The sequence below is a fragment of the Pseudoxanthomonas sp. genome (assembly GCF_051953815.1).
Taxonomy (GTDB): domain Bacteria; phylum Pseudomonadota; class Gammaproteobacteria; order Xanthomonadales; family Xanthomonadaceae; genus Pseudoxanthomonas_A.
This window is the reverse complement of record NZ_JBQCIJ010000028.1, coordinates 52,801-139,403: the sequence shown is the minus strand read 5'-3', so window position 1 is coordinate 139,403 and position 86,603 is coordinate 52,801. Positions and strand designations below refer to the sequence as shown.

General features: G+C 68.6%; 83 protein-coding genes and 1 tRNA gene (1 of these 84 running past the window's edge). 56 read left to right on the top strand and 28 right to left on the bottom strand.

Annotated elements, in window-relative coordinates; all coding sequences use genetic code 11:
* Positions 1 to 229 precede the first annotated feature (229 nt).
* From ACTHN1_RS07475 to ACTHN1_RS07405, 15 genes are all read left to right on the top strand, one after another.
* The gene (locus tag ACTHN1_RS07475) at positions 230 to 961 is read left to right on the top strand and encodes a YebC/PmpR family DNA-binding transcriptional regulator (RefSeq protein WP_440470319.1); all 732 of its coding nucleotides are present in this window, start codon (positions 230 to 232) and stop codon (positions 959 to 961) included.
* A 108-nt stretch (positions 962 to 1,069) separates the two neighbouring features.
* Complete coding sequence (gene ruvC / locus ACTHN1_RS07470; protein WP_440470318.1) at positions 1,070 to 1,591, top strand: crossover junction endodeoxyribonuclease RuvC; 522 nt, start codon at positions 1,070 to 1,072, stop codon at positions 1,589 to 1,591.
* 112 nt (positions 1,592 to 1,703) lie between these two features.
* Complete coding sequence (ruvA, locus tag ACTHN1_RS07465) at positions 1,704 to 2,288, top strand: Holliday junction branch migration protein RuvA (RefSeq protein WP_440470317.1); 585 nt, start codon at positions 1,704 to 1,706, stop codon at positions 2,286 to 2,288.
* A 48-nt stretch (positions 2,289 to 2,336) separates the two neighbouring features.
* Positions 2,337 to 4,268: a potassium transporter Kup gene (locus ACTHN1_RS07460; RefSeq protein ID WP_440470316.1), complete on the top strand. Its 1,932-nt coding sequence runs from the start codon at positions 2,337 to 2,339 to the stop codon at positions 4,266 to 4,268.
* 90 nt (positions 4,269 to 4,358) lie between these two features.
* Complete coding sequence (ruvB, locus tag ACTHN1_RS07455) at positions 4,359 to 5,399, top strand: Holliday junction branch migration DNA helicase RuvB (protein WP_440470315.1); 1,041 nt, start codon at positions 4,359 to 4,361, stop codon at positions 5,397 to 5,399.
* A 41-nt stretch (positions 5,400 to 5,440) separates the two neighbouring features.
* A complete protein-coding gene (gene ybgC, locus ACTHN1_RS07450) occupies positions 5,441 to 5,887 on the top strand; it encodes a tol-pal system-associated acyl-CoA thioesterase (RefSeq protein WP_440470314.1) in 447 nt (148 codons plus the stop codon).
* 27 nt (positions 5,888 to 5,914) lie between these two features.
* On the top strand, positions 5,915 to 6,682 hold the full coding sequence (gene tolQ / locus ACTHN1_RS07445; RefSeq protein ID WP_440470313.1) for a protein TolQ: 768 nt from the start codon (positions 5,915 to 5,917) through the stop codon (positions 6,680 to 6,682).
* Between the two features lie 12 nt (positions 6,683 to 6,694).
* Positions 6,695 to 7,135, top strand: coding sequence for a protein TolR (tolR, locus tag ACTHN1_RS07440; protein WP_440470312.1), 441 nt, complete (start codon positions 6,695 to 6,697; stop codon positions 7,133 to 7,135).
* Positions 7,125 to 8,141 (top strand): cell envelope integrity protein TolA, encoded by a 1,017-nt coding sequence (gene tolA / locus ACTHN1_RS07435; protein ID WP_440470327.1) that lies wholly within the window; start codon positions 7,125 to 7,127, stop codon positions 8,139 to 8,141. Before tolR ends, tolA begins: the two co-directional genes overlap by 11 nt.
* Before the next feature lie 103 nt (positions 8,142 to 8,244).
* A complete protein-coding gene (gene tolB / locus ACTHN1_RS07430; protein WP_440470311.1) occupies positions 8,245 to 9,564 on the top strand; it encodes a Tol-Pal system beta propeller repeat protein TolB in 1,320 nt (439 codons plus the stop codon).
* A 52-nt stretch (positions 9,565 to 9,616) separates the two neighbouring features.
* The gene (gene pal, locus ACTHN1_RS07425; protein WP_440470310.1) at positions 9,617 to 10,132 is read left to right on the top strand and encodes a peptidoglycan-associated lipoprotein Pal; all 516 of its coding nucleotides are present in this window, start codon (positions 9,617 to 9,619) and stop codon (positions 10,130 to 10,132) included.
* Positions 10,133 to 10,144: 12 nt separating this feature from the next.
* A complete protein-coding gene (gene ybgF / locus ACTHN1_RS07420) occupies positions 10,145 to 10,960 on the top strand; it encodes a tol-pal system protein YbgF (RefSeq protein WP_440470326.1) in 816 nt (271 codons plus the stop codon).
* Between the two features lie 130 nt (positions 10,961 to 11,090).
* The gene (gene queE, locus ACTHN1_RS07415; protein WP_440470309.1) at positions 11,091 to 11,765 is read left to right on the top strand and encodes a 7-carboxy-7-deazaguanine synthase QueE; all 675 of its coding nucleotides are present in this window, start codon (positions 11,091 to 11,093) and stop codon (positions 11,763 to 11,765) included.
* A 149-nt stretch (positions 11,766 to 11,914) separates the two neighbouring features.
* Positions 11,915 to 12,580: a 7-cyano-7-deazaguanine synthase QueC gene (gene queC / locus ACTHN1_RS07410; protein WP_440470308.1), complete on the top strand. Its 666-nt coding sequence runs from the start codon at positions 11,915 to 11,917 to the stop codon at positions 12,578 to 12,580.
* Between the two features lie 68 nt (positions 12,581 to 12,648).
* Positions 12,649 to 12,724 (top strand) — tRNA-Lys (locus ACTHN1_RS07405).
* A gap of 133 nt (positions 12,725 to 12,857) precedes the next feature.
* On the opposite strand, the gene ACTHN1_RS07400 is transcribed toward ACTHN1_RS07405, so the two are convergent.
* Positions 12,858 to 13,403: a DUF4303 domain-containing protein gene (locus tag ACTHN1_RS07400; RefSeq protein WP_440470307.1), complete on the bottom strand. Its 546-nt coding sequence runs from the start codon at positions 13,401 to 13,403 to the stop codon at positions 12,858 to 12,860.
* Positions 13,404 to 13,625: 222 nt separating this feature from the next.
* On the opposite strand from ACTHN1_RS07400, the gene ACTHN1_RS07395 reads away from it, so the two are divergent.
* Positions 13,626 to 13,964, top strand: coding sequence for a hypothetical protein (locus ACTHN1_RS07395; RefSeq protein WP_440470306.1), 339 nt, complete (start codon positions 13,626 to 13,628; stop codon positions 13,962 to 13,964).
* 39 nt (positions 13,965 to 14,003) lie between these two features.
* Here ACTHN1_RS07395 and ACTHN1_RS07390 read toward each other — a convergent pair whose 3' ends face one another.
* On the bottom strand, positions 14,004 to 15,080 hold the full coding sequence (locus ACTHN1_RS07390; RefSeq protein WP_440470305.1) for a hypothetical protein: 1,077 nt from the start codon (positions 15,078 to 15,080) through the stop codon (positions 14,004 to 14,006).
* A 389-nt stretch (positions 15,081 to 15,469) separates the two neighbouring features.
* On the opposite strand from ACTHN1_RS07390, the gene ACTHN1_RS07385 reads away from it, so the two are divergent.
* A complete protein-coding gene (locus tag ACTHN1_RS07385) occupies positions 15,470 to 15,856 on the top strand; it encodes a hypothetical protein (protein ID WP_440470304.1) in 387 nt (128 codons plus the stop codon).
* 104 nt (positions 15,857 to 15,960) lie between these two features.
* Here ACTHN1_RS07385 and ACTHN1_RS07380 read toward each other — a convergent pair whose 3' ends face one another.
* Positions 15,961 to 16,656 carry a class I SAM-dependent methyltransferase gene (locus ACTHN1_RS07380; RefSeq protein ID WP_440470303.1) on the bottom strand — a complete coding sequence of 232 codons (696 nt, stop codon included), beginning with the start codon at positions 16,654 to 16,656 and terminating at the stop codon, positions 15,961 to 15,963.
* 165 nt (positions 16,657 to 16,821) lie between these two features.
* Between ACTHN1_RS07380 and ACTHN1_RS07375 the strand changes: the two genes are divergently transcribed.
* The gene (locus ACTHN1_RS07375; RefSeq protein WP_440470302.1) at positions 16,822 to 17,445 is read left to right on the top strand and encodes a glutathione S-transferase family protein; all 624 of its coding nucleotides are present in this window, start codon (positions 16,822 to 16,824) and stop codon (positions 17,443 to 17,445) included.
* A gap of 72 nt (positions 17,446 to 17,517) precedes the next feature.
* Here the strand turns inward: ACTHN1_RS07375 and ACTHN1_RS07370 are convergent, their stop codons facing one another.
* The 3 genes from ACTHN1_RS07370 to ACTHN1_RS07360 all read right to left on the bottom strand — a co-directional run bounded on the left by ACTHN1_RS07370 (position 17,518) and on the right by ACTHN1_RS07360 (position 20,815).
* The gene (locus ACTHN1_RS07370; RefSeq protein ID WP_440470301.1) at positions 17,518 to 17,991 is read right to left on the bottom strand and encodes a hypothetical protein; all 474 of its coding nucleotides are present in this window, start codon (positions 17,989 to 17,991) and stop codon (positions 17,518 to 17,520) included.
* 307 nt (positions 17,992 to 18,298) lie between these two features.
* Complete coding sequence (recQ, locus tag ACTHN1_RS07365; RefSeq protein ID WP_440470300.1) at positions 18,299 to 20,092, bottom strand: DNA helicase RecQ; 1,794 nt, start codon at positions 20,090 to 20,092, stop codon at positions 18,299 to 18,301.
* A 186-nt stretch (positions 20,093 to 20,278) separates the two neighbouring features.
* Positions 20,279 to 20,815 (bottom strand): Dps family protein, encoded by a 537-nt coding sequence (locus ACTHN1_RS07360; protein WP_440470299.1) that lies wholly within the window; start codon positions 20,813 to 20,815, stop codon positions 20,279 to 20,281.
* A gap of 85 nt (positions 20,816 to 20,900) precedes the next feature.
* On the opposite strand from ACTHN1_RS07360, the gene hrpA reads away from it, so the two are divergent.
* From hrpA to ACTHN1_RS07345, 3 genes are all read left to right on the top strand, one after another.
* Positions 20,901 to 24,929 (top strand): ATP-dependent RNA helicase HrpA, encoded by a 4,029-nt coding sequence (gene hrpA, locus ACTHN1_RS07355; RefSeq protein ID WP_440470298.1) that lies wholly within the window; start codon positions 20,901 to 20,903, stop codon positions 24,927 to 24,929.
* 99 nt (positions 24,930 to 25,028) lie between these two features.
* Positions 25,029 to 27,191 carry a RelA/SpoT family protein gene (locus ACTHN1_RS07350; RefSeq protein ID WP_440470297.1) on the top strand — a complete coding sequence of 721 codons (2,163 nt, stop codon included), beginning with the start codon at positions 25,029 to 25,031 and terminating at the stop codon, positions 27,189 to 27,191.
* A gap of 20 nt (positions 27,192 to 27,211) precedes the next feature.
* A complete protein-coding gene (locus tag ACTHN1_RS07345; protein ID WP_440470296.1) occupies positions 27,212 to 28,798 on the top strand; it encodes a hypothetical protein in 1,587 nt (528 codons plus the stop codon).
* Here the strand turns inward: ACTHN1_RS07345 and ACTHN1_RS07340 are convergent.
* The gene (locus ACTHN1_RS07340; protein ID WP_440470295.1) at positions 28,795 to 30,900 is read right to left on the bottom strand and encodes a glycosyltransferase; all 2,106 of its coding nucleotides are present in this window, start codon (positions 30,898 to 30,900) and stop codon (positions 28,795 to 28,797) included. The two genes, ACTHN1_RS07345 and ACTHN1_RS07340, sit on opposite strands and share 4 nt — an antisense overlap.
* Positions 30,901 to 30,989: 89 nt before the next feature.
* Here ACTHN1_RS07340 and mrcB point away from each other — a divergent pair, with 89 nt between their 5' ends.
* The 4 genes from mrcB to tsaB are packed head-to-tail and all read left to right on the top strand — an operon-like array spanning position 30,990 to position 36,737.
* Positions 30,990 to 33,410 carry a penicillin-binding protein 1B gene (mrcB, locus tag ACTHN1_RS07335; protein ID WP_440470325.1) on the top strand — a complete coding sequence of 807 codons (2,421 nt, stop codon included), beginning with the start codon at positions 30,990 to 30,992 and terminating at the stop codon, positions 33,408 to 33,410.
* A gap of 2 nt (positions 33,411 to 33,412) precedes the next feature.
* A complete protein-coding gene (locus ACTHN1_RS07330) occupies positions 33,413 to 34,012 on the top strand; it encodes a tetratricopeptide repeat protein (protein WP_440470324.1) in 600 nt (199 codons plus the stop codon).
* 2 nt (positions 34,013 to 34,014) lie between these two features.
* A complete protein-coding gene (locus ACTHN1_RS07325) occupies positions 34,015 to 36,015 on the top strand; it encodes an ATP-dependent DNA helicase (RefSeq protein ID WP_440470294.1) in 2,001 nt (666 codons plus the stop codon).
* On the top strand, positions 36,012 to 36,737 hold the full coding sequence (tsaB, locus tag ACTHN1_RS07320; protein ID WP_440470293.1) for a tRNA (adenosine(37)-N6)-threonylcarbamoyltransferase complex dimerization subunit type 1 TsaB: 726 nt from the start codon (positions 36,012 to 36,014) through the stop codon (positions 36,735 to 36,737). The genes ACTHN1_RS07325 and tsaB overlap by 4 nt, the downstream gene beginning before the upstream one ends.
* A gap of 55 nt (positions 36,738 to 36,792) precedes the next feature.
* On the opposite strand, the gene ACTHN1_RS07315 is transcribed toward tsaB, so the two are convergent.
* From ACTHN1_RS07315 to gshB, 3 genes are all read right to left on the bottom strand, one after another.
* Positions 36,793 to 37,014: a hypothetical protein gene (locus ACTHN1_RS07315; protein WP_440470292.1), complete on the bottom strand. Its 222-nt coding sequence runs from the start codon at positions 37,012 to 37,014 to the stop codon at positions 36,793 to 36,795.
* Positions 37,015 to 37,181: 167 nt separating this feature from the next.
* Complete coding sequence (locus ACTHN1_RS07310; protein ID WP_440470291.1) at positions 37,182 to 38,057, bottom strand: energy transducer TonB; 876 nt, start codon at positions 38,055 to 38,057, stop codon at positions 37,182 to 37,184.
* 1 nt (position 38,058) lies between these two features.
* Positions 38,059 to 39,006 (bottom strand): glutathione synthase, encoded by a 948-nt coding sequence (gshB, locus tag ACTHN1_RS07305; protein WP_440470290.1) that lies wholly within the window; start codon positions 39,004 to 39,006, stop codon positions 38,059 to 38,061.
* 241 nt (positions 39,007 to 39,247) lie between these two features.
* Here gshB and pilG point away from each other — a divergent pair, with 241 nt between their 5' ends.
* From pilG to ACTHN1_RS07270, 7 genes are all read left to right on the top strand, one after another.
* Positions 39,248 to 39,649 (top strand): twitching motility response regulator PilG, encoded by a 402-nt coding sequence (pilG, locus tag ACTHN1_RS07300; RefSeq protein WP_141455768.1) that lies wholly within the window; start codon positions 39,248 to 39,250, stop codon positions 39,647 to 39,649.
* A gap of 43 nt (positions 39,650 to 39,692) precedes the next feature.
* Complete coding sequence (locus ACTHN1_RS07295; protein WP_440470289.1) at positions 39,693 to 40,226, top strand: chemotaxis protein CheW; 534 nt, start codon at positions 39,693 to 39,695, stop codon at positions 40,224 to 40,226.
* Between the two features lie 37 nt (positions 40,227 to 40,263).
* Positions 40,264 to 42,300 (top strand): methyl-accepting chemotaxis protein, encoded by a 2,037-nt coding sequence (locus tag ACTHN1_RS07290; RefSeq protein ID WP_440470288.1) that lies wholly within the window; start codon positions 40,264 to 40,266, stop codon positions 42,298 to 42,300.
* A gap of 89 nt (positions 42,301 to 42,389) precedes the next feature.
* Positions 42,390 to 48,587, top strand: a complete 6,198-nt coding sequence (locus ACTHN1_RS07285; RefSeq protein ID WP_440470287.1) for an Hpt domain-containing protein — start codon at positions 42,390 to 42,392, stop codon at positions 48,585 to 48,587.
* On the top strand, positions 48,574 to 49,875 hold the full coding sequence (locus ACTHN1_RS07280) for a chemotaxis protein CheB (RefSeq protein ID WP_440470286.1): 1,302 nt from the start codon (positions 48,574 to 48,576) through the stop codon (positions 49,873 to 49,875). The genes ACTHN1_RS07285 and ACTHN1_RS07280 overlap by 14 nt, the downstream gene beginning before the upstream one ends.
* Positions 49,876 to 49,888: 13 nt before the next feature.
* A complete protein-coding gene (locus tag ACTHN1_RS07275; RefSeq protein ID WP_440470285.1) occupies positions 49,889 to 50,356 on the top strand; it encodes a chemotaxis protein CheW in 468 nt (155 codons plus the stop codon).
* Positions 50,357 to 50,491: 135 nt separating this feature from the next.
* On the top strand, positions 50,492 to 50,842 hold the full coding sequence (locus tag ACTHN1_RS07270; RefSeq protein ID WP_440470284.1) for a hypothetical protein: 351 nt from the start codon (positions 50,492 to 50,494) through the stop codon (positions 50,840 to 50,842).
* Positions 50,843 to 50,881: 39 nt separating this feature from the next.
* Here the strand turns inward: ACTHN1_RS07270 and ACTHN1_RS07265 are convergent, their stop codons facing one another.
* Both ACTHN1_RS07265 and bioA read right to left on the bottom strand, forming a co-directional pair.
* Positions 50,882 to 51,622: a 16S rRNA (uracil(1498)-N(3))-methyltransferase gene (locus ACTHN1_RS07265; protein ID WP_440470283.1), complete on the bottom strand. Its 741-nt coding sequence runs from the start codon at positions 51,620 to 51,622 to the stop codon at positions 50,882 to 50,884.
* Positions 51,613 to 53,013 (bottom strand): adenosylmethionine--8-amino-7-oxononanoate transaminase, encoded by a 1,401-nt coding sequence (gene bioA / locus ACTHN1_RS07260; protein ID WP_440470282.1) that lies wholly within the window; start codon positions 53,011 to 53,013, stop codon positions 51,613 to 51,615. Before bioA ends, ACTHN1_RS07265 begins: the two co-directional genes overlap by 10 nt.
* A 62-nt stretch (positions 53,014 to 53,075) precedes the next feature.
* Here bioA and nudE point away from each other — a divergent pair, with 62 nt between their 5' ends.
* The 5 genes from nudE to ACTHN1_RS07235 all read left to right on the top strand — a co-directional run bounded on the left by nudE (position 53,076) and on the right by ACTHN1_RS07235 (position 56,005).
* Entirely contained in the window at positions 53,076 to 53,630 is a 555-nt protein-coding gene (nudE, locus tag ACTHN1_RS07255; RefSeq protein WP_440470281.1) for an ADP compounds hydrolase NudE, read from the top strand.
* Positions 53,627 to 54,448 carry a 3'(2'),5'-bisphosphate nucleotidase CysQ gene (gene cysQ, locus ACTHN1_RS07250; RefSeq protein WP_440470280.1) on the top strand — a complete coding sequence of 274 codons (822 nt, stop codon included), beginning with the start codon at positions 53,627 to 53,629 and terminating at the stop codon, positions 54,446 to 54,448. The genes nudE and cysQ overlap by 4 nt, the downstream gene beginning before the upstream one ends.
* On the top strand, positions 54,432 to 55,259 hold the full coding sequence (mazG, locus tag ACTHN1_RS07245; RefSeq protein ID WP_440470279.1) for a nucleoside triphosphate pyrophosphohydrolase: 828 nt from the start codon (positions 54,432 to 54,434) through the stop codon (positions 55,257 to 55,259). Before cysQ ends, mazG begins: the two co-directional genes overlap by 17 nt.
* Positions 55,260 to 55,293: 34 nt before the next feature.
* Positions 55,294 to 55,617: a YnfA family protein gene (locus ACTHN1_RS07240; RefSeq protein ID WP_440470278.1), complete on the top strand. Its 324-nt coding sequence runs from the start codon at positions 55,294 to 55,296 to the stop codon at positions 55,615 to 55,617.
* 85 nt (positions 55,618 to 55,702) lie between these two features.
* Positions 55,703 to 56,005, top strand: coding sequence for an Mpo1-like protein (locus tag ACTHN1_RS07235; RefSeq protein WP_440470277.1), 303 nt, complete (start codon positions 55,703 to 55,705; stop codon positions 56,003 to 56,005).
* Between the two features lie 4 nt (positions 56,006 to 56,009).
* On the opposite strand, the gene ACTHN1_RS07230 is transcribed toward ACTHN1_RS07235, so the two are convergent.
* Positions 56,010 to 56,621: an NAD(P)H-dependent oxidoreductase gene (locus ACTHN1_RS07230; protein WP_440470276.1), complete on the bottom strand. Its 612-nt coding sequence runs from the start codon at positions 56,619 to 56,621 to the stop codon at positions 56,010 to 56,012.
* Between the two features lie 81 nt (positions 56,622 to 56,702).
* Here ACTHN1_RS07230 and ACTHN1_RS07225 point away from each other — a divergent pair, with 81 nt between their 5' ends.
* The gene (locus ACTHN1_RS07225; protein ID WP_440470275.1) at positions 56,703 to 57,332 is read left to right on the top strand and encodes a TetR/AcrR family transcriptional regulator; all 630 of its coding nucleotides are present in this window, start codon (positions 56,703 to 56,705) and stop codon (positions 57,330 to 57,332) included.
* A gap of 13 nt (positions 57,333 to 57,345) precedes the next feature.
* Here ACTHN1_RS07225 and ACTHN1_RS07220 read toward each other — a convergent pair whose 3' ends face one another.
* Complete coding sequence (locus ACTHN1_RS07220) at positions 57,346 to 57,684, bottom strand: DMT family protein (protein WP_440470274.1); 339 nt, start codon at positions 57,682 to 57,684, stop codon at positions 57,346 to 57,348.
* Between the two features lie 126 nt (positions 57,685 to 57,810).
* Here ACTHN1_RS07220 and ACTHN1_RS07215 point away from each other — a divergent pair, with 126 nt between their 5' ends.
* From ACTHN1_RS07215 to ACTHN1_RS07185, 7 genes are all read left to right on the top strand, one after another.
* Positions 57,811 to 58,512, top strand: a complete 702-nt coding sequence (locus ACTHN1_RS07215) for a response regulator transcription factor (RefSeq protein WP_079724910.1) — start codon at positions 57,811 to 57,813, stop codon at positions 58,510 to 58,512.
* Between the two features lie 37 nt (positions 58,513 to 58,549).
* Positions 58,550 to 59,818, top strand: coding sequence for a sensor histidine kinase (locus ACTHN1_RS07210; protein ID WP_440470273.1), 1,269 nt, complete (start codon positions 58,550 to 58,552; stop codon positions 59,816 to 59,818).
* Positions 59,819 to 59,945: 127 nt separating this feature from the next.
* Positions 59,946 to 61,466, top strand: a complete 1,521-nt coding sequence (locus tag ACTHN1_RS07205; protein ID WP_440470272.1) for an efflux RND transporter periplasmic adaptor subunit — start codon at positions 59,946 to 59,948, stop codon at positions 61,464 to 61,466.
* A gap of 5 nt (positions 61,467 to 61,471) precedes the next feature.
* Entirely contained in the window at positions 61,472 to 62,212 is a 741-nt protein-coding gene (locus ACTHN1_RS07200; protein WP_440470271.1) for an ABC transporter ATP-binding protein, read from the top strand.
* Entirely contained in the window at positions 62,209 to 63,444 is a 1,236-nt protein-coding gene (locus ACTHN1_RS07195) for an ABC transporter permease (protein WP_440470270.1), read from the top strand. The genes ACTHN1_RS07200 and ACTHN1_RS07195 overlap by 4 nt, the downstream gene beginning before the upstream one ends.
* Before the next feature lie 43 nt (positions 63,445 to 63,487).
* Positions 63,488 to 64,114, top strand: coding sequence for an RNA polymerase sigma factor (locus ACTHN1_RS07190; RefSeq protein WP_440470269.1), 627 nt, complete (start codon positions 63,488 to 63,490; stop codon positions 64,112 to 64,114).
* Between the two features lie 30 nt (positions 64,115 to 64,144).
* Positions 64,145 to 64,522: a VOC family protein gene (locus ACTHN1_RS07185; RefSeq protein ID WP_440470268.1), complete on the top strand. Its 378-nt coding sequence runs from the start codon at positions 64,145 to 64,147 to the stop codon at positions 64,520 to 64,522.
* 55 nt (positions 64,523 to 64,577) lie between these two features.
* On the opposite strand, the gene ACTHN1_RS07180 is transcribed toward ACTHN1_RS07185, so the two are convergent.
* Together ACTHN1_RS07180 and ACTHN1_RS07175 are read right to left on the bottom strand one after the other, a co-directional pair.
* Positions 64,578 to 65,057, bottom strand: a complete 480-nt coding sequence (locus ACTHN1_RS07180) for a VOC family protein (protein ID WP_440470267.1) — start codon at positions 65,055 to 65,057, stop codon at positions 64,578 to 64,580.
* A 134-nt stretch (positions 65,058 to 65,191) separates the two neighbouring features.
* A complete protein-coding gene (locus ACTHN1_RS07175; RefSeq protein WP_440470323.1) occupies positions 65,192 to 65,896 on the bottom strand; it encodes an SGNH/GDSL hydrolase family protein in 705 nt (234 codons plus the stop codon).
* Between the two features lie 216 nt (positions 65,897 to 66,112).
* On the opposite strand from ACTHN1_RS07175, the gene ACTHN1_RS07170 reads away from it, so the two are divergent.
* The 8 genes from ACTHN1_RS07170 (at position 66,113) to ACTHN1_RS07135 (ending at position 71,813) form a co-directional block, all read left to right on the top strand.
* Positions 66,113 to 66,505 carry a diacylglycerol kinase gene (locus tag ACTHN1_RS07170; protein WP_440470266.1) on the top strand — a complete coding sequence of 131 codons (393 nt, stop codon included), beginning with the start codon at positions 66,113 to 66,115 and terminating at the stop codon, positions 66,503 to 66,505.
* 21 nt (positions 66,506 to 66,526) lie between these two features.
* The gene (locus ACTHN1_RS07165; RefSeq protein ID WP_440470265.1) at positions 66,527 to 67,276 is read left to right on the top strand and encodes a TerC family protein; all 750 of its coding nucleotides are present in this window, start codon (positions 66,527 to 66,529) and stop codon (positions 67,274 to 67,276) included.
* A 165-nt stretch (positions 67,277 to 67,441) separates the two neighbouring features.
* Entirely contained in the window at positions 67,442 to 68,092 is a 651-nt protein-coding gene (locus ACTHN1_RS07160; RefSeq protein ID WP_440470264.1) for a LemA family protein, read from the top strand.
* 21 nt (positions 68,093 to 68,113) lie between these two features.
* Positions 68,114 to 69,016, top strand: coding sequence for a TPM domain-containing protein (locus ACTHN1_RS07155; RefSeq protein WP_440470263.1), 903 nt, complete (start codon positions 68,114 to 68,116; stop codon positions 69,014 to 69,016).
* Positions 69,016 to 69,504 carry a TPM domain-containing protein gene (locus ACTHN1_RS07150; RefSeq protein ID WP_440470262.1) on the top strand — a complete coding sequence of 163 codons (489 nt, stop codon included), beginning with the start codon at positions 69,016 to 69,018 and terminating at the stop codon, positions 69,502 to 69,504. The genes ACTHN1_RS07155 and ACTHN1_RS07150 overlap by 1 nt, the downstream gene beginning before the upstream one ends.
* 124 nt (positions 69,505 to 69,628) lie before the next feature.
* Entirely contained in the window at positions 69,629 to 70,507 is an 879-nt protein-coding gene (gene lgt / locus ACTHN1_RS07145; RefSeq protein ID WP_440470261.1) for a prolipoprotein diacylglyceryl transferase, read from the top strand.
* On the top strand, positions 70,504 to 71,298 hold the full coding sequence (locus ACTHN1_RS07140) for a thymidylate synthase (RefSeq protein WP_440470260.1): 795 nt from the start codon (positions 70,504 to 70,506) through the stop codon (positions 71,296 to 71,298). Before lgt ends, ACTHN1_RS07140 begins: the two co-directional genes overlap by 4 nt.
* Positions 71,295 to 71,813, top strand: a complete 519-nt coding sequence (locus tag ACTHN1_RS07135) for a hypothetical protein (RefSeq protein ID WP_440470259.1) — start codon at positions 71,295 to 71,297, stop codon at positions 71,811 to 71,813. The genes ACTHN1_RS07140 and ACTHN1_RS07135 overlap by 4 nt, the downstream gene beginning before the upstream one ends.
* On the opposite strand, the gene ACTHN1_RS07130 is transcribed toward ACTHN1_RS07135, so the two are convergent.
* Complete coding sequence (locus ACTHN1_RS07130; RefSeq protein WP_440470258.1) at positions 71,810 to 72,790, bottom strand: hypothetical protein; 981 nt, start codon at positions 72,788 to 72,790, stop codon at positions 71,810 to 71,812. The genes ACTHN1_RS07135 and ACTHN1_RS07130 overlap by 4 nt on opposite strands.
* Before the next feature lie 99 nt (positions 72,791 to 72,889).
* On the opposite strand from ACTHN1_RS07130, the gene ACTHN1_RS07125 reads away from it, so the two are divergent.
* The gene (locus tag ACTHN1_RS07125; protein WP_440470257.1) at positions 72,890 to 73,405 is read left to right on the top strand and encodes a dihydrofolate reductase; all 516 of its coding nucleotides are present in this window, start codon (positions 72,890 to 72,892) and stop codon (positions 73,403 to 73,405) included.
* A 19-nt stretch (positions 73,406 to 73,424) separates the two neighbouring features.
* On the opposite strand, the gene ACTHN1_RS07120 is transcribed toward ACTHN1_RS07125, so the two are convergent.
* The 10 genes from ACTHN1_RS07120 to ACTHN1_RS07075 all read right to left on the bottom strand — a co-directional run bounded on the left by ACTHN1_RS07120 (position 73,425) and on the right by ACTHN1_RS07075 (position 83,634).
* The gene (locus ACTHN1_RS07120) at positions 73,425 to 74,036 is read right to left on the bottom strand and encodes a DUF1287 domain-containing protein (protein ID WP_440470322.1); all 612 of its coding nucleotides are present in this window, start codon (positions 74,034 to 74,036) and stop codon (positions 73,425 to 73,427) included.
* Positions 74,037 to 74,448: 412 nt separating this feature from the next.
* Entirely contained in the window at positions 74,449 to 75,297 is an 849-nt protein-coding gene (locus ACTHN1_RS07115; protein ID WP_440470256.1) for a symmetrical bis(5'-nucleosyl)-tetraphosphatase, read from the bottom strand.
* Positions 75,297 to 75,674 carry a Co2+/Mg2+ efflux protein ApaG gene (apaG, locus tag ACTHN1_RS07110; RefSeq protein WP_440470255.1) on the bottom strand — a complete coding sequence of 126 codons (378 nt, stop codon included), beginning with the start codon at positions 75,672 to 75,674 and terminating at the stop codon, positions 75,297 to 75,299. Before apaG ends, ACTHN1_RS07115 begins: the two co-directional genes overlap by 1 nt.
* A gap of 59 nt (positions 75,675 to 75,733) precedes the next feature.
* Positions 75,734 to 76,531 (bottom strand): 16S rRNA (adenine(1518)-N(6)/adenine(1519)-N(6))-dimethyltransferase RsmA, encoded by a 798-nt coding sequence (gene rsmA, locus ACTHN1_RS07105; RefSeq protein WP_440470254.1) that lies wholly within the window; start codon positions 76,529 to 76,531, stop codon positions 75,734 to 75,736.
* A gap of 70 nt (positions 76,532 to 76,601) precedes the next feature.
* Positions 76,602 to 77,579 (bottom strand): 4-hydroxythreonine-4-phosphate dehydrogenase PdxA, encoded by a 978-nt coding sequence (gene pdxA / locus ACTHN1_RS07100; protein ID WP_440470253.1) that lies wholly within the window; start codon positions 77,577 to 77,579, stop codon positions 76,602 to 76,604.
* A 2-nt stretch (positions 77,580 to 77,581) separates the two neighbouring features.
* Positions 77,582 to 78,961: a peptidylprolyl isomerase gene (locus tag ACTHN1_RS07095; protein WP_440470252.1), complete on the bottom strand. Its 1,380-nt coding sequence runs from the start codon at positions 78,959 to 78,961 to the stop codon at positions 77,582 to 77,584.
* Positions 78,958 to 81,402 carry an LPS assembly protein LptD gene (lptD, locus tag ACTHN1_RS07090; protein ID WP_440470251.1) on the bottom strand — a complete coding sequence of 815 codons (2,445 nt, stop codon included), beginning with the start codon at positions 81,400 to 81,402 and terminating at the stop codon, positions 78,958 to 78,960. The genes ACTHN1_RS07095 and lptD overlap by 4 nt, the downstream gene beginning before the upstream one ends.
* Before the next feature lie 136 nt (positions 81,403 to 81,538).
* The gene (locus ACTHN1_RS07085) at positions 81,539 to 82,447 is read right to left on the bottom strand and encodes a histone deacetylase family protein (protein ID WP_440470250.1); all 909 of its coding nucleotides are present in this window, start codon (positions 82,445 to 82,447) and stop codon (positions 81,539 to 81,541) included.
* Between the two features lie 4 nt (positions 82,448 to 82,451).
* The gene (locus ACTHN1_RS07080) at positions 82,452 to 83,012 is read right to left on the bottom strand and encodes a cob(I)yrinic acid a,c-diamide adenosyltransferase (protein ID WP_141455809.1); all 561 of its coding nucleotides are present in this window, start codon (positions 83,010 to 83,012) and stop codon (positions 82,452 to 82,454) included.
* Between the two features lie 13 nt (positions 83,013 to 83,025).
* Positions 83,026 to 83,634, bottom strand: coding sequence for a hypothetical protein (locus ACTHN1_RS07075; protein ID WP_440470249.1), 609 nt, complete (start codon positions 83,632 to 83,634; stop codon positions 83,026 to 83,028).
* Positions 83,635 to 83,743: 109 nt separating this feature from the next.
* Here ACTHN1_RS07075 and ubiH point away from each other — a divergent pair, with 109 nt between their 5' ends.
* Complete coding sequence (gene ubiH / locus ACTHN1_RS07070; RefSeq protein ID WP_440470248.1) at positions 83,744 to 84,955, top strand: 2-octaprenyl-6-methoxyphenyl hydroxylase; 1,212 nt, start codon at positions 83,744 to 83,746, stop codon at positions 84,953 to 84,955.
* The gene (locus tag ACTHN1_RS07065; RefSeq protein WP_440470247.1) at positions 84,952 to 86,130 is read left to right on the top strand and encodes a UbiH/UbiF family hydroxylase; all 1,179 of its coding nucleotides are present in this window, start codon (positions 84,952 to 84,954) and stop codon (positions 86,128 to 86,130) included. Before ubiH ends, ACTHN1_RS07065 begins: the two co-directional genes overlap by 4 nt.
* A gap of 42 nt (positions 86,131 to 86,172) precedes the next feature.
* Here ACTHN1_RS07065 and ACTHN1_RS07060 read toward each other — a convergent pair whose 3' ends face one another.
* Positions 86,173 to 86,603, bottom strand: partial view of a hypothetical protein gene (locus tag ACTHN1_RS07060; RefSeq protein WP_440470246.1) — the 3' portion only. Its footprint extends 289 nt past the window's final position; only the last 431 of its 720 coding nucleotides appear in the window; the start codon falls outside the window, past its right edge; it ends in the stop codon at positions 86,173 to 86,175.

Sequence of the window (86,603 nt, the reverse complement as noted above, 5' to 3'; positions counted from 1 at the left end):
TCGGTGCGGTCTGGGCGCAGGCGCCGGCGACAGCAGCAAGGCAGCCCAGCAGCAGGCTGCGGCCGAGGGACGCGAACATGGATCGGGGCACGACGGTCATCGGGTATCCGGTGGAAATGCGGTCGGTACGGTACGCCGGCCCGCGTTAAGCGCCGCCTGAGATTGGAGCGCGCAGTCGAACCGGCCGCCGTATAATCCGCGGCTTCGCATTTTTCGGCCGGATACTGTCATGGGACGTGGCCCCTCCATCGAAGCCCGCAAGAACGCGCAGGACGCGCAGCGCGGCAAGATCTTCACCAAGGTGATCCGCGAGATCTCGGTGGCGGCGCGCGCCGGCGGGGGCGATCCGCACAGCAATCCGCGCCTGCGCGTGGCCATCGACAAGGGCCTGTCGGCGAACATGACCAAGGACGTCATCGAGCGTGCCATCAAGAAGGCCACCGGTGAACTGGAAGGCGTCACCTACGAGGAAATCCGCTACGAGGGCTACGGCGCCGGCGGCGTGGCGGTGATCGTCGATTGCCTGACCGACAACCGCGTGCGCACCGTGGCCGATGTCCGCCACGCGTTCAGTAAATGCGGCGGCAACATGGGCACCGAAGGCTCGGTGGCTTTCATGTTCAAGCGCCTGGGCGTGCTCAGCTACGCGCCCGGCGCCGACGAGGAGAAGATCACCGAGGCAGCCATCGAGGCCGGCGCGGACGACGTGGTGGTCTATGCCGACGACGGTTCCATCGACGTCATCACCGCTCCCGACGGTTTCCAGGCGGTCAAGGACGCCATGGACGCCGCCGGTCTGTCGGCCGATCAGGCCGAGGTGACCTTCCGCGCCGACAACGACATCGCCGTGCAGGGCGACACCGCCAAGCAGGTCGTCAAGCTGCTGGACATGCTGGAAGACCTGGACGACGTGCAGAACGTCTATTCCAACGCCGAGCTTGGCGCGGACGCGTATGCGTGAGGACGGGATCGGGGATTCGGGATTGGGGATGACGCACGCCCCGATGCCGGCCCCCTGCTGCGCGCCATGCAGCCAACGCCCATTTCCCAATCCCGAATCCCGTCCGCGATGACCCGCATCCTCGGCATCGACCCGGGTTCGCAGCGCACCGGCGTCGGCATCATCGACGTGGATGGCGCCGGGCGGACCACCCACGTGCACCATGCGCCGCTGGTGCTGCTGGGCGCCGAGGATTTTCCGCAGCGGCTCAAATGCCTGCTGACCGGGCTGGCCGGGATCATCGAGACCTGGCGGCCCGACGAGGTTGCGATCGAGAAGGTGTTCATGGCGCGCAACCCCGATTCGGCGCTGAAACTGGGACAGGCGCGCGGCGCGGCGATCTGCGCGGTGGTGCTGCGCGATCTGCCGGTGCACGAGTACGCGGCCAAGGAAGTGAAGCTGGCCGTGGTCGGCAAGGGCAGCGCCGAGAAGCACCAGGTCCAGCACATGGTCGGCATCATGCTGGGCCTGCAGGGCAAGTTGCAGGCCGACGCCGCCGACGCGCTGGCGGTGGCCATCACCCACGCGCACGTGCGCGCCACCGCCAACCGCCTGGGCGTCAACGCGCGCCAGGCGTGGAGCCGCAAGTGATGTCCGGGATCCGGGATTGGGGATTGGGGATTCGCAACGGCGCGACGCGGCGGAAGGCCGCATGTCGCCAGTCCCCAATCCCGAATCTCCAATCCCGTGCCCGGAGGGCCAAATGATCGGACGACTGCGCGGCATTCTTTCGCACAAGCAGCCCCCGTGGCTGATCATCGACGTGGGCGGTGTGGGCTACGAACTGGAGGCGCCGATGAGCACCTTCTACGACCTGCCCGACGTCGGCCGCGAGGTCACCCTGTTCACCCATTACGCGCAGAAGGAGGACAGCGTGTCGCTGTACGGCTTCCTGCGCGAGAGCGAGCGCCGCCTGTTCCGCGACGTGCAGAAGGTCAGCGGGATCGGCGCCAAGATCGCGCTGGCGGTGCTGTCGGGCGTGAGCGTGGACGAGTTCGCGCGACTGGTGCAGGCCAGCGACGTGACCGCGCTGACCCGCATTCCCGGCATCGGCAAGAAGACCGCCGAGCGCATCGTGGTGGAACTGCGCGATCGCGCCGCCGATCTGGGCGGCGGCGGCGGGGTGAGCGCCAGCCTGCCGGCGGATCCGCAATCCGAAGCCACCATCGCCCTGCAGCAGCTGGGTTACAAGCCGGCCGAGGCCGCCCGCATGGCCCGCGACGCTACCGGCAACGGCGACGATGCGGCCACCATCATCCGCAAGGCGCTGCAGTCGGCCCTGCGCTGAACTGTTTAGAGCCTTTCCTCACTTCCCGCGCGCTAGCCTTTCCCCGCCATGTCCGCATCCGCTTCCTCCCACCCGACCGCCTCGTCCCCCGGCGGCCACGGCCACTCGCATGGCGCCCCGCAGGGCCTGCCCGGGCTGGTGATCGCCGCCGCCGGCGTGGTGTTCGGCGACATCGGCACCAGCCCGCTGTACACGCTGAAGGAGGCGTTCTCCGAACACTTCCACCTGCAGGCCAACCACGACACCGTGCTGGGCATCCTGTCGCTGGTGTTCTGGGCCATGATGATCGTGGTGACGGTGAAGTACGTCTCCATCATCATGCGCGCCGACAACGAGGGCGAAGGCGGCATCATGGCGCTGATGGCGCTGACCCAGCGCACCCTCAAGAAGGGCTCGCGCACCGCCTACGTGGTCGGCATCCTCGGCATCTTCGGCGCCTCGCTGTTCTTCGGCGACGGCGTGATCACCCCGGCCATCTCCGTGCTGGGCGCGGTCGAGGGCCTGGAGGTCGCCGCGCCGGCGCTGGATCGCTTCATCGTGCCGATCACCATCGTGATCCTGCTGGCGGTGTTCATGGCCCAGCGGTTCGGCACCCAGAAGGTGGGCCGGGTGTTCGGGCCCATCATGGTCGTGTGGTTCCTGTCGCTGGCCGCGATTGGCATCGGCAACATCATCGACGCGCCGGAAGTGCTCAAAGCGCTCAACCCGCTGTGGGGCGCGCGCTTCTTCGCCCAGCACGGCTGGCAGTCGGTCCTGATCCTGGGCGTGGTGGTGCTGGCGGTGACCGGCGGCGAGGCGCTGTACGCGGACATGGGCCATTTCGGCATCAAGCCGATCCGCTATGCCTGGTACATCCTGGTGCTGCCGTGCCTGTTCCTGAACTACCTGGGGCAGGGCGCGTTCGTGCTGGAACACCCGGCGGCGGTGGTGAACCCCTTCTACGAGGCCGTGCCGCGCTGGGCGCTGTACCCGATGATCGTGATGGCGACCCTGGCGGCGGTGATCGCCTCGCAGGCGGTCATCACCGGTGCCTTCTCGGTCGCGCGCCAGGCCATGCAGCTGGGTTACATCCCGCGCATGCAGATCAAGCACACCTCGCACGACACCATCGGCCAGATCTACATCCCCGGGATCAACTGGATCCTGATGGTGGCGGTGCTGACGGTGGTGCTGATGTTCCAGGATTCCACCCGCCTGGCCGCGGCATACGGCATTTCGGTGTCGGCGACCATGCTGATCGACACCCTGCTGCTGGCGCTGGTCGCGCGCGCGCTGTGGCCGAAGGGCAGCGGTGTGGTCATCGCGCTGTGCGTGGTGTTCTTCGTGGTCGACGTGGGTTTCGTGTTCGCCAACGGCGCCAAGTTCTTCCAGGGCGCGTGGTTCCCGGTGGTGCTCGGCATCGTCGTGTTCACCCTGCTGCGCACCTGGCGCCGCGGCCGCGAACTGCTCAGCGCCGAGATCCGCAAGGAAGGCATCCAACTGGATACCTTCCTGCCCGGGCTGATGCTGGCGCCGCCGGTGCGGGTGCCGGGCACGGCGGTGTTCCTGACCGCGCAGACCGGCATGGTCCCGCACGCGCTGCTGCACAACCTCAAGCACAACAAGGTGCTGCACGAACGCAACGTGTTCCTCACCGTGGAAACCCTGCCGGTGCCGTTCGCGCCGATGGAGAAGCGGCTGAAGATCGATTCCATCGGCGACGAGTTCTACCGGGTGATCGTCAAGTTCGGCTTCATGGAGACGCCGGACGTGCCGCAGGCGCTGATGCGCTCCTGCGACCGCGGCGGCATCTATTTCGATCCGATGGAAACGACCTATTTCGCCAGCCGCGAGAGCATCGTCGCCACCGCCCATCGCGGCATGCCGGTCTGGCGCGACAAGCTGTTCGCGGTCATGCACCGCAACGCCGCGCCGGCCACCGGCTTCTTCCGGATTCCCGGCAATCGGCTGGTCGAACTGGGCGCGCAGGTCGAAATCTGAGCCGCGGCCCCGTTCCGGGGCGCGCGCGAAGGGCCGGACCGCATCGGGGTCCGGCCCTTTTTCGATGGCGGTTTGCCCCATAATGGCGGCATGACCGAAGACCGCATCATCGCCTCCGGCGCGACCCGCGAAGACGAGGCCATCGAGGCCAGCATCCGGCCCAAGCGGCTGGACGAATACCTCGGCCAGAAGCCGGTGCGGGAGCAACTGGACATCTACATCCAGGCGGCCAAGGGCCGGGGCGAGGCGCTGGATCACGTGCTCATCTTCGGTCCGCCCGGACTGGGCAAGACCACCCTGAGCCACGTGATCGCCAACGAGCTGGGCGTGAACATGCGGGTCACTTCCGGCCCGGTCATCGAAAAGGCCGGCGACCTGGCGGCGCTGCTGACCAATCTGCAGCCGCATGACGTGCTGTTCGTGGACGAAATCCATCGCCTGTCGCCGGTGGTCGAGGAAGTGCTGTACCCGGCGATGGAGGACTTCCAGATCGACATCATGATCGGCGAAGGCCCGGCGGCGCGCTCGATCAAGCTCGATCTGCCGCCGTTCACCCTGGTCGGTGCCACCACCCGGGCCGGCCTGCTGACCGCGCCGCTGCGGGATCGTTTCGGCATCGTGCAACGGCTGGAGTTCTACAGCGCCGAGGAACTGACCAGCATCGTGCGCCGTTCCGCCCGCATCCTCGGCATCGACTGCGAACCGCAGGGCGCCGCCGAAATCGCGCGGCGCTCACGCGGCACCCCGCGCATCGCCAACCGCCTGCTGCGGCGGGTCCGCGACTATGCCCAGGTGCGCGCCACCGGCCATATCGATCTCGCCGTCGCCGATGCCGCCATGCAGATGCTGAAGGTGGACCCGGAGGGCTTCGACGAGCTCGACCGGCGCATGCTGCGGACCATCATCGACAGTTTCGACGGCGGTCCGGTCGGCGTCGAATCGCTGGCCGCCGCGCTGTCCGAGGAGCGGGGCACACTGGAGGACGTGATCGAGCCCTACCTGATCCAGCAGGGCTTCCTGATCCGCACGGCCCGCGGCCGCATGGCCACGTCCAAGGCCTACCGCCACCTGGGCCTGAAGCCGCGCCGTGAACTGGAACTGGGCGGCGCGGGCAATGAAGAGATGTTCTGATCCATGGCCCGGTTTTCCGTCCTAGTCCAGGCAGGCCGTCCTTGAGCGTCCAATCGCAGACCAGTGAAGCCGTTTCCCGGCTATTCAGTTGGCCGACACGCGTCTATTGGGAAGATACCGACGCTGGCGGCGTGGTCTACCACGCGCAGTACGTGGCGTTCCTGGAACGCGCGCGGACGGAATGGCTGCGCGCGCGCGGCCACAGCCAGGAACGGCTGCGCGGGGACCACGATCTGGTCTTCGCGGTCCGCGCGATGACGCTGGATTTCCTGAAACCGGCGCGCCTGGACGACCTGCTGCGGGTGGAACTGACACTGCGCCAGTGCAAGCGGGCCAGCGTCGTCTTCGCCCAGCGCATCCTGCGCGGCGAGGAAGTCCTGCTGACGGCCGAGGTGAAGGTCGCGGCGCTGGCCGCCGCGGGTTTCAGACCCAAACCGCTGCCCGAACCGTTGTACGAAGAATTCAAGCTGTTCGAAACGCCGAACTGACCAATCCGAAACATCGAGGAATACCGGATGATCGCACCGCTCCTGGCCGCCGTGGTCGAAGCCCTGCCCGAGGACACCGCCGCCGCCGCCGCCCAGGCGACCGCCGCCACCGCCCACAGCGGCATCAACTACCTGGAGCTGATGCTCAAGGCCAGCCTGCCGGTCAAGCTGATCGTGGTGCTGCTGCTGGCCGGCTCGCTGATCAGCTGGATCATCATTTTCCGCAAGGCGCGGGTGTTCAAGGCCGCCAACCGCGACGCCGACGACTTCGAGGGCCGCTTCTGGTCCGGCGCCGAGCTGAGCAAGCTGTACGCCAGCGCCGCCGACCGCAACCGGGTGGTGAGTGGCCTGGAAGCCATCTTCGAGGCCGGTTTCCGCGAGTACGCCCGCCTGCGCGACAAGCGCAAGCTGGACCCGCGCGCGCAGCTGGAAGGCGCCCAGCGCGCCATGCGCGCGACCTATGCGCGCGAGGTCGACCAGCTGGAGCGCAACCTGGAACTGCTGGCCAACATCGGTTCCACAGCCCCCTACGTTGGCCTGGTCGGCACCGTGTTCGGCATCATGGTCACCATGCACGACATGCTCAACAGCGGCGAGCAGGCGGGCATCGCCTCGGTCGCGCCGGGCATCTCCGAAGCCCTGTTCGCCACCGCCATCGGCCTGTTCGTGGCGATTCCGGCGGTGTGGGCCTACAACCGCTTCACCACCCGGGTCGAGCGCATCTCGGTGCGCTATGAAACCTTCGCCGAGGAGTTCAGCTCGATCCTGCAGCGCCAGTCCTCCGGCGACGAATAAGCGGAGTCCGCCATGACCGCCGCCATCTCCCGCGTGCGCAAGCGCCGCAAGCTCAAGTCCGAAATCAACGTCGTGCCGTACATCGACGTGATGCTGGTGTTGCTGATCATCTTCATGGTGACCGCGCCGCTGCTGACCCTCAGCGTGGACGTGGACCTGCCGAAATCGAACGCCCGCTCGGTGGAGAGCAAGAAGGACCCGATCATCGTCAGCGTCGGCGCCGACGGCGCCTACACGCTGACCCTGGAAAGCGGCAAGCCGGAACGGCTGGACGGCCCGACCCTGGCCGCCAAGCTGGAGGCGTTCGTCAGCCAGAACCCGGACGTGCCGGTGTTCGTCGCCGCGCCGGGCGCTTCGGATTACCAGCGCGTCATGGACACGATGGTGATGCTGCAGCAGGCCGGGGTGAAGAAAGTCGGCCTGATGAGCCAGCCGGGTGGCAATGCACGCTGACGCGCTCCCGCCCCGGCACCGTCCCGAACAGGACGATCTCGCGGTCCCGGTCGCCCTGGCGATCGGGGTCCACGCGCTGATCGCGCTGCTGTTCCTGGCCGCCTATCTGTGGTCGCCTTCGCACAGCTTCGACGCGGCCGCCGGTTCGCCGGTGATCGAGGCCTCGCTGGAGATTTCCAGCGCCGACATCCGGGCCGCGCAGCGGGCGATGGAAAACGCGCCCAAGCCGGAGCCGATGCCGACGCCGATCGAGGAAACCGCCGAGGAGGAGACGGTCCCGCCGCCCCAACCGCTGCCCGAGCCGCGCCCGCAGGATTCACCGGTCGCGCCGCAGCAGCAGGCGCAGGAACGCATCCCGGTGCCGGATACCGAGGACCAGGACGCCGCCAGCCGGCTGGCCATTTCGCAGGAAAAGGCGCTGAAGGAGCAGGAGGAAAAGCGCCGCCAGGAGCAGATCGACCTGACCGAGCGCGAGCGCCAGCAGGAAGCCGAACGCAAGCAGCGGCTCGCCAAGCAGCAGGAAGAAGCCGAACGCGACAAGAAGCTGGCAGACCTGCGCCGCCGACGCGAACTGGCCGCGCGTGAGGCCCAGTTGGCCGAACAGAAGCTGCGGCAGCTGCAGAACGTCCAGTCCCAGCGCGCCACCACCACCACCGCCAGCGCGGCCACTCCGACCGCCAGCCGGCCCAGCGGCGGCCAGCCGGGGCAGGGCGGCACCAGCACCGATCTGACGGCCCAGTACGCGGCCGCCATCCAGCGGGCCGTGCTCAACCAGTGGATTCGCCCGGACAGCGTCCCGGTGGGCCAGCGTTGCCGCATCACCATCCGCCAGTTGCCCGGCGGCGAGGTCATCGACGCCAAGGTCGACCCGAGCTGCCCCTATGACGAGGCCGGACGGCGGTCGGTGGAGGCGGCCGTCCTGCGCGCGCAGCCGCTGCCGTACCGCGGATTCGAGAATGTTTTCCAGCGCACCCTGAATTTCACGTTCGAAGCGCAGGATCGCTGACAGAATCACGACCCTGAACAGGCGCTGTTCACGATTGCGAAAACGTTCACACCAAAGCTGGTATCCCTTTCCGTTCAGACAGACCGAGAATCCCCGACCTGCCATGAAAATGCTGCCGCGCTGGCTTTCCGCCCTGACCCTCCTGCTGCTGTCGTTCGCCGCCACCGCCCAGGAGCGGGGCCTGGACATCGACATCATCGGCGGCAATGCCTCGGCCCTGCCGATCACCGTCGTCCCCATGCCCTACCAGGGCTCCGCCGGCGCGCCGCAGACCGACGTGGCGGGCGTGGTGCGGGCGGATCTGGAACGTTCCGGCTCCTTCCGCACCCTGAAGGAAGCCAGCATCGTCGAACGCCCGACCCGCGGCAGCGAGATCCAGTACCCGACCTGGCGAGCGCTCAAGCAGGACTACCTCGTGGTCGGCCGCGTGGTCGACGCCGGCGATGGCGGCTACCGGGTGGAATACGAGCTGTTCGACGTGGCCAAGCAGGAGCGTCTGCTTGGCCTGGCGATGACCGCCCGCGCCAATGCCATGCGGGACGTCGCCCACCAGATGGCCGACGCCATCTACGAGAAGATCCTGGGCATTCCGGGCGCGTTCTGGACCCGCATCGCGTACGTCACCGCCAGCGGCGCCGGCAAGGGCGCCCGCTACGCGCTGATGATCGCCGACTCTGACGGCTTCAACCCGCAGACCGTGGTGCGCTCCTCCGAGCCGCTGCTGTCGCCGTCGTGGAGCCCGGATGGCCGCCGCCTGGCCTACGTGAGCTACGAAGGCGGCAACTCGGCGGTCTTCATCCAGGACATCACCACCGGCGCCCGCCAGAAAGTCTCGGGCTTCCGCGGCATCAACGGTTCGCCGTCGTTCTCGCCGGATGGCGGCCGCCTGGCGCTGACCCTGTCGCGCAGCGGCAATCCGGAAATCTACGTGATGGACATCGCCAGCCGGCAACTGCGCCAGCTGACCAACCAGTCCAGCATCGACACCGAGCCGGTCTGGAGTCCGGACGGCGCCACCATCTACTTCACCTCCGACCGCGGCGGCCGCCCGCAGATCTACCAGGTGCCGGCCAGCGGCGGATCCGCAAGCCGGGTTACCTTCGAGGGCAGCTACAACGCCTCGCCCAAGGTCTCCTACGACGGCAAGAAGATCGCGGTCGCGCAGGGCAGCGGCAATACCTACCGCATCGCGCTGATGGACCGCAGCCTCGGTTCGGCGCGCTGGTCGACCCTGTCGCCGGGCTCGCTCGACGAGTCGCCGAGTTTCGCACCCAACGCCAGCATGGTCCTCTACGCCGCCCGCGAAGGGGGAAGAGGCGTACTGTATGCCGTCTCCGCCGACGGCCGGGTCCGCCAGCGGCTGGTGCTGGCCGATGGCGATGTACGCGAGCCGGCATGGTCGCCGTACCGCGCAAAGCGTTAAGATGACGTCTACGGTTCAACCCCCATCCCTGCGAGAAGCCGAAGGAATCACGATGAACAACACTGCCCGTGTTTTGATGCTGTCCCTGATGTCCGTGGCCGTGCTGGCCGGTTGTAAGAAGGCGGTCAAGGAAACTCAGCCGACCGACACCACCACCACCACTCCGACCACCCCGACCGAGCCCACCACTTCCGGCGTCTATGGTCCGAACGACCTGGATACCGACGCCTGCCTGCGCCAGCGCGTGGTGTACTTCGACCTGGATCAGGACTCGCTGAAGCCGGAGTTCCAGGCAATCATGGGCTGCCACGCCAAGTACCTGCGCGACCGTCCGTCCTCGCGCATCACCCTGGAAGGCCATGCCGACGAGCGCGGCAGCCGCGCCTACAACCAGGGCCTGGGCGAGCGCCGCGGCAACGCCGTGTCGTCCGCGCTGCAGGCCAACGGTGGTTCCGGCAGCCAGCTGAGCGTGGTGAGCTACGGTGAAGAGCGTCCGATCTGCACCGAATCCAACGAGTCTTGCTGGGCGCAGAACCGCCGCGTCGAGATCGTCTACACCGCGAAGTAAGCGATGAGCGCGATGTCGATCGGCAAGCGTTTCCTGCTGGTCACGGCGGCGGCCCTGGTGGCCGCCGCTCCAGCCTGGGCGCAGCGCCAGAGCCTGGCGGACCGCGTCACCGCCCTGGAAGCGAAGGCCAACAATTCGCAGGCCAACATGGACCTGCTGAACCGGCTCAGCCAGCAGGAAGGTGAAATCCGCGAACTGCGCGCACAGCTCGAGAAAGTCCAGCACGACCTGCAGGAATTCCAGCAGCGCAACCGCGATCAGTACCTGGATCTGGATGGCCGGTTGAACCGCATCGAAGGCGGCGCCACGCCTCCCGTGGCCGCGCCCGCGACCAGCGGCGGCCCCGCAGCCGCGCCGGTGGCTCCGCCGACCGCCGCCACCAGGGTGGTCGAGCCGGCGCCCTCCGTGCATGGCGATGCCGGTTCCCTGGCCCAGGCCGGGGACGAACGCACCGCGTACAACCAGGCGTTCGACAAACTGAAGTCCGGTGACTACGTAGGCTCGGCCCAACTGTTCACCGCCTTCCTGCAGGCGTACCCCAGCGGGGTGTATGCGCCGAACGCGCTGTACTGGCTGGGCGAAAGCTATTACGTCACCCAGAACTACGCCCTGGCCGCGGAACAGTTCCGCGCGCTGATGGAGCGCTATCCCACCCACGACAAGGCCCCCGGTTCGCTGCTCAAGCTGGGCCTTTGCGAGTACGGCCTGGGCAAGGTCGATGCCGCCGAGCGTACCCTGGCCGACGTGGTCAGCCGGTATCCGGGCAGCGATGTCGCCCGCACCGCCGACGATCGGCTGAAAGCCATCCAGCTCGGTCGCCTGCGCTGAGCCCGGTCTGTCCGGTCCCAGGCGACCGGCGTGAGTCTCGCCGGGGGTGATCTCTGCCTGCCCCCGTGGCTGAATCCCGTTTCCGTAACCGCCCGACGGCCGCCCCGCCGACAGGCGATAATGTGCCGTCATGAACGCTGTCCCCACCTCCGAGCCCGTCGCCCAGGAACGCCTGAAGCTGACGGAAATCTTCCTGTCCCTGCAGGGCGAGGCCAATGCGGCGGGCTGGCCCACGGTGTTCGTGCGCCTCACCGGTTGCCCGCTGCGCTGCCAGTACTGCGACACCGAGTACGCGTTCTATGGCGGGCAGTGGTGGGATATCGACGCCATCCTGGCCGAGGTCGCCCGTCATGGCGTCCGTCATGTCTGCGTGACCGGCGGCGAGCCGTTGTCGCAGAAGCGTTGCCTGATCCTGCTGCGCCGCCTGTGCGATGCCGGCTATGACGTGTCGTTGGAGACCTCCGGCGCGCTGGACATCGCCGAGGTGGATCCGCGGGTGTCGCGCGTGGTCGATCTGAAAACGCCGGGATCCCGCGAGATGGCGCGCAACCGGCTGGAGAATCTGCCGCTGCTGACCCCGCGGGATCAGGTGAAGTTCGTCCTGTGCGGTCGCGCGGACTACGAGTGGGCGCGCGGAATGGTGGCCGAGCACGGCTTGGCCGGGCGTTGCGACGTGCTGTTCTCGCCATCCAAATCCGAACTCGAACCGCGCCAGTTGGCCGACTGGATCGTCGAGGACCGGTTGCCGGTGCGTTTCCAGATGCAGCTGCACAAACTGCTCTGGAATGACGAGCCGGGGCGCTAGCGGCGGAGATTGGATTCCCGCCGGCCCGGGCGCCGCATGCGCATTCCTCGCGTCCCTTTCACGAAGGGTGCAAAAGCCGGAAGCTCTTTCCCGATTCCCGATTCCCGATTCCCGATTCCCGATTCCCGATTCCCGATTCCCGATTCCCCATGAAAAAAGCCGTCGTCCTTCTCTCTGGTGGCATGGATTCCGCCGTCGTCGTCGCCATCGCCCGCGAGCAGGGTTACGCCGTGCACGCCCTGAGCGTGCGCTACGGACAGCGACATACCTCGGAACTGGAAGCCGCCGATCGCGTCGCCCGTTCGCTGGGCGCCGTCGCGCACAAGACCGTGCATGTGGATCTGCGCAGCATCGGCGGCTCCGCCCTGACCGACGACATCGACGTGCCCGAAGCCGGCGGCGGTGGCATCCCGGTCACCTACGTGCCGGCCCGCAACACCATCATGCTGTCGGTGGCGCTGGGCTGGGCCGAGGTGCTGGGCGCGGCCGATATCTTCTGTGGCGTCAACGCCGTCGATTACTCCGGCTATCCCGACTGCCGGCCCGAGTTCATCGACGCGTTCGAAAAACTCGCCAACCTGGCCACCAAGGCCGGCGTGGAAGGGGCCGGCCTGCGCATCCACGCCCCCCTGATGTCGATGGGCAAGGACGCCATCGTCCGCGAAGGCATCCGTCTGGGCGTGGACTTCGCCGAGACCGTCTCGTGCTACCAGGCCGACGAACAGGGCCGCGCCTGCGGCCATTGCGACGCCTGCCGCCTGCGCGCGCAGGGCTTCGCCGACGCCGGTGTGGCGGACCCGACCCGCTATGCCTGAACCCCGGGATTTTTCAGCCGCCCCCAAGCTGGGGTAGAATTCGCACCCCGGCGCAATGCCGGGTGCATGGGCCGTTAGCTCAGTCGGTAGAGCAGAAGACTTTTAATCTTTTGGTCGAAGGTTCGAATCCTTCACGGCCCACCATTTGCATCCATCACCTGCGCCATGACGCGGCGCGGAGAACAGCGGTTCGGGAAAAATGTGTGGCTCCCGCCACTTCCCGGTCTTGTGCGGGAAAAACGCGCTCGCGGGCAGGCTCCTCGTCAGGCGCGGTCGTTCAGGCGATTGTTTCGTAACGCTTGTGGAATGCGGCAACGATCTCCGGTGAATTCAGCGCGTTGGCCGAACGGTTCTCCATGGCCTCGGCCTCGTCATAGTCGGATGAGGTGATGAACAGCACCGACGCGTTTCGCCGCTCTCCAAAGAAGCCCTCTTCGTCGAGGTACCTCAAGGCGTCCGTCATCGCCCGGTGGACATCGGCCTTGAACGCGGCAAAGGCGACCGCATCGCCGGATGCCGAACCGCAGGATTCTCTGAGCTGTTTGCAGATCGCGTTGAACGGATTGGCGGCAAAACTCTCGTAAGCCCATTCGGCGCTCGCCCACTGGTAGTAGGCAAGCTCCGCCGGGTCGGTCTCGTTCGCCTCTCCCACCTTTTTCCGATATTGCTCCCACGAGTTGGCGGCTGGCACGACGGTGTAGCAATCCTCGTCGGTGTATAGCGCGAACGCATAAAAGGTTTCATCGCCATGCTGGGCCAGCAGCGCCGAAAAGGACGCGCGAGCCGCCGCTGCAATATCTTTCGTGAGTGCTTCCCGGTTCAAGATAATCCTTTTAAGTATGCGAACTGTCGCGGCAATCCCGGCCCCGGATCGGCTTTGCGGCGGAATTCTACTTCGGCGGGGCAAGAGGGATCTGTGCAGCGTCTGTCTTACCGCACAAGCCGGCGCTGATCTCCGTGCGGCTTCTCTTGCCTATGGAAAAGGAACCCTTGGATCACAACGGGTTTGGCGTTACAACGTCGACTGTCTCCACAAGGTGCCGGCATGCGAATTTTTGAAGTCATCCGCTGGGGGAATGATTCCGGAGATCCCCTGACAGGGGGCGCGAACGGGCCCGATACCTGTTTTCTCGTGCGTGCGGACACCGTCGAGGAGGCGGCCCGCCTCGCGGATGTCCGGTTGGCCGCGCTTCCGCACCAGCGCGTTTCACCCTGGTCACACGCCGTCTATCTGTTGGGGGACGATCTCGCTTCGCGGGAGGCCCCGCTGATCCTGCGCGGTCCGTACATCCAGTCGGCGTACTGTCACGGATGGCGCCAGTGGCATCGCAACGAAAGGAATGATCCTTGGGTCGAGAAGCCATCTCCCGACGCCGCCGCCTGACCAGGGGCGTGATACGCGTCCAGCGCGCCTGACGTCCGTCTACAGCACCACCCGGTACAGGCCGCCACCAAAGTGGACATACCAGGCGCCCTGCAGCCAGGCGCTGCCGGTGCCCTCGGCGAAAGGCACAATCAGGACGGGCGCGGCGCCGGGGCGGCCCAGATAGAGATAGCCCTTGCTGACGAACATCACCTGGCCAGCCGCGATGGCGTTGATGGAGGCGTCCTCGCCGGCGGGGGAGACGGCGGCCAGTTGGCCTTGGGGCGAGCGCAGCCACACCTGTCGGACGGTCTGGCCCTGCACGGTGCTCAGACGGGTGAAGCCGACCCATCCGCCACTCGGAAAATAGTCGACCCGCGGGGTGAGGAATTCGCCACTGGCATCGCGCAGGGTGACTTCGCCGAGGTTGTCGTTGTACATGACGATCCGGGAAGCGGTCTCCGAGACCTGTTTCCGGTAGACGATGTTGATGCCGTCGGTCAGCGGATTGAAATTGGAATACGTGGCATCGTGGGTCAACTGCACGGTCTGCCCGGCACGGTAGCGGAACACGTTGTAGGGCGCCGGCCCTTCGGTGTACACGACGTCGCCGTCGTCACCGACATCGGCCAGATCGGCGACGCGGCCGCTGCCCACCAGGGTGTCCTTGTAGAGCATCACGTCGCGCAGGTTCAGGTAGCGTCCCGGGCGCCAGGTCGGCCAGATGACGTAGCGCTTGTTGTTCGGACTGACGCGCATGCCGCGTGGCGTCCCGTCATTCCACAACGGCGTGGCGCCGCCGTTCCATTCGTACACGGACGTCTCATCGTCTTCGGTGATGCCAAACACCACGCCGCGCGCGGTCAGTTTCTCGTAGCCGGGTGTATGGCCCGTCGGATCCGGCACCACGCGCAGGCTTCCGGTCGCGCGGTTGTAGACCTTCAACAACGGTCGTCCGTCTTCGATGGTGAAGAACAGGATGCGCTGCGGGGTAAGGTCGGTGATGGTGCCGTCGACTTCCGTCACGTACTCGAGATGCGCCGAAAAGGCCGAGAGAGGGAGTGTGGCGACCAGCAGCGCGGAAGCCGCGCGCAGGAGAAACGAATGCAACTGCCGTTCGATGAAGTTAGTTTTCATGGCGGACTCAGCAGCATCGCCTGATGGAATCCGAGCGTGCGAGCGCGCTTGTGAAACGGACGTCAAACGGAATTCAGGAATCTGATCCCGGACGGAAGTCCCGGCGAACGCCGGTCCACATCTCAATGCGAGCCGAGAAACATCGGAGTCCGGCCGGGATGATCCGCACGGACAATATGGCAAGATCCGCCGCCCTCCCGCGTACCGGCGGACTCAAGCTCGCGGCAAGGCGGCCGATAACGGCTGCGCGGTCATGCGTTCTCCCGGGGCGGGCCGTGAGCGGAAAGCTGTCGAACATCCTCCCGGATGGAGAGGGAGGCGACAGGAGCGGAGACGCGGGACATCGCGACATCCGTATCGGGCCAATTCCAACTTTCAAGAGGAACGCAATGCACGCCGACGTACAAGCCAACAAGCCCGCACCGGTCAAGGCGACCTGGATCTGCCTCGCGATCGCCTGGCTGTTGTTCATCATTCCGATTCCGGGCGTGGGCCTGTTCGTTGGCTGGCCGCTCAACCTGGTCGCCTTCATCCTGGCCATCGTGGTCATGGCGCGCGGACGGACCGCAGGCGGCCTGATTCCGCTAATCGCCAGCATCGTGGTGTCGCCGATCGTGTACTTCATCGGGCTGGCGGTGTTCGGTGCGGCCCTGGGGGGAACCGGCGCCTACCAGGACTATGTGGAGCGAGCCGCCGCCGCGCAGGAGGCCCAGCAGCAGGTCGAAAGCGACAGCGCGGAGCGCGCGAACCAGGCGGCCGAGGAAGGCGAGCGGTAAGCGTCATCATCCTGACACCGCGCGTGCCTGGCAGCGCGCGCCAACAGAAAAGCCCGGCGTAATGCCGGGCTTTTCCGTTTGAAACATCGGCCACGCCGCCGTGATCAGGTGTCGTAACCCACCTGGCCCTGGGTGAAGCCATGGGTCTTGCGTATCGCCAGCTGGTTGGTCACGCCCAGCAGCTCGTAGTGCCCGGCCAGGGTCGCCAGCAGGCCGTCGACGCCGAGCTTCGGCGTTTCCGTGGGAACGCTGGCGATCTGGCGCTCCAGCGCTTCGCGGCGCCAGTCGCGTCCGCGCAGCTTGGCCCAGTTGCGCACCAGCGCATTCGGCTTGCGCGGCGCCTGCTTCGGCGGTACCCACAGGTAGTCGTCGAAGATCATCACGCCGCCGACCTTCAGCAAGGGCCAGGTCATCACGCCATCGGCCAATGCGCCAAACGCCGAGTGCCAGCCATCGATGTAGATGAAGTCGAATTCGCCTTCGATGCGGCGCAGCGAGTCGAAGCTGTAGCCCGCATGCTCGGTGATGCGGTCGGCGAATGCGGCCGTGTTGTGGCGAAAACGCGCGTGGTAGTCGCCATACACGGGGTCCGGCGCGAACAGGTCGACACAGTCGATGCGTGCGTTCGCACCGGTGAGGATGTTCTGGCACAGCCAGAGCGTGGATCTGCCCTCGAAGCTGCCGATCTCCAGCGCGCGGACACCGGCCCGATCCCGGAACCCTCCCAGCCACTGCTGCCAGTGCGGGATGTTGTGATCGAACCAGTTCTCGCTATAGGGATTCTGTATCTGTTCGGACATCGTTTCCTTCAACACGACGATGAGCTGTCCCCTGGCCTGTCGAAGGCAGGCTGGAGCGGAATTCTAAGTGGATTCAATGGCCCCCGCGAAGTGCCCGCGTGCGGAGCCGGTCCCCAGTCGCTAAGGTAGGGGACCCGCATCCGGTGGACCCGGCCCACAAGTCACATGTTGAAGATTCTCGGCAAGCCCACTTCCATCAATGTCCGCAAGGTGCTCTGGCTGTGCGATGAGCTCGGGCTGCCTTTCGAACTGGAGGAATGGGGAAGCGGCTACCGCTCGACCGAGGATCCCGGCTTCCTGGCCTTGAACCCGAATGGGCTGGTGCCGGTGATCCGGGACGGCGATCTGGTGCTGTGGGAATCGAACACCATCTGCCGCTATCTGGCCGGCCGCGAAGGGCGTGTTGACCTGCTGCCGATGGAACCGGCCGCGCGCGCCCGGGTGGAGCAGTGGATGGACTGGCAGGCGACGGAACTCAACAACGCCTGGCGCTATGTGTTCATGGCACGGGTCAGGCGGAGTCCCGCCCATGCCGAGCCGTCATTGATCGAAGCCAGCGAGCGGGAATGGAACCAGCGGATGCTCCTGCTCGACCAGCAACTGGCGCGGACCGGGGCGTACGTGGCCGGCGCGGCCTTCAGTCTGGCGGATGTCGTGATTGGCCTGTCCGTGAACCGCTGGCGGATGACGCCGATGCCACATCCCGAACTGCCGGCGGTGATGGCGTATGTGCAGCGGCTGGAGGAGCGGCCGGGCTACCGGCGTCATGGCGGCAATGGCGTGCCCTGATGGAATCCGGGGTTGGCCAGACGAAAGAGGCGCCATGCAGGCGCCTCTTTTCTTATTGCCTGTCGGCGCGGCTCAGGGGCGCATCGGGTAGCCGCCGAATCCGCGAGGCGGTGGAGGCCCCACGTCGCCGGGCAGGCGGCGATAGCCGTGGAAGCCCGGACCGTCATACCGGCTCACGCCGATATTGAGGTTGAACGCGCGCGATTCGCCCTCGTCGTTGTTGTAGGACTTGCACAGGTTGATGTTGGCGGCGTTCCAGTGGCTGCTGCCGTATCCCTTGGTGTAACCGATGCCGGTGGCGACGCTTCCGGACACATCGACCTTGCCATCATCCTCGTCGACCGGTTTGCCGCAGGCGTTGCGGGCCACCGGCGCCGGACGCAGCGAGCGGGCCGGGCGCCCGCTGGTGTCGCCGTAGTAGGTGCCTGGCGGATCGGAGCCATAGAGGGCCGGACGGGGCAGGGTCAGGTCCAGGGACTCGGCCGACTGGGCAAAGGCGCCTCCGGAGACCAGCAGACTCAGCAGCAGCGGTGCGATTGCCTTCATGTGGGCCTCGGTCGGGAATGCGGGATTCTCGCGCGATCCGTGCGCCAGCCGCCAGACGCTAGCAGCCGCTGCTTGAACCCAGGCTGGCTTGCGCCGAGAACTTTCCGGCTAGGACAAAGGTCACGATGACTTGATGGCGTCGCCGGTCTCCCTGCCGCCGGGGATGATGGTGGCGCCGGACCGCGCCGGCGGATTTCCGTCGTTATCCGCCGGCCGGTTCCCCTCATAACAACTACAACATCGCTGTGCTCTCTCATCGCGGTCGCAGGGCTCCCTGCGGCCGCATTTTGTAGGGAGTTCCCGCGAATCAACCTGCCGCGCGGATCGCTTCCAGCACCTGTTCGCCGTAGCGCGCCAGCTTGGTGCCGCCGATTCCGCCGACCTGGGCCAGCTCGTCCAGCGTGCCGGGGCGGTGTTCGGCGATGTTGCGCAGGGTGCTGTCGTGGAAGATGACGTAGGCAGGCACGTTCTGCTGCTTGGCCAACTGTGCGCGCAGGTCGCGCAGCGCGCCGAACAAGGGCTGGTCGGAGGGCGATACCACCACGCCGCTGCGCGGGGAACGTTCGCGCTCGCGGGCCGGGGCTTCCTTGCGCAGCAGCAGGCGACGCTCGCCCCGCAGCACCGCCCGGCTGGCTTCGGTCAGGCGCAGGCTGCCGTAGCCTTCCGCGTCGACTTCCAGCAGGCCGGAGGACACCAGTTGGCGGAACACGCTGCGCCAGCCACCGGCATCCAGGTCGCGGCCGATGCCGTAGGTGGTGAGCTGGTCATGCCCGCACTGGCGGATTTTTTCGCTCTCGCTGCCGCGCAGGACATCGATGATGTGGTTGACACCGAAGCGCTGGCCGCTGCGGTAGACGCAGCTCAAGGCCTTCTGCGCGGCCTCGGTGGCATCCCAGGTGGCGGCCGGGTGCAGGCAGTTGTCGCAGTTGCCGCATTCCTGGGGATAGGTCTCGCCGAAGCTGGCGAGCAGCACCTGCCGGCGGCACTGCATGGATTCGCAGTAGCCCAGCAGCTGATCCAGCTTCCGCCGTTCCAACCGCTTGCGTTCCTCGCCGGCCTCGGACTGTTCGATCATCTGCTTCAGCAGCACGACATCGCCCAGGCCGTAGGATAGCCATGCGTCGGCGGCCTCGCCGTCACGACCGGCGCGGCCGGTTTCCTGGTAGTAGCCTTCCAGCGACTTGGGTAGATCCACATGGGCGACGAAGCGGACGTCGGGTTTGTCGATGCCCATCCCGAAGGCAATCGTCGCCACCATCACGATGCCTTCCTCGCGCAGGAAACGACGCTGGTGGTGCGCGCGCACCTCGGCGTCCAGGCCGGCGTGGTAGGGCAGCGCGTTGAAGCCCTGTTCCAGCAGGTAGTCGGCGAACTGCTCCACTCGCTTGCGCGAGAGGCAATAGACGATGCCGGCCTCGCCCTTGTGGGCCTGGAGGAAATCGCGCAGCTGCCGCTTGGCGTTGTCCTTCTGGGTGACCGTGTAGCGGATGTTGGGGCGGTCGAAGGAACTGACGAAGCGTTGCGCCTCGGTCAGCCCGAGGCGCTCGGCGATTTCGCGCTGGGTCGGCGGATCGGCGGTGGCGGTCAGGGCGATGCGCGGCACCTCCGGCCAGCGCTCGTGCAGGATCGTCAGTTCCAGGTACTCGCGGCGGAAATCGTGGCCCCAGGCCGAGACGCAGTGCGCCTCGTCGATGGCGAACAGGGCGATCCGGCTGCGCTCCAGCAGGGACAGGAAACGCGGGGTGAGCAGTCGTTCCGGCGCGACGTAGAGCAGGTCCAGTTCACCCTTCAGCAGCGCCCGCTCCACGTCCGCCGCGGTGGCGGCGTCCAGGGTCGAGTTGAGGAAGGCGGCACGGACGCCGAGCTGGCGCAGCGCCTCCACCTGGTCCTGCATCAGGGCGATCAGCGGCGACACCACGATGCCCACGCCTTCGCGCAGCAGGGAGGGAATCTGGTAGCACAGCGACTTGCCGCCGCCGGTCGGCATCAGGACCAGGGCGTCCTGGCCGGAGACGAGCTGTTCGACGATGGCCTGCTGGTGGCCGCGGAAGCGGGAGTAGCCGAAGACCCGCTGCAGCAGGTCCGTGGGACGTTCTGACATGGGCGATAGGGTAGCAGGCCGGCGGGACCGGGCGTTCGGACCTGGGCCCGGATCGATGTCCGGGGAAAGGGGGACGGGGTGTGGGTTATTGTCCGCCCGCCGGCGGGGAGGACGCGGATGCGGCGGTATAAAAAAAGCGCCCGGACGGACCGGGCGCTTGGGTCGGTCAAACCGCCGGTCGCGGGCTCATTCCAGCAGCGAGCGCAGCATCCAGGCATACTTCTCGTGGGTCTGCAGGCGCTGGGTGAGCAGATCCACGGACGGATCGTCGCCGGCGTCGTCGGCGGTCTTCAGGACCTTGCGGGCCGTCCGGCACACCGCCTCGTTGCCGGTCACCAGCTGCTTCACCATGCCCTGCCAGCCAGGCACGCCGTCGGCGCCGGATTCCTCCTGGATGGAGGACAGGCGCACGAATTCGCCGTAGGAACCCGGCGCGTTGTAGCCCAGCGCGCGGATGCGCTCGGCGATCTCGTCCAGCGCGGTCCACTGCTCGGTGTACTGGGTCTCGAACATGGTGTGGAGCGAGTTGAACATCGGCCCGGTGACATTCCAGTGGAAGTTGTGGGTCTTCAGGTACAGCGTGTAGCTGTCGGCGAGGAACCGCGACAGGCCCTCGGCGATTTTCTTGCGGTCGCCGGTGCTGATCCCGATGTCGATGTTCGGGGAGGTGGCCGCGGGCGCGGAAGCGGCGGCCTGCTTGGTCTTTGCCTTGGTCTTGGACATCTGCACTCTCCTTATGGGGGTCAATGGCCCACAATAACTACCCTAAACCCGTTTGGGTAATAAAACGTTTCACCCGATTGTATTGATGAACGCTATCGAATCTTCTCCGGACAACGACCTTCAGGCCGCCCTCCGCGCCATCGACGGCGCGCTCAGCCGGGACCGCGGGCGCCTGCACGGATTGTGGTCGCGCTGGCAGGCGCGCCCGCGCGATGCCGCCGCGCGCGACGCGTTCGCCCAGGCCTTGGCCGCTTCGGTGTCGCGGCGCGAAGCGCGGGCGGCCTCGGTGCCGGAGGTGAGTCTGGATGAAGCGCTGCCGATCGCCCGTGAAGGGGAGCGGATCGTCGAACTGATCCGCCGCCATCCGGTGGTCGTCATCGCCGGCGAGACCGGTTCGGGCAAGACCACCCAGCTGCCCAAGCTGTGCCTGGCCGCCGGACGCGGCGTGGCCGGCATGATCGGTTGCACCCAGCCGCGCCGGATTGCGGCGCGCGCGGTGGCGCGGCGGGTGGCGGAAGAGCTCAAGACCGGCATCGGCGACGCGGTCGGCTACCAGGTGCGCTTCACCGACCAGGTCGGCGACGACACCCGCGTCAAGTTCATGACCGACGGCATCCTGCTGGCCGAGATCGCCAGTGATCGCTGGCTGTCGGCGTACGACACCATCATCGTCGACGAAGCACACGAGCGCAGCCTCAACATCGACTTCCTGCTCGGCTACCTCAAGCAGCTGCTGCGCAAGCGGCGCGATCTGAAGGTCATCGTCACCTCGGCCACCATCGACACCGAGCGCTTCGCCCGTCATTTCGATGATGCGCCGGTGATCAGCGTGGAGGGGCGGACCTATCCGGTGGAGGTGCGCTACCGGCCGCTGGAAGGCGAGGGCGAACAGCAGGGCGAGCGCACCGTCAACGACGCCATCGTGGCGGCGGTGGACGAGATCACCCGCCAGGATCCGCGCGGCGACGTGCTGATGTTCCTGCCCGGCGAGCGCGAGATCCGCGACGCCCACCAGGCCCTGGAACGCCGCAAGTACCGCGAGACCGAAGTGCTGCCGCTGTACGCGCGGCTGTCCGCGCGGGACCAGGACCGGGTGTTCAATCCCGGCCCGAAGCGCCGGCTGGTGCTGGCGACCAACGTGGCCGAAACCTCGCTGACCGTGCCGCGCATCCGTTACGTGGTCGACCCGGGTTATGCACGGGTCAAGCGTTACAGTCCGCGGCAGAAGCTGGATCGCCTGCATATCGAACCGGTTTCGCAGGCCAGCGCCAACCAGCGCAAGGGCCGCTGCGGGCGCATCGCCGAAGGCATCTGCTATCGCCTGTATGGCGAGGCCGACTTCCAGGCCCGCGCCGAGTTCACCGATCCGGAAATCCGGCGCTCCAGCCTGGCCGGGGTGATCCTGCGCATGCTGCAGCTGGGACTGGGCCGGATCGAGGATTTCCCGTTCCTGGAGCCTCCGGACGAGCGCGCCATCGCCGACGGCTGGCAGCAGCTGACCGAACTGGGCGCGGTGGACAAGGACCGCAAGCTGACCAGCATCGGCCGGCAGATGGCGCGGCTGCCGGTGGACGTGAAGCTGGCGCGCATGCTGGTGGCGGCGCAGCAGCACCGCTGCCTGCGCGAGATGATCGTCATCGCCGCGTTCCTCGGCATCCAGGATCCGCGCGAGCGGCCACCGGAGGCGCGCGAGGCGGCGGACAACGCGCATGCGATCTTCGCCGACACGCGCTCGGAATTCATCGGCATCGTCAAACTCTGGGATGCCTACCGGCAGGCGCACGAAGACCTTACCCAGTCGAAGCTGCGTGACTGGTGCGAGCGCCACTTCCTCGGTTTCCTGCGCATGCGCGAGTGGCGCGAACTGCATCGCCAGTTGCTGCTGCTCTGCGAGGAACTGGGATGGACGCTGGAACCCGCGCCGGCGACGGCTGCGGACACTCCGCCACGCCCGGCGCCGGCGCGGGCGGGCAAACGCTCCGGCGCGGAGGCGGCCATCGCGGCCGGCGCAGGCGAAAGCCCGACCGAAAAGCAGCGCCAGGCCGCCTACGTCGCCCTGCATCGCGCGCTGATCGCCGGCCTGCCGACCCAGGTCGGGCATCGCGGCGAGAAAGGCGATTTCCAGGCGCCGCGCCAACGCCGGTTCCAGATCTTCCCGGGCTCGGCGCTGGCGAAGAAACCGCCGCCGTGGGTGCTCAGCGCCACCCTGCTGGACACCCAGCGCGTATGGGGCCTGACCAACGCGGCGATCGAACCGGATTGGGTCATCGCCGAAGTGCCGCACCTGCTGATGCGAAAGCACTTCGACCCGCACTGGTCGCGCGCGCAGGGCCACGTGCTGGCGTCGGAGCAGATCAGCCTGTTCGGGTTGGTGCTGGCGCCGAAGAAACCGGTTCACTACGGCCGCATCGCGCCGGTGGAGGCGCACGACATCTTCGTGCGCCAGGCGCTGGTGACCGGCGAGATCAACACCCGCGCCGGTTTCGTCGCCTACAACCTGAAAACGCTGGAGCAGGCGCGCGAGGAAGAAGCCAAGCTGCGCCGTGCCGGCATCGTCGCCGACGAGGACTGGCAGGCACGCTGGTATCTGGATCGGATCCCGCCGGACATCCATTCCGCGGCGGGCCTGGATGCGTGGTGGAAAGGACAATCGCCGGAAGCGCGCCGCCGGCTGGCGTGGACGCTGGCCGACCTGCTGCCGGGCGAGGGCAGCGAGGAAGATCGTTTCCCGAAGTATTTCGCCCTGGGCGATGCCCGGCTGCCGCTGCATTACCGGTTCGAACCGGGCGCGGCCGACGACGGCGTGACCCTGGAGGTGCCGCTGCACCTGCTCAACGCGCTGGATCCCGCGCGGTTGTCGTGGCTCGCGCCGGGCTTCATCGGCGACAAGGCGTCGGGACTGATCCGCAGCCTGCCCAAGGCGATGCGGCGCAACTACGTGCCGGCGCCGGACTTCGGGCGCGCCTTCTTCGAGGCACACCCGCGGCCGACCGCGGACGACATCCGCGGCGAACTGGCGCGCTTCCTGTCGCGCGCCACCGGTGCGGCGGTGACCGCGCTGGATTTCGACGAATCCGCGCTGGAGCCGCACCTGCGCATGAACCTGCGCCTGCGCGAGGACCCGCGCAAGGGGGGCGAGGGGCGGGTGCTGGCCGAGTCGCGGGACCTGGATGAACTGCGCGCGCGCTTCGGCGAGCGCGCCGGCCAGGCGTTCGCCGCGCGCGCCGGACGGGCGATGGCCGCGAGCGGGCTGCGCGAATTCCCGGCGCAGCCGATTCCGTTGCAGGTCCCCGGTGAAGCCGGTGTACCCGCGTACCCGGCCCTGCGCGACGACGGCGACAGCGTCGCATTGCAGGTGTTCGCCGATCGCGCCGAGGCCGAGGCCGCCCATCCGCGCGGCGTGCGCCGGCTGCTTGAGTTCGCCCTGGCCGATCGCGTCCGCCAGGCGCGCAAGCAACTGCCGGTACCGCCGAAAGTGGGCCTTCTCTACGCCGCCATCGAGCGCTTCGGCGAGGGCGACAAGGCGGGCGAGAAGGAGCGCCTGCGCGCGGATGTCGTCGACGCCGCGCTCAACGCGGTGCTGGCCGATGGACTGGACGGCATCCGTGATCGCGCCGCCTTCGAACAGCGCCGCGATGAAGCCGGCCGGAGCCTGTTCGGCGAGGCGATGGAGCGGCTGAAACTGGCCGAGGCCATCCTGTCAGCGGTCGCCGAACTCAAGCCGCAACTGGAATCGCCGTTGATGGGTTGGGCGCGCGGCAACCTGGATGACCTGCGCGCGCAGCTGGACGGCCTGGTGCATCCTGGGTTCCTGCGCGACACCCCGGCCGCCGCGCTGGCCGAGCTGCCGCGCTACCTGAAGGGCATGCGCCTGCGCGCGGAGCGCGCCCTGCGCGATCCGACCCGCGACCAGGCGCGCATGCTGGAGGTCAAGCCGTTCGCCGACGCGTTGGAGGACGCCGCGCGGCTGGGCATATCGCGGCAGCCTGGCTGGCAGGCGTTGCGCTGGGAACTGGAGGAGCTGCGTGTCTCCGTGTTCGCCCAGGAACTGGGCGCGCGGGGTGGCGTGTCGCCGAAGAAACTGGCCCAGCGCCTGCAGGCGCTGCGTGGTTAGCAGCACACAACCGGCGGGCATGAACGGAATGCGCGGCAACACTGTTCGCCGGGCGCGCGTGCGGGTAACGTACTGAACGTCTCCCGGTCAGGATCGATCGTGTTCCCCGTCCCGCGCGAAGCTCTGCTGGAACTGCTGCAACGGCCTTCGGCCGCGGTGCTTCCGGCGGCGTCGCGCGAGATGGTCAGGGCGCGCATCGAAGGCGGGTCCGGTCCGGAACTGCCGTTGCAGGATCCGCTCGCGGTGCTGGTCGACACGCTGGATACGTTGACCGCCCTGTCCGCCGATGGCGAGGTGATCGCCGCCGCCTGGCTGTTCGCGCTGCCGTCACCGGAACCGGTCGCCGGCGCCAGGCCCGCCGTCCTGCCCGCCGGCATCGTCGATCTGCTGGAAGGGCAACAGGCCGCCGCCCAGGTGTGGGCGCTGCACGCCGAACAGCATCGCAGCGCCAACAACGAAGGATTGCGTCGCCTGCTGCTGGCGATCGTGCGTGATCTGCGCGTGGTCCCGATCCTGCTGGCGCGGCAACTGGCGCGGATGCGCAACGCGGGCCTGCTGGAGGATGCGCAGCGACGAGCGCTCGCGCGCCTGACCCGCGACATCCATGCCCCGCTGGCCAACCGCCTGGGCATCTGGCAGTTGAAATGGGAACTGGAGGATCTGGCCTTCCGCTACCTGGAGCCGGAAACCTACCGCCAGATCGCCGCGCAGCTGGACGAGAAGCGGGTCGGGCGCGAACGCTACATCGAAGCGGTCAAGGCAACCCTGCGCCAGGCATTGGCCGAACACGGCATCGACGCCGAGATCAGCGGCCGCCCGAAGCACATCTACAGCATCTGGCGGAAGATGCAGCGCAAGCAGGTGTCCTTCGACGAACTCTATGACCTGCGCGCGGTGCGGGTGACCGTCGACGACGTCGGCGCCTGCTACGCGGCGCTGGGCGTGGTGCACGCGCTGTGGACGCCGGTGCCCAGCGAGTTCGACGACTACATCGCGCGGCCGAAGGCCAATGACTACCGCTCCCTGCACACCGCCGTGGTCGGTCCGGAAGGGCGCACACTGGAAGTGCAGATCCGCACCCACGAGATGCACGCCCAGGCCGAACTGGGCGTCGCCGCGCACTGGCGCTACAAGGAAGGCGGCGGCGATCGCGCCTTCGACCGCAAGATCGCCTGGATGCGGCGCCTGCTGGATCAGTCGCAGGAAGGCGGCGAGGGCGCGGGCCTGGCCGGCGATCTGGACTCGGAACTGGTCGAAGATCGGGTGTACGTTCTCACGCCGAAGGGCGAGGTGATCGATCTGCCGCAGGGCGGCACCGTGCTGGATTTCGCCTACCACGTGCACACCATGGTGGGTCACCGCACCCGCGGCGCCAAGGTCAATGGCCGCATCGTGCCGCTGAACCATGCGCTGCGCAGCGGTGACCGGGTCGAGATCATGACCTCCAAGACCGGCGAGCCGCGCCGCGACTGGCTGCTGCCGGCCAACGGCTTCCTCGCCTCGGGCCGTTCGCGCGACAAGGTGCGCGCGTGGTTCCACAAACTCGATCGCGCGCGCAATCTCCAGGCCGGCCGCGAGCTGCTGGAAAAGGAACTCAAGCGCCTCGGCCTGCATCATGCGGATCTCTCCGGCGTGGCGAAGAAGTTCCATGCCGAGAATGTCGAGGAACTCCACATCCAGATCGCGCTGGGCGATGTCGGGCCCAACCAGGTCGTGCGCGCGCTGCATGAAGAGCAGCGCGCCGCCAGCCAGCCGGCCACGCCGTCGTCGTTGCCGCTGCGCAAGCCAGGCGGGCGCAAGCCGGCGCCACCCTCCAAATCCCGCTTCACCGTCGAAGGCGTCGGCAACCTGCTGGTCCAGCTGGCGCGCTGCTGCCAGCCGGTGCCCGGCGAGGCGATCAGCGGCTATCTGACCCGCGGCAGGGGCGTGAGCGTGCATCGCACCGACTGCACCGCGTTCCAGCGCCTGGCCGGGGCCAACCCGCAGCGCGTGCTGCCGGTGGAATGGGGCCAGACCGGCGGCGGCTACGAGGTGGACGTGCAGGTGCGGGCGCTGGATCGCAAATGGCTGCTCAAGGACATCACCACCCTGATCGCGCAGGAGGACGCCCATGTGCTGGGCATCAACAGCGATCAGGCCGGCGCCAGCGGCCGGGTGCAGCTGCGCCTGCGACTCAAGGTCGCCGACTTCGGCCAACTGTCGACCCTGCTGGGCAAGCTCGACGGATTGCCGGGGGTCGAGGAAGCGCGACGTTCAGCCTGAGTGGTTATGCTGGGCCGGTGATGCCCGAGCACCGCCACGAGTCCCCCCGCCAGGACGGCCGGATCGAGCCGATCGCCGACTGGGAACATCTGCGTTTCCGCAACGACGACGCGCCGCCGCGCCAGGGGCCGCCGTTGTGGCGCGCCCGGCGCACCTGGCGCTGGGGCGCGCTGATCGTGCTGGCGTTGCTGATCCTGCTGACGGTGTTCCGGCAACCGCTGGCGAACCTGTTCTGGCCCGATACCCGCATCCAGCAACTGCTGGATCAGGGGAACGCCGCGCTGCGCGCCGATCGACTGACCGCGCCCGACGGCACCGGCGCGCGCCAGTACTTCGAGGCCGCCCAGGCGCTGGACGGCGATCGGGCGGAAGCACGCGACGGTCTGGCGCGGGTGGCCAGGGCGGCGCTGGAACAGGCCGGTCGCGCCACCGATCGCGATGATTTCGCCGCCGCGCACGCGGCGCTGGCGCTGGCCAACGAACTGCAGGTTCCGCGTGCCGAAGCCGCAGCGCTGAGCGAACGCCTGCGCAAACGCGAAGCCGCCGATGCCGGCATCGAATCGCTGCTGCGCCAGGCGCAGGCCGCCCAGGCAGCGGGCCGCCTCGATGGCGATCCCGCCGCGGCGCTGCCGCTGTTCCAACGCGTGCTGGCGCTGCAGCCGAACCGCATCGAAGCGCTGGAGGCCCGTGAGGACATCCTCAGCGATCTGCTGCAGCAGGCGGGTACGGTGATGGCGCGGGGCGATCTGGTCGCCGGTGGACGCCTGATCGCCCGGGTGCGCGACTACGACGGCGGCCACGTGGATCTGCCGGCGGCGCAGGCCGGGCTGGCGCGCGCGGTCGACGAACGACTCAGGCGCGCCGATACCGATCTGCGCCGACGCCGACTGGACCGGGCGGCGGAGGGCTACCGGCAGGTGCAGACCGTCTCGGGTGAAGACGCGCGCGCGCGCCAGGGGATCGAGCGGGTGGCGGCCGCCCTGGCCGAATCGGCGCGGCGCCAGGCCGGCGACTACCATTTCGAGCAGGCGGAAACCGACCTCGCGCAGGCGCGTGAACTGTCACCGCAGTCGCCGGTCGTGCGCGAGGCGTCGCAATACCTGGAGCGGGTGCGTGCCTCGCACGCCAATCTGCCGTCGTCGGTGCCGCCGCGCGAACGCCAGCGACGGATGACGATTCTGCTGGCCGAAATGGCCCAGGCCGAGGCGCGCGGCGACTGGATGACGCCGCCGGGTGAAAGCGCCTACGACAAGCTGCGTGCGGTGCAGGCGCTGGCGCCGGATGACCCGCGGGTGCGGCGCGCGGCCTCCCGCGTGCTGGTGGCGGCGCAGGCGTGCTTCGAAGAGGAATGGCGTGGCAATCGGGTCCGCCGCGCGCAATCCTGCCTGTCGGCCTGGCAGACCATCCGGCCCGGTGATCCCGCCCTGGTGGAAGCCCGCCGGCGCATGGCGCAGAAGTGGATCGCGGTGGGCGACGAGCGCCTGGGCGCGGGCGACGTCGCATTCGCCGCGCAGGCATTGGATGAGGCGCGCGGAATCGACGCCCGCGCGCCCGGCCTTTCCGATTTCGCCGAGCGGGTGCGCCTGGCGCGCCAGGCGCAGCGCTAGCCGCGCAGCCGGAAAATCCCGCGCACGCCCGCGCGGGCGGCATCCAGCGAGAAATGCCGGCGTACATTCTCCAGGCCGTTGGCCGACAGCCGTTGCCACAGCGCGGAATCCTGGTACAGGCGCACCACGGCGTTGGCGAAACCGGCCGCATCATCGGCCACCAGCACGTCATGCCCATTCCGCAGATGCATGCCTTCCGCCGCGCAACTGGTGGCGACGACCGGCTGTCCGTGGGCCATGCTCAGGTTGATCTTGCCCTTCACGCCCGCGCCGAAACGCAGCGGCGCGACCGCCACCCGCCCGCCGTCCATGTACGGATCCAGGTCTTCCACATAGCCATGGATGTGCACGCCGTCGCGGCCATCGCACGCCAGGATTTCCCGGGTCGGATCGCTGCCGATGCAGTGGAACCGCAGATCCGGGATGCGCGCGCGGATCAGCGGAAACACATCCTTGATGAACCAGCGCACCGCGTCGATGTTCGGCGGATGACGGAAGCCGCCGACAAACACCAGGTCCTGACGCTGCGCATCCGATGGCGGCGACGCCACCGGTTCGTGCAGATTGGAAAGCAACCCTACCGGCACGTCCGGCGCCAGATCCCTGAGCAGTTGCTGCTCCATCGCGCTGACGACGAGGGTGAGATCGCTGCGCGCCATCAGATCCAGTTCGCGCTGGCGGGTATTGGCCGCTGCGCGCACCAACGCGCCGTCTCCGGCCAACTCGGCCGCGCGGGACTCGCGCAGGAAATGCAGATCCACGGTGTCGAACAGGAAGCGCGCGCGACCGGCGTGCCGGCGTACCAGCGGCAGCGCGGCCGCGGCGATGTGGTGACGCGAGGCCATGACGGTGTCGAATCGATCGCCATGTCGTTTGAACCAGGCGGGCAGGCCGCCGATGAAAGGCTCCACCCAGACCTCCACACCCAACGCCCGCAGCCGCTGCAGGCCGCGCCCGGTCTCGCCGCCCTCGGCCGGCACGAACACGACGTGGGCGCCCTCGGCCACCAGCAGGCGCATCAGGTTAACCAGCCGCAGCGAACCCGAATCGCGATCGGGCTGGGGAATGGCGGCGTCCAGCAACAGGATCTGCGGCCTGCCATGCGCGAGCAGCGCGGGGCCGGGAATCCGGTCCGGCGCCAGGTGCCCCGTGGACAGGACTGCACGCCATTTCTCCGCGAATACCTGTTGATTGCGGACCTGGTAGGCCTTGGGACCGGTACGGGTGTCGGTGCCGGAGCTGACACCCTCCAGGTGCACTACGCGCGAGCGCGGTTGATAGAGCACGCGGTGGCCGGCGGCCCGCACCGCGAATGCCAGATCGGTGTCCTCGTAGTACGCGGGGGCATAGCGGGTATCGAAGCCGCCAAGCTGGCGGAACAGTCCGGCGGGGATCGCCAGCGCGGCGCCGGAGCAGTAGTCCGCGTCGCGCAGGCTGGCGTAACGCGGATCCTCCGGCGCATCGAAACGTCCGTAGTTCCATGCCGAGCCATCGGAGAACACCACGCCACCGGCCTCCTGCAGGCGGCCGTCCGGATAGATCAGTTGCGCGCCGACCAGGCCCGCGTCCGGATGTTCCTCGAAGGTGCGCACCAGTTCGTCCAGCCAGCCTGGCTGGGGCAGGGTGTCGTTATTGAGGAAGACCAGCAGGTGCCCGCGCGCCAGCGCGGCGCCGTCGTTGCAGGCCGCGATGAAGCCGCCGTTGCTCGCCCTGCGGTGATACCGCAGGCCCTGGATCTGTTCCATCCAGCCCCGCGTCTCGTCACTGGAACCGTCGTCCACCACCAGTATTTCCACCGGGCTGGCGGGCGGATGCTCCGCCAGCGCGCGCAGGCAGGCGAGAGTGTGGTGGGCCTGGTTGTAGACCGGGATGATGATACTGGCGGCCGGGGCGTCGGCGCGGGGAACGGCGAAGGGGGCGAACGGCGCCTCGGCGGGCCGGTAAAGCGGCCGGGACGGCGGTGGCGGCGTGCGCGTCCAGTGCCGCTGGACGCGTTGCCAGGTGGCCCGCCATCCGCGGGTCCGCAGACTGGTCACACCCCGGTGGAGCAGGCCGCGCATGCGTTCGAACAGGAAGCGCATATCGGCCAGTGACATCGACATTCCGTTTGCAACTCCAGCTGAGCAGGGGCGGTTCCGGGGCGCCGAACCCGCAGACCCTGCGTTAGACTGCCCGGAATTCCCATTGTCGCATCCCCGTGGCCCATACCGACTACGACGACGAAGACGATTACGAGTACGACGAGGACGACACCGAGGGCCGCCCGGCCTGGCGCCAGCGGCTGATCACCTGGGGCCTGGCAGCCCTGGGCCTGGGGCTGGGATTCCTGATTCCGTATACGTTGTACCTGAACCACCAGGTCACCCAGCGATTCGGGGAGCTGCGCTGGCAGGTGCCCACGCGCGTCTACGCGCGCCCGCTCGCGCTGGCGCCGGGCGTGGCGATGGACGCCCAGACCCTGAAGACCGAGCTGGCCGCCGCGTCCTACCGCGAGGACGGCACCGGCAAGCTGCCCGGCACCTACGCCCGCGAGGGCGGCCGCTTCACCATCTCCAGCCGCGGCTACGTCGACGTCGACGGGCAGGTGGCGCCGCGCCGGATCCAGGTCAGCCTGTCCGGCGGCCGGGTCGCCGGGGTGCGCGACGTCGATCGCCGCCAGAACCTGAAGGCCGCGCGGCTGGATCCGGCGCGCATCGCCACCCTGTACGGGCAGAAGCAGGAGGAGCGCCGGCTGGTCCGGTTGAAGGAAGTCCCGCTGCTGCTGGTGACCGGCCTGCAGGCGGTCGAGGATCGCGACTTCAAGGATCACCACGGCATCGATCTCAGCGGCATCGCGCGCGCGGTGTGGGTCACCCTGCGCTCCGGCGGCGAGACCCGCCAGGGCGCCAGCACGCTGACCCAGCAGCTGGCCCGCAGCGGCCTGCTGGGCATCGGCAAGGAAGTCACGCCCTCGCGCAAGTTCAATGAAATCCTGTTCGCCCTGATCCTGGAAGCGCGCTACGACAAGAGCACGATCCTGGAGGCGTACTTCAACCAGGTGTACCTCGGCCAGCGCGGCAGCCAGGCCATCCACGGCGTCGCGGCCGGCGCGGAGTTCTGGTTCGGCCGGGATCTGAATTCGCTGACCACCGAACAGGTCGCGCTGCTGATCGGCATGGTGAAGGGGCCGTCCTACTACGACCCGCGCCGCAATCCCGAGCGGGCGAAGGAGCGTCGCGATTTCGTCCTGGGCAAGCTGCTGGAAACGCGGCTGATCGACGAGAAGGAATACAAGCGCGCGCTGGCCGCGCCGCTGGGCGTCACCCAGACCCCGGGCATGGCCGCGGCCAACCGCTTCCCGGCCTATGTGGATCTGGTCCGCCGGCAACTGGCGCGCGACTATCCGGAAAGCGCGCTGCAGGGCGCCGGCCTGAGCGTGTTGACCGGCATGTCGCCGTCCGCGCAGGCCTACGCCGAAGGCGCGGTCACCCGCACCATCAAGGCGCTGGAAAACAAGCGCCGGCCGCCGTTGCAGGCGGGCGTGGTGGTGACCGACGTGCACGACGGTGACGTGCTGGCGGTGGTCGGCAGCCGCGACGTGTCGCAGCCGGGCTTCAACCGCGCGGTGGAAGCGCAGCGCCCGGTCGGTTCGCTGCTCAAGCCGTTCGTGTACCTGCTGGCGCTGGCGCAGCCGGACACCTATTCACTGGCCAGCTGGGTCGATGATTCACCGGTGACCGTGCAGCTGGGCCGCAACCGGCGCTGGACGCCGGGCAATGCGGACAACCGCAGCCATGGCACCGTGCGCCTGATCGACGCGCTCGCGCGCTCGTACAACCAGGCCACCGTGCGCGTGGGCATGAAAGTCGATCCGGAGCGGCTGGCCGAACTGCTGCGCGTCCTGGCCGGCGTCAAGGCCGACGCCAACCCCGCGCTGATCCTGGGTTCGACCGACCAGAGCCCGTACGCGATGGCGCAGCTGTACCAGTTCCTCGCCTCCGGTGGCGAAATCCAGCCGCTGCACGCGGTACGCGGTGTGCTGGATCCCAACGGCAAGCTACTCAAGCGCTACGACAAGACGCCCGCGCCGGCGCAGGAAGGCGATTCCATCGCCGCCAACCTGATCAGCGTCGCCCTGCAACAGGTGGTCAGCAACGGCACCGGCCGGCAATTGCTCGGCGACGGGCTGGGCCGGCTGCAGTCCGCCGGCAAGACCGGCACCAGCAACGACGGCCGCGACAGCTGGTACGCCGGCTACACCGGGGATCACCTGGCGGTTGTCTGGATGGGCAACGACAAGAACGAACAGACCGGCCTGCAAGGTGCGACCGGCGGCATGCGGGTGTGGTCCAACTTGTTCGCGCGACTGCCCAGCGCGCCGCTCAACGTGTCCGGCAAGGGCCTGGACTGGCAGTGGGTGGTGGGTAGCAACACCACCGATCCCGGCTGTCCGGGCGCCCGCCAGTTGCCGTTCGTGGCCGGCTTCGCACCCGCCTACAGCGCCTGCGTCATCGAGGCGCCGGTGACGCCGGAAGAAGAGAGCGGTGGCTGGCGCAGCTGGTTCGGCCTGGATCGGAAACCCGAGGAAGCCCCGCCCGCCGAAGACACTCCCCCGCCCGCATCACCGCCATGAAGATGAAGTTGTTCCCCCGCGCCGCCGTCCTCGCCATCACCACGATCCTGCTGGCTTCCTGCGCCATCGCGCCGCCGGAACCTGAGCCGCCCGCGGTCGCCGCGCGCACCCCGGCGCAGATGCTGGCGGCGGTCCACAAGGCCGCGCAGGGCGGCGACGATCGCGAGTTGAACGTGCAGCCGCTGCGTGATCCGGAAGTGGAGGATCTGCGCGCGACCGCCGGCAAGGCGATGAGCGGCGGGAACCCCGCCGCCGCCGCCGCCGCGCTGGACCAGGCGCTGGGCATCGTCGCCGACGATCCGGCGGTGTTGCAGGAGCGCGCCGAAGTGGCGCTGGCACAGGGTGAATTCGATCGGGCCGAACAGTTCGCCACGCGCGCGACCGGCCTGGGTTCCGCGGTTGGCCCGCTGTGCCGGCGGCATTGGGAAACCGTCCGCCAGGTCCGCGAGCGTCGCCGCGAACTGGCGGCGGCGCCCTTGAAGCGGCCCAACCAGGCGCAACTGGACGAACAGGCGGCGAAGCTGGCCGCGCTGGATCGCGCCATCGCCGAAGCCGGGCAGCAGTTCGACACCTGCACGGTGCCCGGCATCAATAGAATGTAGGCATGTCCCAGCTTGCCCAAGCCAGTTGCGAAGCCCTCAGCGAGGGCGGCGCGCTGGCCAGCCGTCTCGATGCTTTCGTTCCGCGCGAGGCGCAGCAGCGCCTGACGCGCGCGATCGCCGATGCCTTCGACCAGCGCGACGTGCTGATCGCCGAGGCCGGCACCGGCACCGGCAAGACCTTCGCCTATCTGGTCCCGGCGCTGCTTTCCGGCCTGAAGACGATCGTCTCCACCGGCACCCGCGCGTTGCAGGATCAGCTCTATCACCGCGATCTGCCGCGCGTTCGCGACGCGCTCGGGGTCGGCCTGAAGTCGGCGTTGCTGAAAGGGCGCGCCAACTACCTGTGCCGTTACCGGTTGGAACAGGCCAAGGGCGAGCCGCGCTTCACCTCGCGCGAGCAGGTCGATCAGTTCCAGCGCATCGTGGCCTGGGCCGGCCGCACCCACTTCGGCGACATGGCCGAACTGGCGACGCTGCCGGATGATTCGCCGCTGTTGCCGATGGTCACTTCCACGGTGGACAACTGCCTGGGTTCGGATTGCCCGTTCTGGGAGGACTGTTTCGTGGTGCAGGCGCGCCAGCGCGCGCAGGCGGCGGATCTGGTGGTGGTCAATCATCACCTGCTGCTGGCGGATCTGGCGCTGAAGCAGGAAGGTTTCGGCGAAATCCTGCCGGGCGCGCAGGCCTTCGTGATCGACGAGGCGCACCAGCTGCCCGAACTGGCGGCCAATTTCTTCGGCGAAGGCTTCGGCATGCGGCCATTGCAGGAACTGGCGCGCGACTGCCTGAGCGAATGCAAGGACGTGCCCGGCGCGCTGGCGACGATGCAGGCGCCGGTGCAGCAGCTGGAACAAACGCTGCGTGATCTGCGCCTGGCGATGGACGGCCTGCCGGTGCGTGGCACCCGCGAACGCGCGCTGGGCAAGATCGAGGTCAGCGAGGGATTCGACAACGTGGTCGACGCGCTGGCGGCGTTGTTCCAGTGCGTGGTCGGCATGGCCGAGGCCTCGATTGGCCTGGATGCCTGCGCTGCGCGCGCGCGCGAACTGTCCACCCGGCTGTCGCGCTGGCTGGGAGAGGACGAGGGCGAGGCGATTCCCGGATTCGAGGACGACGAGGCCGCGGCGCACGACAGCGTGGGCGATGTCTTCTGGTATGAACTGACCCAACGCGGTTTCCGCTGCCAGCGCACCCCGCTGGATGTATCGGCGCCGTTGCGCCAGCATCGCGAACAGTCGCGCGCCGCCTGGGTGTTCACCTCCGCCACGCTCGCCGTGGGCGGACATTTCGATCACTACGCCGAGCGGCTGGGCCTGGAGGATCCGCCAACCTTGCTGCAACCCAGTCCGTTCGACTGGCCGCAGCAGGCGCTGTGCTACCTGCCCGGCAACCTGCCGGATCCGGCTTCGCGCGATTTCGGCCGCGCCGTCATCGAGGCGGTGAAACCGGTGCTGCAGGCCTCGCAGGGGCGTGCCTTCCTGCTGTTCGCGTCGCACCGCGCGCTGCGCGAGGCCGCCGAACTGCTGCGCGGCGGCCCCTGGCCGCTGTTCGTTCAGGGCGAGGCGCCGCGCGCGCTGTTGCTGCAGAAATTCCGCGAATCGGGCAATGGCGTGCTGCTGGGCGCAGCCAGTTTCCGCGAAGGCGTGGACGTGGCCGGCGACGCCTTGTCGGTGGTGGTGGTGGACAAGCTTCCGTTCGCCGCGCCCGACGATCCGGTGTTCGAGGCAAGGCTGGATGCGATTCGCCGGCACGGCGGCAATCCGTTCCGCGACGAACAACTGCCGCAGGCGGTGATCGCGCTCAAGCAGGGCGTGGGTCGGCTGATCCGCAGCGAGACTGATCGCGGCGTGCTGGTGCTGTGCGATCCGCGCCTGCTCGGCAAGTCGTATGGCCGGGTGTTCCTGGAGTCGCTGCCGCCGTTCGCGCGCACCCGACGGGTGGAAGACGTGCGGGCCTTCTTTGCGCCAGAATCGGTGGGCCAGAGGGAGATGGACCTGTCATGAAGCTGCTTGCATTCGAGACCGCCACCGAAGCTTGCTCGGTGGCGCTGTACCTGGACGGCGAGGTGCGCGAGCGCTTCGAGATCGCGCCGCGCCGCCATGCCGAGCTGGCGCTGCCCTGGGCCGAGGCGCTGCTGGCCGATGCCGGCGTGGCCCGCACGGATCTGGACGCCATCGCCATCAGCCGTGGTCCCGGCGCGTTCACCGGCGTGCGCCTGGCCATCGCGCTGGCGCAGGGCATCGCGATGGCGCTGGACCGGCCGATCGTGCCGATTTCCACCCTCAAGGTGGTGGCCGCGTCGCTGGTGCTTCCCTACGCGACCGAGCCCGCGGGATCGAAGCAGCGCATCCTGGCGGCGATCGATGCCCGCATGGGCGAAGTCTATGCGGGGGCGTTCATGCGCGATGGCGCGGATCTGGTCGCGCTGTCGGATGAAACCGTCGGCACGCCCGACGCGGTGATCCTGCCGGACGAGGACGGGCGCTGGCATGGCGCCGGCACCGGCTTCGCCGCGCTCGACGGCGCGTTGCAGGCACGCCTGCAACCGCACCTGGCCAGCGTGGATGCGCAGGTCCTGCCGCATGCCTCGGATCTCGCGCAGCTGGCGTCACTGGCGTATGCACGCGGCGAGACCGTCGCGCCCGAGCGCGTGGAGCCGGCCTACCTGCGCGACAACGTCGCCCTGACGCTGGCCGAACAGGAAGCGCTGCGCGCGTCGAAGTAGGCGCCGCCGGATCCACACGTGCGCCCGCACCCAGGACGCGGACGCACGATGGCATTCACGCCTGCCGCTTGCGCGCATGCACCTCGATCACATCCAGCAGCAGCGGACGCTGTCGCTTCGGCACTTCGCGGAACAACTGCAGCAGCCAGCGCTCGTCGCCATCGCGGACGACGTCCTCGGCCGCCAGCCGTTCAAAGTCGACGCCGGTCAGGCGGGCGAGTTTCAGCCTGTGGCCGACGGTGGGCGCGATGTCGCCGTGGGCTTCCCAGTTGGCCACCGCGCCACGCGTGACGCCGAGCGCATGGGCGTGGAAACATCGATGTGCTCGACATGAGCATGGCGCACGGGAGATCGCGCTGGTGTTCGCCTGACCACGCGGGCACCCCTGATTATTGCGATCAGTCTGCGCGCTTTCGCGTCGACGCGCTGGAAACGCCGTCCGCTTCACTCATCCCGCACTTCGCCGCCCGGCAGGAAATTCCAGGTGCGGGTGACGTGCAGGATGTCGATGTGCTCTTCGGTGTCCGGCAGCGGCGGAAAGGGTTCGGCCATGCGGACGATGCGCAGCGCGGTGGAGTCGAGCAGGGGAATGCCGCTGGACTGGATGATGCGGGTCTGCTCGACCGAACCATCGCGGCGCACCGCCACGCTGATGACGAGTTGCCCGGCCAGGCGCTTGCGGCGCGCTTCGTCCGGGTAATTCAGGTTGCCCACGCGCTCGGCGCGATCCACCCAGGCGCGCAGGTAGTTGGCATAGGCGTATTCGCGGGTGCTCGCGGAAACGAACTTGCGCTTGGGCCGCTTGGCATACAGCTCCGAGCGCAGGTGGATCTCCGCCGCGAGGCGCGCCATCTCGGCGTCATGCTCGATCTTGCGATCGCCTCGCGGCAGGTCGGGACGCTCGAGCGGCGGCGTCGATTGCGCGGGCGGCACCCGCAGGTCGCTGTCGCGGGTCGCGATCACGCGGGCTTCCGGCGGTGGCGCGGGCGAGGGAGCCTGCGCGCGCAGCGGCTGCGGCGCGAGACCGGTCTCCTGCTGGGGAACCCAGCCGGCCTGGCTGTCGCGTGGCCGGCGCGCCTTGTCGTGATCACCACCCCCCTGCTGGTTGGCGGCGGCCAGGAAGTCGGCTTCCTTCGGGGTCAGCGGTGTCTGGGTCTGGCTGAGCACCACGTCCAGGGTCGGCACCACCGGCGCCGCCTCGTCCAGGGTGAAACCCACGCCCAGCACCAGCATCCCATGCAGGATCAGCGACAGCGCCAGGGTCGCGCCCAGGCGTTCGTTCTCGCCGACGCGGGGCGGGGAGACGGCGACCGCGTTCATTTCAGCCGGCCAGCTTGCGCTCGATGACGTCGAACAGCTGGCTGGCGATGTTCAGGCCGAACTGGGCGTCCAGTTCGCGCACGCAGGTCGGGCTGGTGACGTTGACCTCGGTCAGGTAGTCGCCGATCACGTCCAGGCCGACGAACAGCATGCCGCGACGCTGCATTTCCGGACCGACCTGGCTGGCGATCCAGCGGTCGCGTTCGCTCAGCGGGCGGCCCTCGCCGCGGCCGCCGGCGGCCAGGTTGCCGCGGAACTCGTCGCCCTGCGGGATCCGGGCCAGCGCGTAGTCCACCGGCTCGCCGTCCACCAGCAGGACCCGCTTGTCGCCATCCTTGATGCCCGGAATGAAGCGCTGCGCCAGCGTCTGCCGGCCCGAACCGATCAGGGTTTCCAGGATGACGTTGGTGTTGGGGTCGCCGGCGCGGACGCGGAAGATCGAGCGGCCGCCCATGCCGTCGAGCGGCTTGAGCACGGCTTCACCGTGTTCGTGGACGAAGGCTTTGAGCGCGGCGGCGTCGCGGCTGACCAGGGTCGGCGGACAGCATTGCGGGAACAGCAGCGCGGCCAGCTTCTCGTTGAAATCGCGCAGGCCCTGCGGATCGTTGACCAGCAGGGCGCCGGCGGCCTGGGCCACGGACAGGATGTGGGTGTCGTACAGGTACTCCGAATCCACCGGCGGATCCTTGCGCATCAGCACCGCCTGGCCGGGGCCGAAGCGCTGGTCGACCGGTTCGCCCAGGGTGAACCAGCCGGCCTTGTCGTCCTTCACCGCCAGCGGCGCCGTCCGCGCCCAGGCCTCGCCACCCCGCAGGGACAGGCCGCCCGGCAGCACGTAGTGGAGCCGATGGCCGCGGCGCTGGGCCTCCAGCAGCATGGCAAAGGTGGTGTCCTTGGCGATCTTGATGGACCCGATGGGGTCCATGACGACGATGACATCGAACGGCATGGCGGGAGCTGGCGAACCGGTGCGGGAGTGGCGAGATGTTAGCAGGCCCCCGCCGACGGACCCGCCCGCCGGGCTCGCCGGAAACCGGGGAAGGTCAAATGAGACGGGGTTCGCATCGCCGTGTTCAGCTGGCCCCTTTCCGGAGCCTCAACTTGACAGTCCGCGCCCGGGCTGGAATATAGGGGACATCGCAGCGACGCCGGTTGGTCAATGAAGCGTCGCGCGCACGGGGATTCCAGTAATGACGCAGAACGCTGACCGGGCCGGGGAACTCAATGGCCTCCGGGTCATGGTTATCGATGATTCGAAAACCATCCGCCGCACCGCGGAGACCCTATTAAAACGTGAAGGTTGCGAAGTGGTGACCGCGACGGACGGCTTCGAGGCGCTCGCCAAGATCGCCGACCAGCAGCCGCAGATCATCTTCGTCGACATCATGATGCCGCGGCTGGACGGCTACCAGACCTGTGCGCTGATCAAGAACAACCAGGTGTTCAAGAGCACCCCGGTGATCATGCTGTCCTCCAAGGATGGCCTGTTCGACAAGGCGCGCGGCCGCATCGTCGGATCCGAGCAGTACCTGACCAAGCCGTTCACGCGCGAGGAACTCCTCGGCGCGATCCGCGCGCACGTCAGCACCTGAGCGCCGTGACGCCGACCGCAACACCGCGCACTGGGAGCGGACCATGAGCCGTACACCGTTCGACATTCTTGCCGAGTACGAGCGCCGCAGCCTGGCGCACGCGGTCGTGCTGCCCGCCGTCGAGCAGGCGCCGGACCAATGGCGTGGCGTCGGCTACCGGGTTGGCCAGCGCCGGCTGGTGTCCAATTTCGCCGAAGTGGTGGAAATCGTGCCGCTGCCGCCGATGACGCAGGTGCCCGGGGCGCAGCCCTGGCTGCTGGGCATCGGCAACCTGCGCGGCAACCTGTTCCCGGTGGTCGACCTCAAGCAGTTCCTGGAGGGCGAGCGCACGGTGCTGCACGAGGGACAGCGGGTGCTGGTGATGCGCCAGCCCGGCGGGGACGTCGCCCTGACCATCGACGAACTGTATGGACAGCGCAGCTTCAACGAAACCCAGCGGACCGAGCCGGGGAGCCTGGCCGAGGGGCGTTACGCACACTTCGTCGACCGTGCCTATCACGGCGACGAGCACGATTGGGGGGTGTTCGCGCTGTCGTTGCTGGCGCGCACGCCGGAGTTCCGACAAGCCGCGCTCTGACGCGGACGACAACTAGAAACAGCCAGGGGTTTGGAACATGAGCACTGCGGCGGATTCCCCCAACACCAGCAAGCTGGGCGGCCTGGGCAGCACGTCCTGGCTGGTCCTGCTGGTGATTGCGGTATTGCTGTTCGGCGCCAACACGGGCGTCGCCACGTGGCAGGGCAGTCGCCTGTCCGGCGCCAGCACCGGCGCATCGGACATGCGCGTGCTGTCGCAGCAGCTGGCCAACTATGGCCGCGAGGCCGTGGCCGGCAACGCCGAGGCATTCAAATCGTTCCGTTCGACCAAGGAACGCATCGACACCACGGTCAGTGAGCTGGAAGGCCGGTTCGGCAAGGAAGGCGCGATCGTCGGTCCGCTGACCCAGCTGAAGGCGACCTGGGCGCCGCTGGACAAGAGCGCCGACCAGATCATCGCCAGCGAAGCCGCCGTGCTCGCGCTGTCGGGCAACGCCGACCGCTTCGCCGGGCAGATCCCGCAGTTGCAGGCGCAGTTGAACGAGGTGGTGCGCGCGATGTCCGCCAGCGGCGCGCCGTCCTCGCAGATCTACAGTGCCCTGCAGCAGGTCGTGCTGGCCGGCACCATGGCCCGTCGCGTGACCGAAATCCGCGCCGGCGGCGCGGGCGCCGCGATGGCCGGCGACGCGCTGGGCCGCGACGCGGTGCTGTTCGGCCAGGTGCTGGACGGCCTGCGCAACGGCAACGCCGACCTGGGCATCGCCGCGGTCCGCGGCCCCGGCGCGCTGGCGGCGCTGGAGCAGTCGCAGGCGCTGTGGACCAACATGAAGAAGGATCTGGACGCCATTCTCGGCAGTTCCAGGAACCTGTTCGGCGCGCAATCCTCGGCGGCCTCGCTGACCAACGGTGCCGGCAAGATGCTGGAGGACAGCACCCGCCTGTTCGAGGCGTTCACCGCCTTCGGCTCGGTGCGCGACACCCGCATCTTCCCGAACTTCTGGATTTCCGTCGGCGCGGGTGCGCTGCTGCTGGTCTCGATCGGCGGCTTCCTGTTCAGCCTGTACCGCAACCGCCAGCGCGAGCAGGAAACGCGCTATCAGACCCAGGTCGAATTCAACAGCCGCAACCAGCAGGCGATCATGCGGCTGCTGGACGAAATCAGCTCGCTGGGTGAGGGCGATCTGACGGTGAAGGCCTCGGTGACCGAGGACATGACCGGCGCCATCGCGGACGCCATCAACTACGCCGTCGACGAACTGCGCAACCTGGTGACCACCATCAACGACACCTCGGTGCAGGTGGCGGCCTCGACCCAGGAAACCCAGGCCACCGCGTTGCAGCTGGCCGAGGCGGCCGGCCACCAGGCCGACCAGATCACCACCGCGTCCGAGCGCATCAACGAAATCGCGGTCAGCATCGACCAGGTGTCGCGCAACTCCACCGAATCGGCGGACGTGGCGCAGCGCTCGGTGCAGATCGCGACCGAGGGCGCCGGCGTGGTGCGCGAAACCATCCGCGGCATGGACCAGATTCGCGACCAGATCCAGGAAACCTCCAAGCGCATCAAGCGACTGGGCGAGTCCTCGCAGGAAATCGGCTCGGTGGTGGAACTGATCAACGACATTTCCGAGCAGACCAACATCCTGGCCTTGAACGCGGCGGTGCAGGCCGCGTCGGCGGGCGAGGCCGGCCGCGGTTTCGCGGTGGTGGCCGACGAAGTGCAACGCCTGGCCGAACGCACCTCCAACGCGACCCGCCGCATCGAGTCGCTGGTGCAGGCGATTCAGGCCGACACCAACGAGGCGGTCAGTTCGATGGAACAGACCACCGCCGAAGTGGTGTCCGGTGCGCGCCTGGCCGAGGACGCCGGTACCGCGCTGGGCGAGATCGAGCGTGTGTCCAGCGATCTGAACGACCTCATCAAGAACATCTCCGGCGCGGCCCAGCAGCAGTCCGCCGCCGCGACGGACATCACCGAAACGATGGGCGTGATCCGCCAGATCACTTCGCAGACCTCGCTGGGCGCCAAGCAGACCGCCGATTCGATCGGCCACCTGGCGCAGCTGGCGGCGGATCTGCGTCGCTCGGTCGCCGACTTCAAACTGCCGGGCTGAGGACGGAACGCACGGATGAAAGCCCGAATTTCCACCGCATGGCACCCGTCCCCGACGGGATGCCGCTCGCTTGCTGACGGAGCGTGCCGATGAGCGCGTTGCGCGAGGCCATGAGCCATGCCGTCCTGGGCTGGGTCAAACCCGAACTGGACGAAACCCTGCGCCTGGCGCGCGGGGAAATCGAGGCATTCGTCGAGACGCCGGCCGACACCGGCCGCATGCGTTTCTGTGCCGGCTACCTGCACCAGGTGCAGGGCACCCTGCGGATGGTGGAACTGTATGCCCCGGCGATGGTCGCCGAGGAATTGGAGCAACTGGCGCAGGCGCTGCAGGAAGGCGCGGTCGCCGATCGCGAGGAAGCCTGCGCCACCTTGATGCGCGGCGCGGTGCTGCTGCCGGATTACCTGGAGCGCCTGCAGGACGGCCATCGCGACATCCCGATCGTGCTGCTCCCGCTGCTCAACGAGATCCGCAACGCCCGCGGCGCGTCGGGCCTGAACGAGAGCATGTTGTTCCCGCCGGGAACGCAGGTCGCCGCGGCGCCGGAACCCAGCGCCGAGGAAATCGATCACGCGCGCAGCAGCATCAGCGGCCGCAACCGCGAACTGCTGGACACGGTCGGCAGCGCGGTCAAGGAGGAACTGCTGCGGGTCAAGGACGCGCTGGACCTGCACCTGCGCACGCGTGGCGACGCCGCCGCGCTGCAGCAGCAGGTCTCGGAGCTGGGCAACGTCGCCGATACCCTCGGCATGATGGGGCTGGGCGTGGCCCGCGACGTGGTGCAGCAGCAACGCGACGCGCTGCGCGACGTGGCCGAAGGCCGCCGCCAGGCCGACGAGGGAACCCTGCTGGACATCGCCGGCGCGCTGCTCTACGTGGACGCGTCGCTGGACGATCAGGTCGCCCGCCTGGGCGGCCCGGTGGACGAGGGCAGGCAGGATCCGAGCGCGGTCGAGTCACAGCGCACGGTCGAAGTGCTGGCCCAGGAAGCGATCATCAACTTCGCCTCCGCGCGCGAGAAGTTCGTCGCGTTCATCGAGACCAACTGGGATCACGCCGAACTGACCGACGTGCCGCGCCTGCTGGACGAGGTCGCCGGCGCGATGCGCATGCTCGAACTGGACCAGGCCGGTGACTACCTGCTGGGCGTGCGCCGTTACGTCAGCAATGAACTGATCGGCAAGCGACGGGTGCCCGGCGGGCAGCAACTGGACACGCTCGCCGACGCGCTGGCCAGCCTGGAGTACTACCTGGAGGCGCTGCGCGAGCGGCGCCCCAACCGCGACGACATCCTGGAAATCACCCGCAGCAGCCTGGAAAACCTGCGCTATTGGCCGCTGCCGGACGAAGCGGCGCCGACCGCGGTGCCGATCGGCATGGCGGTGGAAACGCCGCCCGCCGCCGTATCCGCGCCGGAGGAGATCATCGCGGCGGTGACACCCGCCGCTTCCGGCGAGGACGCGGCGGCGCATGCCAATCCGTTCGATCCGGTGGGTTTCGAGTTCACCGAAGAAGCGTCGCCGCCGCCCAGCACCGTGCCGGTCAGCTGGGAATCGGTGGAGCTGGACGTGGAATCCGCCGTGGCAGGCGAGGACGCCGGGGATGCCGAACTGGCAACGGTGATGGCCGACATCGACGCCGCGGCGAGTGCGCTGGCACCGGGTCATGACGTCGCCGCATCGCACGCGGTCGCGCACGCGCCTCCAGCGCCTCCCGCAGCGCCGGCGGCCACGCCGCTGGCCGGTGGATTCGAAGGCGATGCCGCGGACATCGACGACGAGATCCGGGAAGTGTTCCTGGAAGAGTTCGACGAGGAAATCGTCAACCTGCGCCAGTTGCTGCCGGCATGGCGGATGGTGCCGGAGGACCTCGAACGCCTGCGGCCGATCCGCCGCGTGTTCCATACCCTGAAGGGCAGTGGCCGGCTGGTCGGCGCCAAGGCGCTGGGCGAATTCAGCTGGAAGGTCGAGAACATGCTCAACCGCGTGCTGGATCGCACGCGTGCGCCCAGCATGGCGGTGGCCGTGCTGCTGGAGCAGGCCTGCGATGTGCTGCCGCAGTTGAACGCGGCGCTGCGCGGGCAGGCGCCGGTGACCGCGGATCTGGAAGGCATCAAGGCCGTGGCCGACCAGGTCGCGGCGGGCGAGGAAGCGTTCTATTCGAAGGGTGGTGATGCGACCGGCGCCGGCGAGGCCGAGCGGGAAGAGGCGTTCATCGAAACGGTCGAACCGACCGCCCCGGACCTCGCGCCCGAAACGGAATCCGAGGTCGAAATCGCGGACGGCACGCCCGCGTCGGTGGACTCGGTCCTGCGCGAGATCCTGGAAGCCGAAGTCGCCACGCACCTGGAGACCGTCCAGGGCTGGCTGTCGGCGGCGCATATCGCCCCGCAGCCGGCCACCGATCCGCTGCTGCGCGCGATGCACACGATGAATGGCGCGTTCGCGATGGCCGACGTGCCCGAGATCATCGAAGTCACCGCGCCCGCCGAGCAGTACATCAAGCGCCTGCTGGCCACGGCCGGCACGCCCGCGCCCGAAGGCGTGCAGGCGCTGTCGGATGCCGCCGCCGCGATCACGCGCAGCATCGACGCGCTCAAGAAGCCTTCGCCCCGGATCCCGGTGTTCGCGGAACTGTCCGCGCGTCTGGCCGCCTTGCGCGACAGCCTGCCGGAAGTGCGCGCGGGTGCGCAGCTGATCAACGACAGCGCGCAGGGCACCTACGTCGAAACCCTGTCCGGAATCGCGCCGCCGGCGCCCCTGGAAGACGTGCAGCTCGCGCCGCACGATCTTTCCCGGTTCATCGAACCGGCGCAGGCAGACGCGCTGGGCGTGGTCGGCTGGAAGGACGAACCGTTCGCGGCACAGGAAACCGCGTCCGCCGATGTTTCCGCGTCGCAGGCATCGCCGGAACCGCCCGCGCCGGAGCCGGTGCCGGAATCGGACGGCGGCGGAAGCGTTGCGGCGGATGCCGCGCCCGCGGCCGGCGCCATCGATTTCTACGATGTGCACGACGTGCGCACCTCGTATGTCTACACGCCCTGGTCCGATGCGGGTTCCGCGGTGGCCGCGGATGCTGCGTCCGCTGCGTCCGCTGCGGTTGAAGCCGCGTCGACCGGAGCCGATCCGGCGCCGGAAGAGGACGGTTCGGAACCGGTCCTCGAGGTCGCGGCCGAGCCGTCCGATGACGCGCTGGTGGTCGAGGAGATGGGGATCGAAACGTCGGGCGACGCAGCCGGCGACGACACCTCTTTCGAGTTCGACGACGCCGGGACCGAGGAAACCGCGCCCGCCGAAACCGGTGAGGTGTCCGGCGACGTCGCCGGCCAGGACGATGCGCTGGTATGGGAGAGCGTCGCGCTGGAAGAGGCCGCGACCACCGAGGTCGTCACCGCCGACGCAGCGGAATCGCAGGGCGACCTGGCCGCATTGCAGGATGGCGGAACGATCTTGGCCGACGCCGTGGAGGAAATCGCCACGGTGGAAGCTCCGGTGTCGATGGCGGATGCGGATGCCGCCAGCGCCGACGCCGCCATCGAAACGGAATTGGCGTCCAGCGACGAAACGGATGCGGGCGCTGCCGATGCCGTGCCGGCGACGGCCGACGCGGACGATGGCGAAGCGGGTGCCGGAACCGAAGCCGAAGCCGAAGCGTGGCGACATGACGAAATGGCGGCGGAAGACGAGTCCGCGCGGGACGCGGTCGCCTCCGACGAAGCCGAAGTGGAGGCGGGAGCCCTGGCCGAAGTCGCTGCCGAGGACTTCGCGGACACCGCGGACACCGAAGCAAGCATCGAAGCCAACACCGAAGCCAGCACTGAAGCCAGCACTGAAGCCAGCACCGAAGTCGACCTTGGCGTCCTGGAGGCGGGCGTCGCGCCGGTTTCCGGGGAACAGGCGGCATCGGACCCTGCAACGCAGGCATCCGGCGAGGACCTGCCGATGGAAGAGCAGCCCGAAGACGCCCTGGATCTGGCCGGCCTGGATCTGGACCTGGTCGAGATCTTCGTCGAGGAAGGCAACGATCTGCTGGATCACTCCGACGATCTGCTGGCCAAGCTGCGCGAGACGCCCGAGGACCGCAGCCTGGTGACCGGCCTGCAACGCGACCTGCACACGCTCAAGGGCGGCGCGCGGATGGCGGGCATCCACGCGGTCGGCGATCTCGGCCACGCGATCGAATCGATGCTGGAGTCGATCGTGGCCCAGCGCACCGAACTGGATCGCCGTGGCGTGCAGTTGCTGGAGCGCGGTTTCGACGCGCTGCACGAGCAGCTCAAGCGGGTGTCCGCGCGTCGCACCGTCCATATCCCCGACGGCCTCATCGGTGAATTCACCGCGCACGCGCGCGGCGTAGAGCCGCCGTCCGAACCCGCGCGCCAGGTCGAGGCGCCGCGCGCGCCGATCAGCCTGGCGCCGTTGTCGGCGCCGGTGGAGACCGAATTCGCGCAGGACGAGGAGTTCTTCCCGCACAGCCAGCAGGAGCAGGTGCGCGTGCGCGCGGATCTGCTGGATCGGCTGGTCAACCACGCCGGCGAAGTGGCGATCTACCGCGCCCGCCTGGAGCAGCAGCTGGGCGCGTTCCGTGGCGCGATGGCCGAGCTGGAGCGCACCAACATCCGTCTGCACGATCAGCTGCGTCGCCTGGATCTGGAAACCGAGGCGCAGATCGTCGCGCGTTACCAGCGCGAACAGGATCATCAGGACGCGACCTTCGACCCGCTGGAACTGGATCGCTTCTCCACCCTCCAGCAGCTCAGCCGCGCGCTGGCCGAATCGGCAGCCGACATCAGCGGCCTGCAAGGCGTCCTGGACGATCTGGCCCGCAACTACGACAGCCTGCTGCATCAACAGTCGCGCGTGAGTTCGGAGCTCCAGGACGGCCTGATGCGCGCGCGCATGGTGCCGTTCGAGGGCATCGTGCCGCGCCTGCGTCGCGTCCTGCGCCAGGCCGCCACCGACACCGGCAAGCAGGTCCGACTGCTGCTGGAAGGCACCCACGGCGAAATGGATCGCAACGTGCTGGAGCGCATGACCGCGCCGCTGGAGCACCTGCTGCGCAATTCCGTCGCGCATGGCCTGGAATCGCCCGAGAAGCGCGTCGCGGCGAACAAGCCGGAAGAAGGCACGGTGCAGGTCAACCTGCGCCGCGAAGGTTCGGAAATGGTGCTGAGCGTCCGCGACGACGGCGCCGGCCTGAACCGCGCCGCGATCCGGGAGCGCGCCGAACAGCGTGGCCTCCTGCAGCCGGGCGCCGCCATCGACGACATCGATCTGGATCGCCTGATCCTGGAATCGGGCTTCTCCACCTACGACAGCGTCAGCCAGCTGGCCGGCCGCGGCGTGGGCATGGACGTGGTCTACAACGAAGTCCGCCAGTTGGGCGGCTCGCTGGACATCGCGTCGCGCCAGGGCGAGGGCGCCGAGTTCACCCTGCGCCTGCCGCAGACGCTGGCGGTGACCCAGGCGGCGTTCGTGCAGATCGGCGAGACCCAGTTCGCGGTGCCGGTGGCCTCGGTCAGCGGCATCGGTCGCATCAGCCACGCGCGCTTCGAGTCGGGCACCGGCAGCTACGTCTACGGTGGCGAGGAGTACACCCTGTACAACCTCGGCCATCTGGTCGGACACGCGCCGGCGCGCGCCGAAGGCGAGGCGCAGGTGCCGCTGCTGCTCATCCGCGCCGGCGACATGCGCGCGGCGGTCGCGGTCGATCACGTACTGGGCAACCGGGAAATCGTGGTCAAGGCGGTCGGTCCGCAGATCGCGTCGGTGCCCGGCATCTACGGCGCCACCATCACCGGCGACGGCAGCGTGGTGGTCATCCTCGACATCGCGCCGCTGGTGCGCCGCCACCTGGCGCAGCCGCAACAGCCGGCGTCGGCCGCGCCGGCGCAGGAACAGCGGCGCGTTCCGCTGGTCATGGTGGTCGACGACTCGCTGACCATGCGCAAGGTCACCGGCCGCGTGCTGGAACGCCACAACTTCGAAGTGGTCGCGGCGCGCGACGGCGTGGAAGCGCTGGAGAAGCTGGAAGAGCGGGTGCCGGACCTGATGCTGCTGGACATCGAAATGCCGCGCATGGACGGTTACGAGCTGGCCACGGCGATGAAGGCCGAACCGCGCTTCAAGGACGTGCCCATCGTGATGATTACCTCGCGTACCGGCGACAAGCATCGCCAGCGCGCGTTCGACATCGGCGTGCAGCGCTACATGGGCAAGCCGTACCAGGAACTGGATTTGATGCGCAACGTCTACGATCTGCTGGGGATCGCACGTGTCCGGGAATGAGGCCAAGCGCGTCGCGCTGCTGGCGCGTCCCGGTCCGGCGCGGGAACGCCTGCGCGCCACCCTCAACGAAGTGGGGGCGGACATCGTGCTGGAAGACGATCCCGGCGCGATCGATGCGCAGGCGGTGGGCGATGCGGCGCCGCAGGTCGTGCTGGTGGCGCTGGAACCGGCCATCGAGGACAGCCTGGCGCGTTTCGACAGCCTGCTGGACGATCCTGCGGTCGCGGTGATCTTCGAGGAAGCCGAACTGGCGGCGCGTCGCGACGGTTGGGAGGCACGGCGCTGGGCGCGTCATCTGGCCGCCAAGATCAACGGTCATGACGACGTGTTGCCGCCGGGTCGCGAGGAAGACGCGTCGCTCGCGCTGGAACCGGGCCTGCCGCCCACGCCCGCGCAGATGCACGCCGACGCCGCCATCGACAAGCATGTGCACGAGGCGGTGGATCGCGCATGGGAACTGCCGGACGACGATTTCGCCTATCGCCCGCCGTCGGCCGCCGCGCAGGGCGCGGTGATCGATGCGGACGAATGGCTGCGCGGCGCCGCGCCGAATGCGGAAACGCCGGCCGAGCCGGCACCCGCGCCACCCCCGCCGCCGGTGATTGAGCCGGTGTGGGATCTGGCGCTGGAGCCGCTCAGCGCGGAACCTGCGGTCGCGCCGCCGCCCGTGGTCGCCCCCCCGTCATTGAACGACACGCCGACGGCATCGAAATGGGAGCTGTCGCTGGAACCGCTGGAGCCCACCGTGGCCGCGGGCGGTCCGCGTTCGCCGGGCGCGGTGCTGGTGTTCGCCGGCATCGGCGGTCCGGATGCGGTGCGCAAGCTGTTGGCCGAGCTGCCGCCCGATTTCGGTCGTCCGTTGATCGTCCACCTGAAACTGGACGGCGGACGCTACGACAACCTGGTGCGGCAGATGGCGCGGGTATCGACGATGCCGGTGCTGCTGGCGGAAATCGGACACGCCGCCGAAGCCGGACATGTCTACGTGCTGCCGGGGGATGTCGGTGTCAGCGTGGAGCAGGGCGCGGTGCATTTCCGCGCGCAGGGCGAACTTGAGAGCGCGGTGCTCCAATTGCCGCCGCGCGACAGCGCGGTGCTGCTGCTCAGCGGCAGCGACAGCCAATGGGTCGACACGGTCTGGCCGCTGGCGACGCAGGGTGGCTGGGTGGTAGGGCAGGCGCCGGAAGGCTGCTACGACCCGACCGCCTCGCATGCGCTGGCCGCGCGCGGCGGACAACTGGTGACGCCGACCGAGATGGCCCGGCAGCTGACCGAACGCTGGACTTGAGGAGACTGCTTTCATGGCACATGCGAACGACGAAATCCGCGGCGTACTGGTGCAGTCCGGCGATGATCGCCTGCTGCTTCCCAACGCGACGATCGCCGAAGTGCTTTCGCGCGCGCCGATCCTTCCGATCGAGGGTGCGCCGGCCTGGCTGGCGGGCGCCATCGACTGGCACGGCTGGCGGGTGCCGCTGGTCGCCTTCGCGCGCCTGACCGGACTCGGTGGCGATGTCACCGCGGCCAACAGCAAGATCGTGGTGCTGAAGGCGCTGGGTGGGCGCGAGGATCTGCCGTACTACGCCCTGTTGACGCCTTCGTTCCCGCGCCTGGTGTCGGTGCCGCGCGATGGCCTGCTGGCCGACGCCACCGAGGAGGAACTGCCGGCGGGCGTGCAGGTGCGCGTGCTGCTGGGCGACGAGGTGGCGATCCTGCCGGATCTGCAGGTCGTCGAACAGCGCATCCACGAAGCGCTGCAGGCGGCTTGAAGCGCCCGTTCACGCGGTTTCCACCGCGCTGAATTCCCGCTGGCGCGCACGCGCGGATTCACGCCGGGTTGGCGTCGGCGGTGACAGCGTGATCCAGCTGCTCAGGCAGTCCTTGCAGATCGACGGGAGGCCATCATGAAAGCCTGGATCCTTCTTCCCCTTTGGTTGCTGGCGTTGCAGGCCGATGCCCAGCAGGCGTCGCCGCAGCCGGTGCGCACCGAGCCGTTGACCGCCTACCAGGGCGGCGGCCAGAGTCGCCAGTTGCAGGAGCAGAGCGGACCGGTCACGGTGCGCTGGGGCCAACCCGAAGCCCTGCCCAACGCCGCCGATTACCGGGTGGGCATCGCCGACCTGGATCGCAACCGCGACGGCGTGCTGACCCGCGACGAGGTGCCGGAGAACCATGCCCTCGCCAGCGAGTTCAAGCTGGTCGACCGCAACCACGACGGGCGCATCACCGCCGAGGAACTGGCCGCCTGGCGATGAGCCGGTGCCGTCGCCGGACGCGAACACGATGAAAGCCGGCTAGGCGAGATCGCCGAAGCGCGATTGCAACGCGGCGATCGCCGCCAGCCCGGCGGTTTCCGTGCGCAGGACGCGCGGTCCCAGCCGCAGCCCGACGAAGCCGGACGCCAGCAGGATCTCGCGGTCGCGCGGCGACCAGCCGCCTTCCGGGCCGATGGCGATGGTGATGCCGGCGCCACCGGTGGGCGGCGACAGGCCGGCGAGGGACTGCTCGCCAACCGGATCCAGCAGCAGCCGCAGATCCGCGCCATCACAGGCCTGCGCGGCCTGGATCAGGGGGGGCGGCATCGATACCTCGGGAATCCGCGCACGACCGCTCTGCTCGCAGGCCGACACCACCACGCTGCGCCAGTGCGCGACCCGTTTGTCCAGGCGCTCGGCGTCCAGTTTCACCTCGGTGCGTTCGGCGTTCACCGGCTGGATCCGGGCGATGCCGAGCTCGGTGGCCTTCTGCAGGATCAGATCCATCTTCTCGCCCCGCGCGATGCCCTGGATCAGGGTCAAGCGCAAGGGGGATTCGCGCTCGACCGCCAGCGAGGACATCACTTCGACCTGCGTGTCGCGCTTGCCCACGCTGACCAGGCGGGCCATGTAATCCTGGCCGTCGCCGTTGAACAGCACGCACTCGTCGCCCTCGCGCAGGCGCAGCACGCGGGTGAGATGGTTGGCCGCCGTTTCGGGCAGCGCGAAGGTCCGCGCCGGCGCCAGCGGAAGATCGACGTGGCAACGGGTCAGGCGCATGCGACAGCCTCCTCGATGGCGGCGCGGGTGGTGGCGGCGAGCAGTTCCAGTTGCGCCTCGTCCACACAGTAGGGCGGCATCCAGTACAACACATCGCCGAGCGGGCGCAGCACCACCCCACGCACCAGCGCGGCGCGGTAGGCATGCAGGCCGATGCGTCGGCCTGCGTCGAAAGGATGCCGGCGCTCGCCGTCGCGGGTCAGTTCGATGGCCAGGATCATGCCGGCCTGGCGGACATCGGCCACCCACGGCAATTCCTCCAGCGGCGCGGCCAGGGCGGCCATGCGCGCGGCGGTCGCGCGGTTGCGCGCCAGCACGTCGTCCTGCGCGAAGATGTCCAGGCTGGCCAGCGCGGCGGCGCAGGCCAGCGGATTGCCGGTATAGCTGTGCGAATGCAGGAACGCGCGTTCGCGGGAATCGTCCAGGAAAGCGTCGTAGATCGCCTGGGTGGCCAGCACCGCGGCCAGCGGCAGGAATCCGCCGGTCAGGCCCTTGGACAGGCACAGCAGATCCGGCATCACGCCGCTCTGCTCACTGGCGAACAGGGTGCCGGTGCGGCCGAAACCGACCGCGATTTCGTCGGCGATGAGGAACACCCCGTGAGCGTCGCAGAGTTCGCGTGCGCGCCGCAGATAATCGGGATGGTGCATGCGCATGCCGCCGGCGCATTGCACCCGCGGCTCCAGGATCAGCGCGCAGATCTCGCCGGGATGCCGATCCAGCAGATTGGCCAGCGCGTCGGCCGCGCGCCGGGCGACATCGGCATCGGTCTCGCCCGGCTCGGCCAGGTAGGCATCGGGCGAGGGCGTGAACAGCGCCTCGGCCAGCAGCGGCGCGTAGATGCGCCGGTACAGCGGAATGTCGCCGACCGCGAGCGCGCCCAGGGTCTCGCCGTGGTAACCGTTCTCCAGCGCGATGAACCTGGTCCGTCGCGCTTCGCCGCGGTTGTGGAAATAGTGGAATGCCATCTTCAGCGCCACTTCCACCCCGGCCGAGCCGTTGTCCGCGTAGAACACCTTCGCCAGCGGCGCGCGTCCGGGCTGGCGCGGCGCCAGCGCCAGCAGGCGCTCGGCCAGTTCCACCGCCGGGGGATGGCTGAAGCCGGCCAGAATCACCTGTTCCAGTTGCCCGGCCTGGCGCGCGAGCGCGGCGGCGATGCGCGGCTCGGCGTGGCCGAACAGGTTGGTCCACCAACTGCTGACCGCGTCCAGATAGCGGCGGCCGTCCTGTCCAATCAGCCAGGCGCCTTCGCCCCGGGCGATCGGAACCAACGGCAGGGTATGGGGGTGTTCGCGCATCTGCGTGCATGGGTGCCACAGCACCGCGAGATCGCGCGAACGCCAGGTCTCCGCCTCTGCTAGCATTCGGGTTTCATGATTCGTCGCCACCATCCCGCCATGATATCGGCGTGCCTGCCATCCCGTCGCCCGGTTCCTGCCCGCGGAGCGCGGACATGAGCCGTCGCCTGCCGATCATCCACCGGGTGACCGAGCGCAGCGGCGGTCCGCTGGAGCGCAACGTCGAAGAGCTCGATCTCGAGTTCAGCAACGGCGAGCGCCGGCGCTTCCACCGGGTCCGCGCGGACGGCCACGGCGCGGTGGTGGTGGTGCCGCTGATCGACGACGACACCGTGCTGCTGGTGCGCGAGTACGCCGCCGGCGTGCATCGTTACGAACTGGGCCTGGTCAAGGGCCGCATCGACGCCGGCGAGACACCCGAGCAGGCCGCCGATCGCGAGCTCAAGGAAGAAGCCGGTTTCGGCGCGCGGCGCGTGGACGTGCTGCGCAGCCTGACCCAGGCGCCGCTGTACATGAGCCACCAGTCCTGGCTGGTGGTCGCGCGAGATCTGTATCCGGAGCGCCTGCCCGGAGACGAACCCGAGGAGTTGGAAGTAGTGCCGTGGAAGCTTGATGCCCTCGACCAGCTGATGCTGCGCGAGGATTTTTCGGAAGGTCGTTCGCTGGCGGCATTGTTCATCGTCCGCGAATGGCTGCGTACCTCGGCATGAGCCGGATGACCTCGGACCTCCACGAAGCCGTACTCGTCATCGCCCGCGAAGCCGGCGATGCGATCATGGCGGTGTACGAACAGGGCTTCGACGTCACCCGCAAGGCCGACGACAGCCCGTTGACCGCCGCCGACCTGGCCGCGCACCGGGTCATCTCCGAGGGCCTGCGGCGACTGACGCCGGAATGGCCGGTGCTTTCCGAGGAAGCGGCTGACATTCCCTGGCAGACCCGCTGCGCCTGGCCGACCTACTGGCTCGTCGATCCGCTGGACGGCACCCGCGAGTTCATCAAGCGCAATGGCGAGTTCACCGTCAACATCGCACTGATCGAACAGCACATCCCGATCTTCGGCGTGGTGCAGGCGCCGGTCACCGGCGAACTCTGGCATGCCGAACGCGGACGCCATGCGTACCGCCGGCGCGGCCAGGTCGACGAGCAACTGCGCAGCCGCGCGCCCGCGAGGGCGCCGCTGCGGGTGGCCGCCAGCCGTTCGCATCGCGACGCGCGCACCGAGTCGGTGCTGGCGCGGATGGGCGACATCGAACTGGTGGGCCTGGGCTCTTCGCTGAAGTTCTGCCGCATCGCCGAAGGCACGCTCGACGTGTATCCGCGGTTCGGCCCGACTTCCGAATGGGACACCGCCGCCGCGCAATGCGTGCTGGAGGCGGCCGGTGGCGCGCTGTTGGCGCCGGACGGACGCGCCTTCCGCTACAACCGCCGCGAGACCCTGCTCAATGGCGATTTCATCGCCCTGGGCGATCCGGCGCTGCCATGGCGCGAGTGGCTGGAGGACGGCGCCGTTGAACAGACCGCCTGAGCCGCGCGAGATCCGCGAGCTGCTCGACATCATGGCGCGCCTGCGCAATCCCGACGGCGGTTGTCCGTGGGATCTGGAACAGGATTTCGCCACCATCGCGCCGTACACGATCGAGGAAGCCTACGAGGTCGCCGACGCGATCGATCGCGGCGATCTGGACGATCTGAAGGACGAACTGGGGGATCTGCTGCTGCAGGTCGTGTTCCATGCGCAGATGGCGAAGGAGCAGGGGGCGTTCGCGTTCCCCGACGTGGTCGCGGCGATCTGCGACAAGATGATCCGGCGCCATCCGCACGTGTTCGGCGACGACAGTTTCGAGGATGCCGAAGCGCAGACCCGCAACTGGGAAGCGATCAAGCAGGCCGAGCGCGCCGCCGCCGGCAACGCCGACGCCTCCGCGCTGGCGGGCATCTCGCGCGGGCTGCCGGAATGGCAGCGCGCGGTGAAGCTGCAATCGCGCGCGGCGCGGGTCGGCTTCGACTGGCCCGGCCCCGCGCCGGTCATCGACAAGCTGCACGAGGAAATCGGCGAGGTCCAGGCCGAACTGGCGCACGGCGACGTGGTCGCCAACCATGATCGGCTGGAGGACGAGATCGGCGACCTGCTGTTCGTCGCCGCCAACCTGGCCCGGCATGCGAAGATCGATCCGGGCGCGGCCCTGCGTCGCGCCAACCTCAAGTTCGAGCGGCGCTTCCGCACCATGGAAACGCTGGCGGGCGAACGGCGCGAGGCGCTGAAGGATCTGTCGCTCGAACAGCAGGAAGCCTTGTGGCAGCAGGCCAAGCGACAGGAACGCGGCGCGGCGGAGTGAACCGGGCGTCGCGGCGCCGGCGAGGAGGACGCGGATGAAGACCCTGCTGCTGTTCGTCATCACCGCGCTGGCGGAAATCGTCGGCTGCTACCTGCCGTATCTGTGGCTGCGCAAGGGCGGCAGCCTCTGGCTGCTGGCGCCCGCGGCGGCGAGCCTGGCCCTGTTCGCCTGGTTGTTGACCCTGCACCCCACCGCCTCCGGCCGGGTCTACGCGGCCTATGGCGGCGTGTACGTCACCATCGCGATTGGCTGGCTTTGGCTGGTGGACGCGGTCAAGCCGACCCGCTGGGATCTGCTCGGCGCGGGGCTGTGCCTGCTCGGCATGGCGGTGATCATGTTCGCGCCGCGCACGGCCTGAGCCAGCCGGCGGCGCGTTTGCGTCCCCGCGCGGACGGGGACATCATCGCGACGATCGGCACCGCGCCGGACCGGGAGAGCGATCCATGAGCCGTTTCGCCAGTTTCCGCGAGTTCTATCCGTTCTACCTGAGCGAGCACAGCCACCGCACTTCGCGCCGGCTGCATTTCATCGGCAGCTGCGGCGTGCTGTGCCTGTTGGCCTGGACGATTGTCTCGGGCAATGCCTGGTGGCTGCTGGCGGCGCTGTTCTGCGGCTACGGCTTTGCCTGGGTGGGGCATTTCTTCTTCGAGAAGAACCGGCCGGCGACGTTCCGGCACCCCTTCTATTCCTTCGTCGGGGACTGGGTGATGTTCAAGGACATCCTCACCGGACGGATCCGGTTCTAGAGGGTTACGCCGCGTCCGCCACGCAGCCCCGCGGCTGGGTCCGGAGCAGCGCGCGGCCCAGATCGAAGGCCCTGTCCAGGTGCCGGCCCGCGTCTTCGCCACCGGCCGGAACCAGCAGTTCCGAAGTGATCACGCGCGCGCCGCAGTATTCGAAGATGCCGTGATCGATCTGGGTGCGCATCGCGCCGAAGTAGCCGTGCCGCGCATAGGTCCGCATGTCGGCGCCACCGATGGCGAGCAGATGCACCGACAGGTGGCCGAGCCGGCGCTCGTCACGCCCGTCCTTCTCCTCGTAGGCCCATCCCTGCGAGAACACCCGGTCGATCCAGCCCTTGAGCAGGCCGGGCATCGACCACCAGTAGATGGGATAGACCAGCGCCAGGGTGTCGGCGCGGTCGATGCGCGCCTGTTCGGCCAGGACGTCGGCGGGCGCGGGCGCCTGCCGCAGGAAGCGGGCGATGTCGGCTTCGGTGAAGCGCGGATCGAAGCCCTCCCGCGCGAGGTCGGCGATCTCGGCCGAATGCCCGGCGTCCCGCACGCCGTCGGCCAGCCGGCGGGCCACGGCGTGGGTCAGGGAATGGGCCACGGGATGGGCGGTGACGATCAAGGCGTGCATGGAGGCTCTTCGCGAAAAAGGGAGGGATGCGGATATACTTCCAGTAACTTACGGTCAGTAACTTACTTTTGGTATATAGTGGTGTCAAGCCCGTCCGATCTGCCCGATCCGGCCTCTCCGGAACTGCCCGCCCGCAGGCGCCTGTCGCGCGAGGCGCGCTTCCGCCAACTGCTGGAAGCGTCCTGGCGCCTGATCGGCGAGGAAGGCACCGAAGCGCTGTCGCTTGGACGCCTGGCCGAGGTGGCGGGTGTCACCAAGCCGGTGGTCTATGACCATTTCGGTACCCGCGCCGGCCTGCTGGCCGAGTTGTACCGCGATTTCGACGCACGCCAGACCGCGCTGATGGACGCGGCGCTGCGCGAGGGCGCGGCGGACCTGGAGGCGCGCGCAAGCGTCATCGCGCGCTGCTATGTGGAATGCGTGCGGTCGCAGGGACGGGAGATTCCGGGCGTGGTCGCCGCCCTGGCCGGGTCGCCGGAAATGGAACGGATCAAGGGCGAGTACCAGACCGCGTTCATGGCCAAGTGCCACGACCTGCTGGCGCCGTTCGCGCCGGAGCGACGACTGCCGGCGGCGGGCCTATGGGCGCTGCTGGGCGCGGCGGAATCGCTTTCCTATGCCGCGGCCGCGGGAGCCGTTGACGCGGCGCAGGCCATCCGCGCGCTGACCGATCTCATCGTCGGCATTGTCGAGCGCGGGGACGCGTCCTAGCCGGTCCGCCGGCTCACTCGTAGAACATCAGGAACGCCGCGCCGACGATCAGGGCGAAGGCGGCGTAGTGGTTCCATTTCAGCGGCTGGCCCAGGTACCAGGTGGAGAAGCCGGCGAACACGACCAGGGTCAGGATTTCCTGGATGGTCTTCAGCTGCACCACCGAATAGACGGTGCTGCCCAGCCGGTTGGCGGGGACCATCAGGGTGTATTCGAAGAAGGCGATGCCCCAACTGGCGACGATGGCCAGCAGCAGCGGCGAACTGCGGTATTTCAGGTGCCCGTACCAGGCGAAGGTCATGAAGATGTTGGAGCCGAGCAGCAGCACCAGGGGCAGGACGCGGGCGAGCATGGAAGGGGACCGGGAGGAGGATGCGCAAGCCTAGCCTCACTGCGGGCTGAATGGCAGCGGTGGCCTTCACGCGACCTCAACCAGGGGCCGGGTAGCTTCACAAAGCTGAAGCAACAGGGAGCTCATATGCGCCACTCACAGGAAACCGCGGGTCTGGTTCTGGTCGTCGAGGACAACCGCAACATTTCGGAAATGGTCGGCGAATACCTGGAGGGTCGGGGATTCGAGGTCGACTACGCCTCGGACGGACTGGACGGCTACCGGCTGGCCACCGAGAACAGCTATGACGTGGTCGTGCTGGATCTGATGCTGCCGCGCATGGACGGCATGGAGGTCTGCAAGAAGCTGCGCAACGAAGCGCGCAAGTCGACGCCGGTGCTGATGCTGACCGCCCGCGACACCCTGGACGACAAGCTGACCGGCCTGAGTTCGGGAGCCGACGACTATCTGACCAAGCCGTTCGCGATCCAGGAACTGGAAGCGCGCCTGCGCGCGCTGATCCGCCGCGAGCGCCGCCAGGTCGGCGCCGAGGTGCTCAAGGTCGCGGACCTGGTGCTGGATCCGGTGAGCATGCGCGCGACCCGCGGCGGCAACGAGTTGATGCTTTCGCCGATCGGCCTGCGCCTGCTGACCATCCTGATGCGCGAGTCGCCCCGGGTCGTCACCCGGCAGGAGATCGAGCGCGAGATCTGGGGCAACGGGCTGCCGGATTCGGACACCCTGCGCAGCCACCTCTACAACCTGCGCAAGGTGATCGACAAGCCGTTCGACAAGCCGCTGCTGCATACCGTCCAGAGTGCCGGTTACCGGATCGCGGACATCGGCTGACGACCACGGCATAATCCGGCCGGGGAGAGGAGCCGCCATGCCGCAGGGGTTGCCGCGCAAGCTACGCATCGCCTTCATCCTGCAGGCGGTGATGGTCAGCCTGGCCATCGTGCTGGGCGTCTATCTGATCTCGGCCGTCATCAAGCACAGCCTGATGAACACCGCGCTGCAGGAGGAAGCCACCCATTTCTGGGAGCTGTACGACGCCTCCACCGCGCAGCCGCCGCCGAATACCCACAACCTGCGCGGCTACCTGGTGGTCAAGGGCCACTCCAACCTGGTGCTGCCGGACAACCTGCGCGATCTCAAGCCGGGTTTCCACGAGCTCAAGGACGACGACATGCTGGTGCTGGTGGACGAGCAGCCGGCCGGTCGCCTGTACCTGGTGTTCCTGCGCTCGCAGGCCGAGCGGCTGGCGTTCTACTTCGGCACCCTGCCCATCATCCTGACCCTGATCGCGATCTACGTGGTGTCGTGGTTGACCTACCGTGCCTCCAAGCGACTGGTGTCGCCGGTGAGCTGGCTGGCGCGGCAGGTCTCCGAATGGGATCCGCGCCGTCCGGACGTCAGCGGGCTGGCGCCGGACCGCCTGCCGGCGGAAGTGCAGGGCGAGGCGCGCCAGCTGGCGTCGGCCCTGCATGGCCTGGCCCAGCGCGTGGCCTCGCACGTCGCCCGCGAACGCGACTTCACCCGCGACGCCAGCCACGAACTGCGCACCCCGCTGACCGTGATCCGGGTGGCCAGCGACATGGCGATGGCCGAGGAGGCGTCGCCGCGGGTGGTGCGTTCCCTCCAGCGCATCCAGCGCGCCGGCCGCGACATGGAAGCGGTCATCGACGCCTTCCTGATCCTGGCGCGCGAGGCCGAGGTGGAGCCGCAGCGCGAGGATTTCGACGTGGCCGACATCGTGCTGGACGAGGCCGAGAACGCGCGCGCGCTGCTGATCGGCAAGCCGGTCGATCTGGAAGTCAGCTGCCACGCCAAGCCGCGCCTGCACGCGCCGCCGCGGGTGTTCCAGGTGGTGGTCAGCAACCTGCTGCGCAACGCATGCAGCTATACGGACAGCGGACGCATCGACGTGATCGTCGAAGCCGACCGGGTGGTCGTCCGCGATACCGGCATCGGCATGTCGGCCGAATCGATGGAGCGGGTGTTCGAGCCGTTCTACCGCGCCGATCCCTCGCGCCCGCGCGGTAGCGGCCTTGGACTGTCGATCGTCAGCCGGTTGTGCGATCGGTTCGGCTGGAAGATCGAGTTCGAGAGCGAACTGGGCAAGGGCACGGCTGCGACCATCCGCTTCACCTGAGCATCCAGAACAGGGGAGATGAGCGGGAGCCCAACGGGAACCGCGGTCCTCTCTGCGCTGTCAACCGCGGCGCCCGCCGTGCGTTAATGGGCCCGACCTCTCTTTCCGACATTGCCGACTCGCCCGCATGAGCCAGCCGTCCCGCCGTCGTTCCAAGCTCGTCCCCCGCATCGTCCTCGGCATCGCCGTCCTCGCCCTGCTGGGCGCGGGCGCCTGGTACTGGAAGGGCCGCCAGGCCAAGTCCGAGGAAGGCGCCTTCCGCACCGCCGAGGTGGAACGCGGCAACATCCGGGTCGCCATCTCGGCCACCGGCACCCTGAGCGCCATCTCCACCGTCACCGTCGGCAGCCAGATCTCCGGCCAGGTCACCGACGTGCTGGTGGACTTCAACAGTCCGGTGAAGAAAGGCGACGTGCTGGCACGCATCGATCCCAAGACCTACGAGGCGCAGATCGAGCAGGGCACCGCCCAGATCGCCGCCGCCCGCGCGTCGCTGGCGCAGGCCCAGGCGACCCTGCACAACGCCGAACTGGACTACCGCCGCAAGGCCGATCTCGGCCAGCAGAAGCTGGTCGCGCAGAGCGACGTCGACCTGGCCCGCGCCGCGCTGGACCAGGCCCGCGCCCAGGCGAATTCCGCGCAGGCGCAGATCCGCCAGCAGACCGCGTCCACCCAGACCACCCGGGTCAACCTGGAGCGGACCGTGATCCGTTCGCCGGTGGACGGCGTGGTGCTGACCCGCAGCATCGAGCCCGGCCAGACCGTGGCCGCGAGCCTGCAGGCGCCGGAACTGTTCACCATCGCCGAGGATCTGCGCAAGATGAAGATCGAGCTGGCGGTGGACGAAGCCGACATCGGCCAGGTCAAGGTTGGCCAGACCGTGTCCTTCACCGTCGACGCATTCCCGGATCGCCAGTTCAAGGGCCTGGTCGAACAGGTGCGCCTGGCGGCGACCACCACCAACAACGTGGTGACCTATCCGGTGGTCGTGACCGTCGACAACGGCGACGAGATCCTGCTGCCGGGCCTGACCGTCAACGCCGAAATCGAGGTCAGCAAGCGCGACAACGTGCTCAAGGTGTCCAACGCGGCGCTGCGCTACAAGCCCACCAACGAGGACGAACAGGCGCCGGGCGCGCCGCAGGCCGCGCAGGTGCGTGGCGGCGGCGTGATCGAGGATCTGCAGCGCATCGCCGGTGAGCTGCAGCTGACGCCCGAACAGCGCGCGGCGTTCGACGCGGCCGTGCAGGCGGTGCGCGAACGCCAGGCCGCGCGGATGGCGCAGGTCCAGCAGGGCGGCGGCAACCGCCTGTTCGGCGGCGGTCCCGGCGGCGGCGGTCCGCGCATGGTGACCAGCGGCGGCGCCGGCGGCGCGATGCAGGCCCAGATCCGCCAGCGCATGGCCGAGCGTTTCCAGCAGGATTTCGCGGCCTTCCGCGCCACCCTGGATCCGGCCCGGCAGCAGCGCTGGGACAACGAGCTCAAGGCGCTGCTGGCGGCCAAGCGCGCGCCACTGTACAAGCTGGTGGCCGGCAAGCCGGAGCGGATCATGGTGCGGCTGGGCGCCAGCGATGGCAGCGCGACCGAGGTATCCGGCGACATCAAGGCCGGTGATCAGGTGGTCGTCGGCGAGCGCGCCAAGGAATGAGCGCCGTGCCCGTTTCCGCCGGCGACGTGCCGGTCATCCAGACCCGGGCGCTGAGCAAGGTGTATTCGCCGGGCACCGAAGCCGAGGTGGTCGCGCTCAAGGGCGTGGACGTGCGCATCGCGCGCGGCGACTTCGTCGCCATCATGGGACCGTCGGGTTCGGGCAAGTCGACCCTGATGAACCTGATCGGCTGCCTGGACACGCCCTCGTCCGGCACCTACCACTGCGATGGCGTCGACGTGGCGACCCTGGACGCGGAGGAACTGGCGGTGCTGCGGCGGGACAAGATCGGCTTCGTGTTCCAGGGTTTCAACCTGCTGCCGCGGATGAACGCGCTGGAGAACGTGGCGATGCCGCTGGGCTATGCCCAGGTTCCTCCGCACGAGCGCGCCGAACGCGCGCGCAGGGCGCTGGCGGCGGTCGGGTTGGCCGAGCGTGGCGGGCATCGCCCCAGCGAACTGTCCGGCGGCCAGCAGCAGCGCGTGGCGATCGCGCGCGCGCTGATCAACGAACCGCCGATCATCCTGGCCGACGAACCCACCGGCGCGCTCGACAGCCGGACCGGCGAGGAGATCCTGGCGCTGTTCAAGCGCCTGCGCGACGAGGGCCACACGGTGATCCTGATCACCCACGACGCCGACGTGGCCGCCCACGCCGACCGCATCCTGGTGATGCGCGACGGCGAACTGCACGAGGAACCGGGATTCGCGAAGCGGGATTCGGGATCGGGGGAGCGCGCTCCATGAATTTCACCGACATTCTCCGCACCGCGATCTTCGCCCTGCGCGGCAACTGGATGCGCAGCGCGCTGACTTCGCTGGGCGTGATCATCGGCATCGCCGCGGTCATCGTGATGGTCTCGGTGGGCCAAGGCACCCAGGCCGAAATCGACAAGCTGGTGTCCGGCCTCGGATCGCAGCGGCTGGACATCAACCCCGGCGCCGGCCGGGGCGGTGGAGGCGTGCGCATCAGCGGCAGCAGTTTCTTCACCCTGCGCGAAGGCGATGTCGACGCGATCCGCAGCGAGATTCCGGAAGTGCAGTACGTGGCCGGTGCGCTGCGCGGCAATAGCCAGGTGGTGTACGCCGAGAACAACTGGCAGAGCAGCTGGCAGGGCGTGCAGCCGGATTACTTCGACATCAACAGCTGGACGATCGCCAACGGCGAGGGTTTCGATACGCAGGACTACAGCAGCGCCGGCAAGGTGGTGATTCTCGGCGAGACCGTGCGCCGCGAGCTGTTCGGCGAGGAAACCGGCGTCGGCCAGACCGTGCGCATCGGCCGGGTGCCGTTCACCGTGGTCGGCACGCTGGCGCCGAAGGGGCAGGGCGGTTTCGGCCAGGATCAGGACGACGTGATGATGGTGCCGCTGGAAACCGCCCGCCGCCGCCTGATGGGGTCGATGGGCCTGCCGCCGAGCGCGGTGATGCAGATCGCGTTGACCGTCAGCGACGCCAAGGACCTGGGCTACGTGCAGGGTGAAGTCGAGGCGCTGCTGCGCCAGCGGCACAAGATCGCCCCCGGCGAGGAAGACGATTTCAACGTCCGCAATATTTCCGAGATCGTCGCCACCCGCACCGCCACCACCCGCCTGATGTCGTTGCTGCTCGGCGCGGTCGCGACCATTTCGCTGATCGTGGGCGGCATCGGCATCATGAACATCATGCTGGTGTCGGTGACCGAGCGCATCCGCGAGATCGGCCTGCGCATGGCGGTCGGCGCCGGACCCGGCGACGTGCGCCGGCAGTTCCTGGCCGAGGCCATGCTGATTTCGCTGATCGGCGGCGTGCTGGGCATCGCGATCGGCATCGTCGGCGCGCTGCTGGTCGGCAAGTTCAGCGAACTGCCGATCGCCCTGAATGGCCAGGTCATCGGGCTGGCGGCCGGGTTCTCGGTCGCCACCGGCCTGTTCTTCGGCTACTACCCGGCGCGCAAGGCCTCGCAGCTGGATCCGATCGAGGCGCTGCGCTCGCAGTGAGGTCCATCCGCCGCCGGCCGCGCTTCTGCGGCATCATCGGCGGATGGATCTGGATACCTATCGCCAATTGCGTTCGCAGGCGCGCCGGCTCGCGCGCCATGCCGACGATGCCGAGGATCTGGTGCAGGACGCGCTGGTCGCGGGGCTGGAAGCGCAGCGCGCCGACGCGCCCTGGCTGGCCGGAACGATGCGCAACCTGGCGGCGATGCAGGCGCGCACGGCGGTCCGCCGCCGCCGCCGCGAAACGGCGAGCGTGGAAGACCCGTCGATGTCCACGGAGCCGGCGCCACCCTTCGAGCCTGTCGCCGCCACCGCCTGGCTGCGCGCGTGGCCGACCAGCCTGCGGCGGGTGGCGGTGCTGGCGCTGCACGGACTGTCGGCCGAGGAAATCCGCTGGGTGCTGGGCCTGTCCCCGGAGGCGTTCCGCCAGCGGCTCAGCCGCATCCGCAAGGCGCTGGGCGCGTTGCCGCCGGCCGCGCGGGCCGAAAGCCTGGCCCTGGCCTACGTGCGCGATCCCGCACGCAGCGTCGATCTCGAATTCGGCGTGATCCGCCGTCGCCTGCGCGCGGCGCTGGGCGGCGCCACCGGCCTGGCGACCCACGACGCCGATGGCCATCTGCTGGTGATCCGCCGGCCCGGTCACAACTGGCGTCCCGGCGGCAACGGATAGACGGGACCACAACCACAAGGAGGATTCCCAATGCTTTCCCAATGCAAGGTCGGCGCCATCGTGTTCTTCGTCAGTGATCTGGCGCGTTCGATGGCTTTCTATCGCGACACGCTTGGCCTGCCGGTCAACGCCATCGACGGCCACGACGGTCCGTTCGCCCTGGCCGAGGTCGGTGGGCTGACCCTGGTCTTCATCGTCCAGCCGGTCCGGCCGGGCGATTCACCTGTGGTGGTGTTCAGCCTGGACGGCGGCATCGACGACTATGCCGAGGCGCTGGCGCAGCACGGGGTGGAGATCGTCGTGCCGGTCAGCGAGTCGCCGGATGGCGGGTTGTCGCTGGATTTCGTCGATCCGGATCGCAACCTGCTGAGCCTGCACCAGGACGCGGGCCTGCCGCGCCGGAAGTAACCGCGGGAGTCGCGCCTTCCGGGTCACGCGGCCCGGAAGGCGCAATCCGGTTCGTTCAGGCCGCGCCGGGCGCGTTGGCCTGCGACCACGCTTCCATCCGCCGCTGCATCTCCTCCGGCGCGACGTCCTCGACGTGGGTGGACAGCGACCACTTGTGTCCGAAGGGATCCACGACCGTACCGATGCGGTCGCCCCAGAATTCCTGCTTGACCGGGCGTTCGGCGCGCGCGCCGGCCTTGACCGCGCGCGCATAGGCGGCGTCGGCGTCCTCGACGTAGATCATGAAACTGGAGGTGGCGCCGCCGCGGCTGTTCGGCGACAGCGCGTTCATGTCCGGCCATTCGTCGGACAGCATCAGCACGGTATCGCCGATGCGGGTTTCGGCGTGGCCGATGCGATCGCCCATCGGCAGCCGGTACATTTCCTCGGCGCCGAAGGCGTCGCGATAGAAATCCAGCGCCTTGGCGGCGTCATCGACAATCAGGTAGGAGGTGACGCTGTGGTAGCCCTGCGGACGGTACGTGGTGGTAGCCATGACGGGTCTCCTCTGCGGGAGGCCGACCCTACGCCGGTGCGGGTTACGTTCCCGTCTAGGCGGGAAGGTCGGGACGCGCGCGGGAAATCCGCCGGGAAACCCACCGGGAAAATCCGCGCGCGCGTGGCCGCGGGTCAGTTCACGTACGGATCGAGCAGTTCCCGCCAGAGCGCGTAGCCGGCCGCGTTCATGTGCAGGCGGTCGGCCAGGAACAGGTCTTCCCGCGGCTTGCCGTCGGCGTCCAGCATCGGCGTGAACACGTCGACATACACGAAGTTGCGGCGGGCGGACTCGGCCTTGATCAGGGCATTGGCCTCGCGCTGCGCGTCGAGCAGGTGCGCGCGCGACGGACTCGGCTTGGTGGAGATGTAGATCAGGCGGGTGGTGGGCAGTTCGCGGTGGATGAGCTCGGCGAAGGCGACGAAGTCGTCATGCAGCTGCCGCGGCGTGCGGCCGCTGGCGATGTCGTTGTCGCCCGCGTACAGCACCACCGTTTTCGGCTGGTAGGGCAGCACGATGCGATCGGCGTACCAGGTGCTGTCGCGGATCTCCGAACCGCCAAAGCCGCGGTTGATGACCTTTGCGCCGGGAAAATCCCGCGCCAGCGATTCCCACATCCGGATCGAGGAACTGCCGACGAACAGCACCGCGTGCTTCGGCGGCGGCGTGGCGGCGTCCTCGGCCGCGAACCGCTGCATGTCCTGTTCCCACTCCGGGCGGGAGACTTCGGCGGGGATGGCCGGCGCCCGCTTCGCGCCGTGACCGGCGGGCGCGGTGGCGCAGGCGGACAGCGCCAGCAGGGCCGGCAGCAGCAGGCAGGCGAGTCGGCGCACGGGCAGCGGAAAACGGGACATCGGGCAGGGCTCCGGACGGCGGAAAGGGGCCAGTGAAGCAGCCGGGGCGGCCAAAGGCAAACCCATACGTGCCGGTAAGGCACCCCGATATGGCAAGATCGGCGCCTTCACGGACCTTCCGCATTCCATGCCCGCTGCCGCCACGCCCCATTCCCCGCATTGCCCGCCTGCCCAGATCGCAGGCTGATCGGAGCTACCGGCATGGCGGACGAAATCGGACACATGCCCCGGGGCCCGGGGCGCATCCTGAAGGCGGCGGTCTGGTCGATGCAGGGGCTGCGCGCGGCCTGGCTGCACGAGTCCTCGTTCCGGCTGGAGGTCTACCTGCTGGTGGTGCTGACGCCGCTGGCCCTGTGGCTGGGCCACACGCCGGTGGAACGCGTGCTGCTGATCGGCAGTTGCCTGCTGGTGCTGGCCGCCGAACTGCTGAACTCCGCGATCGAGGCGGTGATCGAGCGCTATGGCCCGGAGCATCACGAACTGGCCGGACGCGCCAAGGACATGGGCTCGGCGGCGGTGTTCGTGCTGATGATGAACGTGTTGCTGTGCTGGGGCCTGATCCTGTGGCCCCGCCTGTCCGAACTTTTTTCCTGATCAAGCAAGGTTGCGAATCGAATGAGTCTTGAGTTCCTGGCCGACCCCAACGTCTGGCTGACCCTGGTGACGCTGAGTGCGCTGGAAATCGTCCTGGGCATCGACAACCTGGTGTTCATCTCCATCGCGGTGAGCAAGCTGCCGGCGCACCAGCGCCCGAGCGCGCGCCGTTTCGGCATCGCGGTGGCCTGCGTCACCCGTATAGGCCTGCTGGTCTCGCTGGCGTTCCTGGCGCGGATGCAGAACGATCTGTTCACCGTGGGCGGGATGGGCATCTCGATCCGCGACCTGGTGCTGATCCTGGGCGGCATCTTCCTGCTGGTGAAGGGCAGCATGGAGATCAAGGAACTGATCACCGGCGGCGAGGACGAGGATCCGACCACCACCCGCGCATCGGCGGTGTTCGGCCTGGTGATCGCGCAGATCGCCATCATCGACATCGTGTTCTCGCTCGACTCGGTCATCACCGCGGTCGGCATGGCCCAGCACATCCCGATCATGGTCGCCGCGATCCTGCTGGCGGTGGCGGTGATGCTGCTGGCGGCCAACCCGCTGGGCCGCTTCATCGACGCCAACCCGACCATCAAGATGCTGGCGCTGGCGTTCATCGTGCTGATCGGCGTGGTGCTGATCCTGGACGGCTTCGAGATCCACGTGCCCAAGCCCTATGTCTACTTCGCCATGGGCTTCTCGGTGATGGTCGAGTGGCTGAACCTGCTGATGCGCCGTCGCGCGGCGAAGAAGCACATCCCGGGCGCCGGCAACTGGTAAGCCCGGCCGCCGTTCATGGTTCCACCGACGCCCGGCTTCCGCCGGGCGTCTGCTTTCGGGAGCGGCGGGTCGGCAACGGCGGCGGCGGCGTCGTTGCCGCGGCGCGGTTGCATCCTTCATCGCCGGGTGCTGCAATGCCGCCGTCCCTGCCGAAGGAGTGGAGCCATGCGTCTGTTCGTCCGTTCGCTCGTGCTGGTCGCGCTGGCCGTGTTGCTGTCCGGCTGCGGCTACAACGCCATCCAGCAGAAAGACGAGGCGGTCAAGGCCGGCTGGTCGGAAGTCCTGAACCAGTACAAGCGCCGCGCCGATCTGATTCCCAACCTGGTCAAGACCGTGCAGGGCTACGCCCAGCAGGAGCGCCAGGTGCTGACCGACGTGACCAACGCGCGCGCCCGGGTCGGCCAGATCCAGGTCAACGCCGACGATGCGGCGTCCCTGCAGCAGTTCCAGCAGGCCCAGGGCGAACTGTCCAGCGCGCTGTCGCGCCTGCTGGTGGTCACCGAGAACTATCCGAACCTGAAGTCCGATCAGTCCTTCCGCGATCTGCAGGCACAGCTGGAAGGCACCGAGAACCGCATCACTGTCGCCCGCGGCCGCTACATCCAGACGGTGCAGGACTACAACACCTACATCCGCTCGTTCCCGCAGGTGATCACCGCCAAGATCTTCGGCTACAAGGAAAAGCCGAACTTCACGGTCGAGAACGAGGCGCAGATCCAGCAGGCGCCGCAGGTCGACTTCGGCACCGCGCCGCCTCCGCCGGCCGCGCCGCAGCCTTCTGCGCCGCCGGCTTCGCAGCCCGCGCCGGCCAACTGACACCCCGTCGCGATCGCGCCGATGCTGCGCCGCGCGCTGGCCTGTGTGCTGCTGTGGTGCTGCCTGCTGCCGGTGGCGGCGCAGCAGCTGGCGGCCATTCCCGCGCTGGATTCGCCGGTGGTCGATACCACCGGCACGCTGGACGCCGCGCAGAAACAGCAACTGGAACAGCAGGCGCTGGCGCTGCAACAGCGCAAGGGCAGCCAGTTGCAGGTGCTGATCGTGCCCACGACCGAGCCGGAAGCCATCGAACAGTACACGCAGCGGGTGTTCGAGCAGTGGAAGCTGGGCCGCAAGGGCGTGGATGACGGCGTGCTGCTGCTGGTCGCCAAGAACGATCGGCGCGTGCGCATCGAGCCGGGTTACGGATTGGAAGGGGCCATCCCCGACGCCATCGCCAACCGGGTCATCCAGGAATACCTGGTGCCGAAGTTCCGTGCCGGCGACTACGGCGGCGGCATCACCGACGCCACCGCGGTGCTGGTCAAGCTCATCGACGGCGAGGCGCTGCCCGCGCCGGTCAGCGACAACCGCCCGGAGCGTTCGCGTGGCGGCGACTGGCTGTTCGCGCTGTTCGCCGCCTTCGTCATCGCTACCATCGTGCGCGGCGTTTTCTGGCGCGCGCCCGCCGGCATCCGCGGCCTGTTCACCGGCGCCGCCTCGGGTGGCACCGCGTTCCTGCTGTCGTCGTTGCTTCCGATGGCGGGAATCGCCGGCGTGTTCGGCCTGATTTACGGCCTGCTGTCCGTGTCCAGCGGCGGCGGCGGCGGACGCTACGCCCGCCACCGCGACTGGGGTGGCTGGGGCGGCGGTGGCGGCTGGGGAAGTGGTGGAGGATTCGGCGGCGGTGGCGGCTTCGGTGGAGGCGGCTGGGGCGGTGGCGGCGGCATGTCCGGAGGCGGTGGCGCCTCGGGGAGCTGGTGATGCGCCTGCTGCGCCATCTGTTCCCGCCTTCCGCGCGCCGGCTGTTCCCCGCCGACAGCCTGGAGCGCATCGCCGACGCCATCCACCAGGGCGAACAGCGCCATCGCGGCGAAGTGATGTTCGCGGTCGAAGCGGACCTGCCGATGCAGGCCGTGCTGCGCGGCATGCAGGCGCGCGAGCGCGCGCACGAGGTATTCGCGCGCCTGCGCACCTGGGACACGGAAGCCAACAACGGCGTGCTGATCTACCTGCTGCTGGCCGACCACCGCATCGAGATCGTCGCCGACCGGGGCCTGCGCGGACGCGTCAGCGACGAGCAGTGGCGCGGGGTCTGCCAGTTGATGGAAGAACACCTGCGCGCCGGTGACGCCGAAGCCGCCGTGATCCGCGGCATCGCCGCGGTGTCGGATCTGCTGGCGGCCTTCTACCCGCAGGACGGCAGCCAGCCGGACGAGGACGAACTGCCCAACCGGCCGCACATCTTCTAGCGCCGTGCAGGCGGCGTGATCCCGGCGGCGAGCCTTGCCGCCGGCTGTCGCCGGGGTTGCGGCAGGCGGCGCAAGCGGTCGGGCTGGGGCAAAATAGGGCATTCCCTGCCGGTCCCCGAGGCGCATGATCTACCTCCACCAGATTGACCCCATCGCCCTTTCCTTGGGGCCGCTGAAGCTGCACTGGTATGGCCTGATGTATCTGCTGGGTTTCATCGCGGCCTGGTGGCTGGGGCAGCGGCGGGTGCGCGCCGGCCGCTTGCCGGGGGTGGACGCCAACGGTTTCTCCGACCTGCTGTTCTACGCCATGCTCGGCGTGGTCCTGGGCGGGCGCTTGGGCTACATCCTGTTCTACGGGCTGGAGGGATTCCTCGCCCATCCGTTGTCCATCTTCAAGGTGTGGGAAGGCGGCATGAGCTTCCACGGCGGCCTGCTGGGCGTGATGACCGCCGCGCTGTGGTGGTCGCGCCGCCAGCGCATGCATTTCTTCGACACCATGGATTTCGTCGCCCCGCTGGTGCCGCTGGGCCTGGGCTTCGGCCGCATCGGCAATTTCATCGGCGCCGAATTGTGGGGCAAGTACACGAAGGCCGGCTGGGGCGTGATTTTCCCGACCGATCCCGCGTTGAAGGACTTTTCCGCCGCGCAGTTGCAGGCGCAGTACGCCGCCGGCGCGCTGGACCGGTTCGCCCGCCATCCCTCGCAGCTCTACCAGGCGTTCCTGGAAGGCCTGGTGATGTTCGTGGTGTTGTGGTGGTTCTCCCGCCAGCCGCGGCCGCGCTACGCGGTCTCCGGCCTGTTCGCGCTGCTCTATGGCGTGTTCCGCTTCGTGGTCGAGTTCGTGCGCGTGCCGGACGAGCAGCTCAGCTACCTGGCGTTCGGCTGGCTCACCATGGGCCAGCTGCTGAGCGTGCCGCTGATCCTGCTGGGCGTGTACCTGCTGTGGTTGTCGCGCCGCTCGCCCGTCCTGCAACCCGTCGCTCCCGCCAAGGAATCCGCATGAAGCCGTACCTCGATCTGCTGCGCCACGTGCTGGAGCAGGGCGCCGAGAAATCCGATCGCACCGGCACCGGCACGCGCAGCGTGTTCGGCTGGCAGATGCGCTTCGACCTGGCCGAAGGCTTCCCGTTGGTCACCACCAAGAAGCTGCACCTGCGTTCGATCGTCCATGAGCTGCTGTGGTTCCTGAAGGGCGAGACCAACATCGCCTACCTGAAGGACAACAAGGTCAGCATCTGGGACGAGTGGGCCGATGAGGCGGGCGAGCTCGGCCCGGTCTACGGCAAGCAATGGCGGCGCTGGGCGACCGCCGACGGTGGCGAGATCGACCAGATCAAATGGGTGGTCGAGGAAATCAAGCGCAATCCGGATTCGCGCCGCCTGATCGTCAGCGCCTGGAACGTGGCGGATCTACCGAAGATGGCGCTGATGCCCTGCCACACGATGTTCCAGTTCTACGTGGTCGACGGAAAGCTGAGCTGCCAGCTGTACCAGCGCAGCGGCGACATCTTCCTGGGCGTGCCGTTCAACATCGCCAGCTACGCATTGCTGACCCACATGGTGGCGCAGGCCACCGGACTGGGCGTGGGCGACTTCGTGCATACGCTGGGCGACGCGCACCTGTATTCCAACCACTACGAACAGGCGCGTGAACAGCTCGCGCGCGAGCCGCGCAAGCTGCCGACGCTGCGACTGAATCCGGACGTCACCGATCTGTTCGCTTTCAGCTACGACGACATCGAAATCCTCGGTTACGACCCGCACCCGGCCATCAAGGCGCCGGTCGCGGTATGACCGAAGCCGACGAAGTGGCGGAGGTCGGCTTCCGCCGCGACGATGCCTACCTGCGCGAGCAGTACCTCAAATGGTGGCTGTTCCGCAGCGGCTGGCGTCGTTGGCTGTGGCTGGCCTCGTGGCTGCTGGCCATCATCGCGTTGGTGGTGATCCTCACGACGAGCGCGCCAGGCCTGCGTTTGCCCGCCGTGGTGGTGGTCGCGGCCGGCCTGGCGCAGGGCGTGATGCCGTGGCTGGAGTTCCGGCGCTGGAAGCGAACCGCGCTCGGTGGCCTGGATACCATGCCGGATCTGCGCCTGTCGGTGGACGCCGGCGTACTGCGGTTTGGCGCCGGACCCAACGTGCGCTATGACGCCGCGGGGGAAGTGGTGCGCGTGGCCGGCGGTCGGTTCGTCTATGAGCAGGGAAGCCATGGCCGGCACGTGTACCTGCCGGATCGCTGGTGGAACGATCCCCGCACGCAGGCCTTGCTGGCCCGCTGGCGGCCCGCGTCGCCGGCGGACGCGCCGCGCTAGCGCGACGGCGTGTCGCGGCAACCGCTGACGCAGCGGAAGTACGCCGCCGCGCCCGGATAATCCACGGTCATGACGAAGTGGCGGAAGGCGTTGCCGCCCAGCGCGCCGTCCACGCGCGCGTCCATGAAGCTGGACATGAAATCGTGGAAGTTGCGGTTCTCCCGATGGGTGAACCAGACCGGGCCCACCTTGTAGCCGGCGACGATCACTTCCGGCACTTCGATCATCGCCGAGCCCATGCCGGCCTGCGCGTTCTCGATGACGCGCCACTCCGGATGCGCCTTGCGCCAGGACTGGAACACGCTGTCGGTGATCATGCTGGTGGCGCGTTCCGGCGGGCCGCCATCCGCGAGCTCGGCCAGCGCCTGCGGCGTGAGTACGGTCATCGCGCCGGTATCCAGCAGCAACGAGTGTTGCCTGCCGTCGATGCTGACCTGCAGGCGCGGGAAATCCGCCACCCGCGTCCCGTGCTCGTCGGTCTTGAAGCCCAGCGCGAGCCGGCGCAGGTCCGGCGAGGGTTTCCAGTCCCCGGCCTCGCGGCGGAAACGGCGTCCGGGATAGTCCCAGGTCCAGATGCGGCCGCCGAACCAGGCCTGGCCCAGGATGCCGTCGTCCTGGCTGGTGCCCGGCAACTGCGGGCCGGCCAGCGCGCTCGGCAGCACCATCAGGCGGCCGTCGTCGGCCAGTGGCGGAGGAATGCCGGCCTCCAGCGCGAACGCGGGCAGGCGGGTGATGCGGGCGCGGTCGCCCAGTTCGCGCCGCGCGTCCGGATCCTCCAGCGGCGACAGCGGCAGCTTCAGCCGTTCGACCGCTTCCTGCTTGAGGAACATCCCGCCGCCGGTATCGGTGTACAGGCGCAGGCGTTCTCCCTGCGCTCCCCGCGCCTCCAGATAGACGCGATCGGATTCGAAGCTTGCGGGAAGCGATTGGCCCGCGCTGGCGGTCGCGCCCAGCAGCAATCCGGTGGCCAACAGCATCGTTCTGGCTTGCGAGGGCATCCGGCCTTCCCCGAAGATGGTGTGCGGCGAAAGTACGCCGCGTTCCCCACGCCTGCAATACGCCGGAAGGCCCCACGCATGAATCCAGCCGTTTCCCTGTCGCTGATCGCCGCGCTCGATCGCCATTACGCCATCGGTCGGGACAACGATCTGCCTTGGCGCCTGCCGGATGACCTCCAGCGCTTCAAGGCGCTGACCCTGGGCAAACCGGTGCTGATGGGACGGCGCACCGCCGAGTCACTGGGGCGCGCGCTGCCGGGCCGCCGCAATCTGGTCCTGACCCGCGGCGGGCGGGTCCCGTTCGCCGGCATGGAGGCGGTCGCCTCGCTAGAACAGGCGCTGGCCTGGGCCGCCAGCGAGGGCAATCCGGAGGTCTGCGTGATTGGCGGCGGCGAGATCTACGCGCAGACGCTGGTGCTGGCCGACGCCCTCTACCTCACCCACGTCGATACGGTGGTGGAGGACGCGCACGCGCATTTTCCGCGCTTTGATCCGGGCGAGTGGGATGTGGTCCGGCGCGAACCACATCCAGCCGACGCGCGCCATGCGTACGCGTTTGAGTTCGTCGATTACCTGCGCGTGCGGGCCGGCTGACGAAAGAACCGTCCGGCGATCACGGCAGCACCGGCCGGTAGTGGCCGATGATGGAATGGCCGAACAGCAGGTCCTCTTCCTGCGTACCGGCGCCGATGTTGTGCAGGATCAGCGGCACGCCTTGCGCGCTGCGCCGGTCCGAGACGATGCCGATGTGCAGCAGGCCGCTGCCTTGCAGCTTCCAGGCCACGATGTCGCCCGCCTGATAGCTGTCGACGCGCGTGCTGATCGGCGCCGTCCAGCCCTGCCGCTCGAACCAGCGCATCTGATTGGGCACGCGCCGATGGTCGATGTTGCGATCGGGGCCGCGCATGTCCCAGCTCCGGGGATACGCGTCGAAATTTCCGCGCATGTCCTCGTGGATGCTGCGTTGCAGATCCAATCCCCGCGCGCGGAACGCGCGGATGACGACATCGGTGCAGACGCCGCGATCCTCCGGCACATCCCCGCCGGGATAGCCCAAGCGGACGTAGGCCGGGTCGTAATGGCGGGTCACGCCGATCTGGGCGCGCGCCGCCACGACCAGAGGCGGAGCGGTGCGCGGAGCAGTGGCCGTGGTCGAAGGCGCAGGGAGTGCGACGCCAACGGTGGCGGCCGTCGTCCGCGCTTCGCCGCAGGCGGTCAGGGACACGCCGGCAAGCAGGGCGAAGACGATGCGCGGGTTGTTCAGCGACGGGAACATGGCGATGGATTGTAGGCGGCCCGCGCCGCGCGTGCGGGCGAACGATGCCAGTGTGATGTGCCTGATGGACGCGCCCCGGCGATGATCGCCCCTGCTGGCGGGAAGCCCGGCAGCACGCTGGGGACGATGGACGATCAGCCGACGGTGGCGCTGGCAGTCGACAGTCGGCAGTTTGAAGGGAATGACCTCCCCCTTTTGAAAAAAGGGGGACCGAGGGGGATTTGCTTCTTCGCCGAAGCGCAAATTCCCCGTCGCCCGCTTCGCGGCCGTCACGCCGCCCGGGCTGCAGCTTTCGTCCGATTCTTTGTCGATGCCTGCCCCGGCTGGTGGAAAGTCGAGGGCATGCGCTGAGCGGGCGGGGTCAGTCCCGGCCCGCGAAACTGCTCGGATCCACGTCGCGCCCGGGCATCTGCACGATGCGCAGTTCGTCGGTATCCAATTGCAGCGCGGTGAGCTTGCCGCCCCAGACCGCGCCGGTATCAATCGCGTGCACGCCATGGCCGATCATCAGGCCCAGGGTCGACCAGTGGCCGCAGACGATCTTCAGATCGCGTGGCGCGCGGCCGGGAACCTCGTACCAGGGATACAGCCCCTGCGCCTGGGTGCCGGGCGCGCCCTTTTCCTCGATTGCCATGCGTCCGCGTGGCGTGCAGTAACGCATGCGGGTGAGCACGTTGATGATGGCGCGCGCGCGGTCATAGCCGGCCAGGCCGGACGACCAGTTGGGCTTGTCGCCGTACATATTGCGGAACAGCTTGCGGTAGCCATTGCCGTGCAGCTGCTGCTCGACCTCGCGCGCATAGCGCTCGGCGAGGTTCGTGGTCCATTTGGGCGCGAGCCCGGCGTGGATCATCATCCAGCCCAGCTCGCGGTCGGCATGGACCAGCTTCTGGCCGCGGAGCCAGTCCAGCAGCACGCGCGCATCATCGGCCAGCACCACCCGCTGCAGATCCGGATTGACCTTGCGCTGCTCATCCGGCGAGCGTTCGCCAATCGCCAGCAGCGACAGATCATGATTGCCGAGCACCACCACGCTCTGATCGCGCAGCGCGTGCACCAGCCGCAGGGTTTCCAGCGATTGACCGCCGCGGTTGACCAGGTCGCCGCAGAACCACAACCGGTCGGAGGCGGGATCGAAACGGATGCGCTCCAGCAGGCGCTGGGTCGCGTCGTAGCATCCCTGCAGATCGCCTATCGCCCAGACCGCCATCAGTGCAGCGTCCGCGGGATCGAGAGGGTGAACTGCGGAATGGGGGCGTCGAAGCGGGTGCCGTCGTCGGCAATCATGTCGTAGCTTCCCTTCATGGTCCCGATGTCGGTTTCCAGCACCGCGCCGGAGGTGTATTCGAAATCCTCGCCCGGCTGCAGCCAGGGCTGCTCGCCGACCACGCCCGCGCCTTCGACTTCGCGGACCTTGCCGTTGGCGTCGGTGATGACCCAGTGGCGGCCGAGCAGGCGCGCGGGCACGTGGCCCCGGTTGCGGATGCGGATGGTGTAGGCAAACACATAGCGCCCGTCCTCGGGCGCGGATTGATCGTCGAGGAAGCGGGTGGCTACGTCGATATCGATGGCGTAGTCGTGTTTCATGCCGGACAGTGTATGCATTGCGGCGTGAAACAGGAATCGCCGTGCAGGCGCGCCGGTGATCAGCCCGCCGGCGGCGCCGGTGTCTGGTTGGCCAGGCGGATGAAACCGGCCACCTCGACCTGCTCGGCGCGGGCATCGGGACTGAGTCCCGCGGCTTCGATGGCGGCGGCGTCGCATACGCCGGACAGGGCATTGCGCAGGGTCTTGCGACGCTGCCCGAACGCGGCCCGCACCACTTCGGTGAAGCGCCGCGGATCGGTCACGCCGATCTCCGCGGGGGGACGCGGCACCATCCGCACCACGGCCGAGTCGACCTTCGGTGGTGGCCGGAACGCGCCCGGCGGAACCACGAAAAGAGGGGTCACCGTGCAGTACGCCTGTAGCATCACGCTCAACCGGCCGTATACCTTGGTGCCCGGACCGGCGGCCATGCGATCGACCACTTCCTTCTGCAGCATGAACACCATGTCGCGGATCGACGCCGCGTGTTCAAGGGCATGGAACAGGATCGGCGAGGACAGGTTGTAGGGCAGGTTGCCGACCAGTCGCAGGCGTTCGTCGCCGGCCAGCTTGCCGAAATCCACCGCCAGCACATCCTTGTGGATGATGGTCAGGCGGCCGACGCCTTCCGAGGCTTCCATCAGTGGAGTAATCAGATCGCGATCGAATTCAATCGCGGTCAGTTCGCCATGCCGGCGCAGCAACGGCATCGTGATCGCGCCTTGCCCCGGGCCGATTTCGACCAGCCGATCGCCCGGCTTGGGATCCACCGCGAGCACGATCCGCTCGATGTAACTGCGGTCGGTGAGGAAGTGCTGGCCCAGCGATTTCTTGGGCGGCGCCTTGAAATGGGACATGGCGTGGTCTGGGAATCCGGGATTGGGGTGCGAAACAGGTACGGCGGGAAGCGGGGCTGAGCGGGTGTGGCTAGCTTGCCGGCTTTTGTCGGGCGATGCGCGCGCAGGTGCGCACCGCCGCGAACAGGCTGGAAGGATCGGCGACGCCCTGGCCCGCGATTTCAAGCGCGGTGCCGTGATCGACCGCCACGCGGGGATAGGGCAGGCCGAGGGTCAGGTTGACCGCCTGCTCGAAGCCGCTGTACTTGAGCACCGGCAGGCCCTGGTCGTGGTACATCGCCAGCACTGCGTCGAAGCCGGCGAGCTTCTGCGGGAGGAAGGCGGTGTCGGCGGGCAGGGGACCGATCAGACGCATGCCTTCTTCGCGCAGCATGGCCATCACCGGCTCGATGATCTCGATTTCCTCGCGACCCAGATGCCCGGCTTCGCCCGCATGCGGATTGAGCCCGAGGACCGCGATCACGGGATCGGGGATGCCGAAGTCGTCGCGCATCGCGGCATGGGTGATGCGCAGCACCGTGGTGAGTCCGTCGACGGTGATGGCGTCGGCCACCTGTCGCAGGGGCAGGTGCGTGGTCGCCAGGGCGACGCGGACGAAGTCGTTGGCCAGCATCATCACCACGTCGCGCCGCGCGCGCGCGGCCAGCAGTTCGGTGGTGCCGGTGTAGGCGATGCCGCCGGCATTGATCGCGGCCTTGTGCACCGGTCCGGTGACCACGCCGGCGAACTCGCCCCGCAGGCAGGCATCGGACGCCTGCTCCAGCGCGGCGATGACGGCGGCGGCATTGCGGGGATCCGGCCGGCCGAAATGGGTGGGCGCGGCATTCGGCACCGCGCGCAGGCGCAGATCGCCCGGCGACCGGACGTCCTCATGCTCGTCGAGCAGGCGCAGCGGGAGGCCCAGCCCGGCCGCGGCGGCCCGCATCACTTCCGGGTCGGCGAAAGCGACCAGCCCGCAATCGTCGCGGGATTGCTGGGCAAGGCGGACGCAGAGTTCGGGCCCGATGCCGGCCGGCTCACCCGGGACCAGCGCCAGGCGGGGCAGCACGCTCAGCCGCCGGGCGTGGGAGCGGGCGCTTCGGCGGGGGCGGGCGCCGGCGCATTGGCCGGCGTACCGTCGGTCTGGGCCTGCGCGCCGGTGCGGATGTTCACATAGGCCTCGCCACGCATTTCCTGCAGGAAGCGGTTGTACTCGTCTTCCAGCTTGCGGCGGCCGATGGTCTCGCGGACCTGGGCGCGCTGGTTGGCGTCGGTGACGTCGCTCTGGCGCGCTTCCACCCGCTGCACGATGTGCCAGCCCGCGTCGGTGCGGAAGGGCTGGGTGACCTGGCCATCGCCGACACCGGCGACCTGCTCGCCGAACGCCGGACCAAAGGCGTCGGCCGGGAACCAGCCCAGATCGCCGCCTTCACCGCGGCTGTTGGGATCCTCGGAGGATTCCTTGGCGACGGTGGTGAAATCCACGCCGCCGGCGATGCGGGCGCGCAGGGTATCGATCTTGGCCTTGGCCGCAGCGGCGTCCTGGGTATCGGTGATGCGGACCAGGATGTGGCGGGCGTGGTATTCGGTAACGGTGCGCTTGTCCGCCTGCGCCGCATCGCGGGTCTCCACCAGCTTCAGCAGCTGGAAACCGCTCGCGCCGCGCAGCGGCCCGACCACCTGGCCGGGAGACATCGTCTTGAGCATCTCCACGAACGCGGTCGGGATCTCGTCCATGCTGCGCCAGCCGAGGTCGCCGCCGTCCAGCGCGTTGGGGCTGTCGGAGTAGCGCACGGCCGCGGCGTTGAAATCCATCTCGCCTTTGTCCAGCAGCGCCTTGATGCCATCGATCTTCTGCTGGCCGGTGGCGATCTGCTCGGCGGTGGCGCCGTCCGGCAGGGCGACCAGGATGTGCGCCAGGTGGTACTGCTGGCCGGCGTTGGCCTGCATCGCCAGCGCGGCGTCCACTTCGCCCTCGCTGACCTGGATCTTGCTCTGGGCAAAGCTCTGGCGCAGGCGCTGCACGGTGATTTCGTCACGCAGCGAGGCGCGGAAATCATTAAAGGACATGCCGTCCTGGGCCAGGCGCGCGCGCAGCGCGTCGACGCTCATGTTGTTCTGCTGGGCCACCGCGGCGACCGCGCCGTTGACTTCCTGGTCGCTGACCTGGATGCCGCTGCCGTTGGCGCGGGTCACCTGCAGCTTCATCAGGATCAGGCGTTCCATCACCTGCCGTTCCAGCACGTCGCGCGGCGGCAGCTGGCCGGGCTGACTGGCGTACTGGTTGACCACGTTGGCGACCGCGCGATCCAGCTCGCTCTGCAGGATGACGTCCTCGTCGACGACGGCGGCGATCCGATCCAGCGGCTGGAGGGACTGGGCCGACAGCGGCGCCACGCAGGCGGCGGCCAGCAGCGCGGCGGCGAGGGGACGGAGCAACTTGATGGTCATGGCAGCATATCCGGGGCGTAGCGGTTGGCGTCGTCCGGATCCGGCGTGGTATTGCTCGGCGGGACGAGATAGAGGTCGTCTCGGTAATAGCCGAGGATACCACGGCGCAGGGTGCGCTCCGTGTCCTGGCCGGCCGAGCCGAGACCCTTGAGGACGAATTCGATCTGGAAGGAGTTGTTCATTTCTCCCTCGCGGTTGCGCACGTAGCGGCGGACCACCGCGCGTACCGCCAGGCAGCAGCTGTCCCACTGGACGCCGGCGATGCCTTCCAGCAGCTTGTTGTCCTGGAACGAGTGGTAGTAACGGCCGACGATGCTCCACGACGGGCTGATCGGGTACAGGAACGAGAAATCGCCCTGTTCGAGCAGATCGCGGCGATGGCGGTAGGTCAGGTTGACCACGCCGTCGTCACCGATCAGGTAGCGCGCGCGCAGGCTGGCCAGGTCCTCGCGGCGGAACTTCGGATCCCATTGGTAGGAAGCGCCGATGGTCCAGCGGTCGGTCGGGGCGTAGTTGGCGTCCGCGATCCAGGCCGACTTGCCCTTCAGCAGCGGGGCCTCGGACGGATTCAGGGTGACCCGGCTGTCCTCGAAGTAGCGGATCTGGCCGAGGCTCATCGAGGCGCGCTCGAAACCGTCGGACTGGCGCAGGAAGCGGGTCGTCACCGCCATCGTCAGCTGGTTGGCGTCGGTCTGCCGATCCGGACCCGAATAGCGGTTGTCGCGGAACATCTGGCCCCAGCTGTAGGTGAAGGGGCGGGTGTCGAACAGCGGAATGCCGTCCTGGTTGCGATAGGGCACGTTGAGATAGAACAGGCGCGGTTCCAGCGTATGCAGGAAACGGCTGCCCTTGATCTCGGTCTCGCGGTCGAAGAACAGGCCCATGTCGACCGAGCCGATCGGCAGGCTGCGGTTGGGCGATTCGTTGTAGTACGGCCGCATCACCGCGTCGGTGACGTTGGCGAGCGGGATGCCCAGCGCGCGCGCGGCGCGATCGGTGGCGATGCCGCGCGCCAGTTCCGGATCCAGGCGATAGTCGGTGTAGCGCCACGCCAGCGTGGGACGGACGTACCAGGACGGTCCCTCGAAGTTCACGCTGATGCTCGGCTTGAGATCCAGGCGGGTGCCGCCGGCGTGCACGTCATGCTGGAAGCGCACGGCCTCGCTGTGCAGGCCGACGTTCAGCCAGCGGCCCAGCGGACGGTCGTAGGTGAAGTAGACGCGCGGCAGGCGGTTGTACGGCAGGCTGGCCTTGGTCAGATTGAAGTCCGACAGCTGCCAGGCATCGGCCATGACGCCGCCGTTCCAGAACTGGCCCACGCCATACAGGCCGATGGTGCTGGTGAGGGTGCTGGCGGTCAGGCCACCGAGGTTGTTGGCGAAATCCTCGACATAGCGGGAATCGCTGACCCAGACCAGGTTGGCGCGGGCCTGCCATTGCGGACTCAGGTTGTGGTAGCCGTCGAAACGGAACATGCCGCGGCTGTCGTCCGGATCCGGATTGCGCTCGGGCACGAACTCCGGCTCGCGGGTACGCGTTTCGAGCAGATCGTCGCGGTGCATGTAGTTGCCCTGCAACTCGCCGGCGCCGCCTTCGTACAGATAACGGAACTCGCCTCCCAGGGCGAGGCCGCGCTTGCTCATGTAGCGCGGATTGAGCGTGGCGTCGTAGTTCGGCGCCAGGTTCAGGTAGATCGGTTGGCGATAGTCCAGGCCGTTGCGCCCGGAATGGCTCAGGGCCGGGTACAGCAGGCCAGTGTGGCGCTGATCGTCGATCGGGAACTTGAACCACGGCATGTACAGCACCGGGACGTGGCCCAGTCGCACGGTCGCGCCGTGTGCCACGCCCCAGCCGGTCTCGGTGTTCACGTCGATGCGCCGCGAGCGCAGTTCCCAGCGCCGGTCGGCGGGATCGCAGGTCGAGTAGGTGGAATGCAGCAGGCTGCCTTCCGGTCCCTTCATGTCGATGCGATCGGCGCCGCCATTGCCACGGCGGGAGACCAGCTGGTACTGCAGATTGTCGATCTGGTGGCGATCGGCATTCTGGTCGCCGCGCGCGCTTTCGGCGACCAGGCGGATGCCGGCGTCCTGATAGCGCACATGGCCTTCGGCCGAATAGGTGTCTTTTTCCTGATCGTAGGTCAGGTTGTCCGCGCCCAGGTACTGGTCTCCGCGGACCAGCGCGACATTGCCCTGGTACTCCAGGTTCTGCTCGGTGCCTCCGAGCTTGTCGCCGACGATGCTGGTGTCCTGGTTCGCGCGCGCGGCGCGCGCCTGCTCGCTGTTGGTACCGGCCGCCGGTTGTGGCGCACCCTCGAACACAGGGACCGGATCCTGGATCGGGCACAGCGCCCAGCTCTCGGGCTTTTCGTCCGCCGCCAGCGCCGGCAGGCACAGGGCGATACTGAACGGCAGGGGCAGCAGGCGAAGGACTGGACGCACGCGGTACCGGGCTCCGGAGAAGGTTCGGTTCAGAAACGGCGGTTAGCTTGCCGGATCCCCGGCATGGCGGCAATGAAAACCCCCGGCCGGTTTCGGGTCTGGTTCATGCAGTCGCGGCCCGGGCCGGGATCGCGGTTCAGCGCAGCTCGTCGACATGCGCGGAGGCACATTCCTTCAGGGCCTCCAGGTCGTAGCCGCCTTCCAGCATCGACACCACCCGTCCGTCGGCGTGGCGCCGGGCCAGTTGCCGCAACTGGCGGGTCAGCCAGCCGAAATCCTCCGTTTCCAGCATCAGATCGGCCAGCGGGTCGCGCATGTGGGCGTCGAAACCGGCGGAGATCAGCAGCAACTGCGGCCGGAACTCGTCCACGGCCGGCAGCATCTGGTCGGCCCAGGTGTTCTGGAAGCGGAATCCGCCGCTGCCCGGCGGCAGCAGGGCGTTGAACACGTTGCCCGCCCCGCGCTCGTAAGGGGCGCCGCTGTACGGGAACAAGCCCGATTCGTGGGTGCTGAAGTAGGCCACCCGGGGGTCGTTGTAGAAGATGGCCTGGGTGCCGTTGCCGTGGTGGACGTCGAAATCGACGATGGCGACCCGCTCCAGCCCGTGTCTGTCCAGCGCATGGGCGGCGGCGATGGCGACGTTGTTGAACAGGCAGAAGCCCATCGCGGCACCGGCCGTGGCGTGGTGGCCGGGCGGGCGGACCGCGCAGAACACGGTGCCGGCGTCTCCATGCATCACCGCGTCCACAGCGGCGATGCCGGCGCCGGCGGCGCGCAGGGCCGCCGCGCGCGAAGCCGGCACCATCACCGTATCCGGGTCGAGCATGCGGTGGCCTTCGAAGTCGACGTCCAGCACTTCACGCAGCAAGGCTTCGTCATGCACGCGGCGCAGATCGCCCAGCTTGGCCAGTGGCGCTTCACGCCAGTCGAGGTCGCCGTGGTCGCGGCGCAGGACTTCCAGTACCACCTCCAGCCGTGCCGGCCGTTCCGGATGCTCGGGTCCGGGGTCGTGCGACAGGCAGGCCGGGTGGGTGTAGATGATCACGGCGTCAGGTCGGGCGCCGCCGTTCGTGGTTCCAGAGCACTTCGCCGTGGCCGTCGGCGCGCGCCAGCACGCGGGCCAGCACGAACAGCAGGTCCGACAGCCGGTTGAGGTAGCGGATCGCCTCCGGCCGCACCGCGTCGTGGCGGGCCAGGGTGACGGTTTCGCGCTCGGCGCGGCGCACGATGGTGCGGGCCAGGTGGCAGCGCGCGGCCGCCTCGCCGCCGGCCGGCAGGATGAAATCCTTCAACGGCGGCAGTGCCTCGTTGTAGTGGTCCAGCCGCGCTTCCAGCGCGTCCACGTCCTCGCCGGTGATGGCGGCGTGGCCGGGAATGCACAGTTCGCCGCCCAGGTCGAACATCTGGTGCTGGACCACGGTCAGCAGCGCGGCGACGTCCTCCGGGACGTTCGGCGCGGCGAGGATCACGCCGATCGCCGAATTGGCCTCGTCGACCGTGCCGTAGGCGTTGACCCGCGCCGAATCCTTGCCGACCCGGCTGCCGTCACCGAGACCGGTGGTGCCGTCGTCGCCGGTGCGCGTGTAGATCTTGGAAAGACGGTTGCCCATCGGGGTGCCGCGCTCAGCGCGGCGCCTTCTGCTGGCCCAGGCGCGCCAGCTGCTCGACGCCGACGTGGGCGATGGCGGCCAGGCCGACATAGATGGCGGCCACGCGCAGATAGGGGACGAACCAGTCGCTGTAGTTCTTCCACCAGCCGGCCACGGTCGGATTGGGCACGATGTCGCGGGCCAGCCAATAGAAGCTGCCCTGGCTCAGCAGGTGGCAGACCACCACCGAGGCGGACAGGCTGGCCACGGTCACCGCCAGCACGCGGCCATGCTGGCCGGCGTGGTTGGCGTGGAAGCGGCGGACCAGCAGGCCGCCGACCCACAGGGCCAGGTAGGCCGGGACCAGGAACCAGTACGCCGCGGAGGTGCAGTAGTGGGCCCAGAAGTTCATGCCCTGGCCGCTGATGACGACGTAGTCCACCGCGACGGCCAGCGCCATCAGCAGCGGAAACGCCCAGCGGGTCCAGCCGCGCAGGTAGAAGCCCCCCAGGAAGAACACCGCCCACGACGCATCCGGCACCGGGCCGAAATGGGTCAGCGTGGCCGGCAGGTGGAGGCGGGTCGCCGCCATCAGCAGGGCCAGCAGGACGAGGATGGCGGCGCGTTGGGAGTTCGTGTTCATGCAGACGGATTCCGGAGGCTCAGCGCACCATTCTAGCGGACCGCGACGCGGGCCGGGCCGCGGACCGGCGCCGGGCGGCCCGGACCGGTCGAGCCGGTATCATGTCGGCATGACGCAACGGCATGACGTGGTAATCGTGGGGGGCGGCCTGGTCGGCGCCAGCCTGGCCATCGCCCTGGACCGCCTGGGCATCGACGTGGGCCTGGTGGAGGCGGCGCCGCCCACGGCGATGCCGGCGGTGTTCGATCAGCGCAATCTCAGCTTCGCCGCCGCCACGGTCAACGCGTTGACCGCGCTGGGCGTGATGCAGAAGCTGCGCGCCGTCGCCGGACCGATCCGGCGCATCCACATCAGCCGCCAGGGCGACTTCGGGCGGGTGCGCCTGGAGGCCGCCGACTACGGTCGCGACAGTTTCGGCCAGGTGGTGGTGGCGCGCGATTTCGGCGAAGCGCTGGAAGCCCGCCTGGGCGAACTGCGCCATGTCACCCGCTATCGACCGTCCCGCTTCGTCGCGCTGGAGGAGGGCGTCGCCGATGCCCGCCGCCTGCGCCTGGCCGGCGAGGCGGGCGAACAGTTCGTGGAAGCGCGCCTGCTGGTCGCCGCCGATGGCACCCGCAGCCAACTGCGCGAGGCGCTGGGCATCGGCGTGCAGGAACAGGATTACGGGCAGACCCTGTTCGTCGCCCGCGTGCGTGCGGAACAGGCGCCCGACGGCACCGCCTACGAGCGGTTCACCGCGACCGGCCCCACCGCACTGCTGCCGCGCGGGGATCGCCATTTCGGCGCCATCCATGGCGTCCCGAAGGACCTGGCCGGCGACGTCGCCGCCCTGGACGAAGCGGCGTGGCTCGCGCGCCTGCAAGGGGCGTTTGGCTGGCGGGTCGGGCGTTTCATCGCCAGCGGCGAGCGCAGTGCCTATCCGATCAGCCGGGTAGTGGCCGACCGCCTCACCGCGCCGCGCGCGGTGCTGATGGGCAATGCCGCCCAGACCATCCACCCGATCGGCGCGCAGGGCTTCAACCTCGGCCTGCGCGATGCGCTGACCTTGGCCGAACTGCTCGAAACCGGCGGCGCCGACCCTGGTGACGAAGGCCTGTTGCGGAGCTATGCGCAGCGGCGGGCGGAGGATCGCCAGCGCACGCTGGCGTTCTCCGACGGACTGGCGCGGTTGACCGCCAACCCGGCGCCGATGCTGCGCCCGCTGCGCAGCCTGGGCCTGGCCGCGGTCGACCTCTCGCCCACCTTGCAGGCGTTTCTGGTCGGCGGCGCGATGGGTTTCCGCGGCGACGTGCCGGCGCTGTGCCGGGAGGTGGCGGCATGAACCGGCGCGGGCAGATGGATGCGGTGATTGTCGGTGGCGGCGTGGTCGGCGCGGCCTGCGCGCTGGCGCTGGCCGACGCCGGGTTGCAGGTCACGCTGGTCGAAGGCCGCGAACCCGCGCGCTGGTCGGCGGCGGATCCGGATCTGCGTGTCTACGCATTCGCCCCGGACAACGCCGTGTTGCTGGAGTCGCTGGGTGTGTGGCGCGCGATCCGCGACGCCCGCGTGCAGCCGTATCGACGCATGTGCGTCTGGGATGCCGCAGGCGGCGGCGACCTGGTGTTCGATGCCGACACGCTGGGCCATGCGCAGCTGGGCTGGATCCTGGAGAACGCGCTGCTGGTCGATCGCCTGTGGGCGGCGCTGCCGGCGGCCGGCGTGCGCCTGCATTGCCCGGCGCGGGTGCGGGATGTCGAGCAGGACGAGACCGGCGTGCGCCTGACGCTGGAGGACGGCACCCGCCTGGATGCGCGCCTGGCCATCGCCGCCGATGGCGCCGATTCCAGCCTGCGCCAGGCCGCCGGCGTGGCGGTAACGCAGCACGACTACGCGCAGCGTGGCGTGGTCGCATACATCCAGACCGAACGCCCGCACGAGGACACCGCCTGGCAGCGGTTCCTGCCGGGCGGGCCGCTGGCGCTGCTGCCGTTCACCGAGGGCCGGAGTTCGATCGTCTGGACGCTGCCCGATGCCGAAGCCACGCGCGTGCTCGCGCTGGACGACGACGCGTTCGCGCGCGAACTCACCCTGGCGTCGGCGGCGCGGCTGGGCCAAGCCCGGCCGGTGTCGGCGCGCGCGGCGTTTCCGTTGCGCCGGCAACTGGCCCAACAGTACGTGTCCGGGCGGATCCTGCTGATCGGCGATGCCGCGCACGTCGTGCATCCGCTGGCCGGACAAGGCGTCAATCTGGGCCTGCGCGATGTCGCCGGGCTGCGCACGCTGATCCGGGACGCGCAGTCGCGCCGGGTGGACTGGAGCGCCCCGCACCGGCTGGCACGCTGGGCGCGCCAGCGGCGCAGCGAAAGCACCGCCGCGGCCTATGCCTTCGATGGCATCAACCGCTTGTTCTCCAATGACGAAATGCACCTGACCCTGGTGCGCGGGCCGTTGCTGGGCCTAGCCGGACGCCTGCCGCCACTGGCCAACCTGTTCTGGCGTCGCGCCTCCGGCCTCTGACATCCCACGTGGCGCGGAGCGCGCTCCGCGCCACGTGCCCCATCAGGGCAGGAACGGAAACACGATCTTCAGCAGCGCCTTCAGACCGCCTTCGGCGGTGCTGGCGATGGCATCCGCGCCCAGGCTGTTGAGCGCGTTGCGCGCGTCCTGCCAGCGCAGCTTGCCGATGTCCTTCTTCAGCAGTTCGGCGACTTCCTCCGAGGTCGGCGCCAGCTTCTTCAGTTCGCCGCGGATGTGCGCCGGATCGGTCTGCAGGAAGCCCCAGCGTTCGGCGATCGCCAGCAGGGTATCGAAGCGCACCGCGACCACTTCGCGGTTGCGCTCGTAGACCGGCAACGCGCCGACATCCAGGATGGCCTGCTCGAACTGCTGCTGATCATCCGGATGCTCGATGCGCACCGCCAGGAAACCGTCCTTGCGGCTGCGCTCGCTCACGTGCTTTGCCCCGGCGCGCAGGTTGGCTTCGGTCAGCA

Coding starts and splice junctions, on each gene's coding strand:
- ACTHN1_RS07475 (WP_440470319.1), top strand. CDS start 230: ATGGGACGTGGCCCCTCCATCGAAGCCCGCAAGAACGCGCAGGACGCG.
- ruvC (WP_440470318.1), top strand. CDS start 1,070: ATGACCCGCATCCTCGGCATCGACCCGGGTTCGCAGCGCACCGGCGTC.
- ruvA (WP_440470317.1), top strand. CDS start 1,704: ATGATCGGACGACTGCGCGGCATTCTTTCGCACAAGCAGCCCCCGTGG.
- ACTHN1_RS07460 (WP_440470316.1), top strand. CDS start 2,337: ATGTCCGCATCCGCTTCCTCCCACCCGACCGCCTCGTCCCCCGGCGGC.
- ruvB (WP_440470315.1), top strand. CDS start 4,359: ATGACCGAAGACCGCATCATCGCCTCCGGCGCGACCCGCGAAGACGAG.
- tolQ (WP_440470313.1), top strand. CDS start 5,915: ATGATCGCACCGCTCCTGGCCGCCGTGGTCGAAGCCCTGCCCGAGGAC.
- tolR (WP_440470312.1), top strand. CDS start 6,695: ATGACCGCCGCCATCTCCCGCGTGCGCAAGCGCCGCAAGCTCAAGTCC.
- tolA (WP_440470327.1), top strand. CDS start 7,125: ATGCACGCTGACGCGCTCCCGCCCCGGCACCGTCCCGAACAGGACGAT.
- tolB (WP_440470311.1), top strand. CDS start 8,245: ATGAAAATGCTGCCGCGCTGGCTTTCCGCCCTGACCCTCCTGCTGCTG.
- pal (WP_440470310.1), top strand. CDS start 9,617: ATGAACAACACTGCCCGTGTTTTGATGCTGTCCCTGATGTCCGTGGCC.
- ybgF (WP_440470326.1), top strand. CDS start 10,145: ATGTCGATCGGCAAGCGTTTCCTGCTGGTCACGGCGGCGGCCCTGGTG.
- queE (WP_440470309.1), top strand. CDS start 11,091: ATGAACGCTGTCCCCACCTCCGAGCCCGTCGCCCAGGAACGCCTGAAG.
- queC (WP_440470308.1), top strand. CDS start 11,915: ATGAAAAAAGCCGTCGTCCTTCTCTCTGGTGGCATGGATTCCGCCGTC.
- ACTHN1_RS07395 (WP_440470306.1), top strand. CDS start 13,626: ATGCGAATTTTTGAAGTCATCCGCTGGGGGAATGATTCCGGAGATCCC.
- ACTHN1_RS07390 (WP_440470305.1), bottom strand. CDS start 15,080: ATGAAAACTAACTTCATCGAACGGCAGTTGCATTCGTTTCTCCTGCGC.
- ACTHN1_RS07385 (WP_440470304.1), top strand. CDS start 15,470: ATGCACGCCGACGTACAAGCCAACAAGCCCGCACCGGTCAAGGCGACC.
- ACTHN1_RS07380 (WP_440470303.1), bottom strand. CDS start 16,656: ATGTCCGAACAGATACAGAATCCCTATAGCGAGAACTGGTTCGATCAC.
- ACTHN1_RS07375 (WP_440470302.1), top strand. CDS start 16,822: ATGTTGAAGATTCTCGGCAAGCCCACTTCCATCAATGTCCGCAAGGTG.
- ACTHN1_RS07370 (WP_440470301.1), bottom strand. CDS start 17,991: ATGAAGGCAATCGCACCGCTGCTGCTGAGTCTGCTGGTCTCCGGAGGC.
- recQ (WP_440470300.1), bottom strand. CDS start 20,092: ATGTCAGAACGTCCCACGGACCTGCTGCAGCGGGTCTTCGGCTACTCC.
- ACTHN1_RS07360 (WP_440470299.1), bottom strand. CDS start 20,815: ATGTCCAAGACCAAGGCAAAGACCAAGCAGGCCGCCGCTTCCGCGCCC.
- hrpA (WP_440470298.1), top strand. CDS start 20,901: ATGAACGCTATCGAATCTTCTCCGGACAACGACCTTCAGGCCGCCCTC.
- ACTHN1_RS07345 (WP_440470296.1), top strand. CDS start 27,212: ATGCCCGAGCACCGCCACGAGTCCCCCCGCCAGGACGGCCGGATCGAG.
- ACTHN1_RS07340 (WP_440470295.1), bottom strand. CDS start 30,900: ATGTCGATGTCACTGGCCGATATGCGCTTCCTGTTCGAACGCATGCGC.
- ACTHN1_RS07330 (WP_440470324.1), top strand. CDS start 33,413: ATGAAGTTGTTCCCCCGCGCCGCCGTCCTCGCCATCACCACGATCCTG.
- ACTHN1_RS07325 (WP_440470294.1), top strand. CDS start 34,015: ATGTCCCAGCTTGCCCAAGCCAGTTGCGAAGCCCTCAGCGAGGGCGGC.
- tsaB (WP_440470293.1), top strand. CDS start 36,012: ATGAAGCTGCTTGCATTCGAGACCGCCACCGAAGCTTGCTCGGTGGCG.
- ACTHN1_RS07310 (WP_440470291.1), bottom strand. CDS start 38,057: ATGAACGCGGTCGCCGTCTCCCCGCCCCGCGTCGGCGAGAACGAACGC.
- gshB (WP_440470290.1), bottom strand. CDS start 39,006: ATGCCGTTCGATGTCATCGTCGTCATGGACCCCATCGGGTCCATCAAG.
- pilG (WP_141455768.1), top strand. CDS start 39,248: ATGACGCAGAACGCTGACCGGGCCGGGGAACTCAATGGCCTCCGGGTC.
- ACTHN1_RS07295 (WP_440470289.1), top strand. CDS start 39,693: ATGAGCCGTACACCGTTCGACATTCTTGCCGAGTACGAGCGCCGCAGC.
- ACTHN1_RS07290 (WP_440470288.1), top strand. CDS start 40,264: ATGAGCACTGCGGCGGATTCCCCCAACACCAGCAAGCTGGGCGGCCTG.
- ACTHN1_RS07285 (WP_440470287.1), top strand. CDS start 42,390: ATGAGCGCGTTGCGCGAGGCCATGAGCCATGCCGTCCTGGGCTGGGTC.
- ACTHN1_RS07275 (WP_440470285.1), top strand. CDS start 49,889: ATGGCACATGCGAACGACGAAATCCGCGGCGTACTGGTGCAGTCCGGC.
- ACTHN1_RS07270 (WP_440470284.1), top strand. CDS start 50,492: ATGAAAGCCTGGATCCTTCTTCCCCTTTGGTTGCTGGCGTTGCAGGCC.
- ACTHN1_RS07265 (WP_440470283.1), bottom strand. CDS start 51,622: ATGCGCCTGACCCGTTGCCACGTCGATCTTCCGCTGGCGCCGGCGCGG.
- bioA (WP_440470282.1), bottom strand. CDS start 53,013: ATGGTGGCGACGAATCATGAAACCCGAATGCTAGCAGAGGCGGAGACC.
- nudE (WP_440470281.1), top strand. CDS start 53,076: ATGAGCCGTCGCCTGCCGATCATCCACCGGGTGACCGAGCGCAGCGGC.
- cysQ (WP_440470280.1), top strand. CDS start 53,627: ATGAGCCGGATGACCTCGGACCTCCACGAAGCCGTACTCGTCATCGCC.
- ACTHN1_RS07240 (WP_440470278.1), top strand. CDS start 55,294: ATGAAGACCCTGCTGCTGTTCGTCATCACCGCGCTGGCGGAAATCGTC.
- ACTHN1_RS07235 (WP_440470277.1), top strand. CDS start 55,703: ATGAGCCGTTTCGCCAGTTTCCGCGAGTTCTATCCGTTCTACCTGAGC.
- ACTHN1_RS07230 (WP_440470276.1), bottom strand. CDS start 56,621: ATGCACGCCTTGATCGTCACCGCCCATCCCGTGGCCCATTCCCTGACC.
- ACTHN1_RS07220 (WP_440470274.1), bottom strand. CDS start 57,684: ATGCTCGCCCGCGTCCTGCCCCTGGTGCTGCTGCTCGGCTCCAACATC.
- ACTHN1_RS07215 (WP_079724910.1), top strand. CDS start 57,811: ATGCGCCACTCACAGGAAACCGCGGGTCTGGTTCTGGTCGTCGAGGAC.
- ACTHN1_RS07210 (WP_440470273.1), top strand. CDS start 58,550: ATGCCGCAGGGGTTGCCGCGCAAGCTACGCATCGCCTTCATCCTGCAG.
- ACTHN1_RS07205 (WP_440470272.1), top strand. CDS start 59,946: ATGAGCCAGCCGTCCCGCCGTCGTTCCAAGCTCGTCCCCCGCATCGTC.
- ACTHN1_RS07195 (WP_440470270.1), top strand. CDS start 62,209: ATGAATTTCACCGACATTCTCCGCACCGCGATCTTCGCCCTGCGCGGC.
- ACTHN1_RS07190 (WP_440470269.1), top strand. CDS start 63,488: ATGGATCTGGATACCTATCGCCAATTGCGTTCGCAGGCGCGCCGGCTC.
- ACTHN1_RS07185 (WP_440470268.1), top strand. CDS start 64,145: ATGCTTTCCCAATGCAAGGTCGGCGCCATCGTGTTCTTCGTCAGTGAT.
- ACTHN1_RS07180 (WP_440470267.1), bottom strand. CDS start 65,057: ATGGCTACCACCACGTACCGTCCGCAGGGCTACCACAGCGTCACCTCC.
- ACTHN1_RS07170 (WP_440470266.1), top strand. CDS start 66,113: ATGGCGGACGAAATCGGACACATGCCCCGGGGCCCGGGGCGCATCCTG.
- ACTHN1_RS07165 (WP_440470265.1), top strand. CDS start 66,527: ATGAGTCTTGAGTTCCTGGCCGACCCCAACGTCTGGCTGACCCTGGTG.
- ACTHN1_RS07160 (WP_440470264.1), top strand. CDS start 67,442: ATGCGTCTGTTCGTCCGTTCGCTCGTGCTGGTCGCGCTGGCCGTGTTG.
- ACTHN1_RS07155 (WP_440470263.1), top strand. CDS start 68,114: ATGCTGCGCCGCGCGCTGGCCTGTGTGCTGCTGTGGTGCTGCCTGCTG.
- ACTHN1_RS07150 (WP_440470262.1), top strand. CDS start 69,016: ATGCGCCTGCTGCGCCATCTGTTCCCGCCTTCCGCGCGCCGGCTGTTC.
- lgt (WP_440470261.1), top strand. CDS start 69,629: ATGATCTACCTCCACCAGATTGACCCCATCGCCCTTTCCTTGGGGCCG.
- ACTHN1_RS07140 (WP_440470260.1), top strand. CDS start 70,504: ATGAAGCCGTACCTCGATCTGCTGCGCCACGTGCTGGAGCAGGGCGCC.
- ACTHN1_RS07135 (WP_440470259.1), top strand. CDS start 71,295: ATGACCGAAGCCGACGAAGTGGCGGAGGTCGGCTTCCGCCGCGACGAT.
- ACTHN1_RS07130 (WP_440470258.1), bottom strand. CDS start 72,790: ATGCTGTTGGCCACCGGATTGCTGCTGGGCGCGACCGCCAGCGCGGGC.
- ACTHN1_RS07125 (WP_440470257.1), top strand. CDS start 72,890: ATGAATCCAGCCGTTTCCCTGTCGCTGATCGCCGCGCTCGATCGCCAT.
- ACTHN1_RS07115 (WP_440470256.1), bottom strand. CDS start 75,297: ATGGCGGTCTGGGCGATAGGCGATCTGCAGGGATGCTACGACGCGACC.
- apaG (WP_440470255.1), bottom strand. CDS start 75,674: ATGAAACACGACTACGCCATCGATATCGACGTAGCCACCCGCTTCCTC.
- rsmA (WP_440470254.1), bottom strand. CDS start 76,531: ATGTCCCATTTCAAGGCGCCGCCCAAGAAATCGCTGGGCCAGCACTTC.
- ACTHN1_RS07095 (WP_440470252.1), bottom strand. CDS start 78,961: ATGACCATCAAGTTGCTCCGTCCCCTCGCCGCCGCGCTGCTGGCCGCC.
- ACTHN1_RS07080 (WP_141455809.1), bottom strand. CDS start 83,012: ATGGGCAACCGTCTTTCCAAGATCTACACGCGCACCGGCGACGACGGC.
- ACTHN1_RS07075 (WP_440470249.1), bottom strand. CDS start 83,634: ATGAACACGAACTCCCAACGCGCCGCCATCCTCGTCCTGCTGGCCCTG.
- ubiH (WP_440470248.1), top strand. CDS start 83,744: ATGACGCAACGGCATGACGTGGTAATCGTGGGGGGCGGCCTGGTCGGC.
- ACTHN1_RS07065 (WP_440470247.1), top strand. CDS start 84,952: ATGAACCGGCGCGGGCAGATGGATGCGGTGATTGTCGGTGGCGGCGTG.